The organism is Burkholderia sp. MSMB617WGS, from assembly GCF_001532025.2.
Classification (GTDB): domain Bacteria; phylum Pseudomonadota; class Gammaproteobacteria; order Burkholderiales; family Burkholderiaceae; genus Burkholderia; species Burkholderia savannae.
Window position 1 is genome coordinate 913,531 of the sequence record NZ_CP013458.1, and the last position, 115,343, is coordinate 1,028,873.

Here is a 115,343-nt window from a genome sequence, read left to right on the forward strand (position 1 = left end):
TTCGGCGTGAAACTGCAGCGCTTCGAGCACCGGACGATCGGCCAGTATCGCGGCCGCACGGGCGATATCGCGCTGCCAGACGAGTTGCACGACGTCGTCACCGCGGTGCTCGGGCTCGACAACCGTCCGCAGGCCCGGCCGCATTTCCGGCTGCGGCCGACTTTCCAGCCGGCGCGCGGCGGCGCGGCCGTCACCTACACGCCGCCGCAGCTCGCATCCCTGTATGGTTTTCCGCCCGGCGACGGCGCGGGCGAGTGCATCGCGATCGTCGAGCTCGGCGGCGGGTATCGGCCGGCCGAGATCCAGCAGTATTTCAGCGGCCTCGGGCTCGATCGGCAGCCGAAGCTCGTCGACGTGAACGTCGGCGCCGGCCGCAATGCGCCGACGGGCGACCCGAGCGGGCCGGACGGAGAAGTCGCGCTCGATCTCGAGGTCGCGGGCGCGATCGCGCCCGGCGCGACGCTCGCCGTCTATTTCGCGCAGAACAGCGACGCGGGCTTCATTCAGGCGGTCAACCAGGCGGTGCACGACACGACGAACCGGCCGTCGGTCGTGTCGATCAGTTGGGGCGGCCCGGAGGCCGCGTGGACGTCGCAATCGCTGCAGGCGTTCAACCGCGTGCTGCAGTCGGCCGCGGCGCTCGGCGTGACCGTGTGCGCGGCGTCCGGCGACGCCGGCTCGGCCGACGGCGTGCAGGACGGCGCGAACCACGTCGACTTTCCGGCGTCGAGCCCGTACGTGCTCGCGTGCGGCGGCACGCGGCTCGATGCGCTGCCGGGGCAGGGCATCCGCAGCGAGGTCGTATGGAACGACGACGCGGCGGGCGGCGGTTCGACGGGCGGCGGCGTGAGCGACGTGTTCGATTTGCCGGACTGGCAGAAGGGGCTGAGCGCGACGCTCGCGCGGGGCGGCGCCGCGTCGCCGCTCGCGAAGCGCGGCGTGCCCGACGTCGCGGGCGACGCGTCGCCCGCGACGGGCTACGAGGTGCTCGTCGGCGGCACGTCGGCGGTGATGGGCGGCACGAGCGCCGTCGCGCCGCTCTGGGCCGCGCTCGTCGCGCGGATCAACGCGGCGGCGGGCAGTTCCGCGGGCTGGATCAACCCGAAGCTGTACCGGAACGCGGGCGCGCTGCGCGACGTCACGGTCGGCGACAACGGCGCGTACGCGGCGACGCCCGGCTGGGACGCATGCACGGGGCTCGGCAGCCCGGACGGCGCGAAGGTCGTGGCGGCGCTCAAGAGCGGTGCCACGGGGTGATCGCGGGCCGATGCGACGGCTGGCGGTGCGTCGCGGGCCGCCGCGCCGCCGCATCCGGCGCGGCGGTTCGCAGGCTGCGGCGTCGCGGCGCTTGACGCGCGCGCGGCGCCATTCGAGATTGGCGGCGCGGGATCGATAGAGGCGGTTCCGGTCGCGGCGCTCCGGCGGCGTCGGCGCGCGGCGCATCGATCATGCCGGCGGGCCGTTCGTCGCCGCGGCGACGACGCGGCGGGCCGCGATGTCGCACGGCCGACGCGGCGGCGATGTCGGGGCTTTCCGGCTCGCCGTGCGGTGACGCCGGCATTCCGGCATCACGGCATTCCGGCATCACGGCTGTGCTTCGCCGCTTCGCCGTTGCGGCGAGGCGGCGACGGCAAAGGCGGCGGCCGCGCATTGCGCGAAGCCGGCCCCGGGGCCGGCTCGCCGTGACCGGCCGCTCGCGATGCGCGCGCGGCCGCGATCGGCGGCAAACGGTTTGGCACGATTGACGATTCGTTCATGCACCCTCCAATAGAACCAGAAGGAGCAGCACGATGAGCATCGATTCGACTTCTTCGGGCGGCACGCAGCCGCTCCATCATGGCGCTTCCGCTTCGGTTCACGCGCCGCCGCCGATCGTCGCGGCGCCGAAGCGCGACGGCGACCAGCCGTTCTTCGATCCGGTCGCGTACGGCAATGGCCCCGACGATTCGGTGACGGACACGACCGAGGCCGCCGCGATCACGCATCACACGATCCAGATCGACGGCCGCACGATCGCGTACACGGCGACGGCGGGCCATCTCGTGACCGTCGACGCGAGCAGTTCGCAGCCGAACGCGAAGATCTTCTACGTCGCGTTCACGCAGGACGGCCAGCAGGAGCAAACGCGGCCGGTCACGTTCTTCTACAACGGCGGGCCGGGCTCGTCGGCGGTGTTCGTGCTGCTCGGCTCGTTCGCGCCGCGGCGGATCAGGACGTCGATGCCGAGCTTCACGCCGCCCGCGCCGTACCGGATGGAGGACAATCCGGACAGCCTGATCGACAAGAGCGACCTCGTGTTCATCAATCCGGTCGGCACCGGCTACTCGGCGGCGGTCGCGCCGCACAAGAACCGCGATTTCTGGGGCGTCGACCAGGACGCGAACTCGATCAAGCAGTTCATCAAGCGCTTTCTGACGAAGAACAACCGCTGGAATTCGCCGAAATTCCTGTTCGGCGAATCGTACGGCACCGCGCGCAGCTGCGTGCTCGCCTACAAGCTGCACGAGGACGGCGTCGACCTGAACGGGATCACGCTGCAATCGTCGATCCTCGACTACAAGCAGGCGGGCAATCCGGTGGGCGCGCTGCCGACCGCCGCGGCCGACGCGTGGTATCACAAGCGGCTCGGCGTCGCGCCGGCGCCGGCCGATCTCGGCGCGTTCGTCGAGGAGGTCGCGCAGTTCGCGCGCACTGGCTATCTCGACGCGCTGCGCAAGTTCCCGCAGCCCGACGAGGCGGTGGTCAAGAAGCTGTCCGGCTACACCGGCATCGACACGACGACGCTCCTGTCGTGGAGCCTCGACGTCGCGAGCTACGACACGCGCGGCAACGCGCTCTTCCTGACGACGCTCCTGAAGGCGAGCGGCCTCGCGCTCGGTGCATACGACGGCCGCGTGACGGGGATCGAATCGGGGATCGCGGGCAAGATCGATCCGAACTCGGGCGGCAACGATCCGACGATGACGGCCGTGTCGGGCGTCTACACGGCGATGTGGAACTCGTATCTGAACGAGCAGCTGAAGTACACGTCGAACTCGTCGTTCGCCGACCTGAACGATCAGGCGTTCAAGTTCTGGGACTTCGGCCACATCGATCCGACGGGCGCGCAGCAGGGCGTCGACGCGAAGGGCAACGTGATCCTCTACACGGCGGGCGATCTCGCGGCGACGATGGCGCTGAACGTCGATCTGAAGGTGCTGTCGGCGAACGGCTTCTACGATTTCGTCACGCCGTTCTATCAGACGGTGCTCGATCTTCAGCAGATGCCGCTCGAGGATGCGACGGTGCGGCGGAACCTGTCTGCGCGGTTCTATCCGTCGGGACACATGGTGTATCTCGACGGCGGTTCGCGCGCCGCGCTCAAGCACGATCTCGCGCAGCTGTACGAATCGGCGGTGCACGACACCGCGGCCGTGATGCGGATTCGCGCGTTGCAGGAGAAGACGCGCGGGGCGTGATTCCGGCGATGCGACGAGCGCCCGAAATGCCTGGGTTTCAGGGCTTTGTCGGGCGCTCGCCGTGCTGGCTGCGGTCGAGCGCCGCCGCGCCGACGCTGGTCCCGGGATTCGTCGGCGGGCTTGGTCGGATGGTTTCGATGATCTGAAACCGCATGCGGGGACGCGTTCGTCTCGATTCTCGATTCTCGATGCCGCGCGGTCAGCGCGCGAACATGCCCGTCGCTTGGGCGATGGAGGCCGCTTCGCGCCGCTCGTTCAGCAGCAGAGCGAAACTATCGGCAGATTCGTTGCGCGATGCCTGATGGTCGAGAGCGCACGCTCGGGCCGCATTCACGAAGCGCGCCGGTGGCGGGAATGGTGGGAGCGGCGCGGAGCATGACCTTCCCGTGTCGTCCGGGACATCTCGGTCGATGCGATGGAATCGGGAGGCGGGGAAGCGCCACACAACGGCCGAATGGCCCGGCTTCCCAATCAACCGCCCGACCGCTTGACTGCTTGATTGCCCGACTGCCCGACTGCCCGACTGCCCGACTGCCCGACTGCCCGATTGCCCGATTGCCCGACTGCCCGATTGCCCGATTGCCCGACTGCCCGACTGCCCGACTGCCCGACTGCCCGACTGCCCGACTGCCCGACTGCCCGACTGCCCGACTGCCCAACCACCCAACCACCCAACCACCCAACCACCCAACCACCCAACCACCCAACCACCCAACCACCCAACCACCCAACCACCCAACCACCCAACCACCCAACCACCCAACCACCCGAGTCGCCGCCGCTCACCGGGAAAAGCGCTCGCGCAGCCGCTCCTCGATGAATCCGAGAAACACCCGGCAGGCCGACATGTCTTGCCGATGCTGCGGATACACGGCGTTGACGGGCAGCGGCGCCTGCGCGAACGGCTCGAGCACCGCCACGAGCTGGCCCGCGTCCAGCGCGGGCTCGACGATGAAGTGCGGCAGCAGCGCGATGCCGAGCCCCGCGACAGCCGCGTCGCGGATCACGTCGCCGTTGTTCGCGAGCAGCGCGCCTTGCACTTCGAATGTGCGGCGCGCGCCGTCGATCGCGAACTCCCAGCCGGTTCGGCCTTCCTGGCCGTACAGCAGGCAGACGTGCGCGTGCAGATCGGCGGGCGTCGCCGGCGCGCCTCGCTTGCGCCGATAGGCCGGACTGCAGCACGCGACCATCCGCAGCGCGCCGAGACGGCGTGCGATCAGCGTCGAATCGGGCAGCGCGCCGATGCGCAGCGCGAGATCGAATCCTTCGCCGATCAGGTCGACGTGGCGGTCGCTCAGCTCGACGTGCAGCCGCACGGCCGGGTGCTGGACGAGGAACTCGGCGATCAGCGGCGACAAGCGCGTGATGCCGAACGACATCGGCGCGCTGATCTTCAGCGTTCCGCGCAGGTCGCCGCGGCGCGCGGACATCGCTTCTTCCGTTTCCGCGATCTCGGCGAGGATGCGCGTCGCGCGCGCATGGAACTCCTGGCCGAGCTCCGTCACCGCGAGCTTGCGCGTGTTGCGCACGAGCAGCCGGACGCCGAGCGACGCCTCGAGCGCCATCACGCGCCGGCTGACGAACTGCTTGGACAGCAGGAGCTTGTCGGCCGCGCCCGTGAAGCTTCCCGCTTCGACTGTCGCGACGAATATCCGGAGGTCGTCGAATTGCATGATTGTCCACCAATATGAGACAGTAATTATCTCTCTGTTTATATATGTATCAAAATAGTTGACGTAAGCTGCAGGCATCGATCGACGAGGCGCGCAACCCGCAGCGCCCGCGATGAAACGGAGGTCATCATGATTGAAGTCAGGGCAGCACATCAACGCGGCCGCGCCGAGCACGGCTGGCTCAGCTCGCGCCATACGTTCTCGTTCGCCGAATACTACGATCCGGCGCAAGTCGGGTTCTCGGACCTGCTCGTGATCAACGACGATCGCGTCGCGCCCGGCCGCGGCTTCGGCATGCATCCGCACCGCGACATGGAAATCCTGTCGTACGTGCTCGAAGGCGCGCTCGAACATCGCGACACGATGGGCACGGGCTCCGTGATCGTGCCGGGCGACGTGCAGCTGATGAGCGCGGGCAAGGGCATCGCGCACAGCGAATTCAACCATTCGTCGGCGCAGCCCGTGCATTTCCTGCAGATCTGGATCGGGCCGGCGGTGCGCGGCGTCGAGCCGCGCTACCAGCAGACGAGCGTGAGCGACGGCGACAAGCGCGGGAAGCTGCGCCTCATCGTGTCGCCGGAAGGGCAGGACGGCTCGCTGAAAATTCGCCAGGACGCGCGGGTGTACGCGGGCCTGTTCGACGGCGATGCGAGCGAGCGGTTCGTGCTGCCGCCGCAGCGTTTCGCGTACGTGCACGTCGCGCGCGGATCGGTGACGGTGAACGGCGTCGCGCTGCAAGAGGGCGACGGCGCGCGGATTCGCGACGAGCAGGCGCTGCAAATCGAGAACGGCAGGCAGGCGGAGGTCTTGCTGTTCGATTTGCGGCCGATCGAAGTCACCGCGGAATGGGCGTGACGACGTCGCGCGGGGGCGGCCCGTGCGCGGACGGCCGCGGCGCGGGCCATCCCGCGCGCGCGGTTCGGCCGCGGGCCGTTCGCGGCGATTAAAGCGCGCAGCGATTTCGCGCGGATCGCCTGCCGGCCGGCATCCGTTGCTTTCTTCAGGAACCCGATGCAATGAAACTGAACCTTCCATCGCTGCTCACGTTCAACGGCGGCTTCGTCGATACGGCCGGCTTTCTCGCGCTGCAGGGCCTCTTCACCGCGCACGTGACGGGCAACTTCGTCACGCTCGGCGCGACGCTCGTCTCCGGCAGCACGGGCGCCGTTGCAAAGCTGTTGGCGCTGCCTGTCTTCTGTCTCGTCGTGCTTGCGGCGGGCGTCGCGCGGCGCTCGATGATGCGTGCGCGCGCGCCGGCGCTGAAGATCCTGCTGGGTGCGCAATGGCTGCTGCTCGCGATCGGCGCGGCGCTTGCGATCCGCCTCGGTCCTTTCACGGACGGCGATGCGTGGCCGGCGATCATGACCGGAATGATCCTCGTGATGGCGATGGCGATCCAGAACGCGGTGCATCGGCTGCATCTGCCGGACGCGTTGCCGACGACGCTGATGACGGGCACCGTCACGCAACTGATGCTGCATCTGTCGAACCGCCTCGCCGGCGACGACGTGCCGCGCGCAGGCGGGCCGTCGCGGCTCGCGAACATGGCGTGGACCGTCGCGACGTTCGCACTCGGATGCGGCGCGGCGGCGGGACTTTATCTGATCGGCGGCGCATGGGCGTTTGCGTTGCCGCCGGTGCTGATCGGGGCGGCGCTGCTCGTCGACGAAGAAAAGGCGATGGAGAAGGCGTTGTGAGCGGCTGCGTGAGCCGCCGCGAGGCCCGAAGCGGATCGGGCTCAGGCCGGGTACGCGCGGATGAAGCGGCGAACTGCCTCGACGGCGACCGCGCCTTCCGACAGGTTGGCGACGGCCGAGCGCCGCGGGCCGGCGCGCACCTCGCCGATCGCGAACATGCCCGGCTGCGAAGTTTCGAATGCGGCGGCGAAGGTCGTGCCGGACGCCGCGCGGCCGGTGCGGACGAATCCGCGGTCGTCCACGTCGACGGCGCCGCCGAGCCATTCGGTGTTCGCGCGCAGCGTGACGCGCGCGAGCCGCGGGTCGTACTCGGGGCGCAGCGACGATGCGATGACGAGCGCGTGCGCGCCGATGCGTTCGCCGTCGCGGGCGACGAGGCCGAACGGGTAGGCGTCGCAGTCGAGGCGCACGGTGCGGCTGCCGATCGTCAGGTGTGGACCGAATCGCTGAAGCTCGGCCGTGTCGGCCCGTGCGAATTCGTCGTCGATCCCGAACGGCAGGCGACCTTCGACGACGATCGTGTTCAGGCGCCTCGATGCGGCGTGCGCGGCGGCGATCATGCCGCTCGGCCCGCTGCCGACGATCGCCACATCGAAGTCGCGCCCGGGATCGCGCCCGGGATCGCGATGGCCGGCGCGCGGGGCGCCGCGTGCGGCAGACGCGGCGGAAGGCCCGTAGGCGAGCAGGCCGATGCGGCGAAGCAGGAAAAGACGCACGAGCAAGTCGCGCAGGTCCGGCTCGCGCTCCAGCAGAACCCCAAGCGTGGCGCGATGGATTCGCACGAGGCGGCAAGCGGACGACGCGACCACCGTGGTTTCGCAGGCGATGTCGTTCAGCAGGTCGAGCTCGCCGGTGAAGGTGCCGGGGCCGTGATCGACGCCGCACGGCGTGGCCGGATGCGCGGGCGGCGCGCATCGGGTCGTGCCGTCGAGCACGATGTACAGATAGTCGCTGCGCGTGCCGCTCGCGCACAGCGTCGCGCCGGCATCGACTTCGACGACGCAGCCGTACCGGGACGCGCGTTCGATCAGGTCGTGCGGCAACCCGTACGCGGCGAAGTCGTCGGTATGCTTCAGATGCCCCAGTAGATTTCGGAGGTGATTCATCGAAGAGTGCGCGTCGCCAGGAGCGCGAGGCATCGGATCTGCGCTTGCGCAAGCGTTGCCTCGGCCTGACACCTGCCGTCCTGACGGATTGTTCAAGTATAGATCGCGGGACGTTTCTCCCGACGGCCGCCGGCGCGAGGCGGCGGCGCGAAGTGCGAAGATGATGCGCGCATGGCGCGCGAATGACAACTGGTGAGGACCGAGCGTCGTCGACGTTTCTGTAAAAAAGACACCTTTGTTCTATCGAAGGATGCAATCGGTCATTATCCTTAACCCGATCGAAGGAGTAGCCGCCATGGGGCGATCTGCCGATACCGAAGCGAGCACACTGCCGAGCCTGACGATGAGCAGCACTGATCTTGCCCCGATGGAGCCGCACGAGGCGTTTCGCGGCGCGGCGATCGAGACGATCGAGACGCGCGCCGACGCACACGCGCCCGTCGTGCTGACGCGCGTGCGGCATGCGGAGTGCGGTTTCGGCGTCGTCGAGTTCCTGCCGCCCGCCGATTGCTGCTTGATCGGCGTGGCGCTGCCGGCGCGCACGCCATGCGCGACGCCGGGTGCCGACGACGCGCCGGGTCGGGATGCGCGCATCGCCTTGCGAATCCGACAGGAGGGCGAGCCGTTTCGCGCCGATCTGCAAAGGCCGTTCGACATGCTGTTCCACGTGCTGCCGCGGCGCACGCTGGCCGAGCTGACGGCCGACATGCAAATGGGCGGCGTTCGCGAGCTCGCATGTCCGGACGACAGCCACGACGCGGTGCTGCAGTGTCTCGTCGGGGCGCTGCTGACGGCGGCGTCCGGCGCTTCGCCGCGCAGCCCGCTGCTCGCCGGTCATGTGGCGCGCGCGATGCAGATCCACATCGTGCAGACATATGGCGTGGCCGCGCCGAACGCGCCCGCGAAGGGCGGGCTGGCGAACTGGCAACTGGAGCGCGCGAAGGCGATCCTCGAGGAGAACGCCGCCGGCGAGGTGCCGATCTCGCAGGTCGCGTCGGCGTGCGGCTTGTCGCGCAGCTACTTCATCAAGGCGTTTCGGCAAACGGTCGGCACGACGCCGCACCGGTGGCTGCTCGAGCACAAGATCGAACGCGTGAAGCACTGCCTGCTTTCGAACTCCGAACCGATCGCCGACATCGCGCACCAGTGCGGCTTCTCGGATCAGGCGCATCTGACGCGCGTCTTCACCAGCATGATCGGCACGCCGCCCGCCGCGTGGCGTCGCGTGAACCGGAAATAGCGGGGTTTCGTCGAAGCGCGCCGGCCAGGCGCGGCGCGCGCGCGATCATGCGCGTGCGCGCCGCCGCCATCCGCCGGGCGGCGCGCCGACGATTTTCGCGAACGCCTGCGTGAAATGGCTCTGGCTCGAAAAGCCGCAATGCGCCGCGATGCGCCGCGATGCGCGCGAGCGGCCAGTCGCCATGCGCGAGCAGATGCTTCGCGGTGTCGATGCGCCGTTCGATCAGCCATTGATGCGGCGTCTTGCCGGTCGTCGCGCGCAAGCTGACGGAGAATCGGCGCATCGTCGTCGCGAGCCACGGTTGTCTCGACGAGATGGGCGTGCCCGCCGCGCCGGGCGATCTCGCGTCGCACCGGTGTCTGCGTTTTCCGTATCGGCAAGGGCGGCAGAGCTGGACGTTCAGCCGCGATGGCGGGGCGGAGAAGGTCGAGGTTCGCGGCAGGCTGACCGCGAACAGTCTCGACATCCTGCGTGAAGGCGTGCTCGACGGGCAGGGCGTCGCGCTCGCGCCGACCTGGCGCGTGCACGACGACGTCGTCGCGGGCCGCGTGCTGCCGCTGTTCGAGGCGTGGCGCATGACGCCGCCGGGCGGCGACGCGCAAGTCTATGCGGCGTATCTGCCGAATCGGCGACATTCGCGAAAGGTGCAGACGTTCATCGCGTTTCTCGCCGAACGCATGCCGCAGGCGCTCGACCGCTGACGGATCGCGCCCGGGCTTGCGCGTCGGGCGTCGGCGATGGCCGGGGCGACCGTGTCCGGGACGAGCTGGTTGCGGCGCGACGGATCGCCGGCGTGTGGCGGCTATCGACTGGCGTGCCGATCTTTCCGGTCGCTTGAATGGGGCCGATCGAATTGGGCCGCTTGAATGAGGCCGCTCGAATGGAGCTGCTCAAATGCGGCGGCTCGAATCGGGCCGCGAGCCATCGCGCACGCGTTGATCGGAAGCGTCGTGCGCCGGCATGCATGAAGCGGCCGCGCGCTTGCTCGCGGCCGGATTGCGGAGAAACGAGCGAAATCGGCAATCGACAATCGACAATCGGCGATCGGATTCGGCCGGCGCGTCCGCTCGCATGGCGGGCGCGCCGGCCGATCCGGTTCAGCGCGCCGGAACGGGCGCCAGCACTTCGTGCGCGCTCGCGGTGCGCTGCGCAGCCTTGTGGACCATCGTGTATGCGTAATCGACGCCCATGCCGTAAGCGCCCGAATGCTCCTTCACGAGCGTCATCACGGCGTCGTACGTCTCGCGGTGCGCCCAGTCGCGCTGCCATTCGAGCAGCACCTGCTGCCACGTGACCGGCACGACGCCCGCCTGGATCATCCGCTGCATCGCGTAGTCGTGCGCTTCCTTGCTGGTGCCGCCCGACGCGTCGGCGACCATGTAGATCTCGTAGCCGCCCTCGGCCATCGCGCACAGCGCGAACGTCAGGTTGCAGACTTCGGTCCACAGTCCGGACACGACGACTTTCTTGCGGCCGTTCGCCTTCAGCGCGTCGCGCACTTTCCGGTCGTCCCACGAGTTCATCGACGAGCGCTCGAGCAGCTTGTGATCGGGGAACACGTCGAGCAGCTCCGGGTACGTGAAGCCGGAGAACGATTCCGATTCGACCGTCGTGATCGTCGTCGGGATGTTGAAGATCTTCGCGGCCTTCGCGAGGCCGACGACGTTGTTCTTCAACGTCTGGCGATCGATCGACTGAACGCCGAACGCCATTTGCGGCTGCTGATCGATGAAGATCATCTGGCAGTTGTGCGGAGTGAGGACTTCGAGCTTCGGGTCGGACATGACAATCTCCGGGGTGACGCCGTTCAGGGCGGGAGTGAACAAAGACATTCGATGCGCGGCGATCGCTGTGATCGCTGCGATCGCGCACATCGTTTCTGGATCGAATGCGAACGCGGCACGCCGCCGACGCCGCGCGCCGCGTTCAGGCCGGGCGGCCGAGTCGAAACGCGGGCGCGCCGACTCGAACGATCTGCTGCGGGATGGATGCTAGAGCGTGGATGTCCGGCCGTCTTGAACAATAGTGCGCAAACTTGGCGAGGAGTCCGGTGAACGTTGCGCGTCGGCTTGCGTGCGAACTGCTCGCCGTCGACGATGATGCCGCCGTATCGCCGTATCGCCGTATCGCCGTATCGCCGCATCGCCGCATCGCCGCTTCGCGCCATTCGATGTCGCGTGCGCGTGCGAACGCGTCGCGTCGCGTCGCGTCGCTATCGTTCAAAACTGGCGACAAACGTTCAATACGCGAGCGCCCGCAAATGCGATAGTCAGCCGCGACCGATCGAGACGCCCGCGAACGGATCGCAGGTTCACCGCTCGCGCGCCAGCTCGACGTTCCGACGACGCACACGACCACTACATCCGGACTACCCATCATGAAAGCTTATGTCTTGTCGCTCGCCATGGGGCTGCTCGTGGGCATCATCTACGGCGTCTCCAACGTGCGCTCGCCGGCGCCGCCCGTGATCGCACTCGTCGGCCTGCTCGGCATCCTCGCGGGCGAGCAGGTGCCGCCGCTCGTCAAGCGGCTGCTGAGCAACGCCGAGACGTCGACTTCCTGGTATCAGCACCAGGTCAAGCCGCACATGTTCGGCCAATTGCCGACTTGCCCGAAGGCGCCGGACGCGCCGGCGCAGGTCGCAGCCGCCCGTCACCCCGATTCGTCATCCGGAGAGCAACGCCATGGCTGACCACGCCGCACACGCCACCCCCGATCTGATCCTGCACCGCGGTCGCTTCACGACGCTCGACCGTTCGAATCCGGCCGCGAGCGCGGTCGCGATCAAGAGCGGCCGGTTCGTCGCCGTCGGCGGCGACGAGCTGCTCGCGTCGGCGGGCGCGAACACGCGGATCGTCGACCTGCAAGGCAAGGGCGTGTTGCCGGGCCTGATCGACAACCATCTGCACATCATTCGCGGCGGCCTGAACTTCAACATGGAGTTGCGCTGGGACGGCGTGCGCAGCCTCGCCGACGCGATGGCGATGCTGCGCCGCCAGGTGGCCGTCACGCCCGCGCCGCAATGGGTGCGCGTGGTCGGCGGCTTCACCGAGCATCAGTTCGCCGAGAAGCGTTTGCCGACGATCGACGAGCTGAACGCCGTCGCGCCCGATACGCCGGTCTTCATCCTGCATCTGTACGATCGCGCGCTGCTCAACGGCGCGGCGCTGCGCGCGGTCGGCTATACGAAGGACACGCCGGAGCCGCCGGGCGGCCGGATCGCGCGCGACGCGGCGGGCAACCCGACCGGGCTGCTGCTCGCGCGGCCGAATGCGGCGATTCTCTACGCGACGCTCGCGAAGGGGCCGAAGCTGCCGTTCGAATATCAACTGAATTCGACGCGGCACTTCATGCGCGAGCTGAACCGGCTCGGCGTGACGGGCGCGATCGACGCCGGCGGCGGCTTCCAGAACTATCCGGACGATTACGCGGTGATCGAGCAGTTGGCGAAGCACGATCAACTGACGATCCGGCTCGCGTACAACCTGTTCACGCAGAAGCCGAAGGAAGAGAAGCAGGACTTCCTGAACTGGACCGCGACATCGAAATACCACGACGGCACCGACTATTTCCGCCACAACGGCGCGGGCGAGATGCTGGTGTTCTCGGCGGCGGACTTCGAGGATTTCCGCGAGCCGCGCCCCGATCTTTCGCCCGACATGGAAGGCGAGCTCGAAGCGGTCGTGCGCGTGCTCGCGCAGAATCGCTGGCCGTGGCGCTTGCATGCGACCTACGACGAAACGATCAGCCGCGCGCTCGACGTGTTCGAGCGCGTGAACCGCGACATTCCGCTCGACGGGCTGAACTGGTTCTTCGATCACGCGGAGACGATTTCCGACGAATCGATCGACCGGATCGCCGCGCTGGGCGGCGGGATCGCGGTTCAGCACCGGATGGCGTACCAGGGCGAATACTTCGTCGAGCGCTACGGCCAGGCCGCGGCGGAAGCGACGCCGCCTGTCAGGCGGATGCTCGACAAGGGCGTCAACGTGTCGGCCGGCACCGATGCGACGCGCGTCGCGTCGTACAACCCGTGGGTGTCGCTCGCTTGGCTCGTCACCGGCAAGACGGTCGGCGGCGCGCAGCTTTATCCGCGCGCGAATTGCGTCGATCGCGAAACCGCGCTGCGGATGTGGACCGAGAACGTCACGTGGTTCTCGAACGAAGTCGGCAAGAAGGGCCGGATTCAGGTCGGGCAGCTCGCGGATCTGATCGTGCCCGACCGCGATTTCTTCGCATGCCCGGAATCCGACATCGCGGATACGACGTCGCTCTTGACCGTCGTCGGCGGCAAGGTCGTCTACGGCGCGGGGCCGTTCGCCGACATCGACGAAGGCGCGCCGCCGCCCGCGATGCCGGACTGGTCGCCCGCCCGCGTGTTCGGCGGCTATGCGGCGTGGGGCGACAAGGAAGGCGGCGCGTCGCTGCAGCAGGTGGTCCGGCAGGCGGCGCAGGCGTGCGCGTGCGCGAACCGTTGCGGCATTCATGCGCATCGGCATGCGAGCGCGTGGAGCAGCAAGCTGCCGGTCGACGATCTGAAGAGCTTCTGGGGCGCGCTCGGCTGCTCGTGCTGGGCGGTGTGAGCGCGCTCGGGCGCGCGTGCCGCGCGTCGCTGTCTCGTCGCATTCCGGTGACGCGCTTGGTCGCGTCGCGCGACGAAGCGTCGGCGGGAGCGACGCGGACATTCCGGCGCATTCGGCCGTCCAGCTGTGCTTCGCGCGCGCGAACGCGCGGCAGCGGCCGCGCACGCCCGGCGCGCAGTCCGCCGAAATACGTTTCGCCGGCGAGATCTGCCGCCGTCTCGACGGCATCCCGCTCGCGATCGAACCGGCGGCCGCGCGCGCGGCGACGCTCGGCCTGGAAGGCGTGCACCGCCGCCTCGACGATTGCCTCGCGATTCTCGGCGGACTCGTCCCCGGGGCCGGCTGGCCGGACCAAACGCCGCGCGGGCGCGCAGCAGGCGCCGGCGCGGCATGTCGATGACTTCACCACTTTGGGAAACAAGCATGCAAATACGACGCTCGGGAATACGTTCGGCCTTGCTGGCCGCCCTGATGTTCGGCTTCGCGCAGATGCCCGCCGCTTTCGCGGATGCGGATGCGGGCGCCGCCGCCGAATCCGCGCGCGCGATCGCATCGGCGCCGCCGGTCGCCGTCGGGCCGCAATACGACACGACGCATGTCTACGTCGCGGTTCCCGATCTGGACGCGTTCGTCGACAGCTTCGTCGCGACGTTCGGCGGGAAGGCGTCGCCGCGCGTGACGCTCACCGTCACGCCGACGCCGAGCGAAACGCTGTCGCAATACGTGCAGACGCCGGTGGGAATGCTGTCGGTATTCGGGTTCAAGACGCCGATTCCCTATCCGTTCGGCGCCGAGCGCACGGGCTATCTCGTGACGGATCTCGACGACGCGGTGAAGGCCGCGCGGGCCGCCGGCGCGGACATCGTCGTCGATTCGTTCGACGACCCGATCGGCCGCGACGCCGTCGTTCGCTGGCCGGGCGGCGTGATGATGCAGCTGTATTGGCACCGGAAGGCGCCGTCTTACGCGCCGCTCGCGACGGTTCCGGACAATCGCGTCTATCTGTCGCCGTACGAGGCGGATCGCTTCGTCAAGAGCTGGGTCCGGTTTTCGCACGGCAAGATCGTCTCCGACAACCGTCGCGAAGACGGCGGCGCAATCGGCCGGCCGGGCGCCGAGGTGCGCAAGATCGTGATCGAATCGACTTTCGGACGCGTCGCCGCGTTCGTGACCGACGGCAAGCTGCCGTATCCGTACGGCCGCGAAACGACCGGCTACGCGGTCGCCGACCTCGATGCGACGCTCGAGAACGCGCAGGCGGCGGGCGTCAAGGTTCTGGCGCGGCCCTATCGCACGCAGGCCGGGCGCACCGCGATGCTCGCGTTCCCCGGCGGCTATATCGCGGAAGTGCACGACGCGCAATGACGATGCGCCGCGTTTCCGCGCTCGGTTGCTGGGCGCTGATGTCGCTGTTCGCGGCGGTGCGCGCGCATGCGGCGGATGCGTCGCCCATGTCACCCGCGTCGCCGACGTCACCAGCGTCGCCCACGACGCCCACGTCGCCCGCGTCACCCACGTCACCCATGTCACCCACGTCGCCCGCATCGCCGGACGCATCGTCCTGCACGAAGGCGCGTCCGGCGATCTTGTTCAATCGCTGGCAGGAGGATTGGTCGGCGCTCGCGGACCCGTGCGTGCCGCGCAGGCCGCTCGATGCGCTGAAATACCTGCCGCTGCTCGGCCGCAGCGACACGTATCTGTCGCTCGGCGCGGTGCTGCGCGAGCGGCTCGAGATGAACGATGCGCCGCTGTTCGGCCTCGGCCGCGCGCACGACGACACCTACGTGCTGCAGCGCGCGCAGGTGCATGCCGACCTGCGAATCGCCGGGCACGTGCAGGTGTTCGTGCAGCTCGAGGACGCGCGCACGTTCGGCAAGGACGACGTCGGCTCCGTCGATCGCAATCGCGTGGATCTGCGCCAGGCGTTCGTGACCTATGCCGGCGCGATCGGGCCCGGCGTCTTCAAGGCGCGAATCGGCCGCCAGGAGATGGCGTTCGACTTGCAGCGCTTCGTGTCGGTGCGCGACGGCCCGAACGTGCGCCAGGCGTTCGACGGAATCTGGGCCGACTGGGAAGAGGGCCCGTGGCGCTTCATCGGCTATGCGACGCAGCCCGTCCAGTATCGCGACGATCACGCATTCGACGACGTGTCGAACCGCAATCTCACGTTCAGCGGCGTGCGCATCGAACGTCAGGGCGTGGGGCCCGGCGATCTGTCCGCTTATTATTCGCGGTACAACCGGGCGCAGGCCCGGTTTCTGGATGGCTCGGGTGCGGAGCATCGCGACGTGTTCGATGTCCGGTACGCGGGCAGGCAGCGCAACGTCGATTGGGACGTCGAAGGCATGCTCCAGTCGGGGCACGTCGGCGCGCAGCGCATCGACGCGTGGGCGGTGGGCTCGCTCGCGGGCTATACGTTCGCCAACGTGCGCTGGACGCCGCGCGTCGGCTTGCAGGTCGACGCCGCGTCGGGCGACCGGCACCCGCACGACGGCCGCATCGAGACGTTCAATCCGCTGTTCCCGAACGGCTACTACTTCGCGCTCGCCGGCTACACCGGCTATACGAATTTGATTCACGTGAAGCCGTCGGTCACGTTGAAGCCGAGCAACGCGCTCACGCTGCTCGCGGCGGTCGGGCTTCAGTGGCGCGCGACGACGGCGGACGCGGTCTATGCGCAGGGCGCGTCGCCCGTGCCGGGCACGGCGGGGCGCGGCGGCAAGTGGACCGGTTTCTACACGCAGTTGCGCGCCGATTGGGCGGTGACGGCGAATCTGGCGGCGGCGCTCGAAATCGTGCATTTTCAGATCGGCGACGCGATCCGCGCCGCGGGCGGTCGAAACGCGGATTATCTGGGCGCGGAGTTGAAATTCGGGTGGTAGCCGCGTCAGCGGCGCGGCGCATCCGAATTCCTCGGCGCTGGCGAACGATGTTGCCAGTCGGAGCGTGCACGCGTGGTTCGATCGAATCCTGAATCGTGGAAATTCGGATTCGCTCAAGTGCGAGCACGGCGCGTGTGTCGCGCATGAATCCGCCAGGCGCGGCATGGCGAAGCCCTGGCGAAGGCGGGTCTCTGCGCCGCATCGACGCGCGCCGCAGGCGCGTCAGACCGGCATCTCGCCGGCGACCTTGAGCCGCGTGCTGTCGATGTCGACCGAAGATCCGCGCATCAGCACCGTATTGGCGATTGCCGACGCGCTCGCTTCGACCGTCGGGTATCTGCTGCATAGCGAGCGCGTCTACCCGATTCCGATTCTCGAATGGGACGAGATGCTCGATTTCTCGCGCGGCCATGACAACGCCGCCCGCAACACGCGATGGGTGACGGTCAATACGCCGCGCGGCCCCGGCGCGTTTGCGGCGCGTACGAAACCGTCGATGGCGCCGCGGTTTCGCGAAGGGTCGGTCGTGATCGTGGAGCCGGGCCTCGCGTTTCGCGACGCTCAGATGGTCGTCGCCGCGATCGACGGCGGCGAGCCGGCGCTGCGCCGCGTGATCGAGGACGGCGAGGCCGTCCGGCTCAAAAGCGTCGGCGCGCCGCACGCGCAGACGGTCGACGCTTTCGGCCGGGGCGTTGCGGTGCTCGGCGTCGTGACCGAGTCGCGCCTCATCAATCCTTGAACGAAAACGGATTGAAGCTCGTGTGATAGTCGTAGTAGTCGATCTGATCCACGCGCTTGAGGCGCTTCGACACGGCCGTGACGACGGGCAGCAGCACGAGCTCGTAGATCAGCTTGAAGGCTATCTGGATGCCGATCATCGTCAGCACGACGTCCCGCGGCAGCCGCCCCCAGAAGAGGATCGCGCAGAACAGCGTGCTGTCGATCACGATCGCGACGCCGGTGCTCGACACGATACGCGCCCACAGATGGCGGCCGGCCGTCGCGATCTTGAGTTTCGCGAGAAACGTCGTGTTGATGAACTCGCCGCAGAAATACGCGACGGTCGACGCGACGAACGTTCGGGCGAATTCGAGCGCGAGCGCCGGGTATGCGGCGGCGAGCGTCGGGTTTCGCGCCTCCCAGCTGGGCAACGCGGGCGGCAGCGACAGCAGCCAGGTGCCGATGATGAACATCAGGTTCACCGCCAGCCCGCCCCAGATCACCAGGCGGCTGACGCGATATCCGTAGACCTCGGTGATGATCGTGCTGAACGCGTAGGTCATCGGAAACGCGATCAGCGCCGCCGGAATGCCGAAGCTGACGGCGCCGAGAAGCGGCAGCCCATCGATCCTGAGCTCGATGACGCGCGCGCCCGTCACGTTCGACAGCATCAGGAAGCCGACATAGACAAGCGCGAGCAGCAAGACGGCGGGCGTCAGTCGATGCTTGCGCGTCGGGAAGTACGACAGCGGGACGAGCCCGTCCGTGTCAGTGGCGGCGTTGAGAAAGCCGATGTGCGCGACGTCCTCGCGCGAGAACTTGCCGAGCCACGATTTCGTGTTCAGCTCGCGCGGCGACATCTTGAAGGTGGCGCCGGAATCGCACACGCGCACCAGGACGAGCAACGCGTCGTTGTCGAGCGACGGCTCGATGACGGCTTCGATTTCATGAGAAGCGTATTCCATGATCGGCCTGCGAGGCGGGCTATTGCCGGATCAAGCGCGGATTCGGCACGTCGTGCAGCGGCTCGCTGCTGCGAACCGGGTTGATGTCGATGCCGCCGCGGCGCGTGTAGCGGGCCGCGACGGTCAGCCGTGCGGGCGCGCATCGTTGCTGAATGTCCTTGAAAATCCGCTCGACGCATTGCTCGTGGAATTCCTCGTGATTGCGAAACGACACGACGTACCTGAGCAGCGCCTCGCGATCGATGCGCCGGCCTTCGTAGGCGATCGAGACCGTACCCCAGTCGGGCTGTCCCGTCACGAGGCAGTTCGATTTCAGCAGGTTCGAATAGAGCGTTTCGCGGACCTGTTCGTCATGCGTCGCGAGGAGCCGCCGGTCCACGTCGAATGCGTCGATCGCGATGTCCTGCTCGTCGATCGACGTGCCGGCCGGCGTGCCGATGTGGCGCGCGGCGGCGCGCTCCAGCGGCTCGAGCGTGACGGAAACGGGCGCGCCCGCGCAGCGCGACAGGTCTTGCGCGGCGATGCGCTCGACGTCAGCCGGAGTCTCGAACGACGTGTTGTTGAAGGTGTTGAAATACAGCTTCATCGATTTCGACTCGATCACGTTCGGCGATGCGCACGGCACGACGATCGTCGCGATCGCGACGCGCGGCACGCCGCGCGGCGTCAACCACGAGAGCTCGTAGTGGTTCCACACGTCGACGCCGAAGAACGGCAACGGGCCCGTGATGCCGATTTCCTCGCGCTTGATCGTGCGCGGAATCGCGAAAAGCTTCTCCGGGTTGTACGTGGATTCGTACTTGGATTGCTTGCCAAGCTCCATGGCGCCTCGGTTCGGCGATGAATTCATGTTTTTGGGATTCCTGGTTTCGGTATTTCGATTCTCGATCAACCAAATTCGGTCGTTCAGGCGCGTGGACGGAAGAACCTTGTTCATTCGACGAGCTTCGGCATGATACCCGATGGTTCCGTTGTTAATAGTCGGGTAAAACGGGATCTGCGAGAGATTGTGCGGTCAATCCGGAAGGCCGATTCATTCGTTTTTTTGATCGGGATGGTTTCGATTGTTTTGTGTTTTGGCGGAGGGCGTAAAGTTTGTGGAAATGAATTAAAGATATAAATAATATATGTTCGATTATCCATTTGTGCATGTTGGACATGAATGGTTGTGGGCGCGTGCACATGGCTTGTGCCGAGTGTGGTGCCGCTCGGTCGGTTACGGAGGGAGTACCTGTTAGATCTACGAGTTTCGATGGGTTGCCAATTCATCCATATTATCTCCGTTAAGATAATTATTGTTTTTGCAATATGGAAATAGGCTTGACGCAGTAGCTGTCTGAGTTATTAAAAGAGAAGTTGCAGGTCGTGCTTGTAATCCGTCTGTCGAATGACGAAGCCAGCGAAAAAATGCTCAGATCGCGGACGCGATTCGATGTGTCGATGAAATCCCAGGTTCCGATCACTGAGCGGAATCGTCATTGACAGGGAAATCGGTTAGTCGAAATGCTGGAGGAGCGCCGAAAGGGTTCAGGTCGAGGCAATGCGATAGGTCGATGCGGCCCGGTAGATGGACAAGATCGGGATGCGGCGGGGATCAATCGATCAGTTGAATCGATGCTCGCGCCGGGTGGAAGGAACGGGCAATTCGTGGGGCGCTGCCTGTATGCGTGGCCGCCGGGCGGCGTGGCGGAGGCTGCGGGGATTCAGTGAGCCTCGCTTAAGAAGGCGACGACGAGATAAACCGGCTAGGGCCTGTTCCCGCTAATAACGGGCTTGCGAACGTGCCTTTGCGCCCGCATGGCAAGGAGAGAGGAGGCGCAATAGCCGTCGCTATTGCAACGACGAACGACGCCGCCATGCGGGCGCAAAGGCACGTTCCCGTGATCGAAAAAATCCGTCGAGGGGCTGGCCGCCAGAAGGGCCGATCGCTGCGCCATGCTCCTCGCGAATACGTCGAGTATTCGCTTCGTCGCAATCCTCGCGCTCGGCCCTTCTGGCGGCCAGCGCAAGCCCGTTATTAGCGGGAACAGGCCCTAGGCCGATGTGCGGACGTTGCTCCGGATTTGACTGACGGATGCGCGTGAGAGAGCACGATCGCTGGCCGAGCTTCACAGCAACGATGGCGGCGCTGCATGCTCGCATCGGCGGCAGCCGCCGTGACATGCGTGACGAGCGCCGATCGCTCGGCCCGGGCAGCGTGTTGCGCGCGCAAGCATTTTCATGCGGGCACGCGCGCACGGCGTTCGTCCATTTTCATCACGCCACGCGCCGCTTGTTCGCGCCCGGCTGTGTCGGCGCGCCTGATTCGTCCGGCATCCGATGATCGATCCGCGTGAAAGCGGCCGCAAAGAAGGCAAGCCGTGATCGCGCGATGAGTTAGGCCACCGCCTGTCAGCCCTTCCGATCTGCCTCGGAACAGGCGGCTTTCGCGATCGCCGTGATTGGCGATCGCTTTTTTATTTCGACGCGTGCGCGCTGGCCGAAGCGCGCACGCTCTACGCCGCGGTGCGGCGCGGCGCGCCGCACCGCACCGCATCGCACTGCGCTTCGCCTCATTGCGCGGCGAGCTGTCTGCGCATCGCGTCGACGAACGCCGGGTCCGTCTCGCCGAGCGTGTTCGTACGCGCGACGATGCGGCCGTCGGCGTCGAGCAGCACGATCGTGCTCGAATGATTGAACTCGCCGCTCGCGAGCTTCCGGTACTGAACGCCGAACAGCGCGGCGACCGTCCGCGTGTTGTCGCGGTCGGTGCGCGCGAGCCGCCAGCGCGCGTCGAGGCCGTGCGCGTTCGCCGTCTTGCGCAGCACCGCGACCGAATCGCGATCGGGATCGATCGTCACCGCGACGACCTTGATTCGCTTGCGCGCCGCTTCGCCGCCCGCGTCGAGCGTGAGGCCGATCGTCTCGAACAGCATCGGGCACACCATCTTGCACGACGTATAGAACATGCTGACGAGCGTCGGCGTTCCGCGCAAATCGGCGAGACGAAATGTTTTGCCATCCTGATCGGTCAGCAGCGTGCTCGTCTGATAGAGCGAATCCGTCGCCGCCGAGGGGGCGGCCGCGGTGGCCGCGGCCGATGTGGCGACGCCCGCGCCTCGAGCGGTCGTCGCGACGCATGCTGCGACGCACAGCGCGAGCGCGCCGCGCCGGATGCGATGTCCTGGTTTCATCGTTGATCTCCTGAAATCGAACGGGCGCAGCGAAAGCCGAGGCTTCCGGTCGAATCCGCGCCGGTGAGGGAAGACAGCAGCGCGACGCGCATCAGCACCGCGTAGCTGTCGCGGCGCACGATGCTGATCGCGCCGGCGCCGCAGAATCGTTGCTGGTCCGGGTCGCCTTGCGTGCGGCTGTCGCCGCTGATGAAGAGCGCATTGAAATCGTCGACCCATTCCCAGATCAGCCCGTGCAGGTTGCGTGCGCCGTAGACGTTCGGCACGCCGCCGACAGGCGGCAGCACGCGCGCGGCGGGCTGTTCGTACCACGACAGAATCTGCCGGCGCCACAGCGGATCGTTGCGCGCGTCGGGGCGCGTCGCGTCGGCCGCCGCCGCGTATTCCCATTCGAGCCACGTCGGCAGCCGCGCGCGTTCGCTGGCGCAGTACGCACGCGCGGCGAACCAACTGACGCCCGTGACGGGCGCGTCGGGCGGCGTTTGCGGCGCCGCATGCAACGGATCGGCCCAGTCGGCGAGATACGCGGGCCCGGCGAACACGCGCGCGACGCGGTCGCGCCGCCATTCGGGATGCGCGCTCACGAATGCCGAGAACGCGCGGACGGTCACGGGCGTGTCCTGCAGTTCGAACGCGTCGATGCGAACGGGCGCCGAGCGGCCTGGGACGTCCTGCGGCAGCGCGCTTTCGAAGTCGCCGCCCGGCAGCCGCACGAAGCGCGCGGCGTGCGCGCCGCCCGCGGCGAGGGCAAGCGCCGCGGCGATCGCGATGCCGGCCAGCCGGGCCGCGCTCGCGGCGCAACACATGGACGACGGTTTCGAGGCGCGCATGGCGGTTCTCCCCGATGTCGGCGGTCAGTGCGACGCCTCGGCGACGGCGGGCGTCTTCGCGCGCGCCTTCGCGACTTCGTCCGCGCCGATCCGGCCGCCCGGATTGTTCCAGCTGTTGAGCACGTACGTCAGCACGTTCGCGACCTCGTCGTCGGTCAGCTGCGCCATCGGCGGCATCGCCGAGTCGTAGTCGCGGCCGTTGACCGTCACCTTGCCGTTCAGCCCGTGCAGCAGGATGCCGATCGCGCGCTGCGGATTCGCCGCCAGGAAATCGGAGCCGGCAAGCGGCGGGAACACGCCCGGCAAGCCGGTGCCGCTGCTCTGATGGCACACGGCGCAAGTGCTCGCGAACACCGCGCCGCCCGCTTTCACTTGCGCCGGCAGCGACAGCGGCGCGCCGCTCGTCTTGACGAGCGAGGCGCCGCCTTTCGTGCCGTCTTTCGTGCCGGCGGCCGCCGCCGGCGATCCCGTTGAACCCGATCCCGCCGCGGCGTTGACGCTGTCGCCGCTATAGAGCGTATCGAGCTCCTTGCCCGAATAAATTGCTTTGTTGTCCGGACCATCGACTTTCAGGATCGCGAGCGCGCCTTTGTTGAACGCGCGGAAGATCGAGTGATCGACGAACGTATAGTTGCCCGGCACGCGCGTATGGAATTCGATCGTCGCCGCGCCGCCCGCCGGAATCAGCGTCGTCTGCATGTCGTTCTGCGTGACGCTGGAGCCGTCCGCGCGCACTTTGTCGAACACCGCGCCGATCACGTGGAAGCTCGACACGAGATTCGGCCCGCCGTTGCCGATGAAGAGGCGCACCGTCTCGTCGGTGCGCGCGCGCATCGCCTTGTCGCCCGTCAGCGCGCCTTCGGCGCCGTTGAAGACGACGTAGGTCGGGCGCTCGTCGATCGCCTTGTCCATGTCGAACGATTGCAGCCCCTTCTCGCGATATTTGCCGTTCGTGTAGAAATCGCCCTGCATCACGTAGTACTCGTGGTCGACCTTCGGCAGCCCTTCGGGCGGCTCGACGAGAATCAGGCCGTACATCCCGTTCGCGACATGCATGCCGACGGGCGCGGTCGCGCAGTGATACACGAAGAGCCCTTCGTTCAGCGCCTTGAACGTGAAGCGCGATTCGTGGCCGGGCGCGGTGAAGCTCGACGTCGCGCCGCCGCCCGGCCCCGTCACCGCGTGCAGATCGATGTTGTGCGGCATTTTGCTGTCCGGACGGTTCTTGAGATGGAACTCGACCGTGTCGCCTTGCCGCACGCGGATGAAGTTGCCGGGCACCGCGCCGCCGAAGGTCCAGAACGTGTAGTTCACGCCGTCCGCGATCGGCATCACTTTCTCGATCACTTCGAGATCGACGATGACTTTCGCCGGATAGCGGCGAGCGATGGGCGGCGGCACGTTCGGCGGGCTCACGAGCGTCGCGTGGATCGGCTCGCCTTGCGGCGGGCCGAAGTCGCCGGGAATCTTGCCGGATGCGCTCGCCGTTGCGGCATGCGCGCTCGTCGCGACGACGGCGCCGAACAGGACGGACAGGAACGTGGCGCGCAGTTGGCCACGGATCGATTGCAGGTCTTCTTTCATGATTAGCCCCTCGCTGGCTTCGTTTCCTCCAAGCTATCGATCGCGAGGCAGGCGAGTATTGATGCACAGCAAATGCATCTTTGTGAGCAGGCGCGGGGCGGCGAATAACTTAATCCAGATGAATTTCTGGAGAAGCGGCTGCGCCCGCTTGTCGCAGGTATTGCGGTGTGCGAACGGATCGCGCGTTACGCGCGATCCGTTCGTCTGCTGCGTGGGGATGCGCCGTCGTGCGCGGCGCGCTTGCGGATAGAAAGTGGCCGACCGGTCACGGTCGGCCAAAAAGGTTCCGGCTTTATCCGAGGGCCATTGCCAGAACCCGAGAAACGGCCGGCGGCGCTGCGTCGCCGTGCCGCCGCGCCGCGCATGGGCGGTGCGGCAAGGCGGCGGCGAAGCTCGCCGGCAAGCCGCGCGCGATGCCCGCGATGGGCGGCGGCGCGACGAAACGGCACGGCTGCGTGCGACACGTCAGCGCGCACGCAAGTCAGCGCGCGCGCAACCTGTCCGCGAGCGAGCGGAACCCCGCCGCGAACACGTGCTCGCTGATCGACGCCGCGACCGGCTGCAACTCGACGCCTTGCGTCGTGAAGTTCGCCCACCATTGCGCGAACGTCTTGCCCGAATCGGTGACGGGGAAGAGCTCCACGCCTGCGACATAGTCGCGCACCGGCATCGACGTCTCGATGATCGAATACTCGAGCGCGTGATTCGGCTCGTCGAGCTTCAGCAGTTTTTCGCGGACGTAGCCGTCCGACAGCGTCAGATGGCGGATCGCGCCCACCGTGTAAGCGTCCGGGCCGGGCTCGAGCCGGCTCTCGACGATCGCCGGATGGAACGCGGCGAGGCCGTCGAAATCGCGGAAGAACGCCCAGACGCGCTCGATCGGCGCGTCGATGACACTGCTGGCGAAGGAGGTGTGGTTCATCGTCGTTCGGTTTCTCGTGCAAGGCGCGCGCTTCGCGCGCGGGTCATGACGCGACGCGCCTGTCGATCTCCTTGAAGCGCCGCGTCATGTCGGTCAATGCGGTTTCGGCGGGCAGGCGCTCCATCGAGCTCGCGCCGTAGAAACCGTGGCACTGCGGACACGCGCGCAGGATGTACGCGGCGTCCTCGGGCGACGCGATCGGGCCGCCGTGGCAGAGCACGATCACGTCGTCGCGCACGGATTTTGCCGCATCGGCCCAGTTGCGCACGAGCGGCACGCAATCGGCGAGCGTGCGCGCGGTGTTCGCGCCGATCGTGCCGCCCGTCGTGAGGCCGAGATGCGCGACGACGATGTCCGCGCCGGCTTCGGCCATCGCGATCGCGTCGGCTTCGCTGAACACGTAAGGCGTCGTCAGCAGGCCCTTGCCGTGCGCGAGGCGGATCATGTCGACTTCGAGCGCGTAGCCCATCCCGGTCTCCTCGAGATTCGCGCGGAAGTTGCCGTCGATGAGGCCGACGGTCGGGAAGTTCTGCACGCCGGAAAATCCGAGCCGCATCAGCTCGTCGAGAAACGCGTCGAAGTTGCAGAACGGATCGGTGCCGTTCACGCCGGCGAGCACGGGCGTCGACTTGACGACGGGCAGCACCTCGCGCGCCATGTCGACGACGATCTCGTTCGCGTTGCCGTACGCGAGCAGGCCCGCGAGCGAGCCGCGCCCGGCCATCCGGTAGCGGCCCGAGTTGTAGATCACGATGAGGTCGATGCCGCCCGCTTCCTCGCATTTCGCGGACAGGCCCGTCCCCGCGCCGCCGCCTATGATCGGCTCGCCGCGCGCAATGGCCGCGCGCAGCTTCTCGAGGATCTCGGCGCGTGAAAGTCTCTTCATCTTCAATTCCGGTGTGCTGCGAGAAGCGATAAGAAGTGTTCGACGGCGACGTCGGCGAACCGTGGATCGTTGATGTGCGCGGGCACGCGCACGAGGCGGCGGCGCTCTGTCTGGACGACCGTCGCCTCGAGCGCGTCGAACAGCGCCGCGTCGGCTTCCGGGCTCCAGAACGCCTGGCCCGGCGCGTCGAGCGCCGACACGCCGCCTTCGGGAATCAGGAACCGCACGGGGCCGTCGCACGCGTTCAGCTTCGCGCCGATCCACTCGCCGATCAGGCGGTTCTCGGCCGGCGTCGTGCGCATCAGCGTGACTTGCGGATTGTGCTTGTACAGCAGGCGGCCGGCGTAGCGGGGCGGCACCGTGTCGATGTGGCCGAAGTTCACCATGTCGAGCGCGCCGCACGAGCCGACGTACGGCGTCTTGCTGCGCGCGATCGCGTCGAAGCGATCCTCGCCGCACGCGAGCACGCCGCCCATCAGCAGGTCGCAGACTTCGGTGGTGGTGAGATCGAGCACGCCGTCGAGCAGGCCGCTGTCCGCGAGCTTCTCCATCGCATGGCCGCCGTTGCCGGTCGCGTGGAACACGATGCAGTCGAAGCGCGCTTCGAGCCGCGACGTGACCGCCTGGATGCACGGCGTCGTCACGCCGAACATCGTCAGGCCGAGCGCGGGCTTCAGGTCGCCGGGCAACGGCTGCATGTCGCGCACCGCGCCCGCGATCATGTGCGCGCCGTTCGCGAGCACCTGGCGCGAGATCCGGTTCAGGCCGGCGACGTCCGTCACCGAATAGAGCATCGCGATGTCCGACGAGCCGACGTACGCGGACACGTTGCCCGACGCCATCGTCGAGATCATCAGCTTCGGCACGCCGACGGGCAGCGCCTGCATCGCCGGCGTGACGAGCGCCGTGCCGCCCGAGCCGCCGATGCCGATCAGCGCGGCGACGTCGTCGCGGCTCGCGAGGTAGCGCTCGAATGCGACCGCCATCGCGGCGATCGCGCGGCCGCGATCGTCGCAGAATACGGCGGACGCGCCGTCCGGATGGTGCGCGGCGACGATGTCCGCGCCGATGTCGGCCGCGAGGCCCGGCGTGCGGGTCGATAGGTCGACGACGACCGCCGAAAGCCCCGATTCGACGATCCGGTCCTTGACGAAATGCGCTTCCGCGCCTTTTGTATCAACGGTTGCCGCAACGTAGATCTGTTTACGGTGGGGTACCATTTGGTCTCCTTCGCCAATCGTTCGTTTGTCGCACGATGTCACCGCGATTCGATTCCGCGATCACTTTAACACAGATGAGACGGCCGTCTCAGCGGTCGTCCTCACAAAACACATGCCAACTACCGAATCCGCACCGGAACCGCTGTCCGAGACTCGCGCGCAGACCCGCGAGCTGCTGCTGCAAACCGCGCTGTCGATGCTCGAGCAAGGCTGGTTTCCGTCGATCACCGAGCTCGCGAACGCATCCGGCGTGTCGCGCGCGACCGCTTACCGTTATTTCCCCTCCCAGGCGGCGCTCGTGAGCACCGTCGTCGACGAAAGCCTCGGGCCGGTGCTGCAATGGCGGCCGACGTCGACGTCGGTCGAGGCGCGCGTCAACGAGTTGCTCGACTTCGCGTATCCGCGGATGGAGCAGCACGAGGGCGCATTGCGTGCCGCGCTGCAGGTCGCGCTGCATCAATGGGCGAACGAGCGCGCGCGGCGCGCGCAGGACGAGCCGAAGTACCGGCGCGGCAATCGCCGCCGGCTGCTGACGCTCGCGGTCGAGCCGATGGTGCAGGCGGGCGTCGATCCGGCCGCGGCCGCGCGGCTCGCGCAGGCGCTGTCGCTGCTCTACGGCACCGAGGCGATGGTCGTGCTGAAGGACATCTGGGGGCTCGACTTCCAGCAGTTCATGACCGTCGTCAAATGGATGAGCGCGGCGCTCGTGCGGGCGACGCTCGCAGAGACGGGCGGCGCGGATTCGGCCGCGAGCGGCGCCGTTCCGGCCGGGCGTGCCGAGGCTGCGAGCGATGCAGGCGCGAACGCCGGCGCCGGGGCGGGTGGTGTGGGGGCCGGGGGGCGCGATGCGGGTTCGGCGCGCAGCGTCGGCGCGGTCGGTGACGGCGCGGGTGCGCGGCGCGGCGTCGAGCCCGCGGCGGGCGCGGATGCGGATGCGGCGAGGGCGATCGAGCCGGCCGGCGGTGCCCGTGCCGCGGACGACACGGCCGCGGCGAGCGGCGGCGCTGCGCCGGGCGGTGCGGATCGCGCGCACGAAACCGGCGGCCCGGGCGGCCCGGGCGTCGAGGACGGCATGCGCGCATCGCCGGCTTCCGGATCGCCGGCTCCGGGCGGCGGCGAGCGCGATGGCTGAATGGCGAGCCGTCAATGCAGCAACTGGCGCGAGGCGCGAGGCAGGCACTGCAAATCGGGAGTCAGCGGCAACAAGCCGGAAGCGCAGTGCCAGAGGCCGGAATTCGGAAGCGAAAGGCCAAGAAACGGGAGCCCGGAGCCGCACGCCACCGTCGTCGCGAACGCGAATGCGTGCCCGCGCCGACGGGACCGCATCGGACTGCGCCGCGCGATGCGAAAGCCGCCGTCGACGCGAAAGCCGGCCGCACGGCGCATCGAAAAAACGATACCGAATGGACATCGTCTGCGCGCTTACGCCGCGCGGCCCGGCCAATCGAACATCGTATAAGGCAGCGCGCGTTTGTGGCGTGTCGCGTCGTAGAACCGCAGCACCGTCTCGCTCACCGCTTCGTCGGCCGGCTTGCCTTCGAGGAAGTCGTCGATCTGCTCGTAAGTGACGCCGTATGCGTGCTCGTCGGGCAGTTGCGGGCGCAACGTTTCCAGATCGGCGGTCGGCGTCTTCGTCACGAGCCGCTCGTCCGCGCCGAGCGTGCGCGCGACCTCGCGCACGCGGCGCTTGGTCAGGCCCGCGAGCGGCAGCACGTCCGCGCCGCCGTCGCCGAATTTCGTGAAGAAGCCCATCACCGATTCCGCCGCGTGATCGGTGCCGATCACGACGCCGCGCCGCGCGCCCGCGGCCGCGTATTGCGCGATCATCCGCTCGCGCGCCTTGATGTTGCCGAGCACGAAGTCCTGGTGCGCGTGGTCGAGATACGCGAGGCCGCCCGCGGCGAGCACGGCGAGCATCGCGTCGGCGGCGGGCTTCACGTCGACCGTGAGCGTTTCGTCCGCGCGCACGAACGCGAGCGCGCGCTGTGCGTCCGCTTCGTCATGCTGCGCGCCGTACGGCAGCCGCATCGCCACGAAGCGCGCGTCGTAGCCCGACGCGCGCAGCCGCTCGACGGCCAGTTGCGCGAGCCGGCCCGCCGTCGACGAATCGACGCCGCCGCTGATGCCTAGCACGTAGGCGCGCAATCCGGCCGCGCGCAGGTAGTCGGCGAGGAACGCGATCCGGCGCTCGGCTTCGTCGTGCGCGTCGAACGACGGCGAAACGTGCAGCTCGGCTGCGATCGCCTGCTGGCGGGCGGCGTGATCGGGGCGGGACATCGGCGCGCTCCTCGGCGACGGAATCGAAGGTTCGATCATAGGCGGATTCGCGCGCGCACGCCGGCCGTCAACGGCGGCGCGTGAGCGTGACGCCGGCGAGCGCGGCCGCGAAGCCGGCGATCTGCAGCGGCACGAGCGTTTCGCCGAAGAATGCGTCGCCCTGCAGCGCGGCGAGGGGCGGCGCGAGGAACAGCAGCGATGTCGCGCGCGCCGCCTCGCCCCGCCGCAACATCGCCATCAGCAGCATCACCGCGACGCCGGACAGCATTCCGACGCCCCATGCGAGCGAAACCCACAGCGCGGGCGTGCCGTGCCAGCGGGTTTCGCCGAGCACGACGGCGGCGGCGCCGGCGACGAGCGCGGCGCCGAAGTTCTGCAACGCAACCGCGGTGCGCAAGTCGGTCTGCGCGAGCGAGGTTTTCTGATAGAGCGAGCCGGCCGTGATCGACGCGACGGCCGCGACCGCGATCGCGACGACGACCCACGCGGGCGCGCCGCCCGCCGTCGCGGGGGCGGCGTCGAGCTTCGGCGCGAGCACGAGCGCGACGCCCGCCACGCCGAGCGCCATGCCGAGCCAGCCCCGCGCGGACAGCCGCTCGCCGAAGAGCGGTGCGGCGAGCGCGGCGGTCGCGAGCGGTTGCAGCGCGCCGAGGAGCGCCATCACGCCGGCGTTGAGCCCTTGCGCGACGGCCCAGTAGCTCGCGCTCAGATAGACGCCTTGCAGCAGCGCCCCTGCGAACAGATGGCGTCCCCAATCGCGCCGCGCGGGCCACGGCGCGCGGACGGCGAGCGCGACGCACGCATAGAGGAGCGCGGTGCCCGAGAAGCGCGCGAGCAGATACAGGTTCGGATCGGCGTAAGGCTTGATCGCGCGGGCGACGATGAAGCCCGTGGACCACAGCGCGACGAACGCCGCGGCGGCGAGAGAAGCGGAAACCGGCATGCGAAGCGGACCGGACGAAGCCGGCATGACGTGGAAGCCGCCGAGTATCGCGCACCCGGGCGCGGCCGTCTTGTCGGATTCTGCACAGCCGGCGGCTGCGCGCGATCGCGGCCCGGCGTCAGTCGATCGAGAACGTATCGAGCGGCTGGTTCGCGCTCGCTTCGGTCGCGAAGCGCGCGTTCAACTGCTGATGCAGCCGGCGCGCTTCGTCGAGCGTGAGATCGATCCAGTACGGATCGCCGGCGGCGTCGTTGAGCCGTTCAGGCGGGAACTGGATTTCGAGGACGATGCCTTTGCGGTACATCGGTGCACCCCTGTCGGTTGGCTGGTGGTCGAGCCCGCGAGTTTAGCAACGTGCGGCGAAGGCGATTGCCGCGCGACGCGAAATACTGAATTGCTCGTTCGTGTGGGCCGCCGGTTCGGGTCCTCCGTTTTGGGGGCTTCGTTTGGTTCGTCCGTTCTGTTCGTCCGTCTCGAAGGCGCGCGTCGGCTGCGAAGGGAGGTTGCCGGAGTGGAGTGCGGGTAGCGCTTGATTCGGCGCGTCGCCCCGATCGATCGCGATAGCGCTTGAGCTCGGCGCGGGTTCGCTGCGCGTCGTTCCCGTATCGATCGCGAAGCCATGGGGCTGCGGGCGGCCGCGCGACGCGCGCCTGAGCATGGCGTTCCCGGCGCATCGCGCGTGCGTCCCGTGCGCGTGCGTCCCGTCCGAAATCGCCGTGCGCCGCGCGTGTCGAACTGCGTGTGGCGCCGCACGAATCCCCGCGTCGCACGGTTGGCTGTCGACCGCGCGCGGCGCGACCGAGCGGCCTTGCCGGTTGGCGAACGCGCAAATGCGTATTTGCGCATTTGCGCGGATGTGCGGATGTGCGCCGCCGCCCGCGCGCCGCGTCACGCTTTGCGCGCCGCCGCAACCGTGCCCGACGAGCCGCGTCAGGCTGCGCTCGGTTTCGTGCGTTTCACTCCGGCTGCGCCGCGAAATCCAGCAGGATCTTGCAGCTTTCGCGCGGATTGCGCTCCGCGAGATCGAACGCATGCGCGACGTCGCGAAAATCGACCTTGTGCGTGACGATGTGCTCCGGATGCACGAGCCCCTTGGCGATCCATTCGATGACCGGCGCGAACATCGCGCAATTGAGCCGCGACGCGCACAGCGTCAGTTCTTTCTTCGTCAGCTCGGCCTGCACGATCGACGACGGCTCCGACGAGAAGCCGAGCACGCCGATCCGCCCGGCGGGCGCCGCGAGCCGCACCGCTTCCTCGAGGATCGACGGATGGCAGACGGCGTCGAAGATCAGCGTCGGGCCGCCGTCGACGCCGCGCCGCAGCAGTGCGTCGGGCAGCGCTTCGGCCGCCGCGTTGATCACCTCGTCGGCCGCCGCGCCGCACCGGCGCGCCAGTTCCAGGCGCTCGTCGAGGCGATCGGTGATGAACGCGCGGATGCCGTAGACGTGCTTGAGCACCTGCAGCAGCGTGAGGCCCACCGTGCCCGCGCCGTAGATCAGCGCGACGTCGGACGGCAGCACGCCGGTGCGCGCGGTCGCGTTCGCCGCGACCGCGAACGGCTCGACGATCGCCGCGCACGTGTCGGCGATCTCGGGCGGAATCCGGTACGCGTTCGCCGCGGGCACGCAGGCGTACTCGCTGAAGCCGCCGTCGCGATGCACGCCGAGCACGCTCAGGTTGCGGCACACGTTGCGCCGCCCGATCGCGCACGCATGGCAGTGCCCGCAGCTGATGACCGGATCGACCGCGACGATCTCGCCGACGCGCGACGCGTCGACGCCCGCGCCGACCGATTCGATGCGCCCGACGAACTCGTGGCCGATGATCCGCGGATACGAGACGAACGGGTTCTTGCCGTGGAAGATGTGCAGATCGGAACCGCAAATGCCCGCATAACGCACGCGCACGCGCACTTCGCCCGCGGCGGGCGCGGGCGTCGGCAATTCACGCACGCCCATGCTATTGGGCCGGTCGACGACGACGCTCAGCATGTCCTGATTCTCCTTCGTGTTTCGTTTCGTGTAGTTCGTGCGCGCACGCGCTCACCCGCTCACCAGTTCCACATCGAGCCGTCGCGCAGGCGGGCGACGGGCAGGTAGGCGCGCTCGTACGGATATTTCGCGGCGAGCGCCTCGTCGATGTCGACGCCGAGGCCCGGCACGTCGTCCATCACGAGATGGCCGTCCTCGAAGCGATAGCTGTGCGGAAAGACTTCGTCGGTCAGCGCGTTGTGCGGCATCAGCTCCTGAATGCCGAAGTTCGGCGCCCACAGGCCGAAGTTGACGGCGGCCGCCATGCACACGGGCGACAGGTCGGTCGCGCCGTGGAAGCCCGTGCGGACCTGGTACATCGCCGCGTAGTCGGCGATGCGGCGCACGTGCGTGATGCCGCCCGCGTGGACGATCGTCGCGCGGATGTAGTCGATCAGCTGGTCGCGGATCAGATCCTTGCAGTCCCAAATCGAATTGAAGACCTCGCCCACCGCGAGCGGCGTCGTCGTGTGGCTGCGGATCAATCGGAACGCGTCCTGGTTTTCGGCGGGCGTCGCGTCTTCGAGCCAGAACAGCCGGTACGGCTCGAGATCGCGGCCGAGGCGCGCGGCCTCGATCGGCGTGAGCCGGTGATGCGCGTCGTGCAGCAGATGCGGCGCGTCGCCGACCGCGTCGCGCACCTTGCGGAAGAGCTCCGGCGTGTGGCGCAGATAGAGCGCGGTGTCCCACGGCTCCTCGGGCGGCAGGCCCTTTTCGGCGGGCTCGTACGCGCCCGCGGTCTTGCCGACGCCGTACACCTTCGACAGCCCCGGCACGCCCGACTGCACGCGGATCGCACGGTAGCCCGCCTCGATGTGCCGATGCACGGCGTCGATCGCTTCCTCGTGGTCGCGCCCGGTCGCGTGGCCGTACACCATCAGCCCGTCGCGGCTGCGGCCGCCGAGCAGCCGATAGACGGGCATGCCGGCGAGCTTGCCCAGGATGTCCCACAGCGCCATGTCGATCGCGGCGATCGCCGTCATCGTGACGGGCCCGCGCCGCCAGTACGCGCCGCGGTACAGGTATTGCCAGATGTCCTCGATATTGCGCGGGTCGCGCCCGACGAGGCACGGAAACACGTGATCCTCGAGATACGCGCGCACGGCGAGCTCGCGCCCGTTGAGCGTCGCGTCGCCGAGGCCGTAGACGCCTTCGTTGGTGACGATCTTGACCGTCACGAAATTCCGGCCGGGGCAGGTGACGATGATGTTCAGCCGTTCGATTTTCACGCGGCTTCTCCGATGAGTGGTTCAGTCGACAAAGTAGTGCGGCGCGCGGTCGCGCACCTCGGGCAGATGGGAGCTCACGCGGTCGACGTGCACCGCGACCGACGCGCCGAGCAGCGCCATGTTGCGCGACGCGATGTGCGCGAGGATCTGCTCGTGCTCGTGCAGCGCGCGGCGCGCGTGGTCCTCGACGCGATCGAGCAGCAGCCAGCGCACGCGGTCGAACTGCCGCTTCATCGGCTGCAGCATCTCCCACACGTGCGGCCGGCCGGCGAACTCGAACATGCGGCCGTGCATCGTTTCGTCGAGCGCGAAGAAGGTGTCGACGTCGCGCGCGGCCACCGCGTCGCGCTGCGCGCCGACGAGGCGCGCGAGTTCCTCGAGCTGCGCCGGCGTGATCTTCTGCGCGAGATCGACGTGGTTCGCGCATTCGAGCGTGCTGCGCGCAAAGCGTCCTTCTTCGAGCATCGACACCGAGATCGGCGCGACGAGCGTGCCGACCTTGCGGTAGATCTGCACGAGCCGTTCGTCGGCGAGTTGCGCGAGCGCCTCGCGCACGGGCGTGCGGCTCACGTCGATCGTGGCCGAGATCACCGCCTCCGACAGCGCGGTGCGCGGCGGCAGCGCGCCGCGCACGATCGCGTTGCGCAGCAGCGCGTGCACCTGTTGCGTGTACGACGCGTCGGCGTCGAGCGCGAAGCCGTGCAGCGCCGCGACGACGATGTCTTCAGTGGATTCCTTGTCGCTCATCAACGGGTTCTTCATCAAGGGCGAGGCACAGGTCATTTCATCTTTCTACCATGGTACATCTGGTGAGAAAGGAAGCTGACTTAGCGTATACACCAATAAAACCGAGAGTGTACTCGGAATACTCTGCCGGAAGTCACATATCTACCATGGTACAAACCGCCAATTCAATCGTCATGCCGCTTCTTTCGTCCGATCAATGCCGCAATTTGCCGGCCGAGGTGTCCTATCCCCGCTACGACAGGCGCGCGCTGCGCACGGGCATCGTGCACCTCGGCCTCGGCGCGTTCCATCGCGCGCATCAGGCGTGCTACACGGAGACGCTCGTCGAGCGCGGCGACATGCGCTGGGGCATCGCGGGCGTCGAGCTGCGGCGACCGCACACCGTCGAGCGGCTCGCCGCGCAGGATCATCTCTATTCGGTCACCGAGCGCGACGGCGACGCCGCGCGCACCCGCATCGTCGGCGCGGTCCATCGCGCGCTGTTCGCGCCGCAGGCGCTCGCGCCGCTCCTCGGCCTGATCGCCGATCCGGCCGTGCCGATCGTCAGCCTGACCGTCACCGAGAAGGGCTATTACCGCAAGGCGGGCGGCGCTGAGCTCGACGCCGACGATCCCGCGATCCGCCGCGACCTGCAGCAGCCGGATGCGCCGTGGACGACGCTCGGCGTGCTCGCGGCCGGCATCCGGCGGCGTCCGGCGGGCGCGCCGCTGTCGGTTGTTTGCTGCGACAACATGCCGTCGAACGGCGACACGCTGCGCACGCTGCTCGCGCAATACGCGGAGCAGGTCGACGGCGCGCTCGCGCGGCGCATCCGCGACGACGTCGCGTTCCCGAACACGATGGTCGACCGGATCGTGCCCGCCGCGACGCCCGAATCGCTCGACTGGGCCCAAGCGCGGATCGGCGTGCGCGACGAGGCGGCGATCGTCTGCGAGCCGTTCGCGCAGTGGGTGTTCGAGGACAGCTTCGCCGGCGCGCGGCCCCGCTGGGAAGAGGCGGGCGCGCTCGTCGCGACCGACGTGCGCCCGTACGAGAAGATGAAGCTGCGACTGCTGAACGGCTCGCATTCGGCGATCGCGTACGTCGGCCAATTGCGCGCGCGGCGCACGGTGTCCGATGCGATGGCCGATCCGCTGATCGACGCGTTCGTGCGCGGCGTGATGACGCGCGACCTGCTCGCGACCGTCGACGTGCCGGCCGGCTACGACGTGCACGCGTATTGCGCGTCGCTGATCGAGCGCTTTCGCAACCCGGCGCTCGCGCATCGCACCGCGCAGATCGCGACGGACGGCACGCAGAAGGTGCCGCTGCGCTGGCTGCCGGCGCTCGAGCAGAGCGCGGCGGCGGGCGTCGAGCGGCCGTATCTCGAGCGTGCGCTCGCCGCGTGGCTGCATTACGTGGAAGCGCCGCACGACGAGGCCGGCAAGCCGCTCGCGCTCGACGATCCGGGCGCCGACGCGCTCGCGCGAACCCTGCATGCGGCGTGCAGCGCGACCGACGCGGTGCGCGCGGCGCTGGATCGGCTCGCGTCGCGCGGCGCGGCGCGATGGCCCGATGCGCTGACGGCGCGCGTCGGCTCGCATCTGGAGACGTTGCGCGAGCGCGGCACGGACGCGCTGCTGAGGCCGTTGCTCTACGCTTGAGCGCGGGCGAGGCGAGCGCGGCGCTCGATGCCGTCGGTCGCGTCAGTCCGCCGTGCGCCGCCTCTTGCGTTTCATGTTTCGCGTTTCGCGCGAGACGGACCGCGCGCGAGGCCGGCCGCGGCAACGAAGACACAGAGGAACAGAGGGCGGTGGCGCGGGGCAACGGGTGGCGAGCCGCCCGAGCACCGGGTTGCCCGGCGGCGCGCCGCACGAACCGGTCCGCGATCGGCCCGCATTCGGTCCGCATTCGACCCGCGACCGCCGCCGCCAGCGGCGCCGACAAATCATAGGAACGCCGGCAGCGTCGGCATGAAGGAGACAGGCATGAATCAGAGAACGATGGGGTGGATCACGGTATTGCTGCTGTTCATCGTGTACGGCATCAACTATCTCGATCGCGTCGCGCTGTCGATCGTCGCGCCGATGGTGCAGAAGGATCTCGGGATCGACGCCGCGCAGATGGGCATCGTCTTCAGCACGTTCTTCGTCGGCTATGCGCTGTTCAATTTCGTCGGCGGCCTCGCGTCCGACCGGCTCGGGCCGAAGCTCGTCTACGTGCTGGCCGTCGGCCTCTGGTCGATCTTTTGCGGGATGACGGCGATCACGGTCGGCTTCGTCAGCCTGCTGATCGTGCGCCTGCTGTTCGGCATGGCGGAGGGGCCGCTCTGCTCCGCCGCGAACAAGATGGTCAACAACTGGCTGCCGCGCGAATCGGCGGCCACCGCGATGGGGCTGTTGAGCGCGGGCTCGCCGCTCGGCGGCGCGATCGCCGGGCCGATCGTCGGCATGCTCGCCGTGCAGTTCGGCTGGCGGCCGGCGTTCTGGATCGTCTGCGTGATCGGCCTCGCGTGGGTGCTCGTGTGGGTCGCGACCACGTCGGACCGGCCCGCGGCGGGTTCGGCTTCGTCCGCGGCGGGGCTTGCCGGCGCCGGCGGCGCAGTATCCGCGGCCGCGCCGCGTGCGGCCGCGGGCGGCGTCGATGCGCCGTTGCTTCGGCATTATCTGAAGCAGCCGCGCGTCCTCGCGACGGGCGTCGCGTTCTTCGGCTACAACTACGTGCTGTTCTTCTTCCTGAGCTGGTTTCCGAGCTATCTCGTGCAGGCGCATCACCTGAATATCCGCGAGATGAGCGTGGCGACGGTCGTGCCGTGGCTTGTCGGCACCGTCGGCCTTGCGTGCGGCGGCTTCGTTTCGGATGTGATCTACAAGCTCACCGGCAACGCGATGCTGTCGCGCCGGATCGTGCTCGTCACCTGCCTGCTCGGCGCGGGGATCTGCGTCGCGATCGCGGGCGCGGTGCGCTCGACGCAGGGCGCGATCGCGCTGATGTCCGTGTCGCTCTTCTTCCTCTACGTGACGGGGGCGATCTACTGGGCGATCGTGCAGGACGTCGTCGCGCCCGAGCGCGTCGGCGCGGTCAGCGGCTGCCTGCATTGCATGGGGAGCCTGTCGGGCGTCGTCGGGCCGGCCGTCACCGGGTTCATCGTCGAGCGCAGCGGCTCGTTCGCGTCCGCGTTCGTGCTCGCCGGCGCTATCGCGCTGGTCGGCGCGGTGCTGTCCGCGCTCTTCCTGCGCAACCGTCCGTGCGACGCGCGCGTGTTGCGCGAAAGTCCGATTCTGTAAGGGTGGTTTGAGGTTTGAGGTTTGAGGTTTGTGGTTTGAGGTTTGCGGCGCGCGGTCCGTGGTCCGCTGGCATTCGATTCATGCTGGCGGCAGACGGCAGACGGCAGACGGCAGACGGCAGAGGGCAGAGGGCAGAGGGCAGACGGCAGACGGCAGAGGGCAAAGGGCAAACGACAAACGGCACATGACACGCGTGGCGCGGGCAGGGCCGGACCGGCAGGCGATCGGCGTGACTTCATCGCGCCGTACTACAATAGCCCGCCATTCGCCATTCGCCATTCGCCATTCGCCATTCGCCATCCTCGATCCGACCGCGGCCCGGCCGCGCCGCGCGCCATGCTTGCAGAACAACGTCATCGCTACATCCTGTCCGAACTCGGCCGCACGGGCGCGGTGTCGGTCGCGCAGCTCGTGAACGCGCTCGCCGTGTCGCGCGAGACGATCCGCCGCGACCTGAACGCGCTCGCCGCGCGCGGCCTCGTGATCACGACGCACGGCGGCGCGCTCGCGGCCGATCGGCATGAGCCGAGCGTGTCCGAGCGCGACGCGTCGCACGCGGACGCGAAGCGTGCGATCGGCCGGCGCGCGGCCGAATTCGTGCCCGACGGCGCGTCGGTGCTGCTCGACTCGGGCAGCACGGTCTACGCGGTCGCGCTCGCGCTCGTCGACCGCCACCGGCTGGCCATCTACACGAACGACTGGCGAATCGTCGGCGTGCTCGGCCGCCGCAACGGCAACCGCGTGACGCTCCTCGGCGGCGAGCTGTCCGACGACGAGGACGCGACGTTCGGCCTCGACACGATCCAGCAGCTCGCGCAATACCACGTCGACTTCGCGTTCGTCGGCGCGGGCGGAATCACGCCCGACGGCACGCTTACCGATTACTCGCGCGTCGTGGCCGAGGTGCGCGGGCGGATGCTCGCGGCGGCGGCCGCGCCGATCGTCGTGGCCGATCACTCGAAGTTCGGGCGCGTGACGCCCGTGCGGATCAACGGCTCGGACGCCGCGCGCTTTCTCGTGACCGAGCGCGCGCCGGACAAGGCGACGCGGCGGGCGTTGACGTCGCGGGGGATCGAGCTCGTCGTCTGCGGTTGAGCGCCGGGGTGCCGGGCGAGCGTCGCGAGCGTGCGAGATTCCGGCGCGACGTGCGCCGAACTTCTCTCAGTCCATCGAAGCGCGGCAACGCGATGCAGCGTGGGCGGGTGCCGAGGACGATCGGTTTTCGTCGCGTGCGGATGAGCTCCGGGGTGTCGAGGGAGTGTCGCGAGCGTGGGAGATTCCGGCACGGCGTGCGCCGAACTTCTCTCAGTCCATCGAAGCGCGGCAACGCGATGCAGCGTGGGCGGGTGCCGAGGATGTTCGATTTTGTCGTTCGCGGGCGAGCGCCGGTGCGTCGGGCGAGCGTCTCGACCATGCGACGCATGCCTTGTTTCGTAAATCGCGCGCTGCGGGACGCCGTTGCGCCTCGCGTCGCTCCGTCTCGATCGCCCGATTTCGTCCGCCCGCCGCCTACCACGCTCGCCGCGCGGCCGTCCGCCGCGCCAAAGCCAAAGCCAAAGCCAAAGCCGAAACGACACGGAAACTTCATCGGAACGTCACACGCACGGCAAGCGCGCGTTGAACACTCATCGCTTCGACTTTGAAAGGCGATGAGCCGAGGAGGGCGGCGATGTCCGTCAGCGTGCGCAGCTATCTTTCCCCGACGTTGGTCCTGCTGGCCTTCGACTGGCCCGACGCGCGGCGTCGCGACGATTTTCTCGGCTTCGCGATCAAACGCACGCCCGGCTTCTGGACGGCGGACGGCAAGACGCGCGCCGCGACGAGCTGGCTGCCGAACCGGCTGACGTTCGACGGCCCCGCGGCCGACACGCAAGGCGACGCGCCGACCGACCAGGCGCCGATCCAGAAATTCATGTGGTGGGACGCGCGGATCGATCCGCCGGATCGCGGCCTGACGTTTCGCTACGACGTCTATCCGGTCGTCGGCACGCCCGCGTCGCTGCGCGTGCTCGAAGCCGAAGCGGGCGTGTGCAGCGTCACGCTGCCCGCGCACGTCGAGGACGGCGTCGGCACGTGGTTCAACCGCGCGGTGGTGAGCTCGCAGGCGTTCGCGAGGCAGGTCCGCGCGCTCGATCTCGCGGCCGGCGGCGCACCGTCGCCCGACGCGGCGCGGCGTTTGCGCACGTGGCTCGCGAACGATCTGCAGGAAACCTTCGGCCTGATGCTCGGCGGCGCTGCGCGGCGCGCCGTGTCGGCCGTCTATCACCTGACCGATCCGTTGTGGGCGATTCCCGCATTCGACGCGTTCGGCCGCGCGCACGGCGCGGATGCGCTCGCGATCGTCTACGACGCGCACGAGACGAAGCGCGGCCGCGGCGAGGCGCCGCTGCCTTCGCCAAACCAGCCGGCCGTCGAGCAGTTGACGGGCCTCGCGATGCTCGCGCCGCGCGACAAGACGCGGATCATGCACGACAAATTCATCGTCGCGGGCGACGAATCCGGGCCCGCGCGCGTGCTGACCGGTTCGGCGAACTTCACGACGGAAGGCATCACCGAGCAGGCGAACGTGCTGCACACGTTCGAATCGGCGGCGCTCGCCGAGCTGTACGACGCCCGCGCGCATGCGCTCGCGTCGAATCCGGGCATTGCCGAGACGGCCCGGCTCGCGCCCGGCTGGTCGGAGCCGGTCGCAGTCGGCTCGGCGCGCGTGCGCGTGTCGTTCTCGCCGGAGCCGCGCGGCGCGCGCACGCAGATCGACACGATCGTCGACGCGATTCGCGGCGCGCGGCATTCGGTCGCGTTCTGCCTTTTCATGCCGACCGACGCCGCGCTGCGCGACGCGTGCTTTGCGGCGGGCGACCGCGGGCTGATGATGTTCGGGCTCGTCAACGCGATCAGCGCGCGCGGCGCGCAGCAGGCGGACGCGGACCAGCGCGACGGCAAGACACTCGATGCGGCGCGCCTCGCGAACCTCGAGCTGTATCACCGCAGCCGGTCGAATCGCGACGTGATCGACGCCGCGTACTTCTCGCCCGCGACGGTGCCGGACGGCTTCGAGCCGGAGCTGCGGCTCTTTCCGGGCGAGGCGCCGCCCGCCTATCCGCCCGTCGTCGTTCACCACAAGTTCATCGTGATCGATGCGGAGGGGGCCAATCCGATCGTCTACAGCGGCTCGGCGAACATGAGCGCGAACTCCGAGCACTACAACGACGAGAACCTGCTCGAGATTCGCGATGCGCGCGTCGCGGCGATCTACCTCGCGGAATTTCTGCGACTGTACGAGCACTATCGTGCGCGCGCGCTGGCGATCGCTTCGCGCGGCGAATCGGGCTCGGGAGCGGATGCGGGGGCGGCGGCGGGCGCGCGCGGCAAGCTCGCGTTGCAGCCCGATTCGCGGTGGGCGAAAAAGTATTTCGTCGCGGGCAGCCCCGAGGAGAAGGCGCGGATCGCGTTGGCGTCGCCGGCTACCGCGCGCTGACGGGCGGCGGGGCGCTGCGCTTGTATTTCACGGATCGCGTCGGCGTCGCGCGCGTTCTATCGCGACGGCGATTGCATTCCGGCCGGTTTGGCGCGCAGGCGCACAAGGATTTTCTTGGCGGGCCGGCGGCGCTGGACACGTGCGGTCAGCCCGTGCGTCGACGCCGGCTCGTGCGGCGAGCGCCGCCGCAACGCGGTGCGCAAAGCCGGTGGTCGCCGGCTGGGGGATCGGCAGGAAGGCCGCGGCGCGGATCGCGCTTCGCGCGACGCATGTTGTCATGCGGGCGCGATCGGCCCGCGACCGCGCGGTCGACGATGCAGCGGCCGCTCGGCTCGGCGACGTGCGGCGATCAGCGCGCGACGTAACGCAGCACCGTCTCGGCGATCATCGCGCGATGCCGCGCGCGCAGCCGCGGCGACGACGGGTCGCGGCCGAACGCGGTGCCGAACGTATAGCGGTTCGCGACGCGATGAAAGCAGAACGAGCTGATCAGCAAGTGCAGATCGAACGGATCGACGTCGCCGCGGAAAACGCCGCTCTCGACGCCGCGCGCGAGCAGTTCCTCGAGCGTCTTGATGATGCTGACGTTGCGGTTCTTGAACGACTTCAGCTGCTCGAGATACTTCGCGCCATGAATGTTCTCGATCGTCACGAGGCGCACGAAATCGCGGTGCTTGTCGTGATAGTCGAACGTGAATTCGACGAGCCGGCGCAGCCCTTCGTGCGGCTCCAGTTCGCCGACATGCAGCTCGAGCTCGAGCGCGCGGATGTCGCCGTAGACTTTCTCCAGCACCGCTTCGTACAGCCCTTCCTTGCTGTCGAAGTAGTAATAGAGCATCCGCTTCGTCGTGTTCGTGCGCTCGGCGATCGCGTCGACGCGCGCGCCCGACAGCCCCATCGCGGAGAACTCCTGCGTGGCGACGTCGAGGATGTTGCGCTTCGTCTGCTCGGGATCGTATTTGCGGCGCGCCTCATCGCTCCGTGCATCGGCGTCGGGCGCTGCGGCCTTGCTTCCTTGTTTCATTTTGGCGTGATCGGGCGGCGGCATGGTCGGCGCATTCTAGCACGCACCCCGATGGGCTTTTGCCCGATTCCCGGCTCTAAAAGACGGGCTTGCGGGAGCGTGAGCCGCGTCGCGCGGCGAGCGCGTCGCGCGCTTCGTACGCGCTGTACGTGAGCTGCGCGGCGGCTAGCCCGGCGAGGCCGAACGTGCGCGCGAGGCCGAACCGCGCGAAGCCGTCCGGTACGGGATGCCCTTGCGCGAGCGCCGCCGCGAGCACTTCGCCCGCGACCGTCGTCGGCGCCATCCCGTGTCCGCCGAAACCGACCGCGTGCCACACGCCGTCCGCGTCGCGGCCGATCTGCGGCATCTTGTGGCGCGCGTAGCTCATGAGGCCGCCCCATGCGAACTGCACGGCGACGTCGCGCAATTGCGGATAGACGCGCGCGAGATCGCGCTTGAGCAGCCGCGCGATCGCTTCCGGCCCGCGTTCGAGCACCGAGATGCGGCCGCCCCACAGGATGCGGGTGTCGGCAAGCGGCCGGTAGTAGTCGAACGCGAAACGGGTGTCGTAGACGGCCGATTCGCACGCGATCGCGCCGGCGAGCCGCGCGCCGAGTGGCTCGGTCGCGATCACGTAGGTCGCGATCGGCAGCACCGCGCGCTCGATGCGCGGATACACGCCGCGCGCGTAGCCGCCGCCCGCGAACACGACGCGCCGCGCGTGCACCGCGCCGCCGTCGGTCTCGACGACGAAGCCCGCGCCGTCGCGGCGGATCGCGCGCGCGGCCGAATGTTCGTGGATTCGCGCGCCGCTTCGCGCGACCGCCGCCGCGACGCCGAGCACGTACTTGAGCGGATGGAAGTGGAACGCGTTGCGCTCGAAGAGGCCGCCGTGATAGCGGTCGGTCTTCAGTCGCGTGCGCAGCTCGCATGCGTCGAGCGGCTCCCAGTCGACGCCGAACGCTTCCTTCATCAGCTTGCGCGGCGCGGACAGGCGCGCCGGATCGTCGAACCAGTTGGCGAGGATCACGCCGCCGTCGACGAGCTCGCAGTCGATGCCGTAGCGCGCGGCGCGCGCGCGGATCAGGTCGACCGCGTCGAGCGTCAAGCGATAGAGCGCGCGTGCGGACGCGGGGCCGAGCGTGCGCAGGAGGTCCGCGTTGTCGAGGCTGTAGCCGCCGAACACGAAGCCGCCGTTGCGGCCCGACGCGCCGTAGCCGACCGTCTGCGCATCGAGCACCGCAATGTCGCGCGCGCCGCGCTCGACGAGCCCGAGCGCCGTCGACAGGCCGGCGAGGCCGCCGCCTACGATGCAGACGTCGACGTCGATGCGTTCGGCGAGCGCGGGGTAGGGCGTGCGCGCCGCGGTGGCTTCGTAATAGTTCTGCATGCGTTTATCGTGCGTGGTGGAGGGGCGAGGGCGAATCGTCTGACTATCGTATCGGTTGTGTTGCGTGCGATGAAGCAGAGTCTGCACGGATGGACGGCGGCGCGCGCCGCAGACGCCCCGGTGCGCGACGGATTCGATGTCGCCATTCCGGGAGGGTTCCGCGCTTGGCGTACCGCATTGCGCGTCGGAACTCGGTCGGCTGTTTCAAGGTTTGCCGACTGCCGACTGCCTACTGCCCGATCGCTGACCGCTGACCGCTGACCATTGGCCGTAGCTGCTGGCCGCCGACCGTCCTTCGCCAGTCACAAATTGCCAATCGCCGACGTCGATGCGCATGTCATGTCAACGTTATCGTCAGTGCCGATGCCGATGCCGATGCCGATGCCGTCCACCGTCCGTCCAAACCCGACAGCCGAGCGTCGCCGATCGATTGCGAGGAGCAGTCGCCGGCCGCCGGCGGCGAACCCGTTCCGAGCTTGTTTTCAGCCGTCGTCCGCGGCGAGCGGGCGTTGTGCGGCGCACATCGGGCGCATGCCGCGGTCGGCGCGCGCCTCGACGATCGTGCGGCCGTCCGCATTGGCCGACGCGCATGCCGCCGCAACGCTCACGTCTCCGCCGCCCGCGCCGCCGCCCGCGCCGCCGCCCGCGTCATCGCACGCGTCGCTTCCGTTTCCGCCGCATATCCGTCCCGCATCGCCGCGTCCCGCGTCACCGCGTCCCGCTTCGACGCGTTTCGCATCGTCGCGCTCCGCCCGATCGCGCTCGAGCCGATGATAGTGATCGAGCCGTCTTGCGTCGATCAGCGCGACGTACGCCGCGCCGTTCTTCGTGATGATCTTCTCGCCGCCGTCCCGCACCTCGTCCGCCAGCTCGGAGAAGCGGGCGCGGGCGATGGACAGCGGCACGATGTCGCCGATGCGTATGGTCATGGTCGATCTCGCGTGGCCGGCCCGCCGCCGGCCGATGAACGGATGAACAGGATGGTCGCGTCAGCTTATCGGCCGCGCCGGCGCGACGGAACCCAGCCATTCGGCCAACGCGACGAACGGTTCGCTGTTCGCGGCGGCGTCGGGCGCGACGAGGTAGTAGCCGGCGTCGCTCGGCAGCCGCAGGTCGAGCGGCGCGCAGAGGCGCCCCGATGCGAGCTCGTCGGCGACGAGCAGCGCCGGCATCAGCGCGACGCCCATTCCCGCGTGCGCGGCCGCCGTCAGCATCGTGAACAGCTCGTAGCGCGGCCCGCGCACCGCGCGCAGGTCATTGTCGAGACCGTGCGCGCGAAACCAGTCGCGCCACGCATCCGCGCGCGTCGACAGGTGCAGAAGCGGCAAATCGAGCAGCGCGTCGCGGGTGATCGAGCCGTTCGCCGGCAGCAGCGCCGGACGGCAGACGGGCAGCATGTCGCCTTCGCGGAACAGCAGCCGCCCTTGCGTGCCGGGCCACAGCGCGTGGCCGAAGTAGATCGCCGCGTCGAACGCCGAATCGCTGAACAGGAACGGCTCGGTGCGCACCGACAGGTTCACCGTGATGTCGGGCCGCAGCGCGCGAAACTGGGGCAGGCGGGGGATCAGCCACTGGCTCGCGAACGTCGGCACGACCGCGAGCTCGAGCGTCGCGCCGATCCCGCGCTGCGCCATCAGCTCGAGCGTGTCGCGCTCGATCCGCTCGAGGTTGCGGCGCACGAGCCCCGCGTAGTGCCGGCCGTGCGGCGTTAGCACGACCCGTTTCTTGATCCGCAGGAACAATGCGACGCCGAGCCGCTCCTCCAGCGACGTGATTTGGCGGCTGACCGCGCTTTGCGTGAGCGCGAGCTCGTCGGCCGCGCGGGTGAAGCTTTCGTGGCGGGCCGCCGCTTCGAAGACCTGCAGCGCCGCGAGGTTCGGAATGCCTTTTCGCATCGACGGTCGAACGATCGGGAAATCGCGAGTTGGTGAGTTTTGAGAATGAACTGGTGAGTTTATATCAATTGCCGAGCGAATTTCGCGCACCGAAAATCGACCCCGATCATTACCGCGGGCCGCCCGATGCGCGGCCCGCCCGCCCCGCCACGACGCAAACCCACGGAAGAACCCGATGAACGCGAACCTCGCCGCCTTGCTCGCCACCGTTGCCGATCAGCCGACCATCGGCGAGTTGATGCGCCTGATGCATGTGCCGGCTTGCCTCGAGCGCTGCGAGCCGGGCGTCGTCAGGCGCGCCGAGCTCGCGCAGGCGCTCAACATGGCGCTCTTCGCGGATCTGCTCGAACGGGTGCCGACGGGCCGCGCTTACACGCGCGACGTCGCGCGCGACGGCGGCCGCGTGACGTTCGATCACGGCGCGCTGCGCACCGTGCGCTGGCCGTCGTGCGGCGCGCTGCCGCCCGGCGAGGCGGCGTTCACGCGCATCCTGCGGCCGCTCGGCTATCGGCTGAACGGCACGTATCCGCTCGAGCGCCTGAAGATGACGGGCCGTTCCTACGCGCATCTCGACGCGCCCGACCAGATCGCGCAGTTCTTCGTGAGCGAGCTGCATCCGGAGCGCTTCAGCGCCGCGTTCCAGGCGGCCGCGACGAACGTGCTCGACACATCGGCCGACCCGCTGACGCCGCAGGCCGCAGCGACGCTCGGCGAGCTCGAGCGCGACGCGTCGCTGCCGCTCGCCGACGCGCAGGCGCTCATGCCGGTGCTCGTGCGCTGCTTCGATCGCCAGCACGCGACGCCGGCGCTCGCCGACTACGAAACGCTGCTCGCGGAATCGGCGGAGATGGCGTGGATCGCGACCGAGGGCAACGCGTTCAACCACGCGACCGACCGCGTGCCCGACGTCGATGCGCTCGCCGACGCGCAACGCGCGCTCGGGCGGCCGATCAAGCCGGCCGTCGAGGTGTCGCGCTCGGGCCGCGTGCGGCAGACGGCGTTCCGCGCGGACCCGGTGACGCGCGCGTTCGTCGACGCGTCGGGCGCGCTCGTCGAGCGCGAGGTGCCGGGCTCGTTCTACGAATTCATCACGCGCGACGCGCTCGCCGACACCGAGACCGGCCGCCGCGCGCTCGACCTGAGCTTCGACGCGGGCAACGCGACCGGCATCTTCAAGATGACGGCCGCCGCCTGACGCGTTCTGCACCCGATTTGCCTTTCGCTCGACTTCCACCGCACCGGAGCCGCCATGACGCTCGCTGACGCCGCCGTCGACTATCCGTTCGCCGCGCCGTTCGCCGACCCGCAGGGCTCGCCGATCCGCGAGCTGTTCAAGCACGTCGGCAAGCCGGGGATGATCTCGTTCGCGGGCGGCTATCCGTCCGCCGATCTGTTCGACCGCGAAGGCATCGCGGCGGCGCTTGCGCAGGCGGCCCGCGACGATCCGCTCGCGTGCCTGCAGTACGGCGACACGGCGGGCCAGCCGGGCCTGCGCCGCGCGCTCGCCAACTGGATGGCGAGCGCGCGCGGCGTTCCGTGCGATGCCGCGCAGGTGCTCGTCACGACGGGCTCGCAGCAGGGCTTCGATCTGCTCGTGCGCACGCTGATCGAGCCGGGCGACGTCGCGCTCGTCGAGGCGCCCGCGTATCCGGCCGCGCTGCAGGCGCTGCGGCTCGCGGGCGCGAAGCTCGCGCCGGTGCGCACCGACGCCGACGGCGTCGATCCCGACGCGCTCGCCGCGCAACTCGCCGCGTGGCCGGCGAACGAGCGCCGCCCGAAGCTGCTGTATACGGTGCCGACGTTCGCGAACCCGACCGGCGCGACGTTGCCGCCCGCACGCCGCGCGCGGCTCGCCGAGATCGCGGCCGGCGCGCGGCTCGTGCTCGTCGAGGACGATCCGTACGCGGACCTGCGTTTCTCCGGCGAGCCGGTGAAGCCGGTGCTCGCGCACGACGGCGCGAAGGACTGGACCGTCTATCTCGGCAGCCTGTCGAAGATCGTCGCGCCGGGCCTGCGGATCGGCTGGGCGGTCGCGCCCGCCGCGATCGCGCGCCGGATGACGGTCGCGAAGCAGACGAGCGACTTGTGCACCGCACCGATCGCGCAGGAGGCGATCCGGCGCTATCTGGAGAGCGGCCGGCTCGCGGCGCATTTGCGCACGATCGCGCAGACTTACGGCAGCCGTTGCCGCGCGCTCGTCAGCGCGCTCGCGCAATTCGTGCCGGACGACATCGAATGGCGCGAGCCGTCGGGCGGCATGTTCGTGTGGGCGCGCCTCGCGCGCGGCCGCGACGCGGCGGAGCTGCTCAAGCGCGCGCTCGAGCACAACGTGATGTACGTGCCGGGCGCGGCGTTCTACGCGCGCGACGCGGATGCGAGCAGCCTGCGGCTGTCGTTCGCCGCGCCGGGCGAGGCGGAGATCTTCGAGGGCGTGCGCCGGCTGCGCGCGGCGCTCGCGGCGGGCCGGTGTTAGCGTGAACAGGCCCTCGACCGAACGGCCGGCCCGCTTGCATGCGGCGCGCGAACGCGGTCCAATCGATTCATTCGCGGCGGCGACGCCGCACCGATCAACCTGATTCTGTTCTAAAGAGGAAGCGATGCAATTCAACGACATTCTCGCCGCGCTCGACGTCGATCTGGCCCGCTGGCAGGGCAATGCGCTGACCGCCCGGTCGCCCGTGGACGGCGCGACGCTCGCGACGCTCGCCGCCGACAGCCCGGCCGAAACCGGGCGCAAGATCGACGCCGCGCATCAAGCGTTCCTCAAGTGGCGCACGGTGCCCGCGCCCGTGCGCGGCGAGCTCGTGCGCGTGTTCGGCAACGTGCTGCGCGAGCACAAGGCGGCGCTCGGCCGGCTCGTCACGCTCGAGGCGGGCAAGATCGCGTCCGAGGGCCTGGGCGAAGTGCAGGAGATGATCGACATCTGCGATTTCGCGGTTGGCTTGTCGCGGCAGCTCTACGGCCTGACGATCGCGTCCGAGCGTCCCGGCCACCGGATGATGGAGACGTGGCATCCGCTCGGCGTCTGCGGCGTGATTTCCGCGTTCAATTTCCCGGTCGCCGTGTGGTCGTGGAACGCGGCGCTCGCGTTCGTTTGCGGCGATCCGGTCGTCTGGAAGCCGTCCGAGAAGACGCCGCTCACCGCGATCGCGTGCCACACGCTGTTCGCGAAGGCGGTGCGCGAATTCGGCAAGACGCATCCGGGCGTCGTGCCCGACGGGCTGCATCAGCTCGTGCTCGGCGGCCGCGACGTCGGCGAGGTGCTGGCCGCCTCGCCGAAGGTGCCGCTCGTGTCCGCGACGGGCAGCGTGCGGATGGGAACCGAAGTCGCGCAGGTGCTGAGCCGGCGTCTCGCGCGCAGCATCCTCGAGCTCGGCGGCAACAACGGGATGATCGTCGCGCCGAGCGCGGATCTCGATCTGGTCGTGCGCGCGGTCACGTTCGCCGCGGTCGGCACCGCGGGCCAGCGCTGCACGACGCTGCGCCGGCTGATCGTGCATCGCGGCGTCGCCGACCGGCTGCTGCCGCGTCTCGAGAAGGCGTTCGCGTCGGTGAGGGTCGGCGATCCGCTCGAGACGGGCACGCTGGTCGGCCCGCTGATCGACCGCGCGGCGTTCGACGCGATGCAAAAGGCGCTTGCCGACGCGCGCGAGCAGGGCGGCGAAGTGAAGGGCGGCGAGCGAGTTGATCTCGGCCGTGATGACGCGTACTACGTGCGCCCGGCGCTCGTGCGGATGCCCGGGCAGGCGGCCGTCGTCGCGCGCGAGACGTTCGCGCCGATTCTCTACGTGCTCGTCTACGACGATTTCGACGATGCGCTCGCGATCCACAACGGCGTGCCGCAAGGGCTGTCGTCGGCGATCTTCACGAACGACATGCGCGAGGCCGAGCAGTTCATGTCGGCGGCGGGCAGCGATTGCGGGATCGTGAACGTGAACATCGGCACGAGCGGCGCGGAGATCGGCGGCGCGTTCGGCGGCGAGAAGGAGACGGGCGGCGGCCGCGAATCGGGCTCCGACGCGTGGAAGAGCTACATGCGCCGCGCGACGAACACGATCAACTACAGCCGCGAATTGCCGCTCGCGCAGGGCGTGAAGTTCGACGTGTAAGCGGGGCGCGCCGTTGGCGGCGCGCGCACGGTCAAACGGCCGGCTGCGCGTTCGCGAAAGCGCCGCAGCCGATCGTGCGCAGCGCGTCGCCGGCGCGCACGACGAAGAGTGCGTCGAGCCCGTGGCGTTCGGCGTGCGCGTATCCCGCTCGTTCGCCGAGCACCATCAGCGCGGTCGCGTACGCGTCCGCGTCGGCACAGGTCGCGGCGATCACCGTCACTGAAGCGATGCCGCTGCGCAGCGGCGCGCCGGTGCGCGGGTCCATCGTATGCGAGATGCGCGCGCCGCCGACGTCGGCCCAATGCCGGTAGTCGCCCGATGTCGCGACGGCCGCGTCGGCGAGCTCGATCACGCCCATCGCGCCGCGTCGCGCGTAGTCGGGCGCTTCGAGCGCGATCGACCACGGCGAGCCGTCCGGCTTGCGTCCGCGCGCGCGCAACTCGCCGTCGATGCCGACGAGCCACGCGCCGATGCCGTGGCGGTCGAGCACTCGCGCGAGTTCGTCGACGCCGAAGCCCTTCGCGATCCCGCACAGGTCGAATGCGGCGTTCGCGAGCCTGCGTGCGCGGCGGCGTGCGACGTCGACTTCGAGCAGTTCGTCGATCGGGCGGCACGGCGACGCGCGGCGCGCGCTCGATGCGCGTCGCGTATCGGGCGCGTCGAGCGCGTTGAGCGTATCGAGAGCATCGAGCGCGTTAGGCACATTAGGCACGTTAGGCCGGTTAGGGCTATTAGGCCCGTCAAGCCCATCAGGCCCATCAGGCCCACGCGTCGCATCGGCCAAATCCGCACACCGCTCGCCCGCCGGCGCTCCCGGCCCGAATCCCCACGCGTCGACGAGCGAGCCGACGCCGATATTGAACGCGTCGCCCGTCTCGCGACCGATTTCCTGCGCGCGCGCGAGCACCGCGGCGAGGTTCGCGGAAACCGGCATCCAGCATCCGGGCGCCGCGCGATTGAGCCGAGACAGATCGGAGTCGGCTTTCCAGTTCGACATCTGTTCGTCGACCGCGCGCACCGCCGCGTCGAGTTCGGCGGCGATCGCCTTCGCGTCGGCCGGCGGCGGCGCGTAGAACTGCGCGCCGTAGCGCGTGCCCATCGTCGCGCCGCTCGCGCGGCAGCGATTCAGCCGCGCGCCGGGCGACCATTCAATAGACGTCTTCGACATAGCGCCCCTGCATTCTCAATTGCGCGACGGACAAGCCCGAGCCCGACAGGATGCGTTCCCACGCGTGCGCGACGCCGTCGGCCATCGAGCGGCCGCCGCACACCATGATTTGCGCGCCGTGCGCGACGAGATCGCGCAACGTGCGCGCGTCGGCGACAAGCCGGTCCTGCACGTAGGCCCGGCGCTCCGCGCGCGAGAACGCGGTCGTCAGCGCGTGCAGCCGGCGGTCGCGCACGAGGCTGGCGAGTTCGTCGCGATAGAGAAAGCCGTCGCCCGCGTTGCGCGCGCCGAAATACAGATGCATCGGGCGGCGCGCCGCATTGTGCCGAATGAAGCCGATCAGCGGGCCGATGCCGGTGCCCGCGCCGATCAGGATCACGGGCGCGTCTCCCGTGGCCGGCCGGAAGCGCGCGTGCGCGCGGATGAACGCGTCGATCGTGTCGCCCGGGCGCAGGGCGGTCAGGTAGGTCGAGCACGCGCCGTTCGGATGGCGGCGCACGCAGATCTCGACGACGCCGTCCGACGATGCGCTCGCGAGCGAGTAGTAGCGCGGCGACGCGCCGCCCGGCGGCACGACGCCGAGGAGATCGCCGGTCTCGAACGGCGGCAGCCGCCGTGTTGCGAACGCGGCCCATGGCGCGGTCGTGCGCGCGGTGCGTTCGGCGGGGGCGAAGCGCAACACTGACGTCACGGCCTGCGGGTCCGAGCCGTAGTCGTCGCGCGCGACGAGCGTGAGCGGCATCGTGCGCGGCGGCGTCGGCGTGTAGCGGATGTCGAGCGCAAGCCCGAGCGCCTCTTCGCCGAGCCGCGCGCACCACGCGCGGAATTCGTGCTCGGACTGCCGATCGACGGTTCCGAGATCGAGCAACGGCATCAGGCCTTTCGCGACGAGCGCGTCGTGGACGCTTCGCGCGTAGCCGCAAAACCGCGGAAACTGGCGGTTGCCGAAGCCGAGCACCGCGAACGACACGTCTTGCGTCAGCGGCAGCCGCGCGAGCTTCGACAGGAACTGTTGCGCGCCGTCCGGCGCGTCGCCGTCGCCGTAGGTCGCGGTCAGCACGATGAAGCGCCGGGCCCGGCGATAGTCGCGGGCGACGTCGTTCATCGGCGCGACATGCACGCGCAGGCCTGCTTGCGTGAGCGCCGCGTGCAGCGCGGATGCGTTGCCCCACGTGCTGTTGCCTTCGCTGCCGACGAGCAGCACGGTGTCCGCGTCGCGCGCCGACGCGTTGCCCGCGAGCCTCGGCCGCGCGCGTCGCCGGCGCGCCCACAGCATGACGCCCGTCACCGCGAGGAGCGGCGCCGACAGCGACGCCGCGCCCAGCGCCAGGCCGAGCCACCACAATCCTTCGCCCGTGTGCAGCATTTTCACGGCGGCATGCAGGCGCTGCCAGCGGTCGGCGGCGCGGTAGGCGAGCGAAGCGCCCGTCGACGGATCGACGACGCCGGCGCCGTTCGTCGTCTTCAGCTCGATCACGCCGCCGCCCGGCTCGTCCGGTGCGGGGAACGTCAGTTGGCGCAGCGTCGACGTGTCGATCGCGCGCAGCGCGGGCATTTGCTCGACGGGCATCGGCGCGGCCGCGTGCGCCGCCACGCTCGCTTGCGCATCGAACGCCGAGGCCGACGCGCCGCGCTCGGGAATCACGCCGAACGTCGTCAGCGACAGCGCGAGCCCCGTGAGCGCCGACAGCGTGAGCCCGGCGAGCGCGACGCGCGCGGTCTCGTTGTGCAGCCGCTGCAGCCCGTCGCCGCCGATCCGGCCGAACAGTCGCCGCCAGCCGCCCATCCGGCGCGCGAGCAGCGCGAGCCCGGACAGCGCGACGAACAGCATCGCGGCGGCGGTCGCGCCCGTCGCGATCCGGCCCGCGTCGCCGAGAAAGAGCTTGCGGTGCAAATTCGTCAGCCAGCGCACGGCGGGCGACGGCCGAAAGTCGGCGACCGGCCGGCCCGTCGAGGGATCGACGATCGACGCGCGCGGCTCGTCGGCGGCCGCGTAGTAGGCGATGATCTGGCCCGACGGCCGCCGCACGAGCTTTTCGACGCCGGGCACTTGCGCGCGCACGCGGCCGGCGAGCGTCGCGACGTCGAGCGGCGCGTGCGGCGTGCCGGCGACTGTCGCGCGCTCGAGCGCGGGCTGGATCGACAGCGCCGCGCCCGTCAGCGTGACGACGATCACCAGCACGGCGGCGATCAGTCCGGGAATCGAATGAAGCTTGCGCAGCATGGAACGCCTCTTGTCCTCGTGTTAAAGCGAATAGCGGAACGACTTCACGTAGCCGCGGCCCTTGACCGCCTTGCCGGCGCTCGCCGCGGTCAGCGGCACGACGACTTCCGACGGGTTCTCGTTCATGTCCTCGACCGCGGTGTCGATGTGGATTTCGCAGCCGGCGTCGAGCAGCGCGTCGGCCACGTCGAGCGTCGCGCGCAGCGTCTTGCCCGCGCCGACGCTCGCGCCCGTGATGCCGTCGAGCCGCTGCGAGCCGCCCGTCGCGCGATACCAGTCGCGCAGATGCCGGTAGTACTTCGTCTGGCGGCCGGCCATCCACAGCGCGCCCTGGTAGCGGCCCGCGCGATCGGTGACGTACAGGACGACGTACGCGCCGTCGCCGCCGTAGTCGGCAAGCTGCGTCTCGAACGTGACCTCGCGCGCGGAGGCGAGCGACGGCGCGGCGAGCGCGCCTGCGAGCGCCGCGATCGGCAATGCGTGTTTCATCTGGGTTCTCCTGGTATCGGTGAGGATGGCGGCGCGGGCCGCATCGAGCCGGGTGTCGCGTGTCGTCCGGGCGCCGGAAGGGCGGTGGCGGCGGGGGAATGTCGGCGTCGCGATCGGCGCGGCGGCGGACGCCGTATCGTCGGCTCGCAAGCGTCGCAAGCCGGGCGAGTCACTCGCGCCGCTTACGCCGCCCGCGCCGTGACCGCCGGAACTCCGCCCGTGCCGCGACCTTTCGCCGCTGCTTCGCGATCGCGCCGATCGTGCCGATCGCGCTGATCGCGCTGATCGCGCCGATCGCGTGCCGGCAGCCACGCGAGGCCGCACGCGGCCGCGCCGGAGGCCCGCCATGTCGCGGGCGGGCATTCGGCAATCGGTCATGGGCGGGAACGTCGATACGGCCATGGACTCAGCCATCAAGTTCAGCGAACGACGCGGCCATGAATTCAGTCATCGACTCGGCGAACGACGCGGCCATCGACTCAGCCATCAATTCAGCGATCGATGCCGCCATCGACGCGCCCATCGCATCGCCGGCTGCGCCAAACAACGCAGCGCGGCCAAGGCAGCGCGGGCGCGGCAACCCGGCGGCGCCGCGCGACCAGCCGCCTTCAGCGAATCTGCACGTCGGGCTTCGAGCCCGGCTTCAGCGCGCCGCCCGCGGGCGCGCCCGTCGCCGGCCCGCCCGCCGGGGCTTGCGCGCGCGGCGCGCGGCCATGGTCGTCGTCATCGTCGTGGTCGTGCTTGCGGTCGCCCTCGCGCTTCATCCGCACGACGTCGAGCGTCACCGGATCGAGCTTCGCCTTGAAGCGCTTGCCGTCTGCGTCGTGGCCCTTGATTTCGTAGCAGCCGTCGTCGGCCTTCAGCTTGTCGACGCGCCAGCCTTTCTGCTGCGCCATCGCGCGCACTGCGTCGCGCGGCTTCCAGTCGGCGAGCGGCGCGTGGCAGTCGTCGCCGTCGTCCGCCATCGCCGCGCGGATGCCGAGCGCGCTTGCGAGCACGAGCGACGCGAGCGAAACGAGCGTCACGCCCTTGATCAGTCGCGAGGTTTTCATTGCGTGATATCTCCTGTTCGGATCGTCGGGCTCTACAATGCGCTCGGCACCTGAAGCGAAGCTTGCGGGCGCGAAAAAGTTTCTTCATGTTCGCTTCAGGTTCGCGTGGCAGAGTCGCGCCACTCATTCATCAGGACACGCGCATGAGAGTGCTTCTCGTCGAAGACGACCCGTGGCTCGGAGAGGCCGTCCGCGACCAGATCGAGAAAGACGGGCATCCGGCCGATTTCGTCGGCAGCCTCGCCGACGCGCGCCGGCACGTCGCGGTCGCGACCTACGATCTGATCCTGCTCGATCTGCTGCTGCCCGACGGCCGCGGGCTCGACTTCCTGCGCGAGCTGCGCGCGGGCGGATCGACGGTGCCCGTCATCATCCTGACCGCGCTCGATCAGGTCGCGAACCGGATCGCCGGGCTGAACGCCGGCGCGGACGACTATCTGGTGAAGCCGTTCGATCTGTCCGAGCTGTCCGCGCGCGTGAGCGCGGTCGCGCGCCGCTATGCGGGCAATCCGAATCCGCTCGTGAAGCTCGGCGAGCTCGCGATCGACACCGCCGCGCGCAGCGTGAAGCGCGGCGATGCGCGAGTCGACCTGACCGCGAGCGAATGGGCGCTTCTCGAAACGCTGCTCCAGCATCCCGGGATGATCCTGTCGAAGCCGCGGCTCGAGGAGCGTCTGTATTCGTTCAGCGACGAAGTGGAGAGCAACACGATCGAGGTGCACGTGAGCCGCCTGCGCAAGAAGCTCGGCGCCGACGTGATCGAGACCGTGCGCGGCCTCGGCTACCGGCTGAGGCGGGACTAGCGATGCTGCGCAGTCTGCAGGGGCGGCTCGCGGCGGCGCTCGTGGCTGGCTTCGTCGTGCTGTCGCTCGCGGCCGGGACGGCCGCGTTCTACGTGTTGCGCGACGAGGTCGAGCGGATGTCCGACAGCGCGCTGCAGGAGACCGCGCAGCGGCTGCTGCCGCTCGCCGTGATGGACATCGTCGGGCGCGATTCGGACGGCGACGACGGCGAGGGCGCGAGCGGGGGCCGCATCGCGGCGGTCCGCCCGCACGACGAGCTGCTGACGTACGTCGTGCGCGACGAGACCGGCAAGACGCTGCTGCGCTCGCACGATGCCGACGCGTCGATTTTTCCGATGGACATGAAGGCGGGCTTCCGGCGCACCGCGACGCATCGGATCTACGCGGAGACGGTGCTGCAGGGCACGGTCACGCTGTTGATCGCGCAGCCGCTCACGATGCGCCGGCAAGCGCAAGTGCAGGCCGCGATCGCGGTCGTGCGGCCGCTCGCGTTGTTCCTGCCCGCCGGCCTGTTCGGAATCTGGCTGATCGTGCGCTCCGGCTTGAAGCCGATCCGGCGCTTTTGCGACGCGATCGCCGCGCGCGGCCGCAACGATCTGACGCCGCTCGACAAGGGCGGGCTGCCGAGCGAGATCGCGCCCGTGGCCGATGCGGTCACCGAGCTGATGGCGCGCCTCGATCGCGCGCTCGCCGCCGAGCGCAGCTTCACCGCGAACAGCGCGCACGAGTTGCGCACGCCGATCGCCGCGGCGCTCGCGCAGACGCAGCGCCTGATCGTCGAAGCGCCGAGCGAGCCGTTGCGCGAGCGCGCGGAGCGGGTCGAGGGCGCGCTGCATACGCTGTCGCGGGTCAGCGAGCAGTTGATGCAGCTCGCGAAGGCCGAGGACGGGCGCGTGCTCGCGGACACGCCGCAGGATTTGCGGCCGGTGCTGTCGCTCGTCGTCGACGATTTCCGGCGCGTCGCGCGCGATCGCGCGATCGCGCTCGATCTGCCCGACGCGGCCGTGACGTCGCGGATCGATCCGGACGCGTTCGCGATCGTCGTGCGCAATCTGGTCGAGAATGCGCTCAAGCACGGCGCGGCGGCGGAGCCGGTGCAGGTCGCGCTGTCGGCGGCGGGCGCGCTCAGCGTGACGAACCGCGGGCCGGCGCTGCCGGCGCGCGAGATCGAACGTCTGACGAAGCCGTTCGAGCGCGGCGCGACGACGGCGAAGGGCAGCGGGCTCGGACTCGCGATCGTCGATGCGATCGCGAAAGGGGCGGGCGCGTCGTTCACGTTGCGCTCGCCGGTGCCGGGCGGCGCGGACGGGGTTCAGGCGGTGGTCGAAGGGTTGGCGCTCGGCGGCGATCGGGCGCGGGGCGCGTGAGATTGCAATGGACGCGACCGACGCGGGTTTCTCGATCGCGGCGAGCGCCGCGCTCTCGATCGCCGCGCGCGCCGCGCGTGAAGTTCGACGTTTGAGCGGCGGGCACGGTCGCCCGTACGGGCGCGCCCGCGGCCCGCTTGCGCGCCCGTCCGAAGAAAAGGCTCGGAATCCATCCCGAGCCTTTTCCTGTCGCGATTCCGGCGCCGCGCCCGATCAGATCGCCGGCGATCGCGGCCGCCCGTGTCGGGCCGCCGCGTGGGTTCGGCGCGCGTTCGCCGGGGTCGCGGCCCGATAGCGGGCGCTCAAGGCATCGCGTGTTTCGTCGAGACGGGCGCTCGGCGCGCGAGCGGATCGGCAAATGATCGCGCGGGGCGTCAGAACCAGCCGGATATCCAACCCGTGATTCCGTTGAACGTACTCTTGATGCTGTCCCACGCGTTTTTGAGCCATGCGACGACGTCTCTTACGACTCCCACGATGAAATCTGCAATCTTATTGAAAAGATCGTTGAAGAAATTACCGATCTTGTCTATCAAGACGACAATGGGCTGCTGAAGATCGGGGTGTTCCAATCCGATTTTTATCGCCGTATCGAAAATCTTGTCGATTCTCGCGTTGGAATCCTCCTTCGCCTTTTTTCTCTGTTCTTCCATCTTCTTTTTGAATTCTTCGACGGACGTGGGGGACGCTCCCGCGCTCTTCAGCGCTTCGGTTGCGCCGACGATGCCGGTCTCGATTCCGCTCGCTTCTTCCTGTCCGGATGCTTGGGCGTCGATTTGCAGCCCCTTCAGCAAGTCGTTTTCCTGCGCCGAAAGCTTGACGGAAGACGCCTGCGCGGCGGTGAAATAAGCGGCGAGTTGCTGCGAGGCGGCATAGCGACGCGGTGACGCTTGGCCGACAGAGGATTTGTAATGCGCACGCATTTCCTCCAGGACATCGACAAATTGGCTCATTTCGTGGCTCCTCGAAAAAGCACGGATTGAATTTGATAGCGAGAGCCGTGCCGATTATCTCTCGTCTAAAGAGTAGGATTTATTCATCGGCGAATACCTACCATTTTTGTTAGCTTGACATTTTCAGGCTTGGGTATTTTCCGACGGCGGCGGGCGGCATGTTCCGCTCCGCGCATGCGCGCTTCGGATGCCGGTTCCGCACGGTGTCGCCGTCGTCCGGGGCGAGCCGCACGGTGAGCGCGGCATGCAATCGAGCCGGCGCGCGGACCGCGCCGGGCAGGGGCGCGGCTTGCATCAAAGCCCTGGCTCGGCGGCCCTGTTGCATCGGATGCCGGCAGGGGGCGGCGCCGGCGCGCTGCCGGCCGCTTACGCGGCGGTCCGCGCCGCCGTCGACCCCCGCACGATCTTGAACGACCGGCTTGAACGACCGCAGTCGCACGGGCCGCGCACTTGTGTGCAAGCGTCGCCGATCACACGGCGCTTGCGGTATGCCGGGCGGCATTCGCCGGGCATCGAGTGAGGCCCATCGGCGGGCGGTCAGCGCGCTTCGAATCCCGAATCCCGAATCCCGAATCCCGAATCCCGAATCCCGAATCCCGAATCCCGGGGCTCGCGCTTCGAGCCCCGCGGCGCATGCGCGCTTCGAATTCGACGACATGCAATGTCGCGCCCCGACGCCGTTCGTGTCGCGCTGCGATGCTTCGCAATTCGCGTCGCGCGCGGCGTTCCGGCGACTGGAGCGGCATCCCGGTTTCCCGCGTGCCCGCGTCGGTCGAGACCGCGCGAGCGATGCATTGCGTGGACAATGGGCCGATTCTGCGATTCTGCGACGCGCCGATGCGCCGACGCGCCGATGCGCCGGGCGGCGCGCAACGATCGAGTCGCGTCATTCGCGATGTTCGATGCGGCACGCCCCGTCGACGTCTTTTACAATCGAATCCGCCGTCGCGGCGCCGGCCACGGATGTCGATCCGGGATCGACGCGCAGGCCTCGGGCCTCAGGCTTCAGGCTTCAGGCTTCGGCGCCGATCGGCGACCCATTCATCGTTTCGGGAAACATTCCGTGAGTGACAACGCATACACCAACGAATTCGGCCAGCCGATCGGCGCGCCGGTGCCCGGCTGGCAGCCGCGTCCCGCGCCGCCGCGCACGCCGATGCAGGGCCGGTTCTGCCGGATCGAGCCGGTCGACGCGAGCCGGCACGCGGACGATCTCTATGCGGCATACGCATTGGCCGCCGACGGCCGCGACTGGACGTACATGAGCGCAGGCCCGTTCGCCGACGCCGCGAGCTACCGCGCGTATCTGGCGAAGGCGGCCGAAACCGACGATCCGCTGCATCACGCGATCGTCGATCTCGCGACGGGCAAGGCGGTCGGCACCTGCGCGCTGATGCGGACCGACCGGGCGAACGGCGTGATCGAGGTCGGCTTCGTCGCGTATTCGCCGCTGCTGCAGAAGACGTGCGCGGGCACCGAAGCGATGTTCCTGCTGATGCAGCGCGTGTTCGACGAGCTCGGCTATCGCCGCTTCGAATGGAAATGCGACAGCCTCAACGCGCCGTCGCGCGCGGCGGCGCTCCGCTACGGCTTCGCGTACGAGGGGCTGTTTCGGCAGGCCGTCGTCTACAAGGGCCGGTCGCGCGACACCGCGTGGTATTCGATCGTCGACCGCGAATGGCCGGCGTTGCGCTCGGCGTTCGGGCAGTGGCTCGCCGCCGGGAATTTCGACGAGCGGGGCCGTCAGCGGCAGCCGCTGGCGACGCTGATCGCGGCGGCGCGCGGCGGCGGCGCGTGACGAAAAGGGGCGCGGCGCGCCCCTCGCCGTTCTTCCCGGCGGCCGTGCGCCCGGTAAAATGTCCGAAACGCCAACGGCCGCCCGCGGCCGTGATTCGACAACGACGACATTCGGAGACACCCCCGCCATGGCTTCAACGGAAAGCGCCTCGCGCGCGTCGGCGTGCGCGACGACGATCGACGCCGGCGTCATCTCGGCGCGCCTCGACCGCCTGCCGCCCACGCGCAGCGTCTGGAAACTGGTGGCGCTGCTGAGCCTCGGATTCTTCTTCGAGCTGTACGATCTGCTTTACAGCGGCTACGTGGCGCCCGGCCTCGTGAAGAGCGGCATCCTCACCGCGACGACGCACGGGCTGTTCGGCACGACGGGCGTCGCGAGCTTCATCGCGGCGTTGTTCGCGGGGCTCTTCGTCGGCACGATCGCATGCGGATTTCTCGCCGACCGCTTCGGCCGCCGCGCGGTGTTCACGTGGTCGCTCCTGTGGTACACGGCCGCGAACATCGTGATGGCGTTTCAGGATACGGCCGCGGGCCTCAATTTCTGGCGCTTCGTCGTCGGGCTCGGGCTCGGCGTCGAAATGGTGACGATCGGCACGTACATCTCCGAACTGGTTCCGAAGCAGATTCGCGGCCGCGCGTTCGCGTGCGAGCAGGCGGTCGGCTTCGTCGCGGTGCCTGTCGTCGCGCTGCTCGCGTATCTGCTCGTCCCGCGCGCACCCCTCGGCCTCGACGGCTGGCGTTGGGTCGTGCTGATCGGCGCGCACGGCGCGATCTTCGTCTGGTGGATTCGCCGCCGGTTGCCCGAAAGCCCGCGCTGGCTCGCGCAGCAGGGCAGGCTCGACGAAGCGGATCGCGTGCTCGCCGCGCTCGAGGCGAGGGTCGAGGCGGAGTACGGCCGGCCGCTGCCGCCGCCCGCGCCCGCCGAGCCCGTCGCGCCGCGCGGCCGGTTCCGCGACATGTGGGCGCCGCCGTACCGCAAGCGCACGGTGATGATGACGATCTTCAACGTGTTCCAGACGGTCGGCTTCTACGGCTTCGCGAACTGGGTGCCGACGCTGCTCATCAAGCAGGGGATCACCGTCACGACGAGCCTCATGTATTCGAGCGTGATCGCGCTCGCGGCGCCGATCGGGCCGCTGATCGGCCTCGCGATCGCCGACCGCTTCGAGCGCAAGGCCGTGATCGTCGCGATGGCCGGCGCGGCGATGATCGCGGGGCTGATGTTCAGCCGGGCGTCGGCGGCGTGGTGGCTCGTCGCGCTCGGCGTGTGCCTGACGCTCGCGAACAACATCATGTCGTACAGCTTCCACGCGTATCAGGCGGAGCTGTTCCCGACCGCCATCCGGGCGCGCGCGGTCGGCTTCGTCTATTCGTGGAGCCGCTTTTCGGCGATCTTCACGTCGTTCGCGATCGCGGCTGTGTTGAAGGGGTTCGGCACGCCGGGCGTGTTCGTGTTCATCGCGGGCGCGATGGCGATCGTGATGGCGTCGATCGGGCTGATGGGGCCGAGAACGAAGGGAATCGCGCTCGAGACGATTTCGCATTGATGCGCGCCGGGCGGGCAGCGCGCGTTCGATGTGTGCGCGTGCGTGCCGCCCACGCTTGGCGAAGCGTGCGCCGCCCGCGCTTGGCGCAACGCGTGACGGCCGGGCGGACGTGCGCGCGGCGTGCCGGCGCGTCGCATTCGGCCGCGATGCAGAGGCTGTTTGATCCGCGCCTTCCGCTTCCGGGCGAACTCACATCCGGGCAGACCCATTCGACCGGACCCATTCGACCGGACCCATTCGACCGGACCCATTCGACCAGACCCATTCGACCAGACCCATTCGACCAGACCCATCCGGCCAGACCCATCCGGCCAGACCCATCCGGCCAGACTCATCCGGCCAGACTCATCCGGCCAGACTCATCCGGCGCGCACGGCGCACGCGGCTGCCCCGCGCCGCCGGATGCGGCCGCGCCATTTTCGCCGTCCGGCTCAAGCCTCCAGCGCAAGCAGCGCGAACGACGCGAGCCAGTGCTCGCCCATGTAGTCCCCCGCGACGTGCGCGAGCGCGCTCGCGAGATGCGCGTCGGCCGCGTCGGCGAGCGCCGTCTTGCGCGGATCGCCGTCCGGCAGCGCTCGCGCGAGCGAGCGCTGGCACCATGCGCGGCTCAGGTTCAGGCCGTCGAGGTGCGCGATCTTGCCGTCGGTGCGATCGGTGACGGTGGCCGGCGTGAAAAGCGTCGCCGGCTCGCGCGCGGCGAGCGACGGCAGGAACGCGTCGAACCAAGCGAGGAACTCGGCCGCCGGCAGCACGCGCCGCATCAGCTCCGCCTCCATCAACGCCGGCGACAGGAACTCGTCGCCGCTCGGCTCCCACGCCTGGCAGTTCGCGTCGCGCAGATGCCAGCGCCGCGCGGTGTCGACGATCAGCGCTTCGAGCGCCGCGCGCCCGGTTTGCCGCGCGAAGTCGAGCGCGAGCGACAGCGCGAACGCGGTGTTGAAGTGCGTGCCGACGCGCAGCGGATAGGTCGCCTTCGGCAGAAATTCGGTGAAGCGGTCGACGAAGATCTCCGTCAGCGGCGCGAGCGTGGCCGACCAGCGGCGGCCCGCATCCGACGTCATCGACGCGAGCTGCGCGGACAGCGCGAGCAGCCATCCCCAGCCGTACGGCCTCTCGAAGCCGAGATTGTGCGGCAGGCTCAAGTACGCCGCCTCGCCGGCGACGTTGTCGGCGGTGAAGTGCGCGTCGACGGTGTCGACGATCCGCTGCGCCTGCGGCAGATCCGCGAAGCGATCGAGCAGCCGCGTGACGAGCCAGTAACCATGCACGCACGAATGCCAGTCGTAGCTGCCGTAGAAGATCGGATGCAGCGCGCGCGGCCCGCGCACGTCTTCCGGGCCGGCGAGCGAGTGCGTGAGCTTGTTCGGGTATTCGCGCGTCAGGTGGCCGAGCGCGAGGTTCGCGAATTGCGAGGCGAGAGCGGGCGTCAGTTGTCGAGTATGCATGGCGAGGGCGTCGGGAAAGGCGGCGCGCGTCGCGCGCGGCCGCGGTCGACGACATGTTACCCGCCGATGCCGGAGCATGCATGAATGGCCGCGTTCGCCGCGCGGGCGCGCGGCGCGGCGAGGCACGGCGAGGCACGGCGAGGCACGGCGAGGCACGGCGTGGCGTCTATGGGCGGCAGTGCAGCCGGCGGTAGCGGGCTTCGAGCTCGATCTGCTGCTCGCTGCGCTCGCGCTGCTCTTTTGCGTCTTTCTCGGTGGCCGGATAGGGCTTGTGAGCCCACGGGCGACTCCAGCGATCGGACGCGAGCGGCGCGAAGTTCGACGGCGCGCGGCCGTTCGCGGACGGCAGCGGCCGCGACGGCGGCGGCTCGTAGACGGGCGGCGCGGGGACTTTCCACGGCGTCGCGCTGTTGATCGTGCTCGGCGCGAGCAGCGACGGCGGCGCCGAGCGCGCGGCGGCTTGCGCGTGGCGCGCCAGATTGTCGATCTTCGACGCCAGTTCGTCGCATTCTTCCTGCCGGCCCTGATCCTGCGCGAACGCGAAGTTACGCTGCAGCGGCGCGATGTATTGCGGCTTCGCGTCGGGCTGCGCGTGCTTCGACAGCGTTTGCGGCGCGAGGCTGCGAGGCGGCGGCGAACGGAATCGGGCGGCCTCGGGCGGCGGCGTATGCAGCGGCGTGTGCGACGGTGTAAGCGGCGGCGTAAGCGGCGATGTTTGCGGCGGCGCTTGTGGCCGCATTGGCGACGAAGCCGTTTCGGGCGTGGGCGTTGCGCTCGACGGCGAGCCGCCGAGCGGCTGCGCTTGCGCGCTCGTGCACGCCGCCAGCAGGGTCGCGACCAGTGCCGCGCGCGACATCGGGACATTCATGTGGCGAGTAGCGACGAAAATCTAACGAGCCGCGAATCGTCTCATGGTTAACCCTGCGGTGTCGACCGGATTCGCGTGGAGATTTGTCTCGATGCGAATGACCGGCTCGGGCGTCCCGTCGATGAAAGCCCCCGGCCGCGTTTGCCGGCGCGCACCGGGCGAGCGGTTCTCGTCCGCGCATCAGCCGGCCGTTCAGGGCCGGCCGGCGCGCGGGGTGTGGCGCGCCGGTTGCATGATGCGCTCTCATGCGTCTCGGTCACGCGGATCGCACGCGCCGGCCGCCCCATGTTGCCGATTCCGTTTGGCGGAAATCGGCGCATGTCGCGCCATCCATTGCGTTCCTCCACCCATTCGATCGAGGCCCTCCGTTTCATGCCGAGGCGCCGATTGGGCGGGTGCGCCGGCAATGTGCCGCGCAGCCGCCTCCCGTTGCCGGATCGGCCGAGTCACGATGGTCGCGCATGCCGGGCCGAGGCCGCGCCGCCAGCCGCCTTGCCGATACGCTTCGCTTCGCTTGGCGGCAGGCATCCGTTGCCGGGAATGCCGAATGGCCGCTCTTCGTCAAAAGCGGGCGGCAGACGCGCGAGGCGCACTGTGGCCGCACCGGCCGGCGTTTTCGATTCGAAACGAAAGGCTGTCGCTCGGCAATCGCGCGGCAGCCTCGCCTCACGAGCGAAATTTATTTCGGATCGACGGCCGCAATTTCCACGGCGGCCGCACGATGCCCGCGAAGCCGTTGCGTCAGGCGCGCGCGCTCGTGATGATCGCCCAGGTCGCGATCACGCTGGCGGCCGTCGTATACGGGCCGTAGCGCGTATAGATCTGGCCCGCTTCCCGCTTCGCCTTTTCGATGTCGTTATCGGGATTGGGAATCTGCGGATCGGACACGTTGCGCACCGAGTACCAGCGAGTCAGCGGGAAGTCCTTCATCGTCAGTCCGATCATCGCGTCCCCCATGTCGCATGCGCGTCCCAGATTCTGCAAGCGATAGTGATCCGTCGAATCGTCGAAGCCGAAGAAGTCCGTCGTGACGAGCGCGTCGGCGGGCTTCGTGAAAATGGTCGGCACGGGCCGCGCCCCCTGGATGTACGCCGCGTTGACCTTCGTCAGATCGGGCGCGATTGCATCGATCGCGCCGGCCGGCAGCTCGGAAGGGCTGTATTCGGACTTCGCGAATGCGGCCTCCTTGAACTGCGTCGTGCAGTCGAACTTGACCTTGCTCGCGATCACGACATCGCCCAGTTTCGCTTGGGTGCCGATTCCGCCGCCCGTGCCCGTCGTGATCAGCAGCCTGGGCCGGATCGTCTGCACGAGCTCGGCGACGAGGCGTTGAAGCGGCGTGTGCGGGCCGTCATATGCGAAGTGCAGGCCGGACTTGAACAGCAGCACGCGCGCGTTGCCGATCACGCACGGGAAATACAGGCCGAGCGTGTGATAGTAGCGGGCCATGTCCGGCTTCGTGTCGTTGAACGGCGCGCGGGGCCCCGTGACGAGCGGGATGTACGCATCGACGCCGTGACGGTACAAATACCACGCCGACGGCAGATGATCGGGCGTGAAGAGCGCCGCGAGCGCCGCGGCCTCGGCGGCCGTCCACGTGACGACGAGCGCGTCGTAGCCGGCGAAGCGGGTGAGGTCGTCGTTCTCGTGCGGCGCGGGATCGAGCGGCTGCGCGGCGGGCCGTGCGCCGGCGGGCCACGAGACGGGGTGAGGCAGGCGGCTCGCCCTGGCCAGCAGCGCGGCTTCCAAGCCGCCCTTGACGAAGCGCTCGGCGGGCGCTTCGGGATCATAGTTGAGGATCAGATCCTCGACGTCGAATGAATGGTTCATGAGGGCACCTAAGTTGTTCGAATGATCGGGTGCTTCAGTACATCTTCGCGCGCTGGCTCGCGATTTCCTGCAGCGCCCTGCGGTGTTGCCGGCAGCGTTCGAGCAGCGGCTCGTTCAGGGATTTTTCCGACAGCTCGCGGGTGGTTCGCAATCCCGCCGGCGATCCGCGCTTCGTGTGCAGCCACTCTCTCAGGCTCTTTTCTTTGGTCTGCGAAGGACCGAGATCGACGATCGTCGGCGGCTCGCTCGGGTCCAGGTATTGCAATTGCCGGATTCGCTCGTTGCTCAGATCGATCCACGAGATGTAGCCGCCCGGCAGGATCTCGCGCGGCTTCGTGAGCGCGCCGGTGAAGCTGTAGCGCGTGCCGCTCGTGACGACCGGATCGTAGAAGTGCGGCGTGATGAAATCGGAGACGGCGATGCCTTGAATCGAATAGCTGTATTTTTCCGCTTCGACCGGATCGCAGCCTTCGACGAGGTACTCGAACTGCGCGCTGCCGTCCTGGATCTTGCCGCCGACGATCTCGATCGACGTCGACGACTGCAGACGGTTGCCGGCGGGATCGATCAGCATCTCGATCGTTTCGTGGCTCGCGGCGATTGTCCATCCGTCGTTGCCGCGCGTCGCGGCGACTTTCGCATACGGCTGGTTGTGCTGATCCAGGTGAAATCCGCCTTCGCCTTCGGGCAGGACGGGAACCAGCAGCACCGGCCATATGCCGGCCGGAATTTGATTCTGCGACGGCAAATGCCGGACGGTCGCCTGCACGTTCCAGAACGGCGGCAAATCTCGGATGACTTGCACGTTCAGTGCGGCGGCAGCGGCTTCCACGAGAGCGGGATCGATGGCGTTCGTCGTATCGACGAGGCCGATCTGGATGACAGTCATTTCGGTCTCCTACAGTAAATGCCTCGCCGGATCGGCCGGGCGTGACGACGCCGAGCGTGCGCGCGTCACGGCCCAAGGAAGCGGCGAGGCAATGAACGTCCGTGCGCGCAGACGTCGTCCGCGCGGCGGAGCTGAAAGACTTGAAAAGAGTGGAATGCGTGTGCGCTCCCCATGCGCACTTGTACCGGAATCGAATACTTTTAATCAGCGCAACGGCGAAGCGGGCGCTTCGGGGCGGCTGGTACGACTCCAGCGTAGGTTATGCGTCTCGAAAGTCAAGAGCGCTAAAACCCGATTAATCGTCGATTAGTCGTTCATTGATATTGCAAGTTTTTGCGCGGTTTTTCATTAAACGATAATTGAATTGCGATGCGTTTTCTCGTGTTCGTTTCGTGCCGGCCGCTCGATGCGGCGACGTCGCGGGGCGGCCGTGCCGGCTGTCGTTCGGGCTCGGCCGCGAGCGTCTCTTTCTGCGATGTTTTCGTGTGTGAGCGGCAAGTGCATGCCGGCGCGTCGGCGTGAGCGGCGACGCAAACATGCGCTCGGTTCGCGTGAGTGTGCGGCGGAATCGGAGCGATGCGCGTCGTTTCGCGATTCGTCGGCGGGCGGGCGATTAACCGAGCCGAATCGAATCAAATCGAGTTTAATCGAGGAGAAAGAAAGGAACGCGAGCGGTGTTTGAAAGAAAACCGAATGGCGGACCGAATGCGGCGATGCGCCCGGCCGTGACGAGTCGATCGCGAAGCGTGCGTCGATCTCGGGTGAGCGCCTCGCGGAGCGACATCGTGCGCGATGCGATGCGCGCGGCGCGCAGTGTCACCCCTCGGCTACGCCGGCTTGCCCGGCTTGCGGCGCGCCGAACCCGCGCGCGCCGCCTGCGCGCACGCTTCGTCGAGCCGGCGCATCGCGTCGGCGACGTCGCTCCGAAAGTGCACGAGCGCCGCGTTCTCCGGCGCGGGCGGTTGCAACCCCGTCCAGAGCAAATCGATCAACTGCTCGGCCGTCGTCTCGGTATCGAGTTTCCGGTGCCCGAGAATCGCATCCCACAGCACATGCTCGATCGGCCCGAACACCATCGAGCGCAGCAGGCTGAGCGGAATGTCGGCGCGCACCTCTCCGGCCGACTGCCCGCGTGCGAGCACGTCCATCAGCGGCGCCGTGTAGCGGCGCTGCAACGCCGTCAATTCGTCGGCGAGCGCGTGCTGCTTCGCGCGCCCCTCGGACAGCACCAGCGCGCAGAGGCCGGTGCCGTTCACGAGCATCAGCCGCAAGTGCGTGCGGACGATGAACGCGAACTGCTGCCGCACCGACGCGTCGCGCGGCATCCCGGTCTCGAACGCGTCGATGATTTCGTCATACCAATCGGCGATCACGCGTGCGCACAGCTCCCGCTTGCCGCGGAAGTAGCTGAACACGGTCGCCTCGGACACGCCGACCCGCTGCGCGATCTCCGCCGCGGTCGCGTGCTCGTAGCCCTTTTCCGCGAAGACTTCGCGCCCGGCGCGCAGGATGTCCTGCACGCGCTGCTGCGATTTGCGGCCGGCGGGCGCGCGCGGCGCGTCCGCGCGCTCGGCTTTCTGGGGGGCGGTCATACGGGTTTTCCTGCGGCGTCGGGCGTCGTTGCGATGCCGTCGATCATAGCTGAGTATCGCTCAAAAAACTATTGACGCTTGAGCGGGTCAAGCGCGAAACTAACGAGAATTTCCGCAGAATACGGCAACGAACGATGGATTCGCCGATTTGAGCTAGACTCAATAATCGGCGCTTCTGTGGACTTCCTGGAGACGGAGGAGACATGATCAACCTGCCCGGCGTGAACTTCATGCTCGGTGAAGACATCGAGATGCTGCGCGATTCGATCGCGCATTTCGCCGCGAAGGAAATCGCGCCGCGCGCGGCCGAGATCGATCGCACCGATCAATTCCCGATGGACCTCTGGCGCAAGTTCGGCGAGCTGGGCGTGCTCGGGATGACCGTCGCCGAGGAATACGGCGGCGCGAGTCTCGGCTATACCGCGCACATGGTCGCGATGGAGGAGATCTCGCGCGCGTCGGCGTCGGTCGGGCTGTCGTACGGCGCGCATTCGAACCTGTGCGTGAACCAGATCCACCGCAACGGCACCGACGCGCAGAAGCGCAAGTACCTGCCGAAGCTGATCTCCGGCGAGCACGTAGGCGCGCTTGCGATGAGCGAGCCGAACGCGGGCTCCGACGTCGTCAGCATGAAGCTGCGCGCGGACAAGCGCGGCGAGCGCTACGTGCTGAGCGGCACGAAGATGTGGATCACGAACGGCCCGGATTGCGACACGCTCGTCGTCTACGCGAAGACGGAGCCCGAGGCCGGCGCGCGCGGCATTACCGCGTTCATCGTCGAGAAGGGGATGAAGGGCTTCTCGGTCGCGCAGAAGCTCGACAAGCTCGGAATGCGCGGCTCGCATACGGGCGAGCTCGTGTTCGAGGACGTCGAGGTGCCGCAAGAGAACATCCTCGGCGAGCTCAACGGCGGCGTGAAGGTGCTGATGAGCGGGCTCGATTACGAGCGTGCGGTGCTCGCGGGCGGGCCGACGGGCATCATGGCCGCGTGTCTCGACGCGGTCGTGCCGTATGTCCACGATCGCAAGCAGTTCGGCCAGCCGATCGGCGAATTCCAGCTGATCCAGGGCAAGATCGCCGACATGTACACGACGTTCCAGGCGTGCCGCGCGTATCTGTACGCGGTCGGCCGCCATCTCGATTCGGCGGGCAGCGCGCACGTGCGCCAGGTGCGCAAGGACTGCGCGGGCGTGATCCTCTACACCGCCGAGAAGGCGACGTGGATGGCGGGCGAGGCGATCCAGATCTTGGGCGGCAACGGCTACATCAACGAGTACCCGGTCGGCCGCCTGTGGCGCGACGCGAAGCTCTACGAAATCGGCGCCGGCACGAGCGAGATCCGCCGCATGCTGATCGGCCGCGAGCTGTTCGCGGAAACCGCCTGACCCTGCGCGCGGAGCCCACGCGATGCCGATCATCGAATCCAAGCTGAACCCGCGCGCCGACGAGTTTCGCGCGAACGCCGCGGCGCTCGAGGCGCTCGTCGCCGACCTGCGCGAGAAGATCGACCGGCTGGCGCTTGGCGGCGGCCAGGCCGCGCGCGACAAGCACCTGTCGCGCGGCAAGCTGCTGCCGCGCGAGCGGATCGCGCAACTGCTCGATCCGGGCACGCCGTTCCTCGAGCTGTCGCAGCTCGCCGCATACGGGATGTACAACGACGACGCGCCGGGCGCGGGCATCGTCACGGGCATCGGCAGAATCGCCGGCCGCGAGTGCGTGATCGTCTGCAACGACGCGACGGTCAAGGGCGGAACCTACTATCCGGTGACCGTGAAGAAGCACGTGCGCGCGCAGGAAATCGCGGCCGAGAACCGGCTGCCGTGCGTGTACCTCGTCGATTCGGGCGGCGCGAACCTGCCGAACCAGGACGACGTGTTTCCCGACCGCGATCATTTCGGCCGGATCTTCTTCAACCAGGCGAACCTGTCGGCGGCGGGCATCGCGCAGATCGCGGTCGTGATGGGCTCGTGCACCGCGGGCGGCGCGTACGTGCCCGCGATGAGCGACGAATCGATCATCGTCAAGGAGCAGGGGACGATCTTTCTCGGCGGCCCGCCGCTCGTGAAGGCGGCCACCGGCGAGGAAGTGAGCGCCGAGGATCTGGGCGGCGGCGACGTGCACACGCGCCTGTCCGGCGTGGCGGACCATCTCGCGCAGAACGACGCGCACGCGCTCGCGATCGCGCGCACGATCGTCGGCAACCTGGGTGCGCGCCGCGGCGCGTCGCTCGCGATGCGCGAGCCGCTGCCGCCGCGCTACGACGCGAAAAGCCTGTACGGCGTGATTCCGGTCGATACGCGAAAGCCGTTCGACGTGCGCGAGGTGATCGCGCGCATCGTCGACGATTCCGCGTTCGACGAATTCAAGGCGCGCTACGGCACGACGCTCGTCACGGGCTTCGCGCGCATCTGGGGGCACCCGGTCGGCATCGTCGCGAACAACGGCATCCTGTTTTCCGAATCGGCGACGAAAGGCGCGCACTTCATCGAGCTGTGCTGCCAGCGCAAGATCCCGCTCGTGTTCCTGCAGAACATCACGGGCTTCATGGTCGGCCGCAAATACGAGAACGAGGGCATCGCGCGCCATGGCGCGAAGATGGTGACGGCCGTGTCGACCGCGAAGGTGCCGAAGTTCACGGTGATCATCGGCGGCTCGTTCGGCGCGGGCAATTACGGCATGTGCGGCCGCGCGTTCGGCCCGCGGTTCCTGTGGATGTGGCCGAACGCGCGGATCTCGGTGATGGGCGGCGAGCAGGCGGCGTCGGTGCTCGCGACGGTGCGCCGCGACGGGATCGAGGCGAAGGGCGGCGAATGGTCGGCGCAAGACGAGGAGGCGTTCAAGCAGCCGATTCGCGACCAGTACGAACGCCAGGGCCATCCGTACTACGCGAGCGCGCGCCTGTGGGACGACGGCGTGATCGACCCCGCGCAGACGCGCGACGTGCTGGGCCTCGGCCTTGCCGCCGCGATGAACGCGCCGATCGAGGACACGCGGTTCGGCGTGTTCCGGATGTGATGGACGCAAGGAGCCGACGATGCGCTACGAAACGATCGAAGTGACCGACGACGGCCGCATCGCGACCGTCACGCTCGCGCGCCCCGACGTGCGCAACGCGTTCAACGAGACGATGATCGCCGAGCTGACGACCGCGTTCGACCGCATCGACGCGCATCCGTCGCTACGCGCGGCCGTGCTCGCCGCGCGCGGCCCGGCGTTCTGCGCGGGCGCGGACCTGAACTGGATGAAGAGGATGGCGGGCTTCTCCGACGACGAGAACCGCGCCGACGCGCGGCGTCTCGCGCGCATGCTCGAGGCGATCCATCGTTGCGCGAAGCCCGTGATCGCGCGCGTGCACGGCGACGCGTACGCGGGCGGCGTGGGGCTCGTCGCCGCGTGCGACATCGCGATCGCGGCCGAGGACGTGAAGTTCTGCCTGTCGGAAGCGCGCCTCGGGCTGATTCCCGCGACGATCGCGCCGTACGTCGTGCGCGCGCTCGGCGAGCGCGCCGCGCGGCGCTATTTCGCGACGGCCGAAGCGTTCGACTGCGCGAAGGCCGCGCAGCTCGGCTTCGTCCATGAGCGCGTGCCGGCCGATGCGCTCGACGCGACCGTCGCGAGGCTGGCCGAAGCCTTGTGCGCGAACGGCCCGCAGGCGGTGCGCGCGTGCAAGACGCTCGTGCGCGACGTCGCGGGCCGCGCGCTCGACGCCGCGCTGATCGAGCAGACCGCCGACTGGATCGCGAAGACGCGTGCGGGCGCGGAGGCGCGCGAAGGCGTCGCGTCGTTCCTCGAAAAGCGCACGCCGTCGTGGCGCGCGTGACGCGGCGCGCGCCGCCGCCGCCGCCCGCGCACGGCGGTGCCGTAGCGGCCGTGACGAAGCGCGGCGCGCGGCCCGCGCACCGAACCGAATCCGTTATCGATCTTCCGTTTTCCGACCCATCATGTTCGACAAGATCCTGATCGCCAATCGCGGCGAAATCGCCTGCCGGGTCGCCGCGACCTGCAAACGCCTCGGCATCGCGAGCGTCGCGGTCTATTCGGACGCCGACGCGCACGCGAAGCACGTCGCCGCGTGCGACGAGGCCGTGCACATCGGCGGCCCGGCCGCCGCCGACAGCTATCTGCGGATCGAGCGCATCATCGACGCCGCGCGCGCGGCGGGCGCGCAGGCGATCCATCCGGGCTACGGCTTTCTGTCGGAGAACGAGGATTTCGCGCGCGCGTGCGAGGAGGCGGGGATCGTGTTCGTCGGGCCGCCCGTCGAGGCGATCGCCGCGATGGGCTCGAAGGCCGCCGCGAAGGCGCTGATGCACGCGGCCGCGGTGCCGCTCGTGCCCGGCTATCACGGCGACGATCAGACCCCCGCGCTGCTGCAACGCGAGGCCGACCGCATCGGCTATCCGGTGCTGCTGAAGGCGAGCGCGGGCGGCGGCGGCAAGGGGATGCGCGTCGTCGAGCGCGCGGCCGATTTCGCGGCGGCGCTCGCGTCGTGCCAGCGCGAGGCGGCGGCGAGCTTCGGCAATGATCGCGTGCTGATCGAGAAATACCTGCAGCGGCCGCGCCACGTCGAAGTGCAGGTGTTCGGCGACACGCACGGCCACGCGGTCTACCTGTTCGACCGCGACTGCTCGGTGCAGCGCCGCCACCAGAAGGTGCTCGAGGAAGCGCCCGCGCCGGGCCTCGCGGATGAGCTCCGGCAGGCGATGGGCGAGGCCGCCGTCGCGGCCGCGCGCGCGGTCGGCTACGTCGGCGCGGGCACCGTCGAATTCATCATGACGGGCGACGCGTTCTACTTCATGGAGATGAACACGCGCCTGCAGGTCGAGCATCCGGTGACGGAGATGGTGACGGGGCTCGATCTCGTCGAGTGGCAACTGCGCGTGGCGGCGGGCGAGCCGCTGCCGATGAAGCAGGCCGATCTGCACGTGCGCGGCCACGCGATCGAGGCGCGCCTGTACGCGGAGCATCCGGCGCGCGGCTTCCTGCCGTCGACCGGACGCCTGAAGCACCTGCGATTTCCGGCGGGCGTCGAATTCGCCACCGGCGCGGCCGTGCGGATCGACAGCGGCGTTCGCGAGGGCGACGCGATCACGCCGTTCTACGATCCGATGATTGCGAAGCTGATCGTTCACGGCGACACGCGCGCGCAGGCGCTCGCGACGCTCGGCCGCGCGCTGCGCGAATGCGAGGTCGTCGGCCTGCATACGAATGCGGAGTTCCTGCAGCGGATCGTCGCGAGCCGGCCGTTCGCCGACGCGGATCTCGACACCGGCCTGATCGAGCGCCATCGCGACGCGCTGTTCGCGCCGCAGCCGGCGCCCGCGGCGGCGCTCGGCCTCGCGTGCGCGGCGCTGCTCGCGCGCGAGCGTGAGTTCGCGGGCGAGGGCGGCGCGGCGTCGCCGTGGGGCGCGCTGCCGAACTGGCGGCTGAACGCCGGCTACCGGCGCACGATCGAATGGCGCGCGCTCGACGACGACGCGACGCTCGAAGTCCGCTATCTGGACCACGGCGGCGCGCAGTCGCTCGAAGCGGGCGGCGTCGCGAAGCCGTTCGCGTGGTCGCGCGGCGCGGGGCCGCTCGACTTCGACGTGACGTTGGGCGGCGTGCGCGCGAGCGGCCGCGTGCATGTCGACGGCGACACGTTCCACGTGTTCTGCCAGGGCGTCGCGCGCGCGTTCGAGTGGCGCAACCTGCTCGCGCACGCGGCCGATTCGACGGAAGGCGAGGGCCGGCTCACCGCGCCGATGCCGGGCAAGGTGATCGCGGTGCTCGTCGAGCCGGGGCAGAAGGTCGAGCAGGGCGATCCGCTCATCGTGATGGAGGCGATGAAGATGGAGCACACGATCGGCGCGCCCGCGGCGGGCGTCGTCGGCGAGGTGCTGTACGCGGTGGGCGACCAGGTGGCGGACGGCGCGCAACTGCTCGTGATGGGGCCGGCTTGAGCGAGCGGCGCACGTTAACGATATCTGACAGTCCGGTTACATGATGTCCGCTAGACTCGGATACTGGTGCGGGCGGTAGCGCAGGGCATGCGCTACACTGCGTAATTCCCTTCCCTCCGGCATGCAATGACATCCCCTGTCGATTTGAACGGCTTGCGCATCGGTATCACGATCGGCCTGCGCGAGCCGAACGAGAGCCTCTGGATCAACGGCATCAAGCAAAACGCGCTGTTTCTCGCGAAGCTGCTGATGAAATCGTCGCGCGGCTATCGGGTGACGATCGTCAACACGACGGACGTGCCGATCACCGACGCGCTGCCGTGGGACCGCCGGATTTTCGACACCCGCTCGTTCGTCGACATGAAGGATTCGCTCGACGTGCTGATCGAGCTCGGCGGCCAGATCGACGGCGAGCAGACCGCGTATCTGAAGGCGCGCGGCGTGAAGCTCGTCAGCTACTGCTGCGGCTTCGAATACATCCACGCGACGCAATCGATCCTGTTCGGCCGCCGGATGTGGGAAACGCTGTTCATCAACCGCGGCTACGACGAGATCTGGGCGATTCCGCAGGTCGCGCCGTCGTCGCTGCCGTTCCTGCAATCGCTGCGGCGCTGCCCTGGGCGCGTCGTGCCGTTCGTCTGGGACCCGATGTTCCTCACCGAGCGCACGCGGCTGCTGCGCGAGCGCGGCGAGTACCGGCCGAGCGGCAAGCGCGCGAAGCGGCTCACGGTGATGGAGCCGAACCACGATGTCGTCAAGTTCTGCGTGTATCCGATGCTCATCATCGATGAAGTCTATCGGCGCGATCCGGACGCGATCGCGTTCGCGCACGTGACGAACGCCGAGCGGCTCGCGCACGACAGCCCGGAATTCGTGATGCTGATGAACTATCTGGAGATCGTCCGCGCGAGCAAGGCGAGCTTCGTCGGCCGCTTCGATACGCCGACGTTCCTCGCCGAACACACGGACGTCGTCGTGTCGCACCAGTGGGAGAACCCGCTCAACTACTTCTATTTCGACGTCTGCTGGCAGGGCTATCCGCTCGTCCACAACGCGCATCTCGTGCCCGACATCGGCTACTACTATCCGGACAACGACGTGCTGACGGGCGCGGAAGTGCTGACGCGCGTGCTGCGCGAGCACGACGACGACTGGGAAGGCTACGCGACGCGGCAGCGCAGCCTGCTGCGCCGCTATACGTCGAAGAATCCGACGCTCGTCGCCGAATACGATACGCTGCTCGCGAATCTCGTCAACGACTGCGGGCGCTGAGCGGCGAGCGAACGAACGCCGCGCGTGCGATCGGCGCCGCGGCGCTTCGGCCCGCGTGCCGATCCCGCCGGTTCCGGCTCTTCAATTCGATTGGTCTCGATTCAGCCTAGTCATTGCCCGGCGAGCGACGGCGTCACGCCTTGCTGCTCGCGCGGCGCATAGGAGACGAGGTGCCAGCGGCCGTCGCTCTCCCGGCGCAAGCTCAGCTTCTCGAACACGACCTTGCCGCCTTGCAGCGTCGTCGTGAAATCGACGTTCGCGTACAGCCCGTCCGGCACGTCCTTCGTGTTCGCGAACTGGATCAGCATGATGTCCGACCATCCTCGCCGCGCGACCGCGCCGAGCGGCGCGCGCAGCCGCCGCGTGTCGTCGGCGAAGCGCTGCGCCGTGTATCGCTCCTTGACGAAAGCGGCGGAATCCCGCCAGACCAGATCGAAGCGGCCGTCGTCGATCTGCTTCAGCACGTCCTCGGCGCTTTGCAGCACCGCGTCGGGAGACGGGCTCGCCTGCGCGTGGGCGAGCGGGCCGGCGGCCAGCATGGCGGCGGCGATCACGCATCGGGCGACTAGCTTGTTCAAGCGACCTCCGGGTCGAAATAGGGCGGCGCGGCGCATGCGGTGATGCCTGCGTTACCGGTACAGCGCGGCGAGCGCTTCCGTATAGGCCGCGACGTTGTTCGGGTTGTAGATGCTGACCGAATCCAGAATGTGCCGCGACTGCTCGCGATACGCGTCGAGGTTCGCGTCGTGCTCGTGGAACGCCTTCAGCAACTGGCGGCCGCCTTCCTGGCAGTCGAAATCCGGATAGAAATAACCGGCGCGGCCGAGGTACGGCGAATTGTGGACGAGCGGATAGTCGCCGTACAGCAACTCGTAGTACAGATAGTTCTGCGCGTTTTCCCACGTGTGCGACACGACCGCGTCGCCGTACGCCGCCATGAATTCGTAGACCGCGAAGCGCCCCTCGAACGTCGTGAGCCCATGCGCGACGATGTCGAGGCTGCGCGCGAAATGGACGAACGTCGTGTGCTCCTTCATGTGCAGCGTGTTGCACACGCGCACGAATTCGACGAAGCTCGGCTGCGCGCGATACGCCTCCTCGGTGACGAGCATCGGCACGATGCTCGTCTTCACCATGCAGATGTTCGGCTCGAACGTCGCGACGCGCCAGCGCGGCTTGCCCGGCTTGTAGCCGAATTCGAGCCCCGGGCCGAGCGTCGCGCGCGCCTTGTCGAACAGCAGCGGATGCCAGATGTGCGGCACGATCGTCACCGGGCTGCGCAGCCCCGATTCGAGATAGTGGCTGCACGAATGCTCGAATTCCGGAATCGTCCAGACGCCGTCGTAGCGCGCGCCCGAGAACAGGAAGCCGGACGGCTTGTCGAAGATCGCGCGCTCGATGTCGATCACGTAGTCGTTGCCCACGCGCATCGTCACGACCTTGCCGCCGCGCTGCTGATATGCGGCGATCCATTCGGCGTTGAACTGCGCGCTCATTTCGATCAGCACGTCGCAGCGCGTCATCGCCTCGTCCATCGAGATGAGCGGCACGTTCCATTCGCCGAGCATCAGTTGCGGATCGGCGTCGCCCGTGCCGCCGTTGACCATCACCGCTTCGGCGACGAGCGGCGACTGGCGCAGCAGCAGCACGAGCAGCAGGCAGTTCTGGAAGATGCCGTTTTCCCACAGCGACTGGCCGGCGCCGCGCACGAACAGCGACACGCCGACGACGAGACGCTTGCCGCCGTTCGGCACGTCACGGGCGGTGGTTTCGGACATGCGTTCTCTCCGGGAATAGGCTTAGGCGAACAGACGCGCGACATACGCGTCGAGGTTGTCACGGTTGTCGATCGAGACTTCGCGCAGCAGCGCGTCGGCGTGGCGGCGATAGTCGTCGAGATGCGCGTCGTGATGGCGCCACGCGTGCAGCAGCGCGCGGCCGCCCGCCGCGGAATCGAATTCCGGGTAGTAGTAGCCGGCGTCGCCGAGGCGCGGCGAGTTGTGCACGAGCGGGTAGCCGCCGTACAGCACGTCGTAGTACAGATAGTTCTGCGCGTTTTCCCACTGGTGCGAGATCACCGCGTCGCCGTGCTGCGCGAGGAACGACGGCAGATCGATGCGCGGCTCGAAGGTCGCCTTGTGCTGGCGGACGAGATCGAGACTGTTCGCGAAATGGACGAACGTCCGATGCTCCTTCATGTGCAGCGAGTTGACGACGAACAGATGCTCGACCGCGTCGGGCTGCGCGCGGTGGAATTCGTCGGCGGCGAGCATCGGGTAGTGGCAGGTCTTCACGACCGAGATGTTCGGCTCGAGGATCGACAGCCGCCACTTCGCGCGGCCGGGCGCATAGCCGAAGCGCAGGCCCTCGGCCTCGAGCTGGCGCGCGCGGCGCTCGATGAAGTACGGCGACCAGATGTGCGGCATCAGATGGACGGGCGCCCGCAGCAGCGTGCGCAGCAGCGGCATCGCGGTCTTTTCGTACTGGGGCAGCGTCCAGGCTTCGTCGAACGGGCCGCCGTTGAAGATGTGGCCCGACGGCCGGCCGAACATCGGCGTCTCGCAAAGCCCCGCGTACGTGTGCCCGACGAAGCAGACGACGAGCTTCTTGCCGAGCGCCTTCATGTACTTGAGCCAGTCGACGGGCAGCTGCGCGCCCATCTCGATCACGACGTCGAGCGCGTGCGACACGTCGCGCGGGTTCACGAGCGGCACGTCGAGGCCGCCGAGATCGAGGCCGGCGGGCAACGCTTTCGCGTCGCCGCCGTTCAGGAAGTAGATCGGGCCGACCCGCTCCGACTTCCTGAGCATCATCGCGAGGAACGCAATGTTCTGATGAATGCCGTTTTCCCAGATCGCCTGGCCGTCGCGGGCGAAGAGCGAGATGCCGACGGCCAGGCGCTTGCCGGGCGCGTCACGCGGCCCGGTCGATGAAGAGTGGACGGAGTCGATCACCAGCTATATCCATATCCTGCACCGAAGGTCTTGTTCTGCCCCGACACGCCGATGCCCAGCTTGAGAATGCCGTTGGTTGTCACATGCGCGCTCGCGCCGAATGCCATCCCCGACTGACCTGCGAAGCGCGCGACGCCGACGGCGACGTTGATCGTCTTGCCCGGCTCGACCTGCGGCAGCATCGTCAGCGCGGTGGCGGCCGCGATGCCCTGACGGGCCATCGAATCGGTTTGCTGCAGCGCTTGCTGAGTCTGGGTCAACTGCGAGCCCAGATTGTTGATCTGGGACTGCTGGCCCGTCAGCGATTGTGACATAGAAGTGGACAGCGCATTCAACTGGTTGACGTTGACCGCGTCGGTGCCTTCCGTGCCGGCGGCGACGTTCGTGACCTGCCGCTGCTGCGTCGAGCTGCCGACCGAGACGACGTTCGAGCGGCCGCCGTCGGTCGAGCCCGCGCCGATCGCGACCGAGTTCGAGCCGGCCGTGACGGACGGCGCGGTGGCGTTCGGCGCGCTCATGTCGGCGGCGATGCCCGTGCTCGACGGCAGCGAGCGGATGACGTTGGTCGTGCTGTTGACGATCGTCGTCGACAGCGACGTGAGCTGCGTGCTGATGTTGGTCACGCTCGTCGACAGCGACGCGACGCTGGTGTTCGTCGTCGACAGGCCGGTGGACAGCGAGCCGATGCCCGTGGAAGTCGACGTGGACAGCGACGCGACGTTGCTGTTGGTCGTCGACAGGCTGGTGGACAGCGAGCCGACGGCGGTCGAGGTCGACGTGGAGAGCGACGCGACGTTGCTGTTGGTGGTCGACAGGCCGGTGGACAGCGAGCCGACGGCGGTCGAAGTCGACGTGGACAGCGAGGCGACGTTGCTGTTGGTCGCGGCGAGGCCGGTCGACGCCGACGTGGAGAGCGACGCGACGCTGCTGTTGGTCGTGCTCAGGCCGGTGGACAGCGAGTTCACGTAGGTGAGCGTCGACGTGGACAGCGACGCGAGGTTGCTGTTGGTCGTCGCGAGACCGGTGGACAGCGAGCCGATCGAGCTCAGCGCGGACGAGAAGGTCGTCGAGGTCGACGTGGAGAGCGACGCGACGTTGCTGTTCGTCGTGCTCAGGCCGGTCGACAACGAATCGACGCTGGTCGAGGTCGAGGTCGAGAGCGAGGCGACGTTACTGTTGGTCGTGCTCAGGCCAGTGGACAGCGAATCGACGCTAGTCGAAGTCGACGTGGACAGCGAAGCGATCGAGCTGTTGGCCGACGACAAGCCGGTCGAGGTGGAGGTCGACAGTGAGGTCAGGCTGCTGTTGGTGGTGCTGAGGCCGGTGGACAGCGAATCGACGCTAGTCGAAGTCGACGTGGACAGCGAAGCGATCGAGCTATTGGCCGAGCTGAGGCCGGTCGAAGCCGACGTCGAAAGCGAAGTGACGTTGCTGTTGGTGGTCGACAAGCCGGTGGAAAGCGAATTGACGCCGCTTTGCGCGGTGCTGATGCCCGACGAAGCAGAAGTGGACAGCGAGGTCAGCGAGCTGTTGGTGGTGCTGAGTCCGCTGGACAGCGAGCCGATGCCCGTGGAGGTTGACGTGGACAGCGACGCGACGTTGCTGTTGGTCGTGCTCAGGCCAGTCGACAACGAATCGACGCTGGTCGAGGTCGAGGTCGAGAGCGAAGCGACGTTGCTGTTGGTCGTGCTCAAGCCAGTCGACAACGAGCCGATGCCGGTCGACGTCGAAGTCGAGAGCGAGGCGATCGAGCTATTGGCCGAGCTGAGGCCGGTCGAAGCCGACGTCGAAAGCGAAGTGACGTTGCTGTTGGTGGTCGACAAGCCGGTGGAAAGCGAATTGACGCCGCTTTGCGCGGTGCTGATGCCCGACGAAGCAGAAGTGGACAGCGAGGTCAGCGAGCTGTTGGTGGTGCTGAGGCCGGTGGACAGCGAGGCAACGTTGCTATTGGTCGTCGAGAGTCCCGTCGACAACGAACCGATGCCGGTCGACGTCGAAGTCGAAAGCGAAGCGACAGTGCTGTTGGTGGTGCTCAGACCGGTCGACAACGAATCGACGCTGGCCGAGGTCGAGGTCGAGAGCGAAGCGACGGAGCTGTTCGCCGAGCTGATACCCGACGAAGCGGAGGTGGACAGCGAGGTCAGCGAGCTATTGGTGGTGCTCAGGCCGCTGGACAGCGACGCGACGTTGCTGTTGGTCGTGCTGAGGCCCGTCGACAACGAGCCGATGCCGGTCGACGTGGAAGTCGACAGTGAAGCGATCGAGCTGTTGGCCGAGCTGAGGCCGGTCGAAGCCGACGTCGAAAGCGATGCGACGTTGCTGTTGGTGGTCGACAGGCCGGTCGACGCAGAGGTCGAGAGCGAAGCGACGGAGCTGTTCGCCGAGCTGATACCCGACGAAGCGGAAGTGGACAGCGAGGTCAGTGAGCTGTTCGTGGTGCTGAGGCCGGTGGACAGCGAGCCGATGCCCGTGGAAGTCGACGTGGACAGCGAGGTGACGGTGCTGTTCGTCGTGCTCAAGCCGGTCGACAACGAGCCGATGCCGGTCGACGTGGAAGTCGACAGTGAAGCGATCGAGCTGTTGGCCGAGCTGAGGCCGGTCGAAGCCGACGTCGAAAGCGAAGCGACGTTGCTGTTGGTGGTCGACAAGCCGGTCGACGTGGAGGTCGACAGAGACGCGACGGAGCTGTTCGCCGAGCTGATGCCCGACGAAGCAGAAGTGGACAGCGAGGTCAGCGAGCTATTGGTGCTGCTGAGACCGCTGGACAGCGAGGCGACGTTGCTGTTGGTGGTGCTGAGGCCGGTGGACAGCGAGCCGATGCCCGTGGAAGTCGACGTGGACAGCGAGGCAACATTGCTGTTGGTGGTGCTCAGGCCAGTCGACAACGAGCCGATGCCGGTCGACGTCGAAGTCGAGAGCGAAGCGATCGAGCTATTGGCCGAGCTGAGGCCGGTCGAAGCCGACGTCGAAAGCGATGCGACATTGCTGTTGGTGGTCGACAGCCCGGTGGAAAGCGAGTTGACGCCGCTCTGCGCGGTGCTGATACCCGACGAAGCGGAAGTCGACAGCGAGGTCAGTGAGCTATTCGTCGTGCTCAGGCCGGTCGACAACGAGCCGATGCCGGTCGACGTGGAGGTCGAGAGCGAAGCGATCGAGCTATTCGCGGAGCTGAGGCCGGTCGAAGCCGACGTCGAAAGCGATGCGACATTGCTGTTGGTGGTCGACAGCCCGGTGGAAAGCGAGTTGACGCCGCTTTGCGCGGTGCTGATGCCCGACGAAGCGGAAGTGGACAGCGAGGTCAGCGAGCTATTAGTGCTGCTCAGGCCGCTGGACAGCGAGGCAACGTTGCTATTGGTCGTCGAGAGTCCCGTCGACAGCGAGCCGATGCCGGTCGACGTCGAAGTCGAAAGCGAAGCGATCGAGCTGTTGGCCGAGCTCAGCCCAGTCGAGGCGGACGTCGAAAGCGAAGTGATCGAGCTGTTGGCCGACGACAATCCCGTCGACGCGGAAGTCGACAGCGAAGTCAGGCTGCTATTGGTCGTGCTGAGGCCGGTGGACAGCGAGCCGATGCCGGTCGAAGTCGACGTGGACAGCGACGCGATCGAGCTGTTGGCCGACGAAAGCCCGCTCGACGTCGAAGTCGACAACGAAGTCAGGCTGCTATTTGTAGACGACAGCCCGGACGACAGCGAGGCGACGTTGCTGTTGGTGGTGCTCAGCCCGCTCGAAAGCGAAGTGATCGAGCTATTGGCCGACGACAAGCCCGTCGACGTCGAAGTCGACAACGAAGTCAGGCTGCTATTTGTAGACGACAGCCCCGTCGACAGCGACGAGATCGAGCTGTTGAACGTCGACATGCTGCTCGACAGCGAGCTGATGCCCGTCGAGGCCGACGTCGACAGCGAATAGAGCTGGCTGCCGTTGATCGCCTGCGAGCTCGTCGCCGTGACGGCGCCCGCCGCGACGCCCGACAGCAGCACGCCGCCCGTCGGGCCCGCGCCTGCGACGTTGCTCATCGTCAGCGTGTTGCCGTTCGTGCCGCCCGTGCGGAAGTAGATGTTGCCGGTGCTGCCGTTCAGGACGACTTGCGTGTCGTCAGCCGACAGGCCGATCCAGTCGGTCGTCGAGCCGGGCGTGACGCCGCCCGCCCACGACCCGATGCCGGTCGTGCAGGGCGACGTCAGCGAGGCGCTCGCGCCGTAGCCGGTATACGTCGGAAGAACGCCGTTGTTGTAGTTCGCGCACATCACCGAGTTCGATTGCGCGAATGCGGCGGGCGATGCGACGAGGCTCAGGCCGAATGCCGCCAGCGCCGCGACGGAGATGCCGCGCAGCCGCGTCCAGATCGGGCGGACGGAGGCGGTCGCGACGGCGGTCGCGCCGCCGCGACGCCCGTTCGTGTGCTCCGATACCGCAACCCAGCTCCGCGTGGTCTCGCACCAGATGGTTTTGTAGATCTTGTTCATCTCCGCCCTTTTTGCAATCGAACCGACTAAGAAAGTGACCGCACTTTGTTCCGTCTGAAGATCTCGGTCGGTCGACTGGGCGCCGGAGTTTTTCGGCCGCTTTTAAACACGCTTCGATCATCGAACTGTTGTTTGCAGCCGCGATTCTATTTATGTGTTGGTTAGCGGACTGACAAGAACTGTAAAAAGGAATTGAATTTATTGTTAATAATCGTCAATCCGTCTTTTTAATTTGATCGGCCAGTTCGATTCGATTCGCCGGGATTCGTTGAATAAACGTATGACGATTCCGGGGTGAATGGCTCGGGCCTTGGTGCGCGGGGCTTCGGGAGGGAAGTGAGAGGCGGCTGCGGATTTTGTCCGGGTTGTAAATTATTTAAATGAAATCGCCGGGCGGCAATCGCCATTTAATTTCAATTTGCTTTCTGATTTATAAATATTGGTTTTCGCTTGCCGGTGGCTGGCGGTAATGAATTTTAATATTCGATGCTGGATTTAGAGTTGAGGTTCTACTTGGTCTGGGCGCGCGAGGCATTTGTCCGATTTTTAACGGGAAATCCCGAATTGCGTTTTGCCGCCGTGCGCCGGCATCGCGACTGCCGCGCGCGGCGATCTTGCTGCGCGCCTGGTATTTCCCGATAGTGCCGGCACGCGCGGCGCGATGGCGACGAAGCGCGCGACGGTGGCGCGCCGCGCGACCGCCGGACGCATGCGACGGCTTTCCGGACAACGGGGCGCCCGGCGAAAGGCGGGCGCACGGCATCGTTCTACGGCGACCGGGCGCGGATCGCGGTTTCGTCGGAGCGCGTGCGCGTGCCACCGCGTGCGTCACGGCAAGCGGCGCGAGGGCTGCGCGAGCATCGATGCGCTTGCCGCCCGACCGCCCGACCGCCCGACCGCCCGACCGCCCGACCGCCCGACTGTCCGACTGTCCGACCGCGCCGACCGCGCCGACCGCGCCGACCGCGCCGACCGACTGACCGACTGACCGACTGACCGCGCGTGCCGGCCGCGCTACGCATTCGTCCCGCGCGATGCATTGCGCTTTCGCCGCGACGCGCGGCACGAGCGCGGCTGTCCGTCCGCGGCCGCCAGCGCGGCCAGATCGTCGCGCACCCGGTCGAGCGCCGCCGTCCAATCGCGATACCGGGTTTGCCGATATAGCCGGATCGAGCGATACCACGGGCTGTCGTCGCGATCGATCGACCAGACCCAGTGCGGATTCACGTCGAGCAGCAGCCAGGTCGGCCGCCCGAGCGCGCCCGCGAGGTGCGCAACCGACGTGCAGACGGTCACGACGAGATCCAGATTCGCCAGATAGGCGGCCGTATCGTCGAAGGTCGGCAACCCGGCCGTGTGATCGATTACGTCGAGCCCCGCCGCGCGCATCGTTTCGACGTCGCGCGCGCCGTCGACCTGAAGGCTGTGGAACGCGACGCCGGCGACGTCGCGCCATGCGCGCGCAAGCGCTCGGATCGAGCGCGCGCAGCGGGTTGCGCTGGTGCGTCCGGCTGCCGCTCCAGACGAGCCCGACGCGCAGCCGGCCGTCGGCGGGCAGCCGCGCCGCCCATCGCGCGGCGCGCGCCCGATCCGCGAACAGGTAGCCGTGCGCCGACGGAATCGTGTCGGGCCGCACGCCGAGCACGAGCGGCGCGCTGCCGACGGGCAGATGGCGGTCGAACGCCGGCGCCGGCGCGCGTCGTGCGGCGCGATGCGCATCGGCGCATTGGCGCATCGGCGCGCCGGCGAAGCTGCGCGCGAGGAGCGTCTCGAGGCCGGCGAAGCATGCGAAGACGACGCGGCCGCCCGCGCGTGCGGCCCGCTCGGCGACGACCGGCGCGAAGCGCGCGAACTGCAGCGCGTCGCCGAATCCCTGCTCGCCCCATAGCATCAATGTCTTGCCCGCAAGCGGCTCGCCCTGCCATTGCAGCTCGGCAGACGGGCGCGGACGATCGCCGAGCTCGCGCGCGCCGCGCCAGCGCGCCTCGTGATTGAGCCAGCCGTTCGCGTAGTCGCCGTGCAGCAATTGCAGCATCGCGAGCGACCATTGCATGACCGGATCGTCGGGCGCGCCTCGGTGCGCCTGCGTCGCCGCGGCGAGCGCGTCCGGCCAGCGCTGCCATTCCTTCAGCGCATTCGCGCGCGCGAGTTGCGCAATTGAGTAGCCCGGGCCGAGCGCACACGCACGCTCGGCCGCGATCAGCGCGCGGGCCGGCTCGTGCAGCGCGAGCCACGCGTTCGAGCAGTTGCACCATGCCATCTGACTGTCCGGGTCCGCGCGGATCGCGGCTTCGGCCTGCGCGAGCGCATCCCGATGCTTGCCGGTCTGATAACGGAGGGCGGCGAGATTGTTGCGCAGCATCGGGTGCGCGGGATCGAGCGCGTCCGCGCGGCCGTACGCGTCGGCCGCAGCCGCGTATTCGCCCGCGTAGTGATGCGTGAGGCCGAGCAGGAACCACGACCGCGCGTCGGCGGGCGCGCGCTCGCACAGCGCCTGCGCGACCGTGCGGGCGAGCGCGTGTCGGCGAAGCTCGTGCAGCAGCGCGATCCATTCGGGCAGCCCGCTCGTCGCGGCCGGATCGGCGCGATGCGCGGCGTCGAACGCGAGCTGCGCGCGCTCGGGCTGCCCGGCGAGCCGAGCGAGGCGCGCGCGTTCGAGCCACGCGGCCGCGCAAGGCGGCGTCGCGGCGAGCGCCGGTTCCAGCGCGATGGCCGCTTCGTCGAAGCGGCCGAGCAGGCGCAGCCGGTGCGCGCGGCATGCGATCGCATCGGCGCAGGCTGGGGCGGCCGCGCGCCACGCGCCGATCGCGTCGGCGGCGGCGATCAGTTCGCCGCGCTGCAATTGCGCTTGGATGTCGGCGAAACGGTTCGGGTCGGCGGGCATGACGTTCGCTCGAAAGGCCGGCGCGGCTCGATTCGCCGCCGATTACGGCGATGGTCGAGGGCCGCGGGCGGCTCAAGGTCCGAACGATATCCGATTTTGGGGCGGCTCGAAGGCGCCGCCGGGCCGGGCGAAAGCCGGCCGCGAGGCGCGCATCGCCCGACGGGCGACGCAAGGATTCGTTCACGCATCGATCGGCGCGCGCGGCGAGGTCGTCGACCGGGGTGCGGTCGTGCGCGGCGTCGCGCCGCGTGGATCGCGCCGGCTTATTGATCCGCCGGCGGCATGACGTTCGGCGTCGACGCGCAGTCGAACGTGAGGCTCGACGGCTTGCCGCGCCGATCGTCGCCGTGGAAGTCGGCGTCGCGCTCGAGCGTTTGCACGGCGCGCTCGCCGCATACGCGCGCGGCGACCTTCGTGCACGTTTCGAATTTCCCGAACGCGCCGCCGCATGCGACGCGGTAGGCGAGCGGATGGCCGGGCAGGCTCGCCTGCGTCACCGAGTAGGTCGGCCCGCTCGACGCGCTGCATCCCGCGAGCGCGGCGAGCGTCAATCCCATCCATGCGATGTGCTTCATCATCGTGTTTCTCCTGGCTGATGCGCAAACGAAGCGCGACCGGGCGCGTTCGTCGTTCCGGCCGGGCGCGCCCGATGCCGGGCCGCGGCCGGGGCGGCGTGCGCCGGCCGCGATGCCGGGCGCCGTCCGTTGCCCGTTGCCGCGCCGGCCCGTCGTTACTTCCACTGATAGAGCATGCCCGCGCCGATCACCTTCTGATTGCCGCTGAAGCCGCCGTTCACCGACGCCTTCAGGTTCTCGGTGATCCGCGCCTGCATGCCGACCGCCATCGCCTTCTGGCCGAGGAACGACGCGGTGCCGATCCCCATCGCGAAGTTCGAGTCGCGATCCATGTGCGGAATCGACGCCATCGCCGCGACCGCCGCGATGCCCTGGCGGGCCATCGAGTCGGTCTGCTGCAGTTGCTGTTGCGTCTGGTTCAGTTGCGCGCCCAGATTGTTGATCTGCGTCTGCTGCGTGGACAGCGATTGCGTCAGCGTCGTCGACACCGCATTGAGCTGATTGACGTTGACCGCGTCGGTGCCCTCCGTGCCGGCGGCGACGTTCGTGACCTGACGCTGCTGCGTGTCGCTGCCGACCGACACGACGTTCGAGCGGCCACCGTCGGTCGAGCCCGCGCCGATCGCGACCGAGTTCGAGCCGGCCGTGACGGACGGCGTCGTCGCCTTCGGCGAGCTCATGTCGGCGGCGATGCCCGTGCTCGCGGGCAGCGACCGGATCACGTTGTCCGTGATCGACGTCGACAGCGACGTGAGCTGCGTGTTGATGTTGGTCACGCTCGTCGACAGCGACGCGACGTTGCTGTTGGTCGACGACAGGCCCGTGGACAGCGAGCCGATGCCGGTCGAGGCCGACGTGGAGAGCGACGCGAGGTTGCTGTTGGTCGACGACAGGCCCGTGGACAGCGAGCTGATGCCGGTCGAGGCCGACGTGGAGAGCGACGCGAGGTTGCTGTTGGTCGACGACAAGCCCGTGGACAGCGAGCCGATCGCGGTCGAGGTCGACGTGGAGAGCGACGCGAGATTGCTGTTCGTCGCGTTCAGGCCGGTCGACAGCGACGCGACGTTGCTGTTGGTCGCATAGAGCTGGCTGCCGTTGACGGCGTCGGTGCTGGTCGCGGAGATGCGGCCGGCGGCGACGTTCGTGACCTGACGCTCGGCGCCCGGCGCCCCCACGCTGAACACGCCGACCGGTGCGCTTCCGGCGAAGCCGCCGAACGTGAGGCCGCCGACGGTCGCGGACGCGACGGGCACGGCCGCCGACGTCGTCGCGCCGTTGCCGATCGCGACCGAGTTGTCGATGTTCGCGACGGCGTTCGGTCCGATGGCGACGCTGTTCGCGCCCGTCGCGACGCTGTCCGGATCGGTCGAGTTCGCGTGGAAGTACTTGATGCCGTTCGCGTTGATGCTGTCGATCGCTGCGCCGACGCTGCTGTTCGTCGTGGTCGTGCCGTTGGCGTTGTACGTCGTGTACGACGGCGCGGAGATCGTGCCCGTTGCCGGATCGTACGTCGCGCCGCCGCCGAGCGCGGCCGCGGTGCTGTTGCCGAGGTTGGTCGTGTTCGACGTGATCGAGCTGATGCTCGTCGACAGCGAGCCGATGCCGGTCGAGGCCGACGTGGACAGCGACGTGAGGCTGCTGTTGGTCGACGAGAGGCCGGTGGACAGCGAACCGATGCCGGTCGAGGCGGAGGTCGACAGCGAGGCGATCGAGCTGGTGGCCGAGCTCAGGCCCGTGGAGGTCGACGTGGAGAGCGACGTGAGGCTGCTGTTGGTCGACGAGAGGCCGGTGGACAGTGAACCGATGCCGGTCGAGGCGGAGGTCGACAGCGAGGCGATCGAGCTGGTGGCCGAGCTCAGGCCCGTGGAGGTCGACGTGGAGAGCGACGCGAGGCTGCTGTTGGTCGACGAGAGGCCGGTGGACAGTGAACCGATGCCGGTCGAGGTCGACGTCGACAGCGAGGCGACCGTGCTGTTCGTGCTGCTGAGGCCCGTCGACAGCGAACCGATGCCGCTTTGCGCCGAGCTGAGGCCCGACGACGTCGAGGTCGACAGCGACGCGAGCGAGCTGGTGGTGCTGCTCAGGCCGGTCGACAGCGACGCGACGTTGCTGTTCGTGGTCGACAAGCCGGTGGACAGCGAATCGATGCCGCTCTGTGCGGTACTGATGCCGGACGACGTGGAAGTCGACAGCGAGGCGGTGGAGCTGTTCGCCGAGCTCAGGCCGGTCGATGTCGACGTGGAGAGCGAAGCGACGTTGCTGTCGGTGGTCGAGAGACCGGTGGACAGCGAGCCGATACCGGTCGACGTGGAGGTCGACAGCGAGGCGATCGAGCTATTCGCGGAGCTCAGGCCCGTCGACGTCGAAGTCGAGAGCGACGTGACGGTGCTGTCGGTGGTCGAGAGGCCGGTGGACAACGAGCCGATGCCGGTCGACGTGGAGGTCGACAGCGAGGCGATGGAGCTGTTCGCCGAGCTCAGGCCGGTCGACGTCGACGTGGAGAGCGATGCGACGGTGCTGTCGGTGGTCGAGAGGCCGGTGGACAACGAGCCGATGCCGGTCGACGTGGAGGTCGACAGCGAAGCGATCGAGCTATTCGCGGAGCTCAGGCCCGTCGACGTCGAAGTCGAGAGCGACGTGACGGTGCTGTCGGTGGTCGAGAGGCCAGTCGACAACGAGCCGATACCGGTCGACGTGGAGGTCGACAGCGAGGCGATCGAGCTGGTGGCCGAGCTCAAGCCCGTCGACGTCGACGTCGAAAGCGACGTGACAGTGCTGTTGGTGGTCGACAGGCCAGTCGACAGCGAACCGATGCCGGTCGACGTGGAGGTCGACAGCGAAGCGATCGAGCTGGTGGCCGAGCTGAGGCCGGTCGACGTCGACGTGGAGAGCGACGTGACGGTGCTATCGGTGGTCGACAGGCCAGTCGACAGCGAACCGATGCCGGTCGACGTGGAGGTCGACAGCGAAGCGATCGAGCTGGTGGCCGAGCTGAGGCCGGTCGATGTCGACGTGGAGAGCGATGCGACGGTGCTATCGGTGGTCGAGAGACCAGTCGACAGCGAACCGATGCCGGTCGACGTGGAGGTCGACAGCGAAGCGATGGAGCTATTCGCGGAGCTCAAGCCGGTCGAGGTCGACGTGGACAGCGACGCGACGGTGCTATCGGTGGTCGAGAGGCCGGTGGACAGCGAGCCGATACCGGTCGACGTGGAGGTCGACAGCGAGGCGATCGAGCTATTCGCGGAGCTCAGGCCCGTCGACGTCGACGTGGAGAGCGAGGCGACGGTGCTATCGGTGGTCGACAGGCCGGTGGACAGCGAGCCGATACCGGTCGACGTGGAGGTCGAGAGCGAAGCGATCGAGCTATTCGCGGAGCTCAAGCCGGTCGACGTCGACGTGGAGAGCGAAGTGACGGTGCTGTCGGTGGTCGAGAGGCCGGTGGACAACGAGCCGATACCGGTCGACGTGGAGGTCGACAGCGAGGCGATCGAGCTATTCGCGGAGCTCAGGCCCGTCGACGTCGACGTGGAGAGCGAGGCGACGGTGCTATCGGTGGTCGACAGGCCGGTGGACAGCGAGCCGATACCGGTCGACGTGGAGGTCGAGAGCGAAGCGATCGAGCTATTCGCGGAGCTCAAGCCGGTCGACGTCGACGTGGAGAGCGAAGTGACGGTGCTGTCGGTGGTCGAGAGGCCGGTGGACAGCGAGCCGATACCCGTCGACGTGGAGGTCGACAGCGAAGCGATCGAGCTGTTCGCGGAGCTGAGGCCCGTCGAGGTCGACGTGGAGAGCGAAGTGACGGTGCTGTCGGTGGTCGACAGGCCGGTGGACAGCGAGCCGATACCGGTCGACGTGGAGGTCGAGAGCGAAGCGATCGAGCTATTCGCGGAGCTCAAGCCGGTCGACGTCGACGTGGAGAGCGAAGCGACGGTGCTGTCGGTGGTCGAGAGACCGGTGGACAACGAGCCGATACCGGTCGACGTGGAGGTCGACAGCGAGGCGATCGAGCTATTCGCGGAGCTCAGGCCCGTCGACGTCGAAGTCGAGAGTGACGTGACGGTGCTGTCGGTGGTCGAGAGGCCAGTCGACAGCGAACCGATGCCGGTCGACGTGGAGGTCGAGAGCGAAGCGATGGAGCTATTCGCGGAGCTCAAGCCGGTCGACGTCGACGTGGAGAGCGACGTGACGGTGCTGTCGGTGGTCGAGAGACCGGTGGACAGCGAGCCGATGCCGGTCGACGTGGAGGTCGACAGCGAAGCGATCGAGCTGTTCGCGGAGCTCAAGCCCGTCGAGGTCGAGGTGGAGAGCGAAGCGACGTTGCTGTCGGTGGTCGAGAGGCCGGTGGACAGCGAACCGATGCCGGTCGACGTGGAGGTCGACAGCGAAGCGATCGAGCTATTCGCGGAGCTCAAGCCGGTCGACGTCGACGTGGAGAGCGACGTGACGGTGCTATCGGTGGTCGACAGGCCGGTGGACAGCGAGCCGATACCGGTCGAGGTGGAGGTCGACAGTGACGCGATCGAGCTATTCGCCGAGCTCAGGCCCGTCGACGTCGAAGTCGAGAGCGAAGCGACGTTGCTGTCGGTCGTCGACAACCCCGTCGACAGCGACGCGATCGAGCTCGAAGCCGAATCGAGTTTCGATGCGACGGCGTAGAGCTGGCTGCCGTTGATCGCATCGGTGCTGGTCGCCGTGACCTGGCCGGCGGCGACGTTCGTGATCTGGCGCTCCGCGCCCGGTGCGCCGACGCTCACGACGCCCACCGGCGCGCTGCCGGCGAACGTGCCGAGCGTGGTCGAGCCGACCGTCGCGCTGCTGGTGGGGGTGGCCGCGGCCGTCACCGAATTCGCGCCGAGCGCGACCGAGTTCGCCGTGGCGGCCGTCGCGCCCGTGCCGATCGCGACGGCGTCGGCGCCTGTCGCGACGCTGTCCGGCCCCGTCGAGTTCGCGTGAAAATACTTGATGCCGTTCGCGTTGATGCTGTCGATCGCCGAACCGACGCTGTTGTTCGTCGTGGTCGTGCCGTTGGCGTTGTACGTCGTGTACGACGGCGCGGAGATCGTGCCCGTCGCCGAGTTGTAAGTCGCGCCGCCGCCGAGCGCGGCCGCGGTGCTGTTGCCGAGATTGTTGGTCGTGGTCGTGACCGTCGACAGGCCCGTCGACAGCGAACCGATGCCGGTCGACGTGGAGGTCGACAGCGAGGTCAGCGAGCTGTTGGTGGTGCTCAGGCCGCTGGACAGCGAAGCGACGTTGCTGTTCGTCGTGCTCAGGCCCGTCGACAACGAATCGACGCTGGTCGAGGTCGACGTCGAAAGCGAGGCGACATTGCTGTTGGTGGTCGACAAGCCGGTCGACGTGGAGGTCGACAGCGAAGCGACGGAGCTGTTCGCCGAGCTGATACCCGACGAAGCGGAAGTGGACAGCGAGGTCAGTGAGCTGTTGGTGCTGCTGAGGCCACTGGACAGCGAAGCGACGTTGCTATTCGTCGTGCTGAGGCCCGTTGACAACGAGCCGATGCCGGTCGAGGCGGAGGTCGAAAGCGAAGCTACGTTGCTGTTGGTGGTCGACAGTCCGGTGGAAAGCGAGTTGACGCCGCTTTGCGCGGTACTGATGCCCGACGAGGTGGAAGTGGACAGTGAGGTCAGCGAGCTGTTCGTGGTGCTGAGGCCGGTGGACAGCGAGCCGATGCCGGTCGACGTGGAGGTCGAGAGCGAAGCGATCGAGCTATTGGCCGAGCTGAGGCCGGTCGAAGCCGACGTCGAAAGCGAAGTGACGTTGCTGTTGGTGGTCGACAAGCCGGTGGAAAGCGAATTGACGCCGCTTTGCGCGGTGCTGATGCCCGACGAAGCAGAAGTGGACAGCGAGGTCAGCGAGCTGTTGGTGGTGCTCAGGCCACTGGACAGCGAAGCGACGTTGCTGTTCGTCGTGCTGAGGCCGGTCGAAGTCGACGTCGAAAGCGAAGCGACATTGCTGTTGGTGGTCGACAAGCCGGTCGACGCAGAGGTCGAGAGCGAAGCGACGGAGCTATTCGCCGAGCTGATGCCCGACGAGGCGGAAGTCGACAGCGAGGTCAGCGAGCTATTCGCGGAGCTGAGGCCGGTCGAAGCCGACGTCGAAAGCGAAGCGACATTGCTGTTGGCGGTCGACAGTCCGGTGGAAAGCGAGTTGACGCCGCTCTGCGCGGTGCTGATACCCGAGGAAGCGGAAGTCGACAGCGAGGTCAGCGAGCTATTGGTGCTGCTGAGACCACTGGACAGCGAAGCGACGTTGCTGTTCGTCGTGCTCAGGCCCGTCGACAACGAGCCGATGCCGGTCGACGTGGAAGTCGACAGTGAAGCGATCGAGCTGTTGGCCGAGCTGAGGCCGGTCGAAGCCGACGTCGAAAGCGAAGTGACATTGCTGTTGGTGGTCGACAGTCCGGTCGACGTGGAGGTCGAGAGCGAAGCGACGGAGCTGTTCGCCGAGCTGATACCCGACGAAGCGGAAGTCGACAGCGAGGTCAGCGAGCTATTGGTGCTGCTGAGACCACTGGACAGCGAAGCGACGTTGCTGTTGGTGGTCGACAGCCCGGTGGAAAGCGAGTTGACGCCGCTCTGCGCGGTGCTGATACCCGACGAAGCGGAAGTGGACAGCGAGGTCAGCGAGCTATTGGTGCTGCTGAGACCACTGGACAGCGAAGCGACGTTGCTGTTCGTCGTGCTGAGTCCGGTGGACAGCGAGCCGATGCCCGTGGAAGTCGACGTGGACAGCGAGGCAACATTGCTGTTGGTGGTGCTCAGGCCAGTCGACAACGAGCCGATGCCGGTCGACGTCGAAGTCGAGAGCGAAGCGATCGAGCTATTGGCCGAGCTGAGGCCGGTCGAAGCCGACGTCGAAAGCGATGCGACATTGCTGTTGGTGGTCGACAGTCCGGTGGAAAGCGAGTTGACGCCGCTTTGCGCGGTGCTGATGCCCGACGAGGCGGAAGTGGACAGCGAGGTCAGCGAGCTGTTCGTCGTGCTCAGGCCCGTCGACAACGAGCCAATGCCGGTCGACGCCGACGTCGAAAGCAAAGCGACAGTGCTGTTGGTGGTCGACAAGCCGGTCGACGCAGAAGTCGAGAGCGAAGCGACGGAGCTATTCGCCGAGCTGATGCCCGACGAGGCGGAAGTGGACAGCGAGGTCAGCGAGCTGTTCGTCGTGCTCAGGCCCGTCGACAACGAGCCAATGCCGGTCGAGGCAGAGGTCGACAGCGAAGCGATCGAGCTGTTGGCCGAGCTGAGGCCGGTCGACGCCGACGTCGAAAGCGAAGCAACATTGCTGTTGGTGGTCGACAAGCCGGTTGACGCAGAGGTCGAAAGCGAAGCGACGGAGCTATTCGCCGAGCTGATGCCCGACGAAGCGGAAGTCGACAGCGAGGTCAGCGAGCTGTTCGTGCTGCTGAGCCCCGTCGACAACGAGCCGATGCCCGTCGACGCCGACGTCGACAGGCTTGCGATGCTGCTCGCCGTCGTGCTCATGCCGGTGCTCAGCTGCGAAACCGTCACCGCGTCCTGCGGCGCGGAGCCGTCGGCGACGTTCGTGATGCGGCGAAGGGCGGTCGCGCTGCCGACCGATACTTCGGACAGCGGCGCCGCGGTGCCCGTCAGGTAGCCGGTGCCGGTCGGTGCCGACGCGCCGGTCACGCTGCCCGCGCCGATCGCGACGCTGTTCGTGTACGCGGCCGAGCTGTTGTTGCCGATCGCGACCGAGCCGGTGCCGGCCGCCGTTGCGCCGGTGCCCGCCGCGACCGAGTTGTCGCCCGTCGCGACCGCCTGCGTGCCGAGCGCCGACGCCGCGGAGCCGCTCGCGAGCGCGCCGTTGCCGAGCGCCGATGCGTTGGTGTTGGTGGCCGAGGCCAGATTGCCGATGGCGAGCGCCGGGTTCGAGGTGGTGTTGGTCGCGAGCGCGCCGTTACCGATCGCGATGCCGTTGATCGTCGACACCGTCGAGCTCGTGCCCATCGCGATGCCGCCCGTCGCCGCCGCCGTCGTGTTCGCGGACCGGCCGATCGCGATCGAGTTGTTGCCGAGCGCGGCCGACCCGCCCGTGCCGCTGCCGTTGCCGCCGCCGATCGCGATCGCGCTCGTGCCGGACGCCGTCGCGTCGTTGCCGACCGCGGTCGCGCCCGTGTTGAGCGCCTTCGAGCCCGAGCCGATGCCGATCGCGCTGTTGCCCGTCGCGGTCGACGCCTGGCCGAAAGCCTGAGAGTAGTTGCCCGAGGCTGTCGCGTTCGCGCCGATCGCGATCGCGGTCGAACCCGATGCGGTCGTGGTGCTGCCGGCGCCGCCGCCGATCGCGATCGCCTGAGCGCCCGTCGCGCAAACCGACAGGCTGCAGCTGGTCGTCGATACACCGCCGACCGCGTATTGCGCTTGCGCGGCGTCGATGCCGCCGCCCGCGACCAGCACGGCGGCGACGATCGCTTTCGCGACGGCCGACTTGTTCGGCTTGCCTCGGGCGGACGAGATTTCCGAAGCGGCGACCCACGCGCCAAGCGCTTCATTCCAGATTGAGCGATACGAGCGATTCATACGAAAGTAGCCTCCGAGGGCTGGCGCAACACGGCAGAGTGATTCGTCTGACCAGGGAGTCCGTGCTCGCGCTATTTGAGTTTGGTGGCCGGAGTCTATTTGATCGGCGTATTTGCAACTTAAAAGGATTGCAAAGTTCGGTTTGAAAATAGTTAAAGAAAGTTTGATGCGCGTGCGCCTTGGGTGGTCGGTTTGCGTCGATTGAAAAAGTAATACGAATGTGTATGGCGCTTGGGGCGATGCTCGCCTTGTCCAGGTAGGGCAAGGGATGCCCGGGATCGATGGTTCGAAATGCGCTGCCGGGGGCGAGCGTAAAGATACGGCGATCTCGCGCAAAACGTTTGCGCCTGACATTTGTCTTTCTATTTGTAATGATGTTTTAAATATGTCTTTGGGGTCGGCGTTTTGAATCTGGTTAATTGATTAATTAAATTGTCTATTCTGGAAATCATTGTTGATTTAATTCGGCCTCGTATCCCGATATTCAATGAAGTTCGTTTGTCCGTTGGTGCGCCGGATCGTGCGCTGTCACGTCGGGCGGGCGTCTGCGGGGTGTAGGGGGCGAGGCGATCAATTGCTCGTCTTGTGCACAAATTGTCCGAGAAATGTCGGCGATGCTTCCAAGTCTCTTGCTCACAATTACGCGTCGCCGGTGTAATTGCCGGGCATCGTTACCTGTCTGATACGCTTTGTCACAATGCTTTCGTATTGCTTGTGCACCCGCGGATTGTCGAGCAGCTAGCGATAGATGCGAAAAACGGCTCGTAATCGAGCAAGAACGTGGACGAATGCCGAACGCTTGCGCGCAACGCTGCGACGCCGCCTGCCGCTTCCGGTGCGGTATTTTTTGCCGAGCGTGACGTGGGGCGCGGCGGTTTTTAATCGTGTGATCAGGCGTTCGTAATGTATCGTTTTCGCGACGATCGACCGTGGCGTGCGCGGCATTCGCTCGCACGCTCGGCGGCGGACGACAGGTGCGCGGCGCACGCCGACGAAGCCGGAGTAACGGAAAGCGCAGGCGCGCGAACGCCGATCGATCGGCGTGCTCCGTCGACGGGGCATGGCAGGGCGGCGTCGCGCTCGCCCATGGCGCTGCGAGCCGCGTGGCGACGCCGCCCGCAAACGAGGGCTATTTCTTGATGAAGCGCAGCGCGAGGCGCGCGAGCCGCGGCACGATCATCGGCCGCAGCAGCCGCTTGTCGTAGCCCGCCATGCGCCGTTCGTTCTCGGCGAGACACAGCGCGATCAACTCGCGCGGGTTCAGCGCGTCGCCGACCGTCGTCGCCGTGTTGGCCGGAAAGTTCGCGTCGCGCGCGACGCCGTCGGCGTCGATGCCGCGCGCAATGCCGATGCGTTCCCAGATCAGGAGCGCCCACACCGCCGCGACTCGCGCGAAGAGCCACGGCCTGCGCCACCACGGCATGTTGCGCCCGTACCATGCGAACCAGTTCACGAAGAACAGGATGTGCCGGCCTTCTTCCTGAATCACCGGCTCGAACGTCTCGACGAGCGCTTCCGGAAAATAGCCCGAGCGCTGCGCGGAGCGGAACAGCCCGAACGCGAAGAAGCTGTCGATGCACTCGCTGAAGCCCGTGACCATCCACGCCCATTCGGCGTCCTTCGGCGCCGGATACGCGGGCTCGGGCGCAAGCCGGATGCCGTACGCCTCGACGAGCTTCGACAGCACGGCCTTGTGGCGCGCTTCCTCGGCCGCGTCCATGTCGAGCGCCCGGCGCAGCAGCGGATCGCGCACGGTCGACGCGAACGTCGCGACGCGAATCGACGCGCGACCTTCGGTCTGCACGGCGATGTCCCAGATGGGCAGCGACGTCAGGCGCTGAAGTTCTTCGGGGCTGAGGGGCGGCCAGCCGATGACGGCCGGCTTGTACGGGTTGTGGGTATCGAGCAGCATCCGGCAGAACATCTGCTTGTGCGTGTCGGAACCGATCTGCACCGGGCCGCGACTCTCATGGACCCAGTTGCGCATAGCGTGATCCGCCGCCGCTTGCTCTTGTCGCAGCGTGTCAGACATGGCCTGATTGGTATCGTGATTTCGGGAGCTGACGATTCTTACATAGCTCGACGAATCACGTATTTTGGCGGCCGGCCCCGCAAGCGCCGAGGGCGCGGGCGGGCACGCCGGCCGGGGCCCGCGCCGGCGTCAACAGTGCGAATCGACCCAGAGGCGTCCCCAGCGGAACGCATAGGCGAGCGCGTGCTCTTCGTCGAAGAAGAAATCGATGGCGTCGAACGAGTAGGCGCGCGCGGGCGCGGGGCCGGCCTTCTCGATCGTGAGGTTCGCGGCGAACAGGCCGTTCGGCAAGCGCGCCGCGGCGGGCGCAACCTCATAACCCTTGTAGCGGATCGAACGATTCATGGCTTTCGCGAAGGGATGGAACGTGCGTGCAGCGTAAGCAATCGCCTCGCGCGCGTGAACCAATCTTTAAACGTAAGCAAATCACTCGGCGCGGGCGAATGGTCATGACCCAGGCATCTTCGTCGCATATGCGGCGCGCGACGGGGGGGCGCCGCACGCCGTGTCGCGAGCATGGACGGCCCCGCGTTCGACCGTGCGACAAACCCGGGCGATCGAGCGGGGAGGCGACGAGGCGATGCGTTGCCCGATGGCGGGGCGGCTTGCGCTCGCGATCGGGCAGTGAATGAGCGGGACCGACGATGAAGGAGACGAATCGGCGCGGCGACGTGCAGGCGCCGCGAGCGATCGACGGACGGACGAAGCGCTCGCCGCGCTGCGCCGCGTATGCGTTCAGCTCGTCGCGGCTTCCAGCGCCGGCGCAAGCGCGCCGCCGCCGGCGACGCGGGTCGCCGCGCGGTGCAATGCGAACGCGAGCGCGAATTCGGCGGCTTGCGCGCCGACGGTTTCGAGCTGCGCCGCGACCTTCGTGTCGGAGCAACTGTCGGCCGTTTCGAAGCGTGTCTCGAGCGTGTTGACCGCGGCGCCGAACGGCGTCGGCCAGCCGCGCAGCGCGTGGACGATCGCGCGCAGCGACGTCAGCACCGTGCCCGCCGCCTGCCAGCCATAGGCGGTGACGATGCAGCCGACCGCGCGCCCGTCGAGATAGGGACGCTCGTCGGCGCGCAGTTCCTCGAGCGTGTCGAGCGCATTCTTCACGAGGCCGGACACGCCGCCGTGGTAGCCGGGCGTCGCGATGACGATCGCATCGGCCGCGCGCACCGCGTCGATCAGCTCGTGCTGCGCGTCGGTGAGCGCGCGCCGCTCGGGCGCGTAGTGCGGCAGCGTGTGCAGGAACGGGCCGTCGAACAGGCGGGTGCGGGCGCCCGCGGCCTGCGCGCCGCGCAGCGCGAAGCCGAGCGCGCGCTCGGTCGACGAGGCCGCGCGGGTCGTGCCGCCGATGCCGACGATGAACGGCCGGCGATGTTGGTCGAATGCGGTCAAAGTGCGCTCCATGAGGGTGCGGCGCCTGGCTGAATCAGGCGGAGAGTTGCATGTTAGCGACCCAATCGGCGCCCGGGAAACGACTTTTCGTTCTATCGATATGCCCGGCGGCCGCCGGGCCGGCGTCGCGCGCGGCGCAATTGGATAGCAGAAATGCTTGGTTGGGATGCGGCGGACGGGCCGATATGATCGCTTCCGTCTCCTCCATGAAATCTTCTCTGACATGGGTTGGCCCCGCCGGTGGGAATGTCGGCGGGGCTTTTTTTCGTGTCCGCGCGCGGCGGATGCGGCGGCGGGCGCGCGCCCGGGCGAGCGGCGCGATGCCGTTGCCCGATTGTCGCCGCGTTCGAATCCGTTGCAGTGCTGCGGCGTGCCGCGCGCCTCGGATCGACGGCGAAGAGGGCGCTGCGGGCCGGTTCGTGTGATATCGCGCCATCTTATGGCCATGGCGCAAATCAAGAATCGCGATTGGATCGATATCCGCCGAGCGACGATCAGGCGAAACGCGCCGCGATTCAGGGGGGCGCTCGTGCGGCGCCTAGCCCGTTTCGCCTCGTCCATCGAGGATAGGCATCCAGGAGCGACATCGTATGGCCCGCGCGCTTCTTGTCGGGCACGACCGGCAACCGCGTATCCAACGAGGCCGTCGTGCAGGGCCTCGCCGCCGCCGACGTGTGGCCGCACCTCAACGACACGTCGGCGTGGCCGGGCTGTTACGAGGACGTATCCGACATACGCTTTCACGACGGCTTGGGTCCGACGCCGCGGCTCGGCGCGCGATTCAGGTTCATGACGTTCGGCTTCTCCGTCGAGGCGGGGGCGAGTACGAGCCCCCGCCCTCGGCCGGCCGGCGCGGATCGCATGGCACGGTCGGGGCGACGGTGCGAGCGACACGGCGCTCGACGTGCATCGCGCGTGGCTCTTCGAGGATTTGCCGGGCGGCCGCGTGCGCATCCTCACGCAGGAGACGCAGATCGGCCAGCCGGCGCGGGAGCTCGCCGCGACGAAGCCGAATTCGATGGTGAACGCGGGTCGGGCGTGGATCGACGGGCTCGCGGCGACGGCCGCGGCCGTCGCCGCGAAGGTTCGCGCGTAGCGTTGATGTTGCGCGCCGGGGTGTGTGCGCGGTTCGACGCGGTCGAGCGCGCCGCGTGCGGAGCGGCGACGCATCGCGCGCAGGCACGCGGTTCACGTCATGGAATGATCGGTTGCGTTGCGTTGCGTTGCAGTTGCAGTTGCAATTGCAATTGCAACTGCAATTGCGGGCGAAGGCGAAGGTTGCGATGTGGACGCATACACGATGCGTCGACAAAGGGCTGCATAGTCGACAACGCCGACACCGACACCGACACCGACACAAACGTACACGTACATGTGAATGCACATGCACATCGGACACGAGCATCGCACATCGCACATCGCACCGACGCGGACACGCTCGCATACGCCCATGCCCATTCACGTCCACGCACTCATGCAAACGGAAATGCCGACGCACTATACATGCATGCACATGCAAATGCGGCAAGGCACGCGCATGCATCCCGCCGCGTTGCAACGGCAAAGTCCAAACCAAAGCCGCTAGCCCACGCGCTTCCTCCGCGCGGCCGGCTTGCCCTTCGCGCCGCATGTCTGGAGCAGCCGCGCGTGCGCCGGATCGCGAAGCGCGCGTTCGTGCCGGACGGCGACCTTGTCGAACCCGGGAATCGCGAGCGGCGGGGCGCAGCATTGCGTCGATCTCGCCGAGCACGCGCGCGCTTGACGGAGCCCGCGAGCTCGAGCGCGCGCTGCGTCGGCACGACGCACGCGTTGCATGCGCACGAAGCGGGGCGCGGAACTTTCTAGCAACCGGGTCGCCATGCCGCTCACCGCCGGCTGCGTCAGCGCGAACCGGGCGGCCGCGCGCGTCACGTTGCGTTCGTCCAGCGGCGCATCGAATGCCTTCAGCAGGTTGAAGTCGAGCATTCTGATATCGATCGCGATCGTCGACCGGAGTTGGCGGGCGGAGCGCGGCTCATGTCTCGATGGCGTCGCCGGCTCGAGCGCGCGACGGGCGAATCAACGGCGAACAGCGATGAACCGACACGAATCAGTCTGCGGAATTGCGCCGGGCGCGGATGCCCGCCGCATCGCCGCGCGCGCGGCGGAAAACGACAAATGCGCGGCGGCGAAAGCCCGCGCGGATGGGCTGCGGCGCTCGTTCGAGCCCCGATTGCGCATCGCGCAAATGCGCGTCGCGGCCCACGCGCGCGGCATGGGCGCGCGCGGCCGCGCGGGCCGCCCGCCGGGGCCGCGCCGCGCGCTGCGGCGCATCATCCGGATTGGCGGCCGCTTTCGTCCGCGCGCCGAAACGCTCGCTCGCATCACTTGTACAAACGTGTCGCATTTGCGCAAGCGTTTGTCGTAATTCGTCGGCTGCACGGGGTTTTTTCTGGCAACCATGTAGGCACGCTGTGACGGCGTATTTCCCCGCTCAACGAGGAGACGTTGCAATGGATGCCCCGAAGGTCGTAGTCGAAGGTCTGTGCAAGGTGTTTGGAAGCAATCCGCGGCAAGCGCTCGACATGCTCGCCGCGGGCGCGACGAAGGATGAAGTGTTCGCGCGCACGGGCCAGGTGGTCGGCGTGCACAACGTGTCGTTCGACGTGCGGGAAGGCGAGATTTTCGTGTTGATGGGCCTGTCCGGCTCCGGCAAGTCGACGCTGATCCGGCTCGTCAACCGGCTCGTCGAGCCGAGCGCCGGCAAGGTGATGATCGACGGGCGCGACGTCGCCGCGGTGCGCCGCGCGGAGCTGACCGCGCTGCGCCGCACGGACATGAGCATGGTGTTCCAGTCGTTCGCGCTGATGCCGCAGCGCACGGTGCTGTCGAACGCCGCGTTCGGGCTCGAAGTCGCCGGCATGAGCCGCAAGGACCGCGAGCGGCGCGCGATGGACGTGCTCGAGCAGGTGGGCCTCGCGCAGTTCGCGCACAAGCTGCCCGCCGAGCTTTCGGGCGGCATGCAGCAGCGCGTCGGCCTCGCGCGCGCGCTCGCCGTCAACCCGTCGCTGATGATCATGGACGAGGCGTTCTCCGCGCTCGATCCGCTCAAGCGCAAGGAAATGCAGAACGTGCTGCTGCAGCTTCAGAAGGAGCAGCGCCGCACGATCATGTTCGTGTCGCACGATCTCGAGGAGGCGCTGCGCATCGGCAGCCGCATCGCGATCATGGAAGGCGGCCGGCTCGTGCAGGTCGGCACGCCGCAGGAGATCATCGCGAACCCCGCCGACGACTACGTGCGCGCGTTCTTCGAAGGCATCGACACGAGCCGCTACCTGACGGCGGGCGACCTGATGCTGACGGGCGCGGTGCCGCTCGTGTCGAAGCTCGATGCGACGCATGTCGCCGCGTCGCTGAACGGCAGCGCCGAATACGCGTTCGTGCTCGACGAGGCGCGCAAGATTCGCGGCTTCGTCACGCGCGACGCGCTGAACGGCGCGACGCCGAACGTGCGCCAGGTCGAAAGCATCCGGCGCGACGCGACGCTCGAGCACGTCGTCGAGCGCGTCGTCGCGCATTCGCACGCGCTGCCCGTCGTCGACGACGACGGCCGCTACTGCGGCTCGGTCGATCGGGCCGTGCTCCTGAAAGCCATTACGCGTTCGCGAGGTTCCCATGTCTGAACTCATTCCGCTCGGCAGCTGGGTCGACCAGACGGTTCACTATCTGCTCGACCACGACGCGAAGACGTTCGACGCGATCGGCCGCGCGATCGAAGGGCTCGCCGCGCTCGTCGAGCACGGGCTGCAGGCCGTGCCGATGTGGCTGATGATGGCGATCTTCATCGGCGTGGGGCTCTGGCGCGTCGGCTGGCGCTTCGCGATCTTCACCGCGGCGTCGCTGCTCCTGATCTTCGCGACGGGCTTCTGGGACCAGACGGTCGTCACGCTCGGGCTCACGCTGTCGTCGACGATCGTGAGCCTCGTGCTCGGTATTCCGCTCGGCATCTGGGCCGCGAAGAGCAAGTGGGTCGCCGCGATCGTGCGGCCGATCCTCGACCTGATGCAGACGATGCCCGCGTTCGTCTATCTGATTCCGGCCGCGATGCTGTTCGGCCTCGGCCGCGTGCCGGGCATCCTGTCGACGGTGATCTTCGCGATGCCGCCCGCGGTGCGCCTGACGAGCCTCGGCATCCGCCACGTGAACCGCGAGATCGTCGAGGCGGGGCAGGCGTTCGGATGCACGCCGTGGCAGCTGCTCTACAAGGTGCAGTTTCCGAACGCGTTGCCGTCGATCATGCAGGGCGTGAACCAGACGATCATGATGGCGCTGTCGATGGTGATCATCGCGTCGATGGTCGGCGCGGGCGGCCTCGGCAACGACGTGCTCGCGAGCATCCAGCGCCTCGACATCGGCCTCGGCTTCGAAAGTGGCCTGTCGGTCGTGCTGCTCGCGATCATTCTCGATCGCATCACCGAGAGCTTCGGCCGCGCGCCGGGCACGGCGAAGGCGCCGCTTTTCTCGGGCCTGCGGCAATGGCTCGGTCCGCGTTCGCGCTCGCCGGTCGCGCAGGCCTGACGCGTCCCGCACTCCCTCGCCTCTTCGTTTCGCCGATCCGGTCGTCTCCGGCGGGCCGTCCGCCGCCGGAGCGGCTTCGTGCAATCCGTTCGCTGGAGAACGATGTGACGTCCGCCGCCGCTGCCGCACCCGCCGACTGCGCCGAGCCGGTTTCCTCGGTCGCGCATTTCGGGTTCCTGACGTTGCCGAATTTCTCGATGATCGCGTTCACGAGCGCGGTCGAAGTGCTGCGCATGGCGAACTACGTCGCGCGCGCCGACCACTACCGCTGGTCGATCTTCTCGCTCGACGGCGCGCCCGTGCGCGCGAGCAACGGGATCGCGGTGCGGCCGACGCAGCCGCTCGACCTCGACGATCCGCCCGACGCGATGATCGTCTGCGGCGGCATCCGGATTCGCGAGGCGGTCGACGAGCCGGTGCGCGGCGCGCTCGCGGCGCTCGCCGCGCGCGGCGTGCCGCTCGGCGGCATCTGCACGGGCGCGTACGCGCTGATGGCGTGCGGGCTGCTCGACGGCTACCGGTGCGCGGTGCATTGGGAGAACCTGTCGGCGCTGTACGCGGAGTTTCCGCAGGTGCGCTTCGCCGACGAGCTGTTCGTCGTCGATCGCGACCGCCTGACCTGCACCGGCGGCACCGCGCCGCTCGACCTGATGCTGAACCTCGTCGGCGCGCGGCTCGGGCCGCCGCTCGCCGCGCAGGTCTCCGAGCAGTTCATTCTCGAGCGCATTCGCGGCGCGACCGATCCGCAGCCGATTCCGGTCGACGCGCGCGTCGGCTTCTCGCGCGCGGAGCTGATCGAAGTCGTGCGGCTGATGGAGGCGAACATCGAGGAGCCGCTGTCGCTCGAGGAGCTCGCGCGGCTCGTGCGGCTGTCGCAGCGCCATGTGCAACGGATGTTCAAGGTCTATCTGAACGTGTCGCCGACGCATTACTACCTGACGCTGCGCCTGAAGCGCGCGCGCGATCTGCTGCGCACCACCGATGCGTCGATCGCGCGCGTGACGACGATCTGCGGCTTTCATTCGCCGTGCCATTTCAGCAAGGCGTACCGCGCGCAGTTCGGCCATGCGCCGAGCCACGAGCGGCGCGTGCCGGCGCGCTGAGCGCATCGAACGAAACGCGCGGCCGCCGGGATCGCGGCGCGCGTTCAAGCCACGAATCGATCCCATGTTGACGACATCTTTGTAGATGAGGAGAAGCACGATGAAGCGAAATCTGATCGCGGCGGCCTGCGGGCTCGCCATCGCGGCCGCGCCGCTCGCGAGCGCCCGGGCGGGCGATCCGCCGACCTGCAAGGCCGTGCGCTTTGCGGACGTCGGCTGGACCGACATCGCCGCGACGACGGGGCTCGCGTCGACGATGCTCGCCGGGCTCGGCTATGCGCCGACGAAGACGATCGCGTCGGTGCCGATCACGTTCGCCGGGATCAAGAGCAAGCAGATCGACGTGTTTCTCGGCTACTGGTCGCCGACGATGGACCCGATGATCGCGCCGTTCACGAAGGCAGGCACGATCAAGGTGCTCGCCGCGCCGAACCTGACGGGCGCGAAGTACACGCTCGCGGTGCCCGACTACGTGTACCAGGGCGGCCTGAAGTCGTTCGCCGACATCCAGAAGTACGCGGACAAGCTGAACGGCAAGATCTACGGGATCGAGCCCGGCAACGACGGCAACGCGCTCATCAAGAAGATGGTCGACGGCAACCAGTTCGGCCTCGGCAAGTTCAAGCTCGTCGAGTCGAGCGAGGCGGGGATGCTCGTCGAAGTGAACCGCGCGATCCGCGACAAGCAGTGGATCGTGTTCCTCGGCTGGGAGCCGCATCCGATGAACGTGCAGATGAAGATCGATTACCTGAGCGGCGGCGACGACGTGTTCGGCCCGAATTACGGCGAAGCGAAGGTGCTGACTGCGACGCCGCCCGATTACGCGGCGCGCTGCCCGAACGTCGCGAAGTTCGTGTCGAATCTGCAGTTCACGACGTCGATCGAGAATCACGTGATGCTGCCGATCATGAACAAGGAAGAGCCGAACAAGGCGGCGGCCGAATGGCTGAAGGCGAACCCGCAGTCGCTCGACAAGTGGCTCGCCGGCGTGACGACGTTCGACGGCAAGCCGGGCCTGCCCGCCGTCAAGCATTACCTCGGCATCCAGTAACGCCGGGTTCGCCGCGCGAGGCGGGCACAGCCCCGAGTCGCGCGGCCGTCGGCCGCTTGGTCGTCGGCGCGCGTCGCCGAGGCGGGCGGTCGCCTTCCTTCCCCTGAAACCTTCCGGCCATCGGCGCCCGTCGCGCGCCGTGCTCCCCGGACGCTTCCAAAAAGCAGAAAGCTGAAAGTTTTCTTAGAGCCCGGTTGGAAATGCAAATTTCCGCCCTCGTAGCCACGCTGATGTAGGGCGCTGCTTTGCAAGTAGCCCGTCGGCAAGGAGTGCAGGCGTGGACCAGATGAGCTGGAATTCGCCATTTCATCAATTTTCAAACGGGCTCCTGGAATCGCCCGCATACGCTGTAACGGGGGCAAAAGAAATGCGCCGGGCCGTTCTGTTCATCTTCGTCGCGTGCGCGGCGTTCACGCATCGACGCGGAAAGGTGCGTCACGGGTTCTTCCGCCAACTGCCCGATCACTCGACGTTCACCGCTCCGCTCAATTGTTTCGCTTACGCGTTCTCCACCGTGCCGAATACGCCGTATTCGACGAGTCGCATTTTCCGGAGTTCGCGATCCTCAGACGCGAGTGGAACACGTTCCGCGACGAGGCGCTCGCGTTGCGCGACGACAGCCGGATCAAGGCGTCGGGCGAGTACGACGACATCGGCTTCAATTCGTTCTTCCGCAAGGGCTGGAAGCGGTTCTGCCTGAAGTGGTACGACCGTCCGCATCCGTCGGCGCTCGCGCATCGTCCGCGCTCGCTCGCGATCCTGTCGAAGATTCCGTCGGTAAAGGCGGCGATGCTCGCGCAGCTGCCGCCGGGGGGCAAGCTCGGGCTGCATCGCGATCCGTACGCCGGGTCGCTGCGCGATCACCTCGGGCTCGCGACGCCGAACGACGCCGAACGACGACGAATGCGCGATCGTCGTCGACGGCGATCCGTACGCGTGGCGCGACGGCGAGGCGGTGATGTTCGACGAAACCTATCTGCATTGGGCCGAGAGCCGCACCGATCAGGACCGCATCATTCTGTTCCGCGACATCGAGCGGCCGATGCGATACCGCCGGGCGCAGGCGGTGAACGGCGCGATCGGCGGCGCTCGGATGCGCGCGGCGGCGTCGCCGAACGAAACGGGTGACCGCACGGGAGGCCTGAACCGGCTGTTCCGCTATCTGTACGCGATCCGGCGCATCGGCAAGCGGATGAAGGCGTGGAATCGCACCGCCTATTACGTCGTCAAGTGGGCGCTGTTCGGCCGGCTACTCGTCGCGATACCGTGGCGGTGAGCGTTCGCTCGCGCGCGCCGTTTCGCTTCCGGCGTCGCCGGCGCGGCGTTGGCTGCCGGATCAGAAGAAATCGAGCGCGCCGAACACCTTGTTCGCCTTTCGCTTCGCGTCGCTCGACAGGTTGCTGTCCTCGACCGCCTGTTTCGCGACCTGCGTGCCGACGTTCTTGACGACGCTCAGCACCGCCGACACCGGATTGAAGCGGCCCTTCGTGACGATGTCGACGACCGCCCTGCCGATGCCCTTGAACACCGCGACGATATATTTGCCGGCCTGCTCGAAGCCCCATTGGAGATTGTCCTTGTTGGTGCCGTCGAGCCGTACGTGCGTGTCGCTCGTCTGGTCGAGCTGGTGACCGGTTTCGCGCAGATGCTGCCAGCCGCCGCCGCCCACGACGTCCTGCAGCAGGCCCGCTTCGGTGCCGTGCCGCGCGTCGCCGTCCTTCGTGAACCCGTCGATCTTGCCGTCGCCGACGACGTCGTTCGGCCGCTCGCCGCCTTCGCGGTTCTTCGCGCTCTTCACGTACGTGAGCAGCGCCGCGGCCTTGTATGCCTGATCGGGATCGTTGTACATGTCGCCGCCGACGAACTGGTTCAGCTTGTCGCGGATGCCGCTCTGGTTGCCGAGGTGCTTGAGGAGCGGATTGTCGTCGATGATCCGCTGCGCGGTGCGGTTGTCGCCGGGCGGGCGTTTCGTTTGCGCGTCCGGCATTTGCGCCGCAAAGCGCGCCATCGACGGATCGGGCGATGCGACGCAGCGCGCGGGCGGCGCATCGTTCGGCGCATCGTTCGTCGATTCGACGAGCGACAGCGGGGCGTCGGCATCGGCCGCAGACGTCATCGCGAACCGCAGCGGCGGCTGCGACGAATGCGGCGTTCGCTGCGAATCGGGCCCGCCGCATTCGCGGATCGCTTGTCGAACCAGTCGTTTCAATTGTTGCCGGACATTGGCGTCGATGTCGGCGTCGATCGAGGACGGCAACCGCTCGTCGCCGAACGAGGCTGCAAGGTTCGTGGCGAGCGGGGCGCCGACGATGTTGCCGGGAATTCGGATCATGGGCGTGCGGGTGGAGGCGGCCGACAGCGGCCGAGGCCCGCAATCTTATGAGCGGGGCGGCGCGCCGCACGCGCGCGGCGCGAAGGGCGCGCGCGGAAAGCGAAGCGTTGTGTGGCGAAGCGGTGCGGCGCGCGTTGTCGCGATTCCCGAGATTTCCGAGATTTCCGTGATTTCCGCGTGCGCGGCGCGCGGCTGGCCGTGGGGCGGCGCGAGCGGCGCGGCCGGCGCAAGCCCGTCGTCGGCGTGAGCGGGCCCTAGACCGGAATCGCGCCGCCGCGCAGCCGGATCGCGACGCGCACGATCCGGATCAGCGCGCCTGACAGCAGCGCGAGCGCGGTCGGCAGGTCGCGGCGGCGGATGTCGAGCAGCAGCACGATCCGCACGTCGTCGCTCTCGTTCCAGACTTCGTGCTCGAACGTGTCGTCCCATAGCAGGAACTGGCCGTCGTCGAGGCGGTAGTCGCGGCCGTCGATCTTTAGGGCGGCGGCGGGCGCGCCGTCCGCGCGCCTGGGCATCGACAGCACCAGATAGCCGCGCAGGATGCCGCGAAACGGCCCGCGGTGCGGCGGGATGTGCTTGCCCGGCGCGAGAAACGAGAACGACGCGGACAGCACGTCGGGCGACGCCGCGACGATCGACGCGAGCGTCGGGCAGCGCCCGAGGTTTTGCGGGAAGCGCACGCCGTATGCCTGCATGATGAACATGCGCCAGTCGCGCGCGTCGTTCGCGGAGATCGCCGCCTGCTCGCGCATGATCTCGTGGAAGCGCGGAATCCGGCTCAGGTCGCGCGACACCGCGAGCGCTTCGTCGCGGATCGCGCGCCACGCGCCCGTGAAGCGCGCGGCGTCCGGAAACAGCACGGCCGCGTCCAGCTCGGCGCCGCAATGGATTCGTCGATCGTAGAGGTCGCGCAGCTTGCGCGCGCCGAAATCGTAGATGGCAGCCATATCCAGGCGTTCGTCGGGCAGATGCGTCGGGCGCGGCCGGTCGGTCGGTCGTCCGGCGGCGCGCCGCGTGAAATCAAGGACCGGGTTCTTATAACGATAGTCGCAAACGCGGCGCGTTGCGCGTTCGCCGGCCGCCGCGCCGCGTTTCGTCGGGTTTCATTTCGTTTCATCACGCCCCGGCGGTGGTCCGCGTCGGTCGCCCGAGTAGCGTAGCGCCCCGCGTGCGAGGCGGGCATGCGTTTGTCGCGTGGAAGCGAACGATCGGCGAAACGTAAGCGGGTTCGCGGCGGCGCGGAGAATGGGAACGCCGGCCGAGCGCGGCGCGCGGCTGGTGGCGACGTGTCGGGGCAGGCGGGGGGTGCCCCTATGTTGTTCGTCAAGCGTTAGGGGCCGACTTGGGTTGGTAAATGGTTCCGTCGCGCAGCATGGCGAACAGGACGTCGCAGCGTCGCCGAGCCAGTGCGATGAGCGCTTGGTTGTGGCGCTTGCCTTGCTGGATCTTGCGCGAGTAATAGGCCCGTGAGACTGGGTCTCGTAAGGCCGCGAAGGCGGAGAGGAACAAGGCGCGCTTGAGCACCTTGTTGCCCCGTCTAGACGGGTGCTCGCCACGGATCGACGAGCCTGAGCGCCGGGTGACCGGCGCGAGGCCAGCGTAGGCCGCCAGATGAGCAGCCGAAGCGAAGGCTTTATGGGCGACTTCGGTCAGGAGTCTGGCGGCGGTCCTGACGCCGACTCCCGGCATGCTGGTCAGGACCGGCCAAAGAGGGTGAGCGAGCACCAGTCGCTCCACTTCGGCGGCGATCTCGTCGCGCTGCTTGCGCAAGGCGGCGAGTTGCTGGGCCAAGCGGGGCATGACGATGGTGGCAGCCTGCGTGCCGGGCACGATCACGGCTTGTTCGCTCAGAGCCTGAACGATCTCAGTCGCCAAGCTTTTACCCATACGGGGCGCGAGCTTGGTCAGACGGTTGGCGAGCGTCTTCTCGCTGGTGGCGGCAAGCGCGGCGGGCGACGGGTAGCGCTCAAGGAGATCGAGCACCGCTGGATGGTCGAGGCGCGGTCCGAGAACGCGCTCGAGCGCCGGATGGATCTGGGTGAGCAGGCCGCGAATGCGGTTGCTGGTTTGAGTGACCTGGGCGGCAAGATCATCGTCGAAGCCGCACAACATGGTGAGCTCGGCGAGCTGCTCGTCGGCCAATCGAAGCGAGCGCAGCGTATGCGGCATCGAGCGGGCGGATTCGGCAATGATCGCGGCATCGCGGGCGTCGGTCTTGGCTTCACCTGCATGCAGATCGGCGATGCGGCGCATGGCCAGTCCCGGCAGATAGGCGACGAGTATGCCTTCAGCGCGGGCGACGGCCACTGGAAGCGCTCCGATGGTGGAAGGCTGATCGACGACGAACAGGAGTCGACCGTGAGTCTTGAGTTCGGCGATGAGGGCGCGCAGCTTGGCCTCGTCGTTGGGTAGCGCCTTGTTGTACAGACGCTTGCCGTGCCGATCGAGTGCGACGGCGTGATGCTGACCTTTACCGACGTCGACGCCAATGAAGACATCGATGGCGTCATGTTGTTGGGTGTCTTGCATTGCAGTTTATGCAGAGTGAACGGGTTGGCCTGCAACAACGGTGGCAAGTCTCGGCATCCACGTTACGGACGGCGTCGGGATATCCCGGCCAAACCCCTATCAGCGATCACCAGCCACCCACCAGGCCCGGTGACAACACCCCCCGGATCATGACTGCGACTGGGGGCGGGAATCATACCGGGCCTGGCTGGCCAAAACCCCGATTATCGGGGCGTGAAGATAGTAACGGGGCGCGTCGGGCGTATCCGCGCGGTGCGGGCGGCCGCACCGCGCGGCGCGGCGGGCGAATCGCACGCTCGAATCGTCGGCTCGAATCGCGGGCTCAAATCGCAAGCCCGAACCCAAGCCCGAATCCCAAGCCCGAATCCCAAGCCCGAATCCCAAGCCCGAATCCCAAGCCCGAATGGAACCGATTCGGCGCGCCCGCCCGCCGCGCAGCGCGGGCGGCGCGGTTTAGCGCCGATCGTCGTCGACGTAGTTGCGGATCACGTCGACGAAGCTCGCATCGCCCTTCAGGCCGAGCGCTTCGGCGCGCGACGTGTCCCATCGCCCCGGCCAGCTGCCGACGATCTTCACGACGCGCTCGTCCTCGGCGCGGCGGATCAGCTTCACCGCGTCGATGCCGGCGACTTCGCGCAGCGCGTCGATCATTTCGTCAACCGTCACCGAGATTCCCGGCAGGTTGATCACGCGCCGGTTGCCGAGCTTCGCGCCGTCGAGCTCGCAGCCGGCGACGAGCGCGTCGATCGCGCGGCGCGGCGACAGCAGCCAAAGCCGCGTGCCGCCCGGCACCGGGCACACCGCTTCCTCGCCGTTCAGCGGCTCGCGAATGATCCCGCTCGCGAACGACGAGGCCGCCGCGTTCGGCCGGCCCGGCCGCACGCTGATCGTTGGCAGCCGCAGCACGCGGCCGTCGACGAAGCCGCGGCGCGTATAGTCCGACAGCAGCAGCTCGGCGATCGCCTTCTGCACGCCGTACGACGACTGCGGATCGAGCGCGGTGTCGTCCTCGACGAGCTCGGGCAGCGCGCCGCCGTACACCGCGACCGAACTCGTGAACACGATGCGCGGCCGGTGCCCGCGCGCGCGGCACACGTCGAGCAGCAGGCGCGACGCGTCGAGGTTGATGCGCATCCCGAGGTCGAAATCGGCTTCCGCCTGGCCGCTGACGATCGCGGCGAGATGGAAGATCGCGTGCGTGCGCGCGTCGATCGCGGCGTCGAGCACGGCGCGCTCGCCGATGTCGCCGACGATCGCGCTCACGCGCGGATCGCCGAAGTCGCCGCCCTTGACGACGTCGAGCAGCACGAGCTCGTCGATCCGCTGCGGCGCGCCGTCCGGGCCGGCCAGTTCGCCGCGCGCGAGCAGCTGTTTCGCGAGACGCTGGCCGAGAAAGCCGGCGCCGCCAGTGATCAGAACCTTCATCGCAATGTGCCTCGTGAGAATGCGGGATTACAGGTAGGGTGCGAGCCAGCCGAGGCCCTCGGACGTGCCGGCCCTCGGCCGATACTCGCAGCCGATCCAGCCGTCGTAGCCGAGCGCGTCGATCAGCTCGAACAGATACGGATAGTGGATTTCGCCGACGTCGGGCTCGTGCCGCTCGGGCACGCCGGCGATCTGGATGTGGCCGATGCCCGCGATGTCGCGCGTCAACTTCGTCGCCAGATCGCCTTCGACGATCTGGCAGTGATAGCAGTCGAACTGCACCTTCAGGTTCGGCGCGCCGACTTCGCGGCAGATCGCCTGCGCGTCGTCCTGGCGGTTCAGGAAGAAGCCCGGCATGTCGCGCGGGTTGATCGGCTCGATGACGATCGTCGCGTTCTGCGCGCGCGCCGCTTCGGCCGCGTGCGCGAGATTGCGCAGGTACGTGTCGCGGTGCTTCGCGCGATCCTGCTCCGGTGCGATCAGGCCCGCCATCACGTGGATCTTGTCGTTGCCGATCACGCGCGCGTAGCCGAGCGCGGTGTCGATCGCGCGCTTGAACTCGTCCTCGCGGCCCGGCAGCGACGCGATGCCGCGCTCGCCCGCCGCCCAGTCGCCGGGCGGCGCGTTGAAGAGCGCCTGCACGAGGCCGTTCGCGTCGAGGCGCGATTTCAGCTCGGCGGCGGGGAAGTCGTACGGAAACAGGTACTCGACCGCCTTGAAGTCGTCGCGTGCCGCGGCGGCGAAGCGCTCGAGGAACGCGTGCTCGTTGTACATCATCGTGAGGTTGGCGGCGAAGCGTGGCATGGCGTCGGTTCCAGGTCCGGAGGTTGAAAGGCGGGCGGCACGGCGCGCATTCCGGCGTGCGCCGCGCCGCCGACGATCGATTATCGGTTGACGAGCTTCGCCGGCGTGAGCCACACGGCGATCGCGCCGATCACGAGCATCGCGGCGAGCACGTACATGCCGGCGGACGTGCTGCTCGTCGCGTCCTTCAGATAGCCGATCAGATAGGGGCTCGCGAAGCCGGCGAGGTTGCCGATCGAGTTGATGATCGCGATGCCGGCCGCGGCGCCCGTGCCCGCGAGGAACGCGGTCGGCAGCGACCAGAAGAGCGGCGCGCAGGTGAGCACGCCGCCCGCGGCGATCGACAGGAACAGGATCGACACGGTGGTGTTGTGCGAGTACGCGGCGGCCACCGAGAAGCCGGCGGTGCCCATCAGCGCGGGCACGATCAGGTGCCAGCGGCGCTCGCGGCGCTTGTCCGCGCTGTGGCCGAAGAGGTTCATCGCGACGATCGCGAACGCGAACGGAATCGCGCTCAGCAGGCCGATCTGCAGCGTATCGGTGATGCCCGTCGATTTGACGAGCGTCGGCATCCAGAACGTGAGCCCGTACTGGCCGGTGACGAACGTGAAATAGATCAGCGACATCCACCACATGCGCGGATCGCGCAGCACGCTCGCGAGCGAGTGCGCGTGCTTGTCGCGCTCGTGCGGCTGCGCGTCGATCGCGTCGGTCAGCAGCTTTTTCTCGCGCTCGGTGAGCCACTTCGCGCTGCGGATGCTGTTGTCGAGATAGAGGATCGTCGCGATGCCGATCGCGATCGCGGGCACCGCCTCGATCACGAACATCCATTGCCAGCCCTGAAAGCCCGAGCCGCCGTGGAAGCGCTCCATGATCCAGCCGGACAGCGGATTGCCGAAGATGCCCGACACCGGAATCGCCGACATGAACACCGCGATGATCTTCGCGCGGCGGTGCGTCGGGAACCAGTACGTGAGGTACAGGATCACGCCCGGATAGAAGCCCGCTTCCGCGAGGCCGAGCAGGAAGCGCAGCACGTAGAACTGCGTCGGCGTCTTCACGAACGCGAAGAGCGCGGACAGCAGGCCCCAGGTGATCATGATCCGCGCGATCCAGATGCGCGCGCCGATCCGGTGCATCAGCATGTTGCTCGGCAGCTCGAACAGGAAATAGCCGAGAAAGAAGATGCCCGCGCCGAGGCCGAACACGGTCTCGCTGAACGCGAGATCCTGCGACATCTGCAGCTTCGCGAAGCCGACGTTCACGCGGTCCAGGTACGCGACCACGTAGCAGAGCATCAGGAACGGCACGATGCGCCAGAACACTTTCTTGTAGGTCAGATCGAGCTCGGCCTGTCCGGCCGCCTCGAGCGGCCGGGCCGCGGCTGCTTGGCTGGGAATCATTTCCGCTGTCTCCATGAGTTGTCGACGCCGGCCGCGTGCGCGGCCGGTGCGTTTTGTCGTGTGCTGGTGGATGGGCCCGCGCACACGGCGGGCTGAACTGCGTTACCAGCGCGCGCCGAACGCATCGCGCAGTTCGGCGAGCGCGGCGTCGTCGAGCGGCTCGGGTTTCGGATGCGTCATCAGCCACAGGCGCGCGGTTTCCTCGAGCTCCTCGAGCGCGTACGACGCGTGCGCGACCGACGGCCCCCAGACGACCGGGCCGAGCCGCTCGAGCAGCACGCCGCGCACGCGATCGGCGAGCGCCGCGACTTCGGCGGCCACCGCGGGGTCGCCCGGCCGGCGATAACGAATGAGCGGAACGTGGCCGACCTTCATCACGTAGTACGGCGTGATCGGCGGCAGCACGTCGGCCTCGCTCCAGACGCCCGTGAGCGTGAGCGCGACGAGGTGCGTCGAATGCGTGTGGACGATGCCGCGCGCTTGCGCGTTGCGCGCGTAGATGCCGCGATGCAGCGCGAGCGTCTTCGACGGCTTGCCGCCCGACACCGCGTGGCCCGCGAGATCGACCTTCGCGATGCCGGCGGGGTCGAGCCGGCCGAGGCACGCGTCGGTCGGCGTGATCAGCCAGCCGTCGTCGAGCTTCGCGCTGATGTTGCCCGCGCTGCCGACCGCATGGCCGCGCGCGTAGAGGCTCGCGCCGATCTCGCAGATCTCGTCGCGCAGCTTCGCTTCGGCGGTGCTCATGCCGTGCCCTCCAGCGCGCGCAGCGCCTTGTCGAAGAAATCGGTCGCGCCGAAGTTGCCGGATTTGAGCGCGAGGCCGAGCGGCTCGGCGTCGAGCGTCGCGCGGGGGCCTGCTCCGGTCGTCGCGGTGGCGGGCACGCCGGGATCGATCTGCGCGCCGATCTGCAGCGCCTTCACGTCGAGCGCCTGCACGACCGCGCCGGACGTTTCGCCGCCCGCGACGACGAACTTGCGCACGCCCATCTCGCGCAGCCCGCGCGCGATCGCGGCGAGCGTCGCCTCGACGAGATGGCCGGCCGCCTCGACGCCGAGCGCCTGTTGCACCCGTTTCACTTCGTCGGGCGAGGCGCTCGCGTAGATCAGCACGGGCTGCGGCAGATGCGCGCGCGCGAACGCGAGCGCGTGCTCGACGACGGGCTCGCCGCGCGCGGCCGCGAGCGGATCGATCCGGAACGCCGGACGCTCGGCGCGCCACGCGGCGACTTGCGCGTTGGTCGCCTTCGACGCGCTGCCGGCGAGCACCGCCGATGCGCCGTCGATCCTCGGCAGCGCGGCCGCGTCGCGGCGCTCGGGCAAGAGCCCGCCGAGCCGGAAGTTCGCGGGCAGGCCGAGCGCGACGCCCGAGCCGCCCGTGACGAGGGGCAGGTCCGCGCACGCTTCGCCGAGCACGTGCAGATCGCGGTCGGTCAGCGCGTCTGCGATCGCAATCCGCACGCCGTCGCGGCGCAGCGCGTCGATCGTCTCGCGCACGGCGCACGCGCCGAGCGCGATCGCGTCACGGCGGATCAGGCCGACCTTCGATGCCGTCTGCCGCTGCAGCACGCGCACGAGGTTCGCGTCCTTCATCGGCGTGAGCGGATGGTTTTCCATCCCGGATTCATTGAGCAGCGCATCGCCGACGAACAGATGGCCGCGATAGACCGTGCGGCCGTTCTCCGGAAACGCGGGGCACGCGATCGTGAACGCGCGCTCGCCGCCGAGCGCGTCGAGCAGCGCATCGGCGACGGGGCCGATGTTGCCCGCGTCGGTCGAATCGAACGTCGAGCAGTATTTGAAGAAGAACTGGCGGCAGCCCTGCGCGCGCAGCCAGTCGAGCGCGGCGAGCGATTGCGCGACCGCGTCGGCGGCGCAGAGCGTGCGTGATTTCAGCGCGACGACGATCGCATCGGCTTGCACGGGCGCGCCGTCGGCCGGCACGCCGATCGTCTGCACGGTGCGCATGCCGCTCTTGACGAGCATGTTCGCGAGATCGGTCGCGCCGGTGAAATCGTCGGCGATGCAGCCGAGCAGGGGGCGAGAGGCGTGATCGGTGTTCATGGCGACGGGAGGCTCCGGAGAATCAGCCGCGCGCCGGCAGCGTGATGCCGGGGAACGTCTTGATGACGGCCGAGTCGTCCTCGCCGCCGTGGCCCGCGCTCGACGCGCTCAGGAACATCTGGTGCGCGGCGGCCGACAGCGGCAGCGGGAATTTGGCGCGGCGCGCGGTGTCGAGCACGAGGCCGAGATCCTTCACGAAGATGTCGACGGCCGATAGCGGCGTGTAGTCGCCGTTCAGGATGTGCGGCACGCGGTTCTCGAACATCCACGAATTGCCGGCGCTGTGCGTGATCACGTCGTAGAGCGCGTCGGGATCGACGCCTTCGCGCAGGCCGAGCGCCATCGCCTCGGCCGCCGCCGCGATGTGCACGCCCGCGAGCAGCTGATTGATGATCTTCACCTTCGAGCCCGCGCCGTGCGCGCCGCCGAGCCGGTAGACCTTGCCCGCGATCGCGGCGAGCACGTCGTCGCACGTTTCGTACGCGGCGGCGGGGCCCGACGTCATCATCGTCATTTCGCCCGCCGCCGCGCGCGCGGCGCCGCCCGATACGGGCGCATCGAGCATCAGCACGCCCGCCGCCGCGAGCCGCGCGCCGAGCTCGGCCGCGAACTCAGGCGCGACCGTCGCGCTCGAGATCACGACGCCGCCGGGCTGCATCGCGGCCGCCGCGCCGTGCTCG

At 68.2% G+C, this 115,343-nt stretch carries 82 protein-coding genes and 7 pseudogenes (2 of these 89 only partly in view); 36 read left to right on the forward strand and 53 right to left on the reverse strand.

Annotated elements, in window-relative coordinates:
* Positions 1 to 1,257: the 3' portion of a S53 family peptidase gene (locus WT60_RS24490; protein WP_060356754.1), read on the forward strand. Its footprint begins 336 nt before the window's first position; 1,257 of the gene's 1,593 nt are visible here — the last part of the coding sequence; its start codon lies beyond the left edge, outside the window; the stop codon is at positions 1,255 to 1,257.
* Positions 1,258 to 1,790: 533 nt separating this feature from the next.
* Positions 1,791 to 3,458, forward strand: a complete 1,668-nt coding sequence (locus WT60_RS24505) for a peptidase S1 (protein ID WP_059576027.1) — start codon at positions 1,791 to 1,793, stop codon at positions 3,456 to 3,458.
* 782 nt (positions 3,459 to 4,240) lie between these two features.
* Here WT60_RS24505 and WT60_RS24515 read toward each other — a convergent pair.
* The gene (locus WT60_RS24515) at positions 4,241 to 5,131 is read right to left on the reverse strand and encodes a LysR family transcriptional regulator (RefSeq protein WP_038743812.1); all 891 of its coding nucleotides are present in this window, start codon (positions 5,129 to 5,131) and stop codon (positions 4,241 to 4,243) included.
* Positions 5,132 to 5,260: 129 nt separating this feature from the next.
* Here WT60_RS24515 and WT60_RS24520 point away from each other — a divergent pair, with 129 nt between their 5' ends.
* Together WT60_RS24520 and WT60_RS24525 are read left to right on the forward strand one after the other, a co-directional pair.
* Positions 5,261 to 5,986 carry a pirin family protein gene (locus WT60_RS24520; protein ID WP_038743814.1) on the forward strand — a complete coding sequence of 242 codons (726 nt, stop codon included), beginning with the start codon at positions 5,261 to 5,263 and terminating at the stop codon, positions 5,984 to 5,986.
* A 161-nt stretch (positions 5,987 to 6,147) separates the two neighbouring features.
* Complete coding sequence (locus tag WT60_RS24525; protein ID WP_059576021.1) at positions 6,148 to 6,828, forward strand: YoaK family protein; 681 nt, start codon at positions 6,148 to 6,150, stop codon at positions 6,826 to 6,828.
* 41 nt (positions 6,829 to 6,869) lie between these two features.
* Here WT60_RS24525 and WT60_RS24530 read toward each other — a convergent pair whose 3' ends face one another.
* Positions 6,870 to 7,934 carry a cyclic nucleotide-binding domain-containing protein gene (locus WT60_RS24530; RefSeq protein ID WP_038743818.1) on the reverse strand — a complete coding sequence of 355 codons (1,065 nt, stop codon included), beginning with the start codon at positions 7,932 to 7,934 and terminating at the stop codon, positions 6,870 to 6,872.
* A gap of 343 nt (positions 7,935 to 8,277) precedes the next feature.
* On the opposite strand from WT60_RS24530, the gene WT60_RS24535 reads away from it, so the two are divergent.
* Positions 8,278 to 9,174, forward strand: coding sequence for an AraC family transcriptional regulator (locus tag WT60_RS24535; RefSeq protein ID WP_060356396.1), 897 nt, complete (start codon positions 8,278 to 8,280; stop codon positions 9,172 to 9,174).
* A gap of 45 nt (positions 9,175 to 9,219) precedes the next feature.
* On the opposite strand, the pseudogene WT60_RS24540 reads toward WT60_RS24535, so the two are convergent.
* A pseudogene (locus WT60_RS24540) lies at positions 9,220 to 9,430 on the reverse strand (AraC family transcriptional regulator); the annotation flags it as partial.
* Between the two features lie 16 nt (positions 9,431 to 9,446).
* Between WT60_RS24540 and WT60_RS24545 the strand changes: the two are divergent.
* Positions 9,447 to 9,875, forward strand: a pseudogene (locus WT60_RS24545) (substrate binding domain-containing protein); the annotation flags it as partial.
* A 396-nt stretch (positions 9,876 to 10,271) separates the two neighbouring features.
* Here WT60_RS24545 and WT60_RS24555 read toward each other — a convergent pair.
* Entirely contained in the window at positions 10,272 to 10,958 is a 687-nt protein-coding gene (locus WT60_RS24555; protein ID WP_038743905.1) for a hydrolase, read from the reverse strand.
* A gap of 593 nt (positions 10,959 to 11,551) precedes the next feature.
* Here WT60_RS24555 and WT60_RS24565 point away from each other — a divergent pair.
* The 5 genes from WT60_RS24565 (at position 11,552) to WT60_RS24590 (ending at position 17,378) form a co-directional block, all read left to right on the forward strand.
* Positions 11,552 to 11,866 (forward strand): XapX domain-containing protein, encoded by a 315-nt coding sequence (locus tag WT60_RS24565; protein ID WP_038743822.1) that lies wholly within the window; start codon positions 11,552 to 11,554, stop codon positions 11,864 to 11,866.
* A complete protein-coding gene (locus tag WT60_RS24570; protein ID WP_038743824.1) occupies positions 11,859 to 13,757 on the forward strand; it encodes an amidohydrolase in 1,899 nt (632 codons plus the stop codon). Before WT60_RS24565 ends, WT60_RS24570 begins: the two co-directional genes overlap by 8 nt.
* A 471-nt stretch (positions 13,758 to 14,228) precedes the next feature.
* Positions 14,229 to 15,122 carry a hypothetical protein gene (locus WT60_RS24580; RefSeq protein ID WP_060356374.1) on the forward strand — a complete coding sequence of 298 codons (894 nt, stop codon included), beginning with the start codon at positions 14,229 to 14,231 and terminating at the stop codon, positions 15,120 to 15,122.
* Positions 15,119 to 16,639, forward strand: coding sequence for an alginate export family protein (locus tag WT60_RS24585; RefSeq protein WP_060356375.1), 1,521 nt, complete (start codon positions 15,119 to 15,121; stop codon positions 16,637 to 16,639). Before WT60_RS24580 ends, WT60_RS24585 begins: the two co-directional genes overlap by 4 nt.
* A gap of 265 nt (positions 16,640 to 16,904) precedes the next feature.
* Positions 16,905 to 17,378 carry a S24 family peptidase gene (locus tag WT60_RS24590; protein ID WP_082754934.1) on the forward strand — a complete coding sequence of 158 codons (474 nt, stop codon included), beginning with the start codon at positions 16,905 to 16,907 and terminating at the stop codon, positions 17,376 to 17,378.
* On the opposite strand, the gene WT60_RS24595 is transcribed toward WT60_RS24590, so the two are convergent.
* The 8 genes from WT60_RS24595 to WT60_RS24640 form a co-directional block, all read right to left on the reverse strand.
* Complete coding sequence (locus WT60_RS24595; protein WP_060356377.1) at positions 17,368 to 18,324, reverse strand: queuosine precursor transporter; 957 nt, start codon at positions 18,322 to 18,324, stop codon at positions 17,368 to 17,370. The genes WT60_RS24590 and WT60_RS24595 overlap by 11 nt on opposite strands.
* A gap of 19 nt (positions 18,325 to 18,343) precedes the next feature.
* Positions 18,344 to 19,147, reverse strand: coding sequence for an NADPH-dependent 7-cyano-7-deazaguanine reductase QueF (gene queF, locus WT60_RS24600; RefSeq protein WP_231752029.1), 804 nt, complete (start codon positions 19,145 to 19,147; stop codon positions 18,344 to 18,346).
* A gap of 1,729 nt (positions 19,148 to 20,876) precedes the next feature.
* The gene (locus WT60_RS24610; protein WP_038753981.1) at positions 20,877 to 21,497 is read right to left on the reverse strand and encodes an SCO family protein; all 621 of its coding nucleotides are present in this window, start codon (positions 21,495 to 21,497) and stop codon (positions 20,877 to 20,879) included.
* Entirely contained in the window at positions 21,494 to 22,327 is an 834-nt protein-coding gene (locus WT60_RS24615) for a formylglycine-generating enzyme family protein (RefSeq protein ID WP_059670503.1), read from the reverse strand. Before WT60_RS24615 ends, WT60_RS24610 begins: the two co-directional genes overlap by 4 nt.
* 24 nt (positions 22,328 to 22,351) lie before the next feature.
* A complete protein-coding gene (gene nirK, locus WT60_RS24620; RefSeq protein ID WP_060356379.1) occupies positions 22,352 to 23,911 on the reverse strand; it encodes a copper-containing nitrite reductase in 1,560 nt (519 codons plus the stop codon).
* Positions 23,912 to 24,392: 481 nt separating this feature from the next.
* Positions 24,393 to 24,833 (reverse strand): SRPBCC family protein, encoded by a 441-nt coding sequence (locus WT60_RS24630; RefSeq protein WP_059647483.1) that lies wholly within the window; start codon positions 24,831 to 24,833, stop codon positions 24,393 to 24,395.
* 43 nt (positions 24,834 to 24,876) lie between these two features.
* A complete protein-coding gene (locus WT60_RS24635) occupies positions 24,877 to 25,719 on the reverse strand; it encodes a phosphoenolpyruvate hydrolase family protein (protein WP_038753970.1) in 843 nt (280 codons plus the stop codon).
* A 2-nt stretch (positions 25,720 to 25,721) separates the two neighbouring features.
* The gene (locus WT60_RS24640) at positions 25,722 to 26,939 is read right to left on the reverse strand and encodes a Tm-1-like ATP-binding domain-containing protein (RefSeq protein ID WP_038753968.1); all 1,218 of its coding nucleotides are present in this window, start codon (positions 26,937 to 26,939) and stop codon (positions 25,722 to 25,724) included.
* Between the two features lie 112 nt (positions 26,940 to 27,051).
* Here WT60_RS24640 and WT60_RS24645 point away from each other — a divergent pair, with 112 nt between their 5' ends.
* On the forward strand, positions 27,052 to 28,071 hold the full coding sequence (locus WT60_RS24645; RefSeq protein WP_060356380.1) for a TetR/AcrR family transcriptional regulator: 1,020 nt from the start codon (positions 27,052 to 27,054) through the stop codon (positions 28,069 to 28,071).
* A gap of 290 nt (positions 28,072 to 28,361) precedes the next feature.
* On the opposite strand, the gene nadE is transcribed toward WT60_RS24645, so the two are convergent.
* The 6 genes from nadE to WT60_RS24680 all read right to left on the reverse strand — a co-directional run bounded on the left by nadE (position 28,362) and on the right by WT60_RS24680 (position 34,168).
* Complete coding sequence (gene nadE / locus WT60_RS24655; protein ID WP_060356397.1) at positions 28,362 to 29,216, reverse strand: ammonia-dependent NAD(+) synthetase; 855 nt, start codon at positions 29,214 to 29,216, stop codon at positions 28,362 to 28,364.
* A gap of 67 nt (positions 29,217 to 29,283) precedes the next feature.
* On the reverse strand, positions 29,284 to 30,186 hold the full coding sequence (locus WT60_RS24660) for a DMT family transporter (RefSeq protein WP_060356382.1): 903 nt from the start codon (positions 30,184 to 30,186) through the stop codon (positions 29,284 to 29,286).
* Positions 30,187 to 30,277: 91 nt separating this feature from the next.
* Complete coding sequence (locus WT60_RS24665) at positions 30,278 to 30,463, reverse strand: hypothetical protein (RefSeq protein ID WP_038753957.1); 186 nt, start codon at positions 30,461 to 30,463, stop codon at positions 30,278 to 30,280.
* Between the two features lie 652 nt (positions 30,464 to 31,115).
* Positions 31,116 to 32,153 (reverse strand): Zn-dependent oxidoreductase, encoded by a 1,038-nt coding sequence (locus WT60_RS24670; protein WP_059575969.1) that lies wholly within the window; start codon positions 32,151 to 32,153, stop codon positions 31,116 to 31,118.
* A gap of 59 nt (positions 32,154 to 32,212) precedes the next feature.
* Positions 32,213 to 33,421 carry a D-mannonate dehydratase ManD gene (gene manD, locus WT60_RS24675; protein WP_038753951.1) on the reverse strand — a complete coding sequence of 403 codons (1,209 nt, stop codon included), beginning with the start codon at positions 33,419 to 33,421 and terminating at the stop codon, positions 32,213 to 32,215.
* Between the two features lie 21 nt (positions 33,422 to 33,442).
* Positions 33,443 to 34,168 carry a GntR family transcriptional regulator gene (locus WT60_RS24680; protein ID WP_060356398.1) on the reverse strand — a complete coding sequence of 242 codons (726 nt, stop codon included), beginning with the start codon at positions 34,166 to 34,168 and terminating at the stop codon, positions 33,443 to 33,445.
* 173 nt (positions 34,169 to 34,341) lie between these two features.
* Here WT60_RS24680 and WT60_RS24685 point away from each other — a divergent pair, with 173 nt between their 5' ends.
* The 4 genes from WT60_RS24685 to WT60_RS24705 all read left to right on the forward strand — a co-directional run bounded on the left by WT60_RS24685 (position 34,342) and on the right by WT60_RS24705 (position 40,912).
* On the forward strand, positions 34,342 to 35,811 hold the full coding sequence (locus WT60_RS24685) for a mannitol dehydrogenase family protein (RefSeq protein ID WP_060356383.1): 1,470 nt from the start codon (positions 34,342 to 34,344) through the stop codon (positions 35,809 to 35,811).
* 324 nt (positions 35,812 to 36,135) lie between these two features.
* Positions 36,136 to 37,434 (forward strand): MFS transporter, encoded by a 1,299-nt coding sequence (locus WT60_RS24690; protein WP_060356399.1) that lies wholly within the window; start codon positions 36,136 to 36,138, stop codon positions 37,432 to 37,434.
* A 336-nt stretch (positions 37,435 to 37,770) separates the two neighbouring features.
* Complete coding sequence (locus WT60_RS24695; RefSeq protein ID WP_038753945.1) at positions 37,771 to 38,529, forward strand: DeoR/GlpR family DNA-binding transcription regulator; 759 nt, start codon at positions 37,771 to 37,773, stop codon at positions 38,527 to 38,529.
* Between the two features lie 574 nt (positions 38,530 to 39,103).
* Positions 39,104 to 40,912 (forward strand): phospholipase D-like domain-containing protein, encoded by a 1,809-nt coding sequence (locus WT60_RS24705; RefSeq protein ID WP_060356384.1) that lies wholly within the window; start codon positions 39,104 to 39,106, stop codon positions 40,910 to 40,912.
* Between the two features lie 349 nt (positions 40,913 to 41,261).
* Here WT60_RS24705 and WT60_RS24710 read toward each other — a convergent pair whose 3' ends face one another.
* The 4 genes from WT60_RS24710 to WT60_RS24725 all read right to left on the reverse strand — a co-directional run bounded on the left by WT60_RS24710 (position 41,262) and on the right by WT60_RS24725 (position 45,200).
* Positions 41,262 to 41,960, reverse strand: coding sequence for a TetR/AcrR family transcriptional regulator (locus WT60_RS24710; RefSeq protein WP_038753939.1), 699 nt, complete (start codon positions 41,958 to 41,960; stop codon positions 41,262 to 41,264).
* A 52-nt stretch (positions 41,961 to 42,012) separates the two neighbouring features.
* Positions 42,013 to 43,305, reverse strand: coding sequence for an FAD-binding oxidoreductase (locus WT60_RS24715; protein ID WP_060356385.1), 1,293 nt, complete (start codon positions 43,303 to 43,305; stop codon positions 42,013 to 42,015).
* 482 nt (positions 43,306 to 43,787) lie between these two features.
* Complete coding sequence (locus WT60_RS35600) at positions 43,788 to 44,234, reverse strand: type II toxin-antitoxin system Phd/YefM family antitoxin (RefSeq protein WP_060356386.1); 447 nt, start codon at positions 44,232 to 44,234, stop codon at positions 43,788 to 43,790.
* Positions 44,235 to 44,294: 60 nt separating this feature from the next.
* Positions 44,295 to 45,200 (reverse strand): LysR substrate-binding domain-containing protein, encoded by a 906-nt coding sequence (locus tag WT60_RS24725; RefSeq protein ID WP_060356387.1) that lies wholly within the window; start codon positions 45,198 to 45,200, stop codon positions 44,295 to 44,297.
* Positions 45,201 to 45,375: 175 nt separating this feature from the next.
* Between WT60_RS24725 and WT60_RS24735 the strand changes: the two genes are divergently transcribed.
* From WT60_RS24735 to WT60_RS24745, 3 genes are all read left to right on the forward strand, one after another.
* Positions 45,376 to 46,395, forward strand: a complete 1,020-nt coding sequence (locus WT60_RS24735) for a DUF1338 domain-containing protein (RefSeq protein ID WP_059670510.1) — start codon at positions 45,376 to 45,378, stop codon at positions 46,393 to 46,395.
* Positions 46,396 to 46,449: 54 nt separating this feature from the next.
* A complete protein-coding gene (locus tag WT60_RS24740; RefSeq protein WP_038752774.1) occupies positions 46,450 to 47,673 on the forward strand; it encodes a PLP-dependent aminotransferase family protein in 1,224 nt (407 codons plus the stop codon).
* A 124-nt stretch (positions 47,674 to 47,797) separates the two neighbouring features.
* Positions 47,798 to 49,309 (forward strand): aldehyde dehydrogenase family protein, encoded by a 1,512-nt coding sequence (locus tag WT60_RS24745; protein ID WP_060356388.1) that lies wholly within the window; start codon positions 47,798 to 47,800, stop codon positions 49,307 to 49,309.
* 31 nt (positions 49,310 to 49,340) lie between these two features.
* On the opposite strand, the gene WT60_RS24750 is transcribed toward WT60_RS24745, so the two are convergent.
* The 5 genes from WT60_RS24750 to WT60_RS24770 form a co-directional block, all read right to left on the reverse strand.
* On the reverse strand, positions 49,341 to 50,477 hold the full coding sequence (locus WT60_RS24750) for an FAD:protein FMN transferase (RefSeq protein WP_060356389.1): 1,137 nt from the start codon (positions 50,475 to 50,477) through the stop codon (positions 49,341 to 49,343).
* Positions 50,458 to 52,701 carry a PepSY domain-containing protein gene (locus WT60_RS24755; RefSeq protein WP_060356390.1) on the reverse strand — a complete coding sequence of 748 codons (2,244 nt, stop codon included), beginning with the start codon at positions 52,699 to 52,701 and terminating at the stop codon, positions 50,458 to 50,460. Before WT60_RS24755 ends, WT60_RS24750 begins: the two co-directional genes overlap by 20 nt.
* A gap of 21 nt (positions 52,702 to 52,722) precedes the next feature.
* Positions 52,723 to 53,190: a DUF2271 domain-containing protein gene (locus WT60_RS24760; protein ID WP_059575954.1), complete on the reverse strand. Its 468-nt coding sequence runs from the start codon at positions 53,188 to 53,190 to the stop codon at positions 52,723 to 52,725.
* A gap of 406 nt (positions 53,191 to 53,596) precedes the next feature.
* Positions 53,597 to 53,737 carry a hypothetical protein gene (locus WT60_RS34720; protein WP_157131100.1) on the reverse strand — a complete coding sequence of 47 codons (141 nt, stop codon included), beginning with the start codon at positions 53,735 to 53,737 and terminating at the stop codon, positions 53,597 to 53,599.
* Positions 53,738 to 53,798: 61 nt separating this feature from the next.
* On the reverse strand, positions 53,799 to 54,242 hold the full coding sequence (locus WT60_RS24770; RefSeq protein WP_038752763.1) for a PepSY domain-containing protein: 444 nt from the start codon (positions 54,240 to 54,242) through the stop codon (positions 53,799 to 53,801).
* A gap of 143 nt (positions 54,243 to 54,385) precedes the next feature.
* Here WT60_RS24770 and WT60_RS24775 point away from each other — a divergent pair, with 143 nt between their 5' ends.
* Genes WT60_RS24775 through WT60_RS33950 form a run of 3 tightly spaced genes read left to right on the forward strand, consistent with a single transcriptional unit; the run spans position 54,386 to position 56,707 of the window.
* Complete coding sequence (locus WT60_RS24775; RefSeq protein ID WP_038752760.1) at positions 54,386 to 55,045, forward strand: response regulator transcription factor; 660 nt, start codon at positions 54,386 to 54,388, stop codon at positions 55,043 to 55,045.
* Positions 55,046 to 55,047: 2 nt separating this feature from the next.
* Positions 55,048 to 56,412 (forward strand): HAMP domain-containing sensor histidine kinase, encoded by a 1,365-nt coding sequence (locus WT60_RS24780; protein WP_060356392.1) that lies wholly within the window; start codon positions 55,048 to 55,050, stop codon positions 56,410 to 56,412.
* Positions 56,413 to 56,419: 7 nt separating this feature from the next.
* Positions 56,420 to 56,707: a hypothetical protein gene (locus tag WT60_RS33950; RefSeq protein WP_145986867.1), complete on the forward strand. Its 288-nt coding sequence runs from the start codon at positions 56,420 to 56,422 to the stop codon at positions 56,705 to 56,707.
* A 79-nt stretch (positions 56,708 to 56,786) separates the two neighbouring features.
* On the opposite strand, the gene WT60_RS24785 is transcribed toward WT60_RS33950, so the two are convergent.
* Positions 56,787 to 57,365 carry a hypothetical protein gene (locus tag WT60_RS24785; RefSeq protein ID WP_059575945.1) on the reverse strand — a complete coding sequence of 193 codons (579 nt, stop codon included), beginning with the start codon at positions 57,363 to 57,365 and terminating at the stop codon, positions 56,787 to 56,789.
* Between the two features lie 1,028 nt (positions 57,366 to 58,393).
* On the opposite strand from WT60_RS24785, the pseudogene WT60_RS24800 reads away from it, so the two are divergent.
* Both WT60_RS24800 and WT60_RS24805 read left to right on the forward strand, forming a co-directional pair.
* Positions 58,394 to 59,163: pseudogene (locus WT60_RS24800) on the forward strand (GNAT family protein).
* A gap of 127 nt (positions 59,164 to 59,290) precedes the next feature.
* Positions 59,291 to 60,709 (forward strand): MFS transporter, encoded by a 1,419-nt coding sequence (locus WT60_RS24805; RefSeq protein WP_060356393.1) that lies wholly within the window; start codon positions 59,291 to 59,293, stop codon positions 60,707 to 60,709.
* A 431-nt stretch (positions 60,710 to 61,140) separates the two neighbouring features.
* Here WT60_RS24805 and WT60_RS24810 read toward each other — a convergent pair whose 3' ends face one another.
* From WT60_RS24810 to WT60_RS24830, 5 genes are all read right to left on the reverse strand, one after another.
* Positions 61,141 to 62,154 carry a DUF2891 domain-containing protein gene (locus tag WT60_RS24810; RefSeq protein ID WP_038752748.1) on the reverse strand — a complete coding sequence of 338 codons (1,014 nt, stop codon included), beginning with the start codon at positions 62,152 to 62,154 and terminating at the stop codon, positions 61,141 to 61,143.
* A gap of 166 nt (positions 62,155 to 62,320) precedes the next feature.
* Positions 62,321 to 63,022 (reverse strand): hypothetical protein, encoded by a 702-nt coding sequence (locus WT60_RS24815; RefSeq protein ID WP_060356394.1) that lies wholly within the window; start codon positions 63,020 to 63,022, stop codon positions 62,321 to 62,323.
* Between the two features lie 741 nt (positions 63,023 to 63,763).
* Positions 63,764 to 64,852, reverse strand: a complete 1,089-nt coding sequence (locus WT60_RS24820; RefSeq protein WP_059647447.1) for a hypothetical protein — start codon at positions 64,850 to 64,852, stop codon at positions 63,764 to 63,766.
* Positions 64,853 to 64,886: 34 nt separating this feature from the next.
* Positions 64,887 to 65,741, reverse strand: coding sequence for a hypothetical protein (locus WT60_RS24825; RefSeq protein WP_038752742.1), 855 nt, complete (start codon positions 65,739 to 65,741; stop codon positions 64,887 to 64,889).
* A gap of 827 nt (positions 65,742 to 66,568) precedes the next feature.
* A complete protein-coding gene (locus tag WT60_RS24830) occupies positions 66,569 to 67,333 on the reverse strand; it encodes a TetR/AcrR family transcriptional regulator (protein ID WP_059575935.1) in 765 nt (254 codons plus the stop codon).
* Positions 67,334 to 67,536: 203 nt separating this feature from the next.
* Here WT60_RS24830 and WT60_RS24835 point away from each other — a divergent pair, with 203 nt between their 5' ends.
* The 5 genes from WT60_RS24835 to WT60_RS24855 all read left to right on the forward strand — a co-directional run bounded on the left by WT60_RS24835 (position 67,537) and on the right by WT60_RS24855 (position 74,547).
* Complete coding sequence (locus WT60_RS24835) at positions 67,537 to 68,718, forward strand: isovaleryl-CoA dehydrogenase (protein ID WP_038752738.1); 1,182 nt, start codon at positions 67,537 to 67,539, stop codon at positions 68,716 to 68,718.
* A 22-nt stretch (positions 68,719 to 68,740) separates the two neighbouring features.
* A complete protein-coding gene (locus WT60_RS24840) occupies positions 68,741 to 70,348 on the forward strand; it encodes a carboxyl transferase domain-containing protein (protein ID WP_059575931.1) in 1,608 nt (535 codons plus the stop codon).
* Positions 70,349 to 70,367: 19 nt separating this feature from the next.
* The gene (locus tag WT60_RS24845) at positions 70,368 to 71,153 is read left to right on the forward strand and encodes an enoyl-CoA hydratase/isomerase family protein (RefSeq protein ID WP_038752734.1); all 786 of its coding nucleotides are present in this window, start codon (positions 70,368 to 70,370) and stop codon (positions 71,151 to 71,153) included.
* A 121-nt stretch (positions 71,154 to 71,274) separates the two neighbouring features.
* Positions 71,275 to 73,275 (forward strand): acetyl/propionyl/methylcrotonyl-CoA carboxylase subunit alpha, encoded by a 2,001-nt coding sequence (locus tag WT60_RS24850; RefSeq protein WP_060356395.1) that lies wholly within the window; start codon positions 71,275 to 71,277, stop codon positions 73,273 to 73,275.
* A gap of 126 nt (positions 73,276 to 73,401) precedes the next feature.
* Positions 73,402 to 74,547, forward strand: coding sequence for a DUF2827 domain-containing protein (locus WT60_RS24855; RefSeq protein WP_038752730.1), 1,146 nt, complete (start codon positions 73,402 to 73,404; stop codon positions 74,545 to 74,547).
* 110 nt (positions 74,548 to 74,657) lie between these two features.
* On the opposite strand, the gene WT60_RS24860 is transcribed toward WT60_RS24855, so the two are convergent.
* The 10 genes and pseudogenes from WT60_RS24860 to WT60_RS24905 form a co-directional block, all read right to left on the reverse strand.
* A complete protein-coding gene (locus tag WT60_RS24860; protein ID WP_082717694.1) occupies positions 74,658 to 75,125 on the reverse strand; it encodes a DUF4019 domain-containing protein in 468 nt (155 codons plus the stop codon).
* A gap of 51 nt (positions 75,126 to 75,176) precedes the next feature.
* Positions 75,177 to 76,325, reverse strand: coding sequence for a DUF2827 domain-containing protein (locus WT60_RS24865; RefSeq protein ID WP_059647440.1), 1,149 nt, complete (start codon positions 76,323 to 76,325; stop codon positions 75,177 to 75,179).
* A 21-nt stretch (positions 76,326 to 76,346) separates the two neighbouring features.
* Positions 76,347 to 77,501: a DUF2827 domain-containing protein gene (locus WT60_RS24870; RefSeq protein WP_038752725.1), complete on the reverse strand. Its 1,155-nt coding sequence runs from the start codon at positions 77,499 to 77,501 to the stop codon at positions 76,347 to 76,349.
* Complete coding sequence (locus WT60_RS24875; protein ID WP_100185440.1) at positions 77,498 to 81,967, reverse strand: YadA-like family protein; 4,470 nt, start codon at positions 81,965 to 81,967, stop codon at positions 77,498 to 77,500. The genes WT60_RS24870 and WT60_RS24875 overlap by 4 nt, the downstream gene beginning before the upstream one ends.
* A gap of 1,014 nt (positions 81,968 to 82,981) precedes the next feature.
* A pseudogene (locus WT60_RS24880) lies at positions 82,982 to 84,851 on the reverse strand (tetratricopeptide repeat protein).
* Between the two features lie 263 nt (positions 84,852 to 85,114).
* Positions 85,115 to 85,426: a hypothetical protein gene (locus tag WT60_RS24885; RefSeq protein ID WP_052144998.1), complete on the reverse strand. Its 312-nt coding sequence runs from the start codon at positions 85,424 to 85,426 to the stop codon at positions 85,115 to 85,117.
* Positions 85,427 to 85,581: 155 nt separating this feature from the next.
* Positions 85,582 to 93,981 (reverse strand): YadA-like family protein, encoded by an 8,400-nt coding sequence (locus WT60_RS24890; protein ID WP_100185441.1) that lies wholly within the window; start codon positions 93,979 to 93,981, stop codon positions 85,582 to 85,584.
* Positions 93,982 to 95,110: 1,129 nt separating this feature from the next.
* Complete coding sequence (locus WT60_RS24895; RefSeq protein WP_059575916.1) at positions 95,111 to 96,013, reverse strand: hypothetical protein; 903 nt, start codon at positions 96,011 to 96,013, stop codon at positions 95,111 to 95,113.
* A gap of 129 nt (positions 96,014 to 96,142) precedes the next feature.
* Entirely contained in the window at positions 96,143 to 96,358 is a 216-nt protein-coding gene (locus tag WT60_RS24900; protein ID WP_004198708.1) for a hypothetical protein, read from the reverse strand.
* A 390-nt stretch (positions 96,359 to 96,748) separates the two neighbouring features.
* Positions 96,749 to 97,411: an NAD(P)H-dependent oxidoreductase gene (locus WT60_RS24905; protein ID WP_059575914.1), complete on the reverse strand. Its 663-nt coding sequence runs from the start codon at positions 97,409 to 97,411 to the stop codon at positions 96,749 to 96,751.
* Positions 97,412 to 98,303: 892 nt separating this feature from the next.
* On the opposite strand from WT60_RS24905, the gene WT60_RS35750 reads away from it, so the two are divergent.
* Positions 98,304 to 98,495, forward strand: coding sequence for a hypothetical protein (locus tag WT60_RS35750; protein WP_331458215.1), 192 nt, complete (start codon positions 98,304 to 98,306; stop codon positions 98,493 to 98,495).
* A gap of 621 nt (positions 98,496 to 99,116) precedes the next feature.
* Here the strand turns inward: WT60_RS35750 and WT60_RS35370 are convergent.
* Positions 99,117 to 99,364, reverse strand: a pseudogene (locus WT60_RS35370) (LysR family transcriptional regulator); the annotation flags it as partial.
* A 95-nt stretch (positions 99,365 to 99,459) separates the two neighbouring features.
* On the opposite strand from WT60_RS35370, the pseudogene WT60_RS24925 reads away from it, so the two are divergent.
* From WT60_RS24925 to WT60_RS24945, 5 genes and pseudogenes are all read left to right on the forward strand, one after another.
* Positions 99,460 to 101,061, forward strand: a pseudogene (locus WT60_RS24925) (glycine betaine/L-proline ABC transporter ATP-binding protein); the annotation flags it as partial.
* Positions 101,054 to 101,956: a choline ABC transporter permease subunit gene (gene choW / locus WT60_RS24930; protein ID WP_038753230.1), complete on the forward strand. Its 903-nt coding sequence runs from the start codon at positions 101,054 to 101,056 to the stop codon at positions 101,954 to 101,956. The pseudogene WT60_RS24925 and the gene choW, both read left to right, overlap by 8 nt.
* Positions 101,957 to 102,060: 104 nt before the next feature.
* Positions 102,061 to 103,059, forward strand: coding sequence for a GlxA family transcriptional regulator (locus tag WT60_RS24935; protein WP_038753232.1), 999 nt, complete (start codon positions 102,061 to 102,063; stop codon positions 103,057 to 103,059).
* A 100-nt stretch (positions 103,060 to 103,159) separates the two neighbouring features.
* On the forward strand, positions 103,160 to 104,110 hold the full coding sequence (locus WT60_RS24940; protein ID WP_059575909.1) for a choline ABC transporter substrate-binding protein: 951 nt from the start codon (positions 103,160 to 103,162) through the stop codon (positions 104,108 to 104,110).
* Positions 104,111 to 104,477: 367 nt separating this feature from the next.
* Positions 104,478 to 105,386 (forward strand): annotated as a pseudogene (locus WT60_RS24945) (aspartyl/asparaginyl beta-hydroxylase domain-containing protein).
* Positions 105,387 to 105,446: 60 nt separating this feature from the next.
* On the opposite strand, the gene WT60_RS24950 reads toward WT60_RS24945, so the two are convergent.
* Positions 105,447 to 106,097: a hypothetical protein gene (locus tag WT60_RS24950; protein WP_236860920.1), complete on the reverse strand. Its 651-nt coding sequence runs from the start codon at positions 106,095 to 106,097 to the stop codon at positions 105,447 to 105,449.
* Here WT60_RS24950 and WT60_RS35375 point away from each other — a divergent pair.
* Positions 106,039 to 106,689, forward strand: a complete 651-nt coding sequence (locus WT60_RS35375) for a hypothetical protein (protein ID WP_236860921.1) — start codon at positions 106,039 to 106,041, stop codon at positions 106,687 to 106,689. The two genes, WT60_RS24950 and WT60_RS35375, sit on opposite strands and share 59 nt — an antisense overlap.
* Positions 106,690 to 106,696: 7 nt before the next feature.
* Here the strand turns inward: WT60_RS35375 and WT60_RS24960 are convergent, their stop codons facing one another.
* The 8 genes from WT60_RS24960 to ltnD all read right to left on the reverse strand — a co-directional run.
* A complete protein-coding gene (locus WT60_RS24960; RefSeq protein WP_060355599.1) occupies positions 106,697 to 107,389 on the reverse strand; it encodes an aspartyl/asparaginyl beta-hydroxylase domain-containing protein in 693 nt (230 codons plus the stop codon).
* A gap of 376 nt (positions 107,390 to 107,765) precedes the next feature.
* Complete coding sequence (locus WT60_RS24965; RefSeq protein WP_038744735.1) at positions 107,766 to 108,971, reverse strand: IS110 family transposase; 1,206 nt, start codon at positions 108,969 to 108,971, stop codon at positions 107,766 to 107,768.
* 453 nt (positions 108,972 to 109,424) lie between these two features.
* The gene (denD, locus tag WT60_RS24970) at positions 109,425 to 110,396 is read right to left on the reverse strand and encodes a D-erythronate dehydrogenase (protein ID WP_038753240.1); all 972 of its coding nucleotides are present in this window, start codon (positions 110,394 to 110,396) and stop codon (positions 109,425 to 109,427) included.
* 27 nt (positions 110,397 to 110,423) lie between these two features.
* A complete protein-coding gene (otnI, locus tag WT60_RS24975; RefSeq protein ID WP_059575902.1) occupies positions 110,424 to 111,200 on the reverse strand; it encodes a 2-oxo-tetronate isomerase in 777 nt (258 codons plus the stop codon).
* Positions 111,201 to 111,280: 80 nt separating this feature from the next.
* Positions 111,281 to 112,603: an MFS transporter gene (locus tag WT60_RS24980; protein ID WP_059575900.1), complete on the reverse strand. Its 1,323-nt coding sequence runs from the start codon at positions 112,601 to 112,603 to the stop codon at positions 111,281 to 111,283.
* A gap of 102 nt (positions 112,604 to 112,705) precedes the next feature.
* Entirely contained in the window at positions 112,706 to 113,347 is a 642-nt protein-coding gene (locus tag WT60_RS24985; protein WP_059670675.1) for an aldolase, read from the reverse strand.
* Positions 113,344 to 114,663: a 3-oxo-tetronate kinase gene (gene otnK, locus WT60_RS24990; protein WP_060355963.1), complete on the reverse strand. Its 1,320-nt coding sequence runs from the start codon at positions 114,661 to 114,663 to the stop codon at positions 113,344 to 113,346. Before otnK ends, WT60_RS24985 begins: the two co-directional genes overlap by 4 nt.
* 22 nt (positions 114,664 to 114,685) lie before the next feature.
* A protein-coding gene (gene ltnD, locus WT60_RS24995) for an L-threonate dehydrogenase (protein WP_038753249.1) crosses the window boundary here: on the reverse strand, positions 114,686 to 115,343 show its 3' portion. It continues 233 nt past the right edge of the window; the window shows 658 of its 891 coding nt (coding positions 234-891); its start codon lies beyond the right edge, outside the window; it ends in the stop codon at positions 114,686 to 114,688.

What these genes read in the sequence shown, in the direction of transcription:
- otnK (WP_060355963.1), bottom strand. Translation starts at nt 114,663, where the DNA reads ATGAACACCGATCACGCCTCTCGCCCCCTGCTCGGCTGCATCGCCGAC.
- WT60_RS24985 (WP_059670675.1), bottom strand. Translation starts at nt 113,347, where the DNA reads ATGAGCACCGCCGAAGCGAAGCTGCGCGACGAGATCTGCGAGATCGGC.
- WT60_RS24855 (WP_038752730.1), top strand. Translation starts at nt 73,402, where the DNA reads ATGACATCCCCTGTCGATTTGAACGGCTTGCGCATCGGTATCACGATC.
- WT60_RS35600 (WP_060356386.1), bottom strand. Translation starts at nt 44,234, where the DNA reads ATGACCATACGCATCGGCGACATCGTGCCGCTGTCCATCGCCCGCGCC.
- WT60_RS24710 (WP_038753939.1), bottom strand. Translation starts at nt 41,960, where the DNA reads ATGCCGCCGCCCGATCACGCCAAAATGAAACAAGGAAGCAAGGCCGCA.
- WT60_RS24840 (WP_059575931.1), top strand. Translation starts at nt 68,741, where the DNA reads ATGCCGATCATCGAATCCAAGCTGAACCCGCGCGCCGACGAGTTTCGC.
- WT60_RS24640 (WP_038753968.1), bottom strand. Translation starts at nt 26,939, where the DNA reads ATGGTACCCCACCGTAAACAGATCTACGTTGCGGCAACCGTTGATACA.
- WT60_RS24665 (WP_038753957.1), bottom strand. Translation starts at nt 30,463, where the DNA reads ATGTACCGCAAAGGCATCGTCCTCGAAATCCAGTTCCCGCCTGAACGG.
- WT60_RS24740 (WP_038752774.1), top strand. Translation starts at nt 46,450, where the DNA reads ATGACGCTCGCTGACGCCGCCGTCGACTATCCGTTCGCCGCGCCGTTC.
- choW (WP_038753230.1), top strand. Translation starts at nt 101,054, where the DNA reads ATGTCTGAACTCATTCCGCTCGGCAGCTGGGTCGACCAGACGGTTCAC.
- WT60_RS24590 (WP_082754934.1), top strand. Translation starts at nt 16,905, where the DNA reads ATGTCGACCGAAGATCCGCGCATCAGCACCGTATTGGCGATTGCCGAC.
- WT60_RS24865 (WP_059647440.1), bottom strand. Translation starts at nt 76,325, where the DNA reads ATGTCCGAAACCACCGCCCGTGACGTGCCGAACGGCGGCAAGCGTCTC.
- WT60_RS24845 (WP_038752734.1), top strand. Translation starts at nt 70,368, where the DNA reads ATGCGCTACGAAACGATCGAAGTGACCGACGACGGCCGCATCGCGACC.
- WT60_RS24875 (WP_100185440.1), bottom strand. Translation starts at nt 81,967, where the DNA reads ATGAACAAGATCTACAAAACCATCTGGTGCGAGACCACGCGGAGCTGG.
- WT60_RS24755 (WP_060356390.1), bottom strand. Translation starts at nt 52,701, where the DNA reads ATGCTGCGCAAGCTTCATTCGATTCCCGGACTGATCGCCGCCGTGCTG.
- WT60_RS24580 (WP_060356374.1), top strand. Translation starts at nt 14,229, where the DNA reads ATGTTCGGCTTCGCGCAGATGCCCGCCGCTTTCGCGGATGCGGATGCG.
- WT60_RS24690 (WP_060356399.1), top strand. Translation starts at nt 36,136, where the DNA reads ATGAATCAGAGAACGATGGGGTGGATCACGGTATTGCTGCTGTTCATC.
- queF (WP_231752029.1), bottom strand. Translation starts at nt 19,147, where the DNA reads ATGGAGCTTGGCAAGCAATCCAAGTACGAATCCACGTACAACCCGGAG.
- WT60_RS24895 (WP_059575916.1), bottom strand. Translation starts at nt 96,013, where the DNA reads ATGTCTGACACGCTGCGACAAGAGCAAGCGGCGGCGGATCACGCTATG.
- WT60_RS24685 (WP_060356383.1), top strand. Translation starts at nt 34,342, where the DNA reads ATGCCGCTTCTTTCGTCCGATCAATGCCGCAATTTGCCGGCCGAGGTG.
- WT60_RS24715 (WP_060356385.1), bottom strand. Translation starts at nt 43,305, where the DNA reads ATGCAGAACTATTACGAAGCCACCGCGGCGCGCACGCCCTACCCCGCG.
- WT60_RS24725 (WP_060356387.1), bottom strand. Translation starts at nt 45,200, where the DNA reads ATGCGAAAAGGCATTCCGAACCTCGCGGCGCTGCAGGTCTTCGAAGCG.
- WT60_RS24570 (WP_038743824.1), top strand. Translation starts at nt 11,859, where the DNA reads ATGGCTGACCACGCCGCACACGCCACCCCCGATCTGATCCTGCACCGC.
- WT60_RS24660 (WP_060356382.1), bottom strand. Translation starts at nt 30,186, where the DNA reads ATGCCGGCTTCGTCCGGTCCGCTTCGCATGCCGGTTTCCGCTTCTCTC.
- WT60_RS24595 (WP_060356377.1), bottom strand. Translation starts at nt 18,324, where the DNA reads ATGGAATACGCTTCTCATGAAATCGAAGCCGTCATCGAGCCGTCGCTC.
- WT60_RS24670 (WP_059575969.1), bottom strand. Translation starts at nt 32,153, where the DNA reads ATGCTGAGCGTCGTCGTCGACCGGCCCAATAGCATGGGCGTGCGTGAA.
- WT60_RS33950 (WP_145986867.1), top strand. Translation starts at nt 56,420, where the DNA reads ATGGACGCGACCGACGCGGGTTTCTCGATCGCGGCGAGCGCCGCGCTC.
- WT60_RS24610 (WP_038753981.1), bottom strand. Translation starts at nt 21,497, where the DNA reads ATGAAACCAGGACATCGCATCCGGCGCGGCGCGCTCGCGCTGTGCGTC.
- WT60_RS24965 (WP_038744735.1), bottom strand. Translation starts at nt 108,971, where the DNA reads ATGCAAGACACCCAACAACATGACGCCATCGATGTCTTCATTGGCGTC.
- WT60_RS24680 (WP_060356398.1), bottom strand. Translation starts at nt 34,168, where the DNA reads ATGAGCGACAAGGAATCCACTGAAGACATCGTCGTCGCGGCGCTGCAC.
- WT60_RS24750 (WP_060356389.1), bottom strand. Translation starts at nt 50,477, where the DNA reads ATGTCGAAGACGTCTATTGAATGGTCGCCCGGCGCGCGGCTGAATCGC.
- WT60_RS24505 (WP_059576027.1), top strand. Translation starts at nt 1,791, where the DNA reads ATGAGCATCGATTCGACTTCTTCGGGCGGCACGCAGCCGCTCCATCAT.
- WT60_RS24980 (WP_059575900.1), bottom strand. Translation starts at nt 112,603, where the DNA reads ATGATTCCCAGCCAAGCAGCCGCGGCCCGGCCGCTCGAGGCGGCCGGA.
- WT60_RS24520 (WP_038743814.1), top strand. Translation starts at nt 5,261, where the DNA reads ATGATTGAAGTCAGGGCAGCACATCAACGCGGCCGCGCCGAGCACGGC.
- WT60_RS24835 (WP_038752738.1), top strand. Translation starts at nt 67,537, where the DNA reads ATGATCAACCTGCCCGGCGTGAACTTCATGCTCGGTGAAGACATCGAG.
- WT60_RS24615 (WP_059670503.1), bottom strand. Translation starts at nt 22,327, where the DNA reads ATGCGCGCCTCGAAACCGTCGTCCATGTGTTGCGCCGCGAGCGCGGCC.
- WT60_RS24820 (WP_059647447.1), bottom strand. Translation starts at nt 64,852, where the DNA reads ATGAACCATTCATTCGACGTCGAGGATCTGATCCTCAACTATGATCCC.
- WT60_RS24760 (WP_059575954.1), bottom strand. Translation starts at nt 53,190, where the DNA reads ATGAAACACGCATTGCCGATCGCGGCGCTCGCAGGCGCGCTCGCCGCG.
- WT60_RS24735 (WP_059670510.1), top strand. Translation starts at nt 45,376, where the DNA reads ATGAACGCGAACCTCGCCGCCTTGCTCGCCACCGTTGCCGATCAGCCG.
- WT60_RS24645 (WP_060356380.1), top strand. Translation starts at nt 27,052, where the DNA reads ATGCCAACTACCGAATCCGCACCGGAACCGCTGTCCGAGACTCGCGCG.
- denD (WP_038753240.1), bottom strand. Translation starts at nt 110,396, where the DNA reads ATGAAGGTTCTGATCACTGGCGGCGCCGGCTTTCTCGGCCAGCGTCTC.
- nirK (WP_060356379.1), bottom strand. Translation starts at nt 23,911, where the DNA reads ATGAAAGAAGACCTGCAATCGATCCGTGGCCAACTGCGCGCCACGTTC.
- WT60_RS24885 (WP_052144998.1), bottom strand. Translation starts at nt 85,426, where the DNA reads ATGAAGCACATCGCATGGATGGGATTGACGCTCGCCGCGCTCGCGGGA.
- WT60_RS24785 (WP_059575945.1), bottom strand. Translation starts at nt 57,365, where the DNA reads ATGAGCCAATTTGTCGATGTCCTGGAGGAAATGCGTGCGCATTACAAA.
- WT60_RS24815 (WP_060356394.1), bottom strand. Translation starts at nt 63,022, where the DNA reads ATGAATGTCCCGATGTCGCGCGCGGCACTGGTCGCGACCCTGCTGGCG.
- WT60_RS24960 (WP_060355599.1), bottom strand. Translation starts at nt 107,389, where the DNA reads ATGGCTGCCATCTACGATTTCGGCGCGCGCAAGCTGCGCGACCTCTAC.
- WT60_RS24770 (WP_038752763.1), bottom strand. Translation starts at nt 54,242, where the DNA reads ATGAAAACCTCGCGACTGATCAAGGGCGTGACGCTCGTTTCGCTCGCG.
- WT60_RS24515 (WP_038743812.1), bottom strand. Translation starts at nt 5,131, where the DNA reads ATGCAATTCGACGACCTCCGGATATTCGTCGCGACAGTCGAAGCGGGA.
- WT60_RS24805 (WP_060356393.1), top strand. Translation starts at nt 59,291, where the DNA reads ATGGCTTCAACGGAAAGCGCCTCGCGCGCGTCGGCGTGCGCGACGACG.
- WT60_RS24635 (WP_038753970.1), bottom strand. Translation starts at nt 25,719, where the DNA reads ATGAAGAGACTTTCACGCGCCGAGATCCTCGAGAAGCTGCGCGCGGCC.
- WT60_RS24950 (WP_236860920.1), bottom strand. Translation starts at nt 106,097, where the DNA reads ATGCCGGACGCGCAAACGAAACGCCCGCCCGGCGACAACCGCACCGCG.
- WT60_RS24630 (WP_059647483.1), bottom strand. Translation starts at nt 24,833, where the DNA reads ATGAACCACACCTCCTTCGCCAGCAGTGTCATCGACGCGCCGATCGAG.
- WT60_RS24810 (WP_038752748.1), bottom strand. Translation starts at nt 62,154, where the DNA reads ATGCATACTCGACAACTGACGCCCGCTCTCGCCTCGCAATTCGCGAAC.
- WT60_RS24890 (WP_100185441.1), bottom strand. Translation starts at nt 93,981, where the DNA reads ATGAATCGCTCGTATCGCTCAATCTGGAATGAAGCGCTTGGCGCGTGG.
- WT60_RS24585 (WP_060356375.1), top strand. Translation starts at nt 15,119, where the DNA reads ATGACGATGCGCCGCGTTTCCGCGCTCGGTTGCTGGGCGCTGATGTCG.
- WT60_RS24825 (WP_038752742.1), bottom strand. Translation starts at nt 65,741, where the DNA reads ATGACTGTCATCCAGATCGGCCTCGTCGATACGACGAACGCCATCGAT.
- WT60_RS24705 (WP_060356384.1), top strand. Translation starts at nt 39,104, where the DNA reads ATGTCCGTCAGCGTGCGCAGCTATCTTTCCCCGACGTTGGTCCTGCTG.
- WT60_RS24535 (WP_060356396.1), top strand. Translation starts at nt 8,278, where the DNA reads ATGAGCAGCACTGATCTTGCCCCGATGGAGCCGCACGAGGCGTTTCGC.
- WT60_RS24695 (WP_038753945.1), top strand. Translation starts at nt 37,771, where the DNA reads ATGCTTGCAGAACAACGTCATCGCTACATCCTGTCCGAACTCGGCCGC.
- WT60_RS24775 (WP_038752760.1), top strand. Translation starts at nt 54,386, where the DNA reads ATGAGAGTGCTTCTCGTCGAAGACGACCCGTGGCTCGGAGAGGCCGTC.
- WT60_RS24830 (WP_059575935.1), bottom strand. Translation starts at nt 67,333, where the DNA reads ATGACCGCCCCCCAGAAAGCCGAGCGCGCGGACGCGCCGCGCGCGCCC.
- WT60_RS24745 (WP_060356388.1), top strand. Translation starts at nt 47,798, where the DNA reads ATGCAATTCAACGACATTCTCGCCGCGCTCGACGTCGATCTGGCCCGC.
- WT60_RS24850 (WP_060356395.1), top strand. Translation starts at nt 71,275, where the DNA reads ATGTTCGACAAGATCCTGATCGCCAATCGCGGCGAAATCGCCTGCCGG.
- WT60_RS24780 (WP_060356392.1), top strand. Translation starts at nt 55,048, where the DNA reads ATGCTGCGCAGTCTGCAGGGGCGGCTCGCGGCGGCGCTCGTGGCTGGC.
- nadE (WP_060356397.1), bottom strand. Translation starts at nt 29,216, where the DNA reads ATGTCCCGCCCCGATCACGCCGCCCGCCAGCAGGCGATCGCAGCCGAG.
- otnI (WP_059575902.1), bottom strand. Translation starts at nt 111,200, where the DNA reads ATGCCACGCTTCGCCGCCAACCTCACGATGATGTACAACGAGCACGCG.
- WT60_RS35375 (WP_236860921.1), top strand. Translation starts at nt 106,039, where the DNA reads ATGATCCGCTGCGCGGTGCGGTTGTCGCCGGGCGGGCGTTTCGTTTGC.
- WT60_RS24525 (WP_059576021.1), top strand. Translation starts at nt 6,148, where the DNA reads ATGAAACTGAACCTTCCATCGCTGCTCACGTTCAACGGCGGCTTCGTC.
- WT60_RS24565 (WP_038743822.1), top strand. Translation starts at nt 11,552, where the DNA reads ATGAAAGCTTATGTCTTGTCGCTCGCCATGGGGCTGCTCGTGGGCATC.
- WT60_RS24900 (WP_004198708.1), bottom strand. Translation starts at nt 96,358, where the DNA reads ATGAATCGTTCGATCCGCTACAAGGGTTATGAGGTTGCGCCCGCCGCG.
- WT60_RS24555 (WP_038743905.1), bottom strand. Translation starts at nt 10,958, where the DNA reads ATGTCCGACCCGAAGCTCGAAGTCCTCACTCCGCACAACTGCCAGATG.
- WT60_RS24905 (WP_059575914.1), bottom strand. Translation starts at nt 97,411, where the DNA reads ATGGAGCGCACTTTGACCGCATTCGACCAACATCGCCGGCCGTTCATC.
- WT60_RS24530 (WP_038743818.1), bottom strand. Translation starts at nt 7,934, where the DNA reads ATGAATCACCTCCGAAATCTACTGGGGCATCTGAAGCATACCGACGAC.
- WT60_RS24940 (WP_059575909.1), top strand. Translation starts at nt 103,160, where the DNA reads ATGAAGCGAAATCTGATCGCGGCGGCCTGCGGGCTCGCCATCGCGGCC.